General features: G+C 73.3%; 116 protein-coding genes and 1 tRNA gene (1 of these 117 cut by a window edge). 56 read left to right on the top strand and 61 right to left on the bottom strand.

Translation table 11 applies throughout. The features are described 5' to 3' along the window. From ACVJ1F_RS06690 to ACVJ1F_RS06675, 4 genes are all read left to right on the top strand, one after another. Positions 1-532, top strand: the 3' portion of a protein-coding gene (locus ACVJ1F_RS06690) for a sugar phosphate isomerase/epimerase family protein (protein ID WP_456885396.1). The gene continues 425 nt to the left of window position 1, outside the view; the window shows 532 of its 957 coding nt (coding positions 426-957); its start codon lies beyond the left edge, outside the window; its stop codon occupies positions 530-532. A 40-nt stretch (positions 533-572) separates the two neighbouring features. Then, a complete protein-coding gene (locus ACVJ1F_RS06685) occupies positions 573-1,625 on the top strand; it encodes a Gfo/Idh/MocA family protein (protein WP_255416435.1) in 1,053 nt (350 codons plus the stop codon). A gap of 6 nt (positions 1,626-1,631) precedes the next feature. Beyond that, a complete protein-coding gene (locus ACVJ1F_RS06680; RefSeq protein ID WP_456885526.1) occupies positions 1,632-2,510 on the top strand; it encodes a sugar phosphate isomerase/epimerase family protein in 879 nt (292 codons plus the stop codon). 76 nt (positions 2,511-2,586) lie between these two features. Then, positions 2,587-3,006: a tautomerase family protein gene (locus ACVJ1F_RS06675; RefSeq protein WP_456885394.1), complete on the top strand. Its 420-nt coding sequence runs from the start codon at positions 2,587-2,589 to the stop codon at positions 3,004-3,006. Positions 3,007-3,075: 69 nt separating this feature from the next. Here ACVJ1F_RS06675 and ACVJ1F_RS06670 read toward each other — a convergent pair whose 3' ends face one another. From ACVJ1F_RS06670 to ACVJ1F_RS06655, 4 genes are all read right to left on the bottom strand, one after another. Beyond that, on the bottom strand, positions 3,076-3,831 hold the full coding sequence (locus tag ACVJ1F_RS06670) for a GntR family transcriptional regulator (RefSeq protein ID WP_173154205.1): 756 nt from the start codon (positions 3,829-3,831) through the stop codon (positions 3,076-3,078). Between the two features lie 102 nt (positions 3,832-3,933). Next, entirely contained in the window at positions 3,934-4,419 is a 486-nt protein-coding gene (locus ACVJ1F_RS06665; protein WP_192125215.1) for a tetratricopeptide repeat protein, read from the bottom strand. A gap of 55 nt (positions 4,420-4,474) precedes the next feature. After that, positions 4,475-5,446 carry an AraC family transcriptional regulator gene (locus ACVJ1F_RS06660; RefSeq protein WP_456885391.1) on the bottom strand — a complete coding sequence of 324 codons (972 nt, stop codon included), beginning with the start codon at positions 5,444-5,446 and terminating at the stop codon, positions 4,475-4,477. 359 nt (positions 5,447-5,805) lie between these two features. Beyond that, the gene (locus ACVJ1F_RS06655; RefSeq protein WP_456885390.1) at positions 5,806-6,741 is read right to left on the bottom strand and encodes an NmrA family NAD(P)-binding protein; all 936 of its coding nucleotides are present in this window, start codon (positions 6,739-6,741) and stop codon (positions 5,806-5,808) included. 258 nt (positions 6,742-6,999) lie between these two features. On the opposite strand from ACVJ1F_RS06655, the gene ACVJ1F_RS06650 reads away from it, so the two are divergent. Together ACVJ1F_RS06650 and ACVJ1F_RS06645 are read left to right on the top strand one after the other, a co-directional pair. Further along, entirely contained in the window at positions 7,000-7,188 is a 189-nt protein-coding gene (locus ACVJ1F_RS06650; RefSeq protein WP_456885389.1) for a hypothetical protein, read from the top strand. Between the two features lie 132 nt (positions 7,189-7,320). Continuing rightward, complete coding sequence (locus tag ACVJ1F_RS06645) at positions 7,321-7,701, top strand: hypothetical protein (protein WP_456885388.1); 381 nt, start codon at positions 7,321-7,323, stop codon at positions 7,699-7,701. A 220-nt stretch (positions 7,702-7,921) separates the two neighbouring features. Here the strand turns inward: ACVJ1F_RS06645 and ACVJ1F_RS06640 are convergent, their stop codons facing one another. The 5 genes from ACVJ1F_RS06640 to ACVJ1F_RS06620 all read right to left on the bottom strand — a co-directional run bounded on the left by ACVJ1F_RS06640 (position 7,922) and on the right by ACVJ1F_RS06620 (position 13,146). Beyond that, complete coding sequence (locus ACVJ1F_RS06640) at positions 7,922-8,467, bottom strand: cysteine hydrolase family protein (protein ID WP_456885386.1); 546 nt, start codon at positions 8,465-8,467, stop codon at positions 7,922-7,924. A gap of 26 nt (positions 8,468-8,493) precedes the next feature. Beyond that, the gene (locus ACVJ1F_RS06635; protein ID WP_456885384.1) at positions 8,494-9,798 is read right to left on the bottom strand and encodes a PP2C family protein-serine/threonine phosphatase; all 1,305 of its coding nucleotides are present in this window, start codon (positions 9,796-9,798) and stop codon (positions 8,494-8,496) included. A gap of 173 nt (positions 9,799-9,971) precedes the next feature. After that, positions 9,972-11,060 carry a nuclease-related domain-containing protein gene (locus ACVJ1F_RS06630; RefSeq protein ID WP_456885382.1) on the bottom strand — a complete coding sequence of 363 codons (1,089 nt, stop codon included), beginning with the start codon at positions 11,058-11,060 and terminating at the stop codon, positions 9,972-9,974. A gap of 99 nt (positions 11,061-11,159) precedes the next feature. After that, a complete protein-coding gene (gene chrA, locus ACVJ1F_RS06625) occupies positions 11,160-12,428 on the bottom strand; it encodes a chromate efflux transporter (protein ID WP_456885380.1) in 1,269 nt (422 codons plus the stop codon). Positions 12,429-12,501: 73 nt separating this feature from the next. Then, the gene (locus ACVJ1F_RS06620) at positions 12,502-13,146 is read right to left on the bottom strand and encodes a GNAT family N-acetyltransferase (RefSeq protein WP_456885379.1); all 645 of its coding nucleotides are present in this window, start codon (positions 13,144-13,146) and stop codon (positions 12,502-12,504) included. Between the two features lie 135 nt (positions 13,147-13,281). On the opposite strand from ACVJ1F_RS06620, the gene ACVJ1F_RS06615 reads away from it, so the two are divergent. Next, complete coding sequence (locus ACVJ1F_RS06615) at positions 13,282-14,592, top strand: amidohydrolase (RefSeq protein ID WP_456885377.1); 1,311 nt, start codon at positions 13,282-13,284, stop codon at positions 14,590-14,592. Between the two features lie 58 nt (positions 14,593-14,650). On the opposite strand, the gene ACVJ1F_RS06610 is transcribed toward ACVJ1F_RS06615, so the two are convergent. Further along, positions 14,651-15,151 (bottom strand): MarR family winged helix-turn-helix transcriptional regulator, encoded by a 501-nt coding sequence (locus ACVJ1F_RS06610; RefSeq protein WP_233568428.1) that lies wholly within the window; start codon positions 15,149-15,151, stop codon positions 14,651-14,653. Between the two features lie 60 nt (positions 15,152-15,211). On the opposite strand from ACVJ1F_RS06610, the gene ACVJ1F_RS06605 reads away from it, so the two are divergent. Continuing rightward, positions 15,212-16,567 carry an FAD-dependent monooxygenase gene (locus ACVJ1F_RS06605; protein WP_456885375.1) on the top strand — a complete coding sequence of 452 codons (1,356 nt, stop codon included), beginning with the start codon at positions 15,212-15,214 and terminating at the stop codon, positions 16,565-16,567. A 240-nt stretch (positions 16,568-16,807) separates the two neighbouring features. Here ACVJ1F_RS06605 and ACVJ1F_RS06600 read toward each other — a convergent pair whose 3' ends face one another. The 4 genes from ACVJ1F_RS06600 to ACVJ1F_RS06585 form a co-directional block, all read right to left on the bottom strand. Further along, positions 16,808-18,253: a PTS ascorbate transporter subunit IIC gene (locus tag ACVJ1F_RS06600; RefSeq protein WP_347342489.1), complete on the bottom strand. Its 1,446-nt coding sequence runs from the start codon at positions 18,251-18,253 to the stop codon at positions 16,808-16,810. 8 nt (positions 18,254-18,261) lie between these two features. Further along, complete coding sequence (locus ACVJ1F_RS06595; protein ID WP_056044337.1) at positions 18,262-18,564, bottom strand: PTS sugar transporter subunit IIB; 303 nt, start codon at positions 18,562-18,564, stop codon at positions 18,262-18,264. Continuing rightward, positions 18,561-19,016: a PTS sugar transporter subunit IIA gene (locus ACVJ1F_RS06590; RefSeq protein ID WP_158612887.1), complete on the bottom strand. Its 456-nt coding sequence runs from the start codon at positions 19,014-19,016 to the stop codon at positions 18,561-18,563. Before ACVJ1F_RS06590 ends, ACVJ1F_RS06595 begins: the two co-directional genes overlap by 4 nt. 113 nt (positions 19,017-19,129) lie before the next feature. Continuing rightward, positions 19,130-19,861, bottom strand: coding sequence for a GntR family transcriptional regulator (locus ACVJ1F_RS06585; protein ID WP_056227873.1), 732 nt, complete (start codon positions 19,859-19,861; stop codon positions 19,130-19,132). Positions 19,862-20,083: 222 nt separating this feature from the next. Here ACVJ1F_RS06585 and ACVJ1F_RS06580 point away from each other — a divergent pair, with 222 nt between their 5' ends. Further along, positions 20,084-22,213, top strand: coding sequence for a transketolase family protein (locus ACVJ1F_RS06580; protein ID WP_456885372.1), 2,130 nt, complete (start codon positions 20,084-20,086; stop codon positions 22,211-22,213). Between the two features lie 130 nt (positions 22,214-22,343). On the opposite strand, the gene ACVJ1F_RS06575 is transcribed toward ACVJ1F_RS06580, so the two are convergent. Continuing rightward, positions 22,344-23,489: a BMP family lipoprotein gene (locus ACVJ1F_RS06575; RefSeq protein ID WP_456885370.1), complete on the bottom strand. Its 1,146-nt coding sequence runs from the start codon at positions 23,487-23,489 to the stop codon at positions 22,344-22,346. A 300-nt stretch (positions 23,490-23,789) separates the two neighbouring features. Further along, the gene (locus ACVJ1F_RS06570) at positions 23,790-25,400 is read right to left on the bottom strand and encodes an ATP-binding cassette domain-containing protein (RefSeq protein ID WP_456885368.1); all 1,611 of its coding nucleotides are present in this window, start codon (positions 25,398-25,400) and stop codon (positions 23,790-23,792) included. Positions 25,401-26,021: 621 nt separating this feature from the next. Between ACVJ1F_RS06570 and ACVJ1F_RS06565 the strand changes: the two genes are divergently transcribed. Beyond that, positions 26,022-26,513 (top strand): hypothetical protein, encoded by a 492-nt coding sequence (locus tag ACVJ1F_RS06565; RefSeq protein WP_043596472.1) that lies wholly within the window; start codon positions 26,022-26,024, stop codon positions 26,511-26,513. A gap of 84 nt (positions 26,514-26,597) precedes the next feature. On the opposite strand, the gene ACVJ1F_RS06560 is transcribed toward ACVJ1F_RS06565, so the two are convergent. Next, positions 26,598-27,014 carry a hypothetical protein gene (locus ACVJ1F_RS06560; protein WP_056227869.1) on the bottom strand — a complete coding sequence of 139 codons (417 nt, stop codon included), beginning with the start codon at positions 27,012-27,014 and terminating at the stop codon, positions 26,598-26,600. A gap of 161 nt (positions 27,015-27,175) precedes the next feature. On the opposite strand from ACVJ1F_RS06560, the gene ACVJ1F_RS06555 reads away from it, so the two are divergent. Beyond that, entirely contained in the window at positions 27,176-27,817 is a 642-nt protein-coding gene (locus ACVJ1F_RS06555) for a DnaJ family domain-containing protein (protein WP_456885365.1), read from the top strand. Positions 27,818-27,933: 116 nt separating this feature from the next. Further along, complete coding sequence (locus ACVJ1F_RS06550) at positions 27,934-29,097, top strand: C40 family peptidase (protein ID WP_456885364.1); 1,164 nt, start codon at positions 27,934-27,936, stop codon at positions 29,095-29,097. Between the two features lie 132 nt (positions 29,098-29,229). Here the strand turns inward: ACVJ1F_RS06550 and ACVJ1F_RS06545 are convergent, their stop codons facing one another. Beyond that, positions 29,230-30,885 carry a SulP family inorganic anion transporter gene (locus tag ACVJ1F_RS06545; RefSeq protein WP_456885362.1) on the bottom strand — a complete coding sequence of 552 codons (1,656 nt, stop codon included), beginning with the start codon at positions 30,883-30,885 and terminating at the stop codon, positions 29,230-29,232. Positions 30,886-30,983: 98 nt separating this feature from the next. Between ACVJ1F_RS06545 and ACVJ1F_RS06540 the strand changes: the two genes are divergently transcribed. Continuing rightward, positions 30,984-31,382, top strand: coding sequence for a MerR family transcriptional regulator (locus ACVJ1F_RS06540; RefSeq protein WP_456885360.1), 399 nt, complete (start codon positions 30,984-30,986; stop codon positions 31,380-31,382). Between the two features lie 31 nt (positions 31,383-31,413). Here ACVJ1F_RS06540 and ACVJ1F_RS06535 read toward each other — a convergent pair whose 3' ends face one another. Then, positions 31,414-32,484, bottom strand: coding sequence for a glycoside hydrolase family 6 protein (locus ACVJ1F_RS06535; protein ID WP_456885358.1), 1,071 nt, complete (start codon positions 32,482-32,484; stop codon positions 31,414-31,416). Positions 32,485-32,869: 385 nt separating this feature from the next. Between ACVJ1F_RS06535 and ACVJ1F_RS06530 the strand changes: the two genes are divergently transcribed. Beyond that, a complete protein-coding gene (locus ACVJ1F_RS06530) occupies positions 32,870-34,180 on the top strand; it encodes a M23 family metallopeptidase (RefSeq protein ID WP_456885357.1) in 1,311 nt (436 codons plus the stop codon). 10 nt (positions 34,181-34,190) lie between these two features. On the opposite strand, the gene ACVJ1F_RS06525 is transcribed toward ACVJ1F_RS06530, so the two are convergent. The 3 genes from ACVJ1F_RS06525 to ACVJ1F_RS06515 form a co-directional block, all read right to left on the bottom strand. After that, complete coding sequence (locus ACVJ1F_RS06525) at positions 34,191-34,451, bottom strand: Txe/YoeB family addiction module toxin (protein ID WP_277960247.1); 261 nt, start codon at positions 34,449-34,451, stop codon at positions 34,191-34,193. Then, complete coding sequence (locus tag ACVJ1F_RS06520) at positions 34,448-34,699, bottom strand: type II toxin-antitoxin system Phd/YefM family antitoxin (protein WP_054145051.1); 252 nt, start codon at positions 34,697-34,699, stop codon at positions 34,448-34,450. The genes ACVJ1F_RS06525 and ACVJ1F_RS06520 overlap by 4 nt, the downstream gene beginning before the upstream one ends. An 87-nt stretch (positions 34,700-34,786) precedes the next feature. Continuing rightward, positions 34,787-35,686, bottom strand: coding sequence for a LysR family transcriptional regulator (locus ACVJ1F_RS06515; RefSeq protein ID WP_456885356.1), 900 nt, complete (start codon positions 35,684-35,686; stop codon positions 34,787-34,789). A 71-nt stretch (positions 35,687-35,757) separates the two neighbouring features. Between ACVJ1F_RS06515 and ACVJ1F_RS06510 the strand changes: the two genes are divergently transcribed. Next, positions 35,758-36,750, top strand: a complete 993-nt coding sequence (locus ACVJ1F_RS06510) for an EamA family transporter (protein ID WP_456885355.1) — start codon at positions 35,758-35,760, stop codon at positions 36,748-36,750. Here the strand turns inward: ACVJ1F_RS06510 and ACVJ1F_RS06505 are convergent. Beyond that, a complete protein-coding gene (locus ACVJ1F_RS06505; protein ID WP_054145054.1) occupies positions 36,740-37,216 on the bottom strand; it encodes a GNAT family N-acetyltransferase in 477 nt (158 codons plus the stop codon). The genes ACVJ1F_RS06510 and ACVJ1F_RS06505 overlap by 11 nt on opposite strands. A 215-nt stretch (positions 37,217-37,431) precedes the next feature. On the opposite strand from ACVJ1F_RS06505, the gene ACVJ1F_RS06500 reads away from it, so the two are divergent. Continuing rightward, on the top strand, positions 37,432-38,109 hold the full coding sequence (locus tag ACVJ1F_RS06500) for a ScbR family autoregulator-binding transcription factor (RefSeq protein WP_456885354.1): 678 nt from the start codon (positions 37,432-37,434) through the stop codon (positions 38,107-38,109). Between the two features lie 43 nt (positions 38,110-38,152). Here the strand turns inward: ACVJ1F_RS06500 and ACVJ1F_RS06495 are convergent, their stop codons facing one another. The 4 genes from ACVJ1F_RS06495 to ACVJ1F_RS06480 all read right to left on the bottom strand — a co-directional run bounded on the left by ACVJ1F_RS06495 (position 38,153) and on the right by ACVJ1F_RS06480 (position 41,896). Further along, positions 38,153-39,118 (bottom strand): hypothetical protein, encoded by a 966-nt coding sequence (locus ACVJ1F_RS06495; RefSeq protein WP_456885352.1) that lies wholly within the window; start codon positions 39,116-39,118, stop codon positions 38,153-38,155. Further along, complete coding sequence (locus tag ACVJ1F_RS06490) at positions 39,115-39,852, bottom strand: response regulator (RefSeq protein ID WP_456885351.1); 738 nt, start codon at positions 39,850-39,852, stop codon at positions 39,115-39,117. The genes ACVJ1F_RS06495 and ACVJ1F_RS06490 overlap by 4 nt, the downstream gene beginning before the upstream one ends. Then, positions 39,849-41,108, bottom strand: coding sequence for a sensor histidine kinase (locus ACVJ1F_RS06485; RefSeq protein ID WP_402752627.1), 1,260 nt, complete (start codon positions 41,106-41,108; stop codon positions 39,849-39,851). Before ACVJ1F_RS06485 ends, ACVJ1F_RS06490 begins: the two co-directional genes overlap by 4 nt. A 167-nt stretch (positions 41,109-41,275) precedes the next feature. Beyond that, positions 41,276-41,896 (bottom strand): superoxide dismutase, encoded by a 621-nt coding sequence (locus ACVJ1F_RS06480; RefSeq protein ID WP_055976080.1) that lies wholly within the window; start codon positions 41,894-41,896, stop codon positions 41,276-41,278. Positions 41,897-42,071: 175 nt separating this feature from the next. On the opposite strand from ACVJ1F_RS06480, the gene ACVJ1F_RS06475 reads away from it, so the two are divergent. Next, positions 42,072-42,650: a molybdopterin-dependent oxidoreductase gene (locus tag ACVJ1F_RS06475; protein ID WP_056044367.1), complete on the top strand. Its 579-nt coding sequence runs from the start codon at positions 42,072-42,074 to the stop codon at positions 42,648-42,650. Then, complete coding sequence (locus tag ACVJ1F_RS06470) at positions 42,647-43,561, top strand: oxidoreductase (RefSeq protein WP_456885350.1); 915 nt, start codon at positions 42,647-42,649, stop codon at positions 43,559-43,561. The genes ACVJ1F_RS06475 and ACVJ1F_RS06470 overlap by 4 nt, the downstream gene beginning before the upstream one ends. Before the next feature lie 186 nt (positions 43,562-43,747). Here ACVJ1F_RS06470 and ACVJ1F_RS06465 read toward each other — a convergent pair whose 3' ends face one another. Next, entirely contained in the window at positions 43,748-44,425 is a 678-nt protein-coding gene (locus ACVJ1F_RS06465; protein ID WP_456885349.1) for an SDR family NAD(P)-dependent oxidoreductase, read from the bottom strand. A 199-nt stretch (positions 44,426-44,624) separates the two neighbouring features. On the opposite strand from ACVJ1F_RS06465, the gene ACVJ1F_RS06460 reads away from it, so the two are divergent. Further along, positions 44,625-45,086, top strand: coding sequence for a DUF3817 domain-containing protein (locus tag ACVJ1F_RS06460; RefSeq protein WP_235452366.1), 462 nt, complete (start codon positions 44,625-44,627; stop codon positions 45,084-45,086). 157 nt (positions 45,087-45,243) lie between these two features. Continuing rightward, a complete protein-coding gene (locus tag ACVJ1F_RS06455; protein WP_173154278.1) occupies positions 45,244-46,089 on the top strand; it encodes a tryptophan-rich sensory protein in 846 nt (281 codons plus the stop codon). 306 nt (positions 46,090-46,395) lie between these two features. Here the strand turns inward: ACVJ1F_RS06455 and ACVJ1F_RS06450 are convergent, their stop codons facing one another. Next, positions 46,396-47,433, bottom strand: a complete 1,038-nt coding sequence (locus ACVJ1F_RS06450; RefSeq protein ID WP_456885346.1) for an aldo/keto reductase — start codon at positions 47,431-47,433, stop codon at positions 46,396-46,398. Positions 47,434-47,610: 177 nt separating this feature from the next. Between ACVJ1F_RS06450 and ACVJ1F_RS06445 the strand changes: the two genes are divergently transcribed. Beyond that, the gene (locus tag ACVJ1F_RS06445) at positions 47,611-48,720 is read left to right on the top strand and encodes a helix-turn-helix transcriptional regulator (protein WP_456885344.1); all 1,110 of its coding nucleotides are present in this window, start codon (positions 47,611-47,613) and stop codon (positions 48,718-48,720) included. Between the two features lie 337 nt (positions 48,721-49,057). On the opposite strand, the gene dcd is transcribed toward ACVJ1F_RS06445, so the two are convergent. Then, entirely contained in the window at positions 49,058-49,645 is a 588-nt protein-coding gene (gene dcd, locus ACVJ1F_RS06440; protein ID WP_056044378.1) for a dCTP deaminase, read from the bottom strand. 49 nt (positions 49,646-49,694) lie between these two features. Here dcd and ACVJ1F_RS06435 point away from each other — a divergent pair, with 49 nt between their 5' ends. Next, the gene (locus ACVJ1F_RS06435) at positions 49,695-50,675 is read left to right on the top strand and encodes an NAD(P)H-quinone oxidoreductase (protein ID WP_456885342.1); all 981 of its coding nucleotides are present in this window, start codon (positions 49,695-49,697) and stop codon (positions 50,673-50,675) included. A gap of 122 nt (positions 50,676-50,797) precedes the next feature. Here ACVJ1F_RS06435 and ACVJ1F_RS06430 read toward each other — a convergent pair whose 3' ends face one another. Genes ACVJ1F_RS06430 through ACVJ1F_RS06410 form a run of 5 tightly spaced genes read right to left on the bottom strand, consistent with a single transcriptional unit; the run spans position 50,798 to position 52,974 of the window. Further along, entirely contained in the window at positions 50,798-51,403 is a 606-nt protein-coding gene (locus ACVJ1F_RS06430; RefSeq protein WP_200413280.1) for a hypothetical protein, read from the bottom strand. Continuing rightward, positions 51,400-51,990: a hypothetical protein gene (locus ACVJ1F_RS06425; protein ID WP_456885340.1), complete on the bottom strand. Its 591-nt coding sequence runs from the start codon at positions 51,988-51,990 to the stop codon at positions 51,400-51,402. The genes ACVJ1F_RS06430 and ACVJ1F_RS06425 overlap by 4 nt, the downstream gene beginning before the upstream one ends. Then, complete coding sequence (locus ACVJ1F_RS06420; RefSeq protein WP_056044386.1) at positions 51,987-52,355, bottom strand: hypothetical protein; 369 nt, start codon at positions 52,353-52,355, stop codon at positions 51,987-51,989. Before ACVJ1F_RS06420 ends, ACVJ1F_RS06425 begins: the two co-directional genes overlap by 4 nt. Further along, positions 52,352-52,543, bottom strand: coding sequence for a DUF2273 domain-containing protein (locus ACVJ1F_RS06415; RefSeq protein WP_123571013.1), 192 nt, complete (start codon positions 52,541-52,543; stop codon positions 52,352-52,354). Before ACVJ1F_RS06415 ends, ACVJ1F_RS06420 begins: the two co-directional genes overlap by 4 nt. Continuing rightward, the gene (locus ACVJ1F_RS06410) at positions 52,540-52,974 is read right to left on the bottom strand and encodes an Asp23/Gls24 family envelope stress response protein (protein WP_456885337.1); all 435 of its coding nucleotides are present in this window, start codon (positions 52,972-52,974) and stop codon (positions 52,540-52,542) included. Before ACVJ1F_RS06410 ends, ACVJ1F_RS06415 begins: the two co-directional genes overlap by 4 nt. Before the next feature lie 155 nt (positions 52,975-53,129). Between ACVJ1F_RS06410 and ACVJ1F_RS06405 the strand changes: the two genes are divergently transcribed. From ACVJ1F_RS06405 to ACVJ1F_RS06330, 16 genes are all read left to right on the top strand, one after another. Beyond that, entirely contained in the window at positions 53,130-53,789 is a 660-nt protein-coding gene (locus ACVJ1F_RS06405) for an RNA polymerase sigma factor (protein WP_369794361.1), read from the top strand. Continuing rightward, positions 53,786-54,505, top strand: coding sequence for an Asp23/Gls24 family envelope stress response protein (locus ACVJ1F_RS06400; RefSeq protein ID WP_456885335.1), 720 nt, complete (start codon positions 53,786-53,788; stop codon positions 54,503-54,505). Before ACVJ1F_RS06405 ends, ACVJ1F_RS06400 begins: the two co-directional genes overlap by 4 nt. Next, entirely contained in the window at positions 54,502-55,014 is a 513-nt protein-coding gene (locus ACVJ1F_RS06395; RefSeq protein WP_456885334.1) for a hypothetical protein, read from the top strand. Before ACVJ1F_RS06400 ends, ACVJ1F_RS06395 begins: the two co-directional genes overlap by 4 nt. A gap of 166 nt (positions 55,015-55,180) precedes the next feature. Next, positions 55,181-55,251 (top strand) — tRNA-Gly (locus ACVJ1F_RS06390). Positions 55,252-55,416: 165 nt separating this feature from the next. Further along, entirely contained in the window at positions 55,417-56,556 is a 1,140-nt protein-coding gene (locus tag ACVJ1F_RS06385) for a DUF6177 family protein (RefSeq protein WP_456885332.1), read from the top strand. After that, on the top strand, positions 56,546-56,938 hold the full coding sequence (locus tag ACVJ1F_RS06380) for a hypothetical protein (protein WP_402752638.1): 393 nt from the start codon (positions 56,546-56,548) through the stop codon (positions 56,936-56,938). Before ACVJ1F_RS06385 ends, ACVJ1F_RS06380 begins: the two co-directional genes overlap by 11 nt. Further along, the gene (locus ACVJ1F_RS06375; RefSeq protein WP_456885330.1) at positions 56,935-57,327 is read left to right on the top strand and encodes a DUF6507 family protein; all 393 of its coding nucleotides are present in this window, start codon (positions 56,935-56,937) and stop codon (positions 57,325-57,327) included. Before ACVJ1F_RS06380 ends, ACVJ1F_RS06375 begins: the two co-directional genes overlap by 4 nt. Next, positions 57,324-59,534 carry a hypothetical protein gene (locus ACVJ1F_RS06370; RefSeq protein ID WP_456885328.1) on the top strand — a complete coding sequence of 737 codons (2,211 nt, stop codon included), beginning with the start codon at positions 57,324-57,326 and terminating at the stop codon, positions 59,532-59,534. The genes ACVJ1F_RS06375 and ACVJ1F_RS06370 overlap by 4 nt, the downstream gene beginning before the upstream one ends. 7 nt (positions 59,535-59,541) lie before the next feature. Further along, positions 59,542-59,844 (top strand): hypothetical protein, encoded by a 303-nt coding sequence (locus tag ACVJ1F_RS06365; RefSeq protein WP_056227798.1) that lies wholly within the window; start codon positions 59,542-59,544, stop codon positions 59,842-59,844. Positions 59,845-59,890: 46 nt separating this feature from the next. Then, entirely contained in the window at positions 59,891-60,541 is a 651-nt protein-coding gene (locus tag ACVJ1F_RS06360; protein ID WP_456885325.1) for a hypothetical protein, read from the top strand. Between the two features lie 32 nt (positions 60,542-60,573). Further along, complete coding sequence (locus ACVJ1F_RS06355) at positions 60,574-60,858, top strand: hypothetical protein (protein ID WP_456885323.1); 285 nt, start codon at positions 60,574-60,576, stop codon at positions 60,856-60,858. Between the two features lie 99 nt (positions 60,859-60,957). Then, entirely contained in the window at positions 60,958-61,293 is a 336-nt protein-coding gene (locus ACVJ1F_RS06350) for a hypothetical protein (RefSeq protein ID WP_456885322.1), read from the top strand. Between the two features lies 1 nt (position 61,294). Beyond that, on the top strand, positions 61,295-61,879 hold the full coding sequence (locus ACVJ1F_RS06345; protein ID WP_456885320.1) for a hypothetical protein: 585 nt from the start codon (positions 61,295-61,297) through the stop codon (positions 61,877-61,879). Next, positions 61,876-62,187: a hypothetical protein gene (locus tag ACVJ1F_RS06340; RefSeq protein ID WP_456885318.1), complete on the top strand. Its 312-nt coding sequence runs from the start codon at positions 61,876-61,878 to the stop codon at positions 62,185-62,187. Before ACVJ1F_RS06345 ends, ACVJ1F_RS06340 begins: the two co-directional genes overlap by 4 nt. Before the next feature lie 126 nt (positions 62,188-62,313). Beyond that, the gene (locus ACVJ1F_RS06335) at positions 62,314-62,769 is read left to right on the top strand and encodes an Hsp20/alpha crystallin family protein (RefSeq protein WP_071255858.1); all 456 of its coding nucleotides are present in this window, start codon (positions 62,314-62,316) and stop codon (positions 62,767-62,769) included. A gap of 322 nt (positions 62,770-63,091) precedes the next feature. Beyond that, the gene (locus ACVJ1F_RS06330) at positions 63,092-63,547 is read left to right on the top strand and encodes an SRPBCC family protein (protein ID WP_056044418.1); all 456 of its coding nucleotides are present in this window, start codon (positions 63,092-63,094) and stop codon (positions 63,545-63,547) included. Positions 63,548-63,619: 72 nt separating this feature from the next. On the opposite strand, the gene glsA is transcribed toward ACVJ1F_RS06330, so the two are convergent. Beyond that, positions 63,620-64,558, bottom strand: coding sequence for a glutaminase A (gene glsA, locus ACVJ1F_RS06325; protein WP_456885315.1), 939 nt, complete (start codon positions 64,556-64,558; stop codon positions 63,620-63,622). Positions 64,559-64,736: 178 nt separating this feature from the next. On the opposite strand from glsA, the gene ACVJ1F_RS06320 reads away from it, so the two are divergent. Further along, positions 64,737-65,021 carry a hypothetical protein gene (locus ACVJ1F_RS06320; protein WP_056044422.1) on the top strand — a complete coding sequence of 95 codons (285 nt, stop codon included), beginning with the start codon at positions 64,737-64,739 and terminating at the stop codon, positions 65,019-65,021. A gap of 66 nt (positions 65,022-65,087) precedes the next feature. Here ACVJ1F_RS06320 and ACVJ1F_RS06315 read toward each other — a convergent pair whose 3' ends face one another. From ACVJ1F_RS06315 to bla, 7 genes are all read right to left on the bottom strand, one after another. Continuing rightward, complete coding sequence (locus ACVJ1F_RS06315) at positions 65,088-66,107, bottom strand: DUF418 domain-containing protein (RefSeq protein ID WP_456885313.1); 1,020 nt, start codon at positions 66,105-66,107, stop codon at positions 65,088-65,090. A gap of 80 nt (positions 66,108-66,187) precedes the next feature. Beyond that, positions 66,188-66,505 (bottom strand): hypothetical protein, encoded by a 318-nt coding sequence (locus tag ACVJ1F_RS06310; RefSeq protein WP_173154330.1) that lies wholly within the window; start codon positions 66,503-66,505, stop codon positions 66,188-66,190. Between the two features lie 70 nt (positions 66,506-66,575). Further along, positions 66,576-67,661 carry an ABC transporter ATP-binding protein gene (locus ACVJ1F_RS06305; RefSeq protein ID WP_456885311.1) on the bottom strand — a complete coding sequence of 362 codons (1,086 nt, stop codon included), beginning with the start codon at positions 67,659-67,661 and terminating at the stop codon, positions 66,576-66,578. Continuing rightward, the gene (locus ACVJ1F_RS06300) at positions 67,658-68,527 is read right to left on the bottom strand and encodes an ABC transporter permease subunit (RefSeq protein WP_456885309.1); all 870 of its coding nucleotides are present in this window, start codon (positions 68,525-68,527) and stop codon (positions 67,658-67,660) included. Before ACVJ1F_RS06300 ends, ACVJ1F_RS06305 begins: the two co-directional genes overlap by 4 nt. Continuing rightward, positions 68,524-69,498: an ABC transporter permease gene (locus tag ACVJ1F_RS06295; RefSeq protein ID WP_456885307.1), complete on the bottom strand. Its 975-nt coding sequence runs from the start codon at positions 69,496-69,498 to the stop codon at positions 68,524-68,526. Before ACVJ1F_RS06295 ends, ACVJ1F_RS06300 begins: the two co-directional genes overlap by 4 nt. After that, positions 69,498-70,634, bottom strand: a complete 1,137-nt coding sequence (locus ACVJ1F_RS06290) for an ABC transporter substrate-binding protein (protein ID WP_456885305.1) — start codon at positions 70,632-70,634, stop codon at positions 69,498-69,500. The genes ACVJ1F_RS06295 and ACVJ1F_RS06290 overlap by 1 nt, the downstream gene beginning before the upstream one ends. 299 nt (positions 70,635-70,933) lie before the next feature. Continuing rightward, the gene (bla, locus tag ACVJ1F_RS06285) at positions 70,934-71,896 is read right to left on the bottom strand and encodes a class A beta-lactamase (protein WP_456885303.1); all 963 of its coding nucleotides are present in this window, start codon (positions 71,894-71,896) and stop codon (positions 70,934-70,936) included. A 95-nt stretch (positions 71,897-71,991) separates the two neighbouring features. Here bla and ACVJ1F_RS06280 point away from each other — a divergent pair, with 95 nt between their 5' ends. From ACVJ1F_RS06280 to ACVJ1F_RS06270, 3 genes are read left to right on the top strand one after another with little or no spacing between them, the layout of a single operon-like run. After that, positions 71,992-72,972 (top strand): ABC transporter ATP-binding protein, encoded by a 981-nt coding sequence (locus ACVJ1F_RS06280; protein WP_456885301.1) that lies wholly within the window; start codon positions 71,992-71,994, stop codon positions 72,970-72,972. A 14-nt stretch (positions 72,973-72,986) separates the two neighbouring features. Further along, positions 72,987-74,036, top strand: coding sequence for an ABC transporter substrate-binding protein (locus ACVJ1F_RS06275; RefSeq protein WP_456885299.1), 1,050 nt, complete (start codon positions 72,987-72,989; stop codon positions 74,034-74,036). 8 nt (positions 74,037-74,044) lie between these two features. Continuing rightward, positions 74,045-76,198 (top strand): iron ABC transporter permease, encoded by a 2,154-nt coding sequence (locus tag ACVJ1F_RS06270; RefSeq protein WP_456885297.1) that lies wholly within the window; start codon positions 74,045-74,047, stop codon positions 76,196-76,198. 164 nt (positions 76,199-76,362) lie between these two features. Here the strand turns inward: ACVJ1F_RS06270 and ACVJ1F_RS06265 are convergent, their stop codons facing one another. From ACVJ1F_RS06265 to ACVJ1F_RS06255, 3 genes are all read right to left on the bottom strand, one after another. Further along, the gene (locus ACVJ1F_RS06265; RefSeq protein ID WP_456885295.1) at positions 76,363-76,821 is read right to left on the bottom strand and encodes a DUF2809 domain-containing protein; all 459 of its coding nucleotides are present in this window, start codon (positions 76,819-76,821) and stop codon (positions 76,363-76,365) included. A 693-nt stretch (positions 76,822-77,514) separates the two neighbouring features. After that, positions 77,515-79,128, bottom strand: coding sequence for a GMC family oxidoreductase (locus ACVJ1F_RS06260; protein WP_173154349.1), 1,614 nt, complete (start codon positions 79,126-79,128; stop codon positions 77,515-77,517). Continuing rightward, positions 79,125-80,612: an alpha/beta fold hydrolase gene (locus ACVJ1F_RS06255; RefSeq protein ID WP_456885293.1), complete on the bottom strand. Its 1,488-nt coding sequence runs from the start codon at positions 80,610-80,612 to the stop codon at positions 79,125-79,127. Before ACVJ1F_RS06255 ends, ACVJ1F_RS06260 begins: the two co-directional genes overlap by 4 nt. Positions 80,613-80,851: 239 nt before the next feature. Between ACVJ1F_RS06255 and ACVJ1F_RS06250 the strand changes: the two genes are divergently transcribed. Both ACVJ1F_RS06250 and ACVJ1F_RS06245 read left to right on the top strand, forming a co-directional pair. Next, positions 80,852-81,004, top strand: coding sequence for a hypothetical protein (locus tag ACVJ1F_RS06250; protein WP_157485223.1), 153 nt, complete (start codon positions 80,852-80,854; stop codon positions 81,002-81,004). Between the two features lie 20 nt (positions 81,005-81,024). Beyond that, positions 81,025-81,369, top strand: coding sequence for a ribonuclease E inhibitor RraB (locus ACVJ1F_RS06245; protein WP_456885291.1), 345 nt, complete (start codon positions 81,025-81,027; stop codon positions 81,367-81,369). 106 nt (positions 81,370-81,475) lie between these two features. Here ACVJ1F_RS06245 and ACVJ1F_RS06240 read toward each other — a convergent pair whose 3' ends face one another. Genes ACVJ1F_RS06240 through ACVJ1F_RS06225 form a run of 4 tightly spaced genes read right to left on the bottom strand, consistent with a single transcriptional unit; the run spans position 81,476 to position 85,304 of the window. Next, positions 81,476-82,309, bottom strand: a complete 834-nt coding sequence (locus tag ACVJ1F_RS06240) for an SDR family NAD(P)-dependent oxidoreductase (protein WP_456885289.1) — start codon at positions 82,307-82,309, stop codon at positions 81,476-81,478. 42 nt (positions 82,310-82,351) lie between these two features. Beyond that, a complete protein-coding gene (locus ACVJ1F_RS06235) occupies positions 82,352-83,149 on the bottom strand; it encodes an ABC transporter ATP-binding protein (protein WP_056044437.1) in 798 nt (265 codons plus the stop codon). Then, complete coding sequence (locus ACVJ1F_RS06230; RefSeq protein ID WP_456885287.1) at positions 83,146-84,246, bottom strand: FecCD family ABC transporter permease; 1,101 nt, start codon at positions 84,244-84,246, stop codon at positions 83,146-83,148. Before ACVJ1F_RS06230 ends, ACVJ1F_RS06235 begins: the two co-directional genes overlap by 4 nt. Next, positions 84,243-85,304 carry a FecCD family ABC transporter permease gene (locus ACVJ1F_RS06225; protein ID WP_456885285.1) on the bottom strand — a complete coding sequence of 354 codons (1,062 nt, stop codon included), beginning with the start codon at positions 85,302-85,304 and terminating at the stop codon, positions 84,243-84,245. The genes ACVJ1F_RS06230 and ACVJ1F_RS06225 overlap by 4 nt, the downstream gene beginning before the upstream one ends. A 132-nt stretch (positions 85,305-85,436) precedes the next feature. On the opposite strand from ACVJ1F_RS06225, the gene ACVJ1F_RS06220 reads away from it, so the two are divergent. The 4 genes from ACVJ1F_RS06220 (at position 85,437) to ACVJ1F_RS06205 (ending at position 89,189) form a co-directional block, all read left to right on the top strand. Further along, complete coding sequence (locus tag ACVJ1F_RS06220) at positions 85,437-86,435, top strand: iron-siderophore ABC transporter substrate-binding protein (RefSeq protein ID WP_456885283.1); 999 nt, start codon at positions 85,437-85,439, stop codon at positions 86,433-86,435. Between the two features lie 50 nt (positions 86,436-86,485). Next, the gene (locus ACVJ1F_RS06215; protein WP_043595969.1) at positions 86,486-86,845 is read left to right on the top strand and encodes a hypothetical protein; all 360 of its coding nucleotides are present in this window, start codon (positions 86,486-86,488) and stop codon (positions 86,843-86,845) included. Between the two features lie 77 nt (positions 86,846-86,922). Then, a complete protein-coding gene (locus tag ACVJ1F_RS06210) occupies positions 86,923-88,275 on the top strand; it encodes an alpha-amylase family glycosyl hydrolase (protein WP_456885282.1) in 1,353 nt (450 codons plus the stop codon). A gap of 92 nt (positions 88,276-88,367) precedes the next feature. Beyond that, positions 88,368-89,189, top strand: coding sequence for a hypothetical protein (locus ACVJ1F_RS06205; protein WP_456885280.1), 822 nt, complete (start codon positions 88,368-88,370; stop codon positions 89,187-89,189). 110 nt (positions 89,190-89,299) lie between these two features. Here the strand turns inward: ACVJ1F_RS06205 and rlmC are convergent, their stop codons facing one another. Both rlmC and ACVJ1F_RS06195 read right to left on the bottom strand, forming a co-directional pair. After that, entirely contained in the window at positions 89,300-90,484 is a 1,185-nt protein-coding gene (gene rlmC, locus ACVJ1F_RS06200) for a 23S rRNA (uracil(747)-C(5))-methyltransferase RlmC (protein WP_456885278.1), read from the bottom strand. Positions 90,485-90,541: 57 nt separating this feature from the next. After that, positions 90,542-91,267, bottom strand: coding sequence for a TSUP family transporter (locus tag ACVJ1F_RS06195; RefSeq protein ID WP_456885276.1), 726 nt, complete (start codon positions 91,265-91,267; stop codon positions 90,542-90,544). Positions 91,268-91,453: 186 nt separating this feature from the next. Here ACVJ1F_RS06195 and ACVJ1F_RS06190 point away from each other — a divergent pair, with 186 nt between their 5' ends. After that, positions 91,454-91,765: a hypothetical protein gene (locus tag ACVJ1F_RS06190; RefSeq protein ID WP_456885274.1), complete on the top strand. Its 312-nt coding sequence runs from the start codon at positions 91,454-91,456 to the stop codon at positions 91,763-91,765. Positions 91,766-91,891: 126 nt separating this feature from the next. Here the strand turns inward: ACVJ1F_RS06190 and ACVJ1F_RS06185 are convergent, their stop codons facing one another. The 4 genes from ACVJ1F_RS06185 to ACVJ1F_RS06170 all read right to left on the bottom strand — a co-directional run bounded on the left by ACVJ1F_RS06185 (position 91,892) and on the right by ACVJ1F_RS06170 (position 97,314). Then, positions 91,892-92,590 carry a hypothetical protein gene (locus tag ACVJ1F_RS06185; protein ID WP_123570982.1) on the bottom strand — a complete coding sequence of 233 codons (699 nt, stop codon included), beginning with the start codon at positions 92,588-92,590 and terminating at the stop codon, positions 91,892-91,894. A gap of 190 nt (positions 92,591-92,780) precedes the next feature. Further along, a complete protein-coding gene (locus ACVJ1F_RS06180; protein ID WP_456885273.1) occupies positions 92,781-93,575 on the bottom strand; it encodes a response regulator in 795 nt (264 codons plus the stop codon). Continuing rightward, positions 93,572-95,065 (bottom strand): histidine kinase, encoded by a 1,494-nt coding sequence (locus tag ACVJ1F_RS06175; protein ID WP_456885272.1) that lies wholly within the window; start codon positions 95,063-95,065, stop codon positions 93,572-93,574. The genes ACVJ1F_RS06180 and ACVJ1F_RS06175 overlap by 4 nt, the downstream gene beginning before the upstream one ends. Positions 95,066-95,157: 92 nt before the next feature. Further along, positions 95,158-97,314, bottom strand: a complete 2,157-nt coding sequence (locus tag ACVJ1F_RS06170; protein ID WP_456885270.1) for a serine hydrolase domain-containing protein — start codon at positions 97,312-97,314, stop codon at positions 95,158-95,160. Between the two features lie 110 nt (positions 97,315-97,424). Between ACVJ1F_RS06170 and ACVJ1F_RS06165 the strand changes: the two genes are divergently transcribed. Next, a complete protein-coding gene (locus tag ACVJ1F_RS06165; RefSeq protein ID WP_159825304.1) occupies positions 97,425-97,805 on the top strand; it encodes a hypothetical protein in 381 nt (126 codons plus the stop codon). Positions 97,806-97,975: 170 nt separating this feature from the next. On the opposite strand, the gene ACVJ1F_RS06160 is transcribed toward ACVJ1F_RS06165, so the two are convergent. Further along, a complete protein-coding gene (locus ACVJ1F_RS06160) occupies positions 97,976-98,683 on the bottom strand; it encodes a hypothetical protein (RefSeq protein ID WP_123570978.1) in 708 nt (235 codons plus the stop codon). Positions 98,684-98,899: 216 nt separating this feature from the next. Next, complete coding sequence (locus tag ACVJ1F_RS06155) at positions 98,900-99,736, bottom strand: alpha/beta fold hydrolase (protein ID WP_456885268.1); 837 nt, start codon at positions 99,734-99,736, stop codon at positions 98,900-98,902. A gap of 175 nt (positions 99,737-99,911) precedes the next feature. Here ACVJ1F_RS06155 and ACVJ1F_RS06150 point away from each other — a divergent pair, with 175 nt between their 5' ends. The 3 genes from ACVJ1F_RS06150 (at position 99,912) to ACVJ1F_RS06140 (ending at position 103,250) form a co-directional block, all read left to right on the top strand. After that, positions 99,912-100,139: a heavy-metal-associated domain-containing protein gene (locus ACVJ1F_RS06150; RefSeq protein ID WP_054145925.1), complete on the top strand. Its 228-nt coding sequence runs from the start codon at positions 99,912-99,914 to the stop codon at positions 100,137-100,139. Next, entirely contained in the window at positions 100,136-102,526 is a 2,391-nt protein-coding gene (locus ACVJ1F_RS06145) for a heavy metal translocating P-type ATPase (RefSeq protein WP_456885265.1), read from the top strand. Before ACVJ1F_RS06150 ends, ACVJ1F_RS06145 begins: the two co-directional genes overlap by 4 nt. Before the next feature lie 451 nt (positions 102,527-102,977). Beyond that, positions 102,978-103,250 carry a zinc-ribbon domain-containing protein gene (locus ACVJ1F_RS06140; RefSeq protein WP_043596621.1) on the top strand — a complete coding sequence of 91 codons (273 nt, stop codon included), beginning with the start codon at positions 102,978-102,980 and terminating at the stop codon, positions 103,248-103,250. Positions 103,251-103,297: 47 nt separating this feature from the next. On the opposite strand, the gene ACVJ1F_RS06135 is transcribed toward ACVJ1F_RS06140, so the two are convergent. After that, positions 103,298-103,534, bottom strand: coding sequence for a hypothetical protein (locus ACVJ1F_RS06135; protein ID WP_156155609.1), 237 nt, complete (start codon positions 103,532-103,534; stop codon positions 103,298-103,300). A gap of 173 nt (positions 103,535-103,707) precedes the next feature. On the opposite strand from ACVJ1F_RS06135, the gene ACVJ1F_RS06130 reads away from it, so the two are divergent. Then, entirely contained in the window at positions 103,708-105,060 is a 1,353-nt protein-coding gene (locus ACVJ1F_RS06130; RefSeq protein WP_456885264.1) for an ROK family protein, read from the top strand. Positions 105,061-105,249: 189 nt separating this feature from the next. On the opposite strand, the gene ACVJ1F_RS06125 is transcribed toward ACVJ1F_RS06130, so the two are convergent. Together ACVJ1F_RS06125 and ACVJ1F_RS06120 are read right to left on the bottom strand one after the other, a co-directional pair. Next, positions 105,250-107,580 carry an alpha-galactosidase gene (locus ACVJ1F_RS06125; protein WP_456885263.1) on the bottom strand — a complete coding sequence of 777 codons (2,331 nt, stop codon included), beginning with the start codon at positions 107,578-107,580 and terminating at the stop codon, positions 105,250-105,252. 117 nt (positions 107,581-107,697) lie between these two features. Further along, a complete protein-coding gene (locus tag ACVJ1F_RS06120) occupies positions 107,698-108,204 on the bottom strand; it encodes a BLUF domain-containing protein (protein ID WP_456885261.1) in 507 nt (168 codons plus the stop codon). 350 nt (positions 108,205-108,554) lie between these two features. Between ACVJ1F_RS06120 and ACVJ1F_RS06115 the strand changes: the two genes are divergently transcribed. Further along, positions 108,555-109,265, top strand: coding sequence for an AzlC family ABC transporter permease (locus ACVJ1F_RS06115; protein ID WP_456885525.1), 711 nt, complete (start codon positions 108,555-108,557; stop codon positions 109,263-109,265). Then, the gene (locus ACVJ1F_RS06110) at positions 109,262-109,573 is read left to right on the top strand and encodes an AzlD domain-containing protein (RefSeq protein ID WP_173154386.1); all 312 of its coding nucleotides are present in this window, start codon (positions 109,262-109,264) and stop codon (positions 109,571-109,573) included. Before ACVJ1F_RS06115 ends, ACVJ1F_RS06110 begins: the two co-directional genes overlap by 4 nt. The last annotated feature ends 231 nt before the right edge of the window (positions 109,574-109,804 follow it).

Below are 109,804 nucleotides of genomic sequence, written 5' to 3'. Positions count from 1 at the left end.
CACCGACGACCAGTGGGCGGCGCTCGGCGCCGGCCACGACAAGCTCGGCAAGGCGCTCCTCGAAGAATTCGGCGTCAGGCAGCAGTTCCACACCCACGCGGACAGCCACGTCGGTACGTACCGAGAGACCGAGCGGTTCCTGGCCGAGACCGACGTGCGCTACACGAACCTGTGCCTCGACACCGGGCACTTCGCCTACTACGGCGGTGACTCCGTGCGCCTCGTCGAGGAGTACCCCGACCGCATCGGTTACCTGCACCTCAAGCAGGTCGACTCCGACCTGCGGTTCACCGTGCTCAAGAACGACGTGCCCTTCGGGGACGCGGTCGCGCAGGGGGTCATGGTCGAGCCGCCCCGAGGCGTGCCCGAGCTGGCCCCGGTGCTCGACGCGGTCAGCCGCATCGACCCCGAGATCTTCGCCATCGTCGAGCAGGACATGTTCCCGGTCGAATCGATCGACCTGCCCCTCGGGATCGCGACCCGCACGCGTGAGCACATCATGAGCTGCTCGCCTCGCTCCCGTCTCGTCTGACGTCCCGCCGCTGACACCCCCGCCCCGAAGGAGAACACCCGTGACCACCACAACCCCCGACCTCCGCGTCGCCGTCGTCGGTGCCGGCATGATGGGCGCCGACCACGTCGCCCGCATCACGTCCACCATCAGCGGGGCCACCGTCGTCGCCGTCGTCGACCCCGACACCGCTCGTGCCGACGCCGCGGCGGCGACCGCCCCCGGCGCGATCACCGCGGCCGACTTCGACGAGGCGCTCGCCGCCACCGAGATCGACGCCGTCATCATCGCCACCCCGGGCTTCCTCCACGAGGCCGTCCTCCTGCCCGCACTCGACCGCGGGCTGGCGATCCTCTGCGAGAAGCCCCTCACCACGGACGAGGCCGCCTCGCTCCGCGTGCTCGAGGCCGAGCAGAAGCTCGACCGGCCGCACATCCAGGTCGGCTTCATGCGTCGCTTCGACCAGGGGTACCGAGACCTCCGGGCCCTCGTCGCGTCCGGCGAGCACGGTGCCCTGCTCGCGCTGCACTGCGCCCACCGCAACGCCACGACCCCGCCGAGCTACTCAGAAGAGATGCTCATCCTCGACTCCGTCATCCACGAGATCGACGCCGTCCCCTTCATCGCCGGTGAGCCGATCGTCGCGGTCGAGGTCAAGAAGCCCCGCCGCAACTCGCTCGCGCCCGAGGGGCTCCGAGAGCCGCAGTTCGTGATCCTCGAGACCGAGTCGGGCACGATGGCGATCGTCGAGATCAACGTCAACATCCAGTTCGGCTACCAGGTCACCACGGACGCCGTCTTCGAGAGCGGCGTCGCCTCCATCGGGCGCGAGACCGGGCTCCAGCTCACCACGGCCGCCCGCTCGGCCGTGGCCGTGCCGCCGACGTTCAAGGAGCGCTTCGGCGCCGCCTACGACACGCAGGTGCAGCGCTGGGTCGACGCCGCGCACCGCGGCACCATCGACGGTCCGAGCGCCTGGGACGGCTACCTGGCGAGCGTCGTCGCCACCGCCGGCGTCGAGGCCCAGAAGACCGGTCGGCGCGTCGAGGTCGACTACGCGATGCCCAAGCCGTCGTTCTACGACCTGCCCGGCGTCGTCTCGCCGGGGGAGTGACCGATGGTGAAGATCGCCCTCGACCCCACCCCGCTGCACCACAGCCACTCGTTGCTCGAACTGCCCGCCAAGGTCGCCGAACTGGGGTACGACCATCTGCAGCTGACCCCGCACCGCGACTTCCTCCCGTTCTTCCGGCACCCGAAGGCCGACGACGACCTCGTCGACGCCTTCGCGGCGGCCTGCAAGGAGGCGCGGGTCGAGATCGCGTCCGTCCTGCCCGTCCTGCGGTGGTCCGGTCCCGACGAGGAGTCCCGTCGGGCTGCCGTCAAGCAATGGAAGCGCGTGATCGAGATCACCGCCCGCCTCGGCGTCGAGGTGATCAACACCGAGTTCAGTGGTCGTCCCGAGCTGTCCGAAGAATCCGAGCGTCAGTTCTACTGGTCGATGGAAGAGTTGCTGCCCGTCCTCGAACGCGAGGGCATCCGCGTGTTCATCGACCCGCACCCGGACGACTTCGTCGAGGACGGACTCGAGGCCCTCCGGGTCATCCGCGGCCTCAACACGAAGCAGGTCGGTCTCGCCTACGTCGCGTGCCACACCTTCCACTACGGCGGCGACATGGCCGGGATCATGGCCGCCGCCGGGCAGTCACTCGGCCTCGTCCACATCGCCGACACGTTCGACCACCGCCGCTCGCACGGGCTGAGGTACATCAGCAATCCGCCCGGCAACGCGGCCCGCGTCCACCAGCACCTGAAGATCGGGGACGGTGACGTCGACTGGGACGGCTTCTTCGGCGGCCTGCAGGGGCTGGGCTTCTTCGATCGCGACGACACGATCGCCGTCTCGAGCGTCTTCGCCGAGGACGAAGCCGTCGACGGCGTCAGTCGCTACCAACGAGAGCAGATCCTGGCGCGCATCGACGCCGCGTCACGCGCCTGAGCCGCCGATCCGCCCGGCCCCTGCGGCACCCGCGGCACCTCACCATCCCCGACCACACCCGACGAAAGAAGAACCCATGCCCCTCGTCCGCATCGACCTCCTGCCCGGTCGCAGCCCCGATCAGATCACCGCGATCGCCGACGCCGTCCACGACGCGATCGTCGACGTCTACGGCATCCCGCCTCGCGACCGCTTCCAGGTGATCAACGAACTGCCGGCCGGTCGCATCATCGCCCAGGACGCCGGGCTCGGCTTCGAACGCTCCGGCGGAGTCGTGATGATCCAGATCTTCACCCAGCGGGGACGCACCGACGGCGCGAAACAGGCCCTGTACGCCCGCATCGCCTCGGGCCTCGAGGCCGTGGGCGTGGCCGGCGAGGACGTCTTCATCGGCTACGTCGAGAACGGTCCGCAGGACTGGTCGTTCGGCTTCGGGGTGGCCCAGTACGTGACCGGTGAACTGACGGTGCCCTCGGCCGCGGGACAGGCCGGCTGAGCGGCAGGGTCCCGGACCGCGCACCCGGTGACGCCCGCCGTCGGGTGCGCGGTGCGCGGTGCCCGGCGGCTACTTGTCGACGAGGGTGATCGAGAACGAGTAGAGGTCGGGCCGGTAGCAGTGGTGCCCGACCTCGACGGCCCGACCCGACGCGTCGTAGGCCGTGCGGGTCATGGTCAGCACGGCTCCGCGCGGCTCGATCTCGAGCAGCTGGGCCTCGTCGGCGTGGGCGGCCCGGGCCCCGATCCGCTGCTTCGCCACGCGGATCGTGACGCCGAGGGCCCGGAGCAGTTGGTAAAGGCCCTGGGCGGCGAGGTCGGCGTCCGAGAACGGAGCGAGGTCGAGGGGCAGGTAGTTCTCGAGGACCGCGACGGGGACACCGTCCGCCAGGCGGAGGCGCCGCACGTGGCTGACCCGGTCGCCGACCTCGATGCCGAGAGCCAGGGCGGTCTTCTCGTCGGCCGTGACGACCTGGTGGGCGAGCAGGCGTGTCGTCGGGGCCTTGCCACTGTCGGTCAGGTCTTCGAACAGGCTGGTCAGCTCGACGTTGCGGGTCACCGGTCCGTGGACGACCTGGGTGCCGATCCCGCGCCTCCGGACGACGAGCCCCTTGTCGACCAGCTCCTGGATGGCTCGCCGGACGGTGGGCCTCGACAGGCCGAGACGTTCGCCGAGTCCGACCTCGTTCTCGAGTCGAGCGCCCGCCGGCAGCTGGCCCCCGAGGATCGCCGCCTCGAGCCGCGTGGACATCTGGAACCACAACGGGATGGGGCTGCTGCGGTCGAGGTCGGCGAAGAGGTCGGCCGGAAGCTGCGCGTCGGTCATGTGGTCCCCTCAGCCGAACGTATGTCGTGACAACCTTACGGGCGGCACGGGCCGGTGGCCATCTCGGCGCCGGGTCGGTGCCTCGGCCGGTCCGTGGACGGGTCAGTCCCCGGTGAGCGCGGCCGCGTAGGCGCGGACCGAGCGGTGGTAGCGGGGGAGGGTCGGCTCGACGGCCTCGATCGCGACCCGCAGGGCCTCGTCGGAGCGGCCGGCGCTGTGCAGGGCGAGCGCGAGGAAGACCCTCGGTGCGGCTCCGGTGGCGGGGTGCTCGGGAGCGTCGCGCAGCATGGCGATGGCCTCGTCGACCCGGCCGAGGTTGCGCAGGGTCGAGGCGTGCTGCACGACCATCTGCGCAGCCCGGGTCGGGTCGACGGCGTCGAGGCCGGCCACGGTCGCCGCGGCGTAATGCACGTGGGCCTCGGCCTCACGGCCCCCGGAGTCGTGGGCACCCCCGAGTTCGAACTCGCCCAGCGCGGGGTGCGGAGCGTCGGCGGCGAGGGCCGTCATGCGCTCGATGCGCTGCTCGTCGTCGACGGTCTCGTCGGCCCAGAGGGCGGCGACGCGGTCTTCCCAGGCCTCGGTGCTCATGCGCCCACGGTAGCGGGCTCCCCGATCGAGCCGACCCGCGCCTCCTCGTCCCCGCTCAGCGACCGGACCAGGCGCGGAGCGTGTCGGAGGGGCGCTCGCCGAACCGTTCCGCGTAGGCCGCGGCGAAGCGGCCGTGGTGCGTGAACCCCCAGCGGGCCGAGACGTCGGTGACGCTCGAGTCCCCGGGTCCCGCGGCGACCAGGTCGGTGCGCACACGTTCGAGCCGCAGCCGTCGGAGGTAGGCCGTCGGGGTCGTGTCGAGGGCCCGGCGGAAGCCTTCCTGCAGGCTGCGGACGCTCGTGGCGGTCGCCGCCGCCAGATCGGCCACGCTCCAGTCGCGGCCCGGATCGGCGCGCAGCAGCTCGATCGCGCGGGCGACCGCCCGGCCGCCCGACTGCGGCACGGGAGCCCGCAACGCCTCGGAGTGGTTGTGGCCCTGCGAGAGGAGCAGGGCGTGGACGAGCGACCGTTCGAGGTTGCGGACGGCGAGCGGGTGCTGGAGGACGCCGTCCTCCCGCCGGGACGCCTCGTCGACGACCCGTACCGCCTGCAGCACGACCTGTCCACCCGTCGCCAGGTCGAGCTCCGCCTCGAATTCGAGCGGGGCGACGGACGTCGACTCGAGCAGGTCCTCGAGCTCGCGCTGCAGTTCGGCGCGGGGGATCATCAAGGCGATCTGCGCGAAGCCGTCGCCGCAGTCGAGGTCGACCGGTCGGCCGGGCATGAAGACGCCTCCGGACCGGGGTGTCGCGTCGACCCGCCGCCCGCCGGCTGCGCGCAGGACGGCCCGACCCGCGGTGGGGATGTCGACGTGGTAGTTGTCCGGCTCGGCCGTCCGGCGGCGGACGGCCCGGTCGAACCTCATGTAGCCGAGCGTCAACCGGCCCGTGCTCACGGCGTTCAGTTCGAGCCCGAGGTGGCCGGACGCGCTCGCCGTCGGGAACTCGACGGGGAGGAAGGCTTCGCCGAGCACGCGTCGTGCCTCGTCGACGCCGTGACACGTGGCGACGCGGTGTGCGGCGAACACCTCTGGACCCTCCGCGAGCATGTGCCGACCCTACCGACCCTCGGGGGCGGGCAGAACACCCCCTCGCGCGAATCGGCCGAGACCCCGCGTCCGGCGGATGGTGGCCCGGGTCGGTCGCTGCCTACCGTGGAGGTCCGCCGTTGCTCACCACTCGGCGATGAACGGTGGCCCTACCCGTCGGGGGGAAGGGCCACCGTTTTCTCGTCGCGGGCAGGGCGGGCAGGCGCGGCGGGCGGACAGGCAGGCTCGCGCGGGCAGGGCGCGCGGGCGGGCGGGCAGGCAGGCTCGCGCGGACAGGCGCAGGCGGGCAGGCGCGGGTGGCGACCCGGGTCGGCGACCCGCACCTCCTCGTCCCCTGGTCAGGCGGGAGTCGACACCGAAGAACGCGGCGCGGCACCGGTCCGTGTCGCGAGGACGTCGCGCACGGTGGTCCAGCGTGCGGGACCGTATCGGTCGCCGTCGACGTGCCGCAGCTGCGCGTCGCCGCTGAACATGTTGACGAAGTACTGCATGCCCTGCCAGGCGGGGAAGGTGTCGTCGCCCTTCGACGTGCGACGCATGACGGCCGCCATCGCCGACAGGGTGCCGGTCGTGCCGGCCCACTGCGGCTTGAAGGACGTGCCGGTGAGCTCGCTCATCGTGCGGGCGACCTGGCGTGCCGTGACCCGGTCGCCGGCGACCTCCACGACGCGCGGCGCCTCGGGGTCGAGCGCGACCCGGGCGACGACGTGGGCGACGTCGTCCTTGGTCGTGAAGTCGAGCACCTGGTCGGCCGACGACCAGAACAGCACCCGCTTCCGGTCGAACAGGACCAGGGGTGCGTCCCCGGTCAGCAGGTCGGTGAACATGCCGTTCAGCACCGACGTCGCCCGGATCGGGGCCGCGTCGACGTCGGCCGCGAACTCGCGACGCAGCTCGAAGTTGCGGTTGCTGCCCGGCGGGATGCTGCGGTAGTCGGCCGAGTAGTCGGAGGGCACGAACCGGGGCACGCCCGCCGCGACGGCGGCCTTCAGGAGGGCGCGCTGCGCGTCGACGATCACGGAGCGGGTGCCGCTGACGGCGGACACGACGACGTCGGCGCCGCGGGCGGCGTCGGTCAGGGCGGGCACGTCCGTGTAGGAGGCGCGGGTCACCTCGACCCGGTCGTCGTCACCGAACAGCGTGGTCGCGCCGGTGCTGCCGGGGCGGGTCAGGACGCGCAGGCGCACGTCGTCCGTGGCGTCGCGGAGCAGCTCGCGGGCGATGCGCTGGCCGAGGTCGCCGGTCGCGCCGGCGAGGAGGACGGTGGTGGTCATGGGGGAGTGGCTCGTTCCGTCGGAGGGTCAGAGGCCAGTCTGCGCGCTCGACGGCGACGCGGTGCGGTGCCGTGCGGCTGGCGGGGTCGGGTGCTGCGGATCGCCCGGCGCCGGGATGTGGGCACGACGCCGGGACAAGGGCTGGCGCTGTGCTCACATCCTGGCGTGGTGCGTGGTGCGTGGTGCGTGGTGCGTGGTGCGTGGGGGAGGGGGCGTCCTCGGGGACGCGACCCGCGCCTCCCTCGATAGGGTCGCAGCATGGGTCCCGCCAGCATCGTCCTCCTCGTCATCGGGGCGGTGCTCTTCGTCGTCGGCATGGGAGCCGCCCTCCGCCTGCGCCGCCGGGGTGGCGCGCCCGTCATGAGTCCCCCGTGGCTCGGTTGTGTCGTCCTGACGAGCGCCGGGGCCGCCATCGCGGTAGTGAGCCTGACGTCGACCCTGCTCTAGAGCGGCTTAGGCGAGGACGAGGTCGGCGACGCATCGCGGCCCGCCGGCGGTCGTGCGCACCCTCACCATCCGGAGGGGAGCACGATGGCGGGGACCCGTGGCACCCGTGCACGGGCGAACGGAGAGAGCCGCATGAGCACCACCGACCCCGACGACTTCGTCACCCGCGCCGCACGACGGGCCCGTGAACTCATCGACACCTCCGACGTCGTGCCGCCCGTGGCCCGCGGTGCCCTGCACGACCTCGCGGGCCGGGCCGAGACCGTGGTGCGCGACGTCACCGACCGGGCCGGGTCGTCGGCCCACGACCTGGTCGACCGCGCCGAGGTGATCGCCGACCGGGCCGAGAAGACCGTGCGCGATGTCGCCGAGACCGTCACGATCGCGGCGATGGAGGCCACCGACCAGGCCCACCAGCGCTACCGCCGCCGGACCCGCGTCACCAACGCCGTCGGCGCCACCGTCATCACCGGGCTCGTGGTCGCGCTGGTGGCGAGCAGGCGTCGGGGATAGCAGGCGTCGGCACCGGCGCCGCCGCCGAGCTGCCACCCCGCCACCCCTCCACGAAGTGAACACCCCGCCACGCAAAAAGATGGCGGGGTGTTCACTTCGTGGCGGGAAGACCCGGAGCGGCACGGAACGGCGCTCGGCGTCCGGCGCCCGGCGTCCGGCGTCCGGACGCCGGGCGGGGCGGCCAGGAGCGTCACGCGGTGCCCCACATCACCCGGGGCGCTCAGGCGGCGAGCAGCGCCTCGCTCGTCACGACGGTCGCGAAGCTGCCGTCGAGGGCGGCCATGAAGGCGGCGTGCACGTCGCGGCCGACGACGGTCGTCCCGCCGTGCACGAGGTCGGGGGCCGCGCAGGCGTCGGTGACGACGGTGCAGTCGAAACCGAGCTCGTGCGCGGCCCGCGTGGTCGAGTCGACGCACATGCTGCTCATCATCCCGACGATCACGAGTTCGGTCACGTCGCGCTCGCGGAGGCTGGCCTCGAGTCCTGTGCCCACGAAGCTGTTCGGCACGTGTTTCTCGACGACCAGCTCGCCGTCGCGGGGTTCGACGGCCGGGTGGAACGCGAGGCCGTCGGTCCCGGGGCGGAAGAACGTCGCGCCCTCGCCCGTCGAGACGTGGAAGACGTGGACGACGGGCTCACCAGACGCCCGGAACGCCTCGAGCACGTCACCGGCGGCAGCGGCGGCCGCCTCGGGCTCGACGAGCGGGAACGCGCCCCCGGGGAAGTAGTCCAGCTGGATGTCGACGATGAGCAGGGCGCGGGTCATCGGGCCAGCATGCCAGGCCGCGGGGCTCAGGGACGCGCCGGCACCGACGTCGGCACGAGCGTCGTCGCGACCACGGTCACGTCGTCGCTGCGGTCGCGCTCGAGGGCGAGCCGCTCGACGACCTCGACGATGCGTGCCGGCTCGGGCGTCGCGGCGAGCAGTCGCTCGAGGTCGTGCATCGCCTCGAGTTCGACGGGGAACAGGTCGAGCACGCCGTCGCTGACACAGACGAACACGTCGCCGTCGTCGAGCTGCGAGCGGTGCCGGTGCCAACCGGTGCCCACCCCGATGGGCAGGTCGGCCGAGTTCAGGCGGTCGACGTCCCCCGAGGCTCGACGGATGAAGGCCAGGCCGTGCCCCGCGTCGGCCCAGAGCACGCCGCCGTCGGCGTCGATGCGCGCGTGGAACGACGTCGTGAACTGCGTCTCGGTGTCGTACGCGCTCGTCGTCAACCCCACGGAGGCGCGGTGGAAGGCCTCGGCCGGGTCGCCGTCGTCGACGCTGCTGCGGATCACCGAGCGCACCGCCGCCGCGATCATGCCCGCGCCGACGCCCTTGCCCATGACGTCGCCGACGGTCACGGCGATGCCGGTCGAGGTCGGGTACCAGTCGAAGAAGTCGCCGCCGACCTCGCGGGCCGGCACGCAGGCCCCGAACACGGCGAAGGCGTCGGGCAGGGTCGAGGCGTCCGGCGGCAGCAGCGACTGCTGCACCACGGCCGCCCGGTTGAGCTCGCGCTCGACGGCGTGCTGCTGGGCCCGTGCCCGCTCGAGTCGGGCCTTCGCCTGCCGGGCGAGTTCGTTGACCGCCGCGGCGACGGTCGCGTAGACGACCAGGGTGAACGCCAGCCGGATCAACTCGCTCGGGCCCCGACCGTCCGCGGTGAACAGGTACGGCAGCAGCAGGGTGACGCACGTTCCGACCAGGGGCAGCAGGACGTTGCGCCGACCGGGCCAGGACGCGACCCAGACGACCGCGAGCAGCACGATCGGCAGGAAGACCGATCGCTGGTCACCCGTGCCGTACCGCAGCAGCCCCACGGCGACGAAGTCGGCCGCGGGCACCAGCAGCTCCCACCGGCGGAGTCGGGTGTGGCGAGCCATCGTGGCGGCGAACGCCAGGGCCGCGACGGCGACCGCCACGCCGAGCCACATCGTGACCGCGTCGGTGACGATCAGCCAGGGCAGGGTGGCGCTGAGCACCGCGGCCAGCGCGATCAGCAGGGCGATGAACGACTGCCGGAACAGCGGCACCTTCTCGACGGGTACGCGTCGCAGGGCCGTGTTGAGTGCCCGTCCGATCGCGTCGGCGCCCTCCGTCACGCGTCCCATGCCGGTCCCCTCGCCCCTGGATCGCCCGTCGACCACAGGTGTCGTCTTGTCTCGTCTTCCTGACGACGCTACAGGGTGCGGCCGACGGGCCGCGGACCCGGGGAGGCGCGGTGTGGGCCGAACCGGCACCGTGCCTCCTGGGGGCGAGGCGTCGTCCACAGGCGGCACCTGACTCACTCGGTCGGGTCGGACCCCTGGGCATCCCGGGTGGCGGCGGTGGCGGTGGTGGTGGCCGTGGCCTCCGGCTCGCGGGCTGGGGCCGCCGCCTCGGGGGCCGTGGCCTCCGGCACCGACCCGACCCGCGCCTCCTGGGCGTGGGCGCCGAAGCGCAGCACGTCGGCGCCGTACGACGCGAACAGCCGGGCGAGGTCGTCGACCCGTGCCCGGGACAGCTTCTTCGTCGGACGCGAGGTCAGTTCGCGGACGACGCCCGCCAGCTGGGACCGGTGCGACACGATCGCCGTGGCCGCGCCTCCGTCGGTGGCGTCGCGCTCGGTCGCGAAGACCGTCGCGTCGCGGTGCGAGTAGAAGACGCAGGTGTCGAACCAGAGCCGGACGCCGGTCTCGGCCTGCACCCGGTCGGACAGCCGCTGCGCCTGGCGCCGCACCTGCGACGCGGGGGCCTCGCGGCCGAGGTGGGTGCGCACGGTCAGCACGGTGGGCGAGTCCTTGACGACCTGCAGTGCGAACGGCGGCGTCAGGGTGCTCTCGTCGAACAGGCCCGCGAACGCCGGGAACACGCTGCTCGGGGTCAGGCCGTCGAAGACGATGCCGTTCCAGCCCTTGTTCTCGATCACCATCACGCCGGTCTCGGCGAGCAGGACGTGGTCGACCTGCGCGACGAACCGCGAGGAGGCGCCGGTCGCCACGGGAACGAAGACCACGTTGGTCAGCAACACCGCGTCCACGCCCAGCTGGCGGCAGGCGGCGGCGATGTCGTCGCGCGAGGTGGCCTCCCACTTGAGGCCGGACGCCACGAGGTCGCGGGCCTGCTTCGCCTCGGTGAGGGCGGCCTGACGCTCGGCGCCCAGGGCGTCGCGCTCGCGGGCGTGGTCGGCGGCGGCCTGGGCGAGGGCGTCGTCGTGGGCCGCGGCGAGGGCCTCGTGCTGCTCGCGGGCGGCCCGGGCCTGCTCGTCGGCGGCCGCCTTCGCGGCGGCCAGGGCCCGCTTCGCCCGCGCCCGCAGCACGACGGCCACGGCGATCAGGGCGACGAGCAGAACGGCGGCGATGATCCACGGGACGAGGCTCTGGTCGAACGGCATGCCTCCAGCAGAACACGGGGTGTGGGCGGCGCGAGGGTGCCTCGCCGGGTCCCGCCCGGTCGGGGGGTCAGGCGGGCAGGGTCCCTCCCGGTCGGGGGGTCAGGCGGGCAGGGCCCCGAGCAGCAGCCCGCCGGCCGCCGCCACCGCGACGACGGCCCACGGCGGGGTCCGCCACACCACCAGCAGCACGAAGCAGACGAGCGCCAGGCAGAACGGCGCCACCCCGGTGATCGCGGTCGTGACGACGGGGTCGTAGAGGGCGGCGACCAGGAGGCCCACGACCGCCGCGTTGGCCCCGCGCATCAGGGCCCGGACCGGTGCCCGGCTCCCCAGGGCGTTCCAGAACGGCAGCACCCCGACGAGCAGGAGGAACCCGGGCGCGAAGATCGCGACGGTCGCGAGCGCGGCCCCGAGCGCGCCTCCCGGCCCGATGCCGGCCACGGTGCCGAGGTAGGTCGCGAAGGTGAACAGCGGGCCTGGGACGGCCTGGGCGGCGGCATAACCCGTCAAGAAGGTGTCGTCGTCGATGAAGCCCGGCTCGACCAGGCCGGCGTGCAACAGAGGCAGGACGACGTGCCCTCCGCCGAAGACCAGGGCGCCTGCCCGGTAGAAGACGTCGACGAGCGCGATCGTCCCCGACCCGGTCGCGGCGGCGACGGCGGGAAGGCCGACCAACAGGGAGGCGAAGGCCACGAGGCAGACGACGCCCGCGGCCCGTGAGACGGGGAACCGGAGGGGCTCGGGGTGGACGGGTGGCACCGCCGCTCCGGCCGTCGGGTCGGACCGCCGACAGAAGGCGAGCCCGGCCAGCACCCCCAGCGCGATCGCCGAGAGTTGCCCGGCCGGACCGGCCAGCGCCAGCGCGAGGACGGCCGCGGCCACCGCGATGCTCGCCCGCGTCGGGTCCGGTGCCAGCGCGCGGGACATGCCGATCACGGCATGGGCGACGATCGCGACCGCGCCGATCCTTAGCCCCGTGACGATGGCCGAGCCCACCGGACCCTCGAACAGGCCGACGCCGGTGGCGATGACGAACATGACGAGTGCCGACGGCAGGGTGAAGGCCACGAAGGCGACGAGCGCTCCGACGGGCCCCGCCCGGAGCAGGCCGAGCCCGAACCCGACCTGGCTCGACGCCGGGCCCGGCAGGAACTGCGCGATCGCGACGAGGTCGCCGTACGCGGTGTCGCCGAGCCAGCGTCGCCTGCTCACGACCTCGGCCCGGAAGTACCCGAGGTGTGCGACCGGGCCGCCGAACGACGTGACCCCGAGCACCGAGAACGCCGCCAGCACCTCACGCACCCGAGCCGGGCCGCGGCTCGACGGCTTCTCGGGTCGGGCCGTCGGATCGGGTGCGCGCTCGGTCACGAGGTCATCGTGGCAGGTGACCGCCCCGCGCGGTACCGCGGCCACGAGGCCACCGACGAGGAGGCGCGGGTCGTCACCCCGGGAGGCCGCGACCCCGCCAGGTCCCCAGCTCGGCGACCTCCCGCCAGCCGAGGCTCTCGTAGAGGCGGCGACCGTCGACGCTCGCGAAGAGCAGACCCGTCGTCGCTCCTCGGGCGGCGGCCCCGTGCTCGAGGCCGGCCATGACGCGGCTGCCCAGCCCGCGCCTCCGGAAGTCGGGTTCGGTCGCGATGCGGTCGAAGACGACGTCCTCGCCGACGACCGCCGCCTGGCCGCGGGCGGCGACGACGCCGTCGACCTCGACCCGGACGTGCACGACCCGACCGTCGCCGTCGCCGTCGACGATCACGCCCGCGGGCAGCGGCCGCGCCGACACCTGGCTCGTCATCATCCGCTCGGCGTGCGTCACGGCGTCGAGCCGGGCCAGGGTCGCGCGGGCGACGTCGTCGAGGGGGCCGATCACCGACAGCCAGACGTCGGGCGCGGTCGTCTCGTCGACGAGGCGGGTGAGCTCGTCCGGGGTCGGCCGGCCCACGATCCGTTCGACGGCGCGGGTCGCGGCGGCGACGTCGACCCGCCAGGCGTCACCGTCGCGGTGACGGGCGGCGCCACGCGAGAGCGCCCAGCCCTCCACCCACCGGTCGACGAGCGGGGCGAGGTCGTCGGTCGTCTCGGTCACCCCTCGAGCGTAGGCCGGGTCGGCGGCCACGAGGGGCGGCGAGAGGGCGGCGGGCACGTGGCACGTGGCGAGTGACGGGGGTGGTGGGTAGCGTCGTCGCCACGGACCACCCACGCACCACCAGAGGAGCACCTCATGACCTCGACCGGCACCGACCAGCCGCGCCCCCTCCCCGACGACGTCCGGCCGCCCGCCGTGGGCGCCCCGCTCGACGAGTTGTACCGGCATCTCCACCGACACCCCGAGTTGTCGTTCCACGAGGACGCGACGGCCGCGATCGTCGCGGCCGAGCTCACCGCCCTCGGCTTCGAGGTGCACACCGGCGTCGGGGGCACGGGTGTGGTCGGCGTGTTGCGCCGCGGGGACGGCCCGACCGTGCTGCTGCGCGCCGACATGGACGGACTGCCCGTCGCCGAGGCCACCGGCCTGGACTACGCCAGCACGGCCCGAGGCACCGACCCCGACGGGCGCGACGTGCCGGTGATGCACGCCTGCGGTCACGACGTGCACGTGACCTGCCTCGTCGGTGCCGCACGCCGACTGGCGACCGGCGACACCTGGTCGGGCACCCTCGAGGTGCTCTTCCAGCCCGCCGAAGAGCTCGGTGCCGGCGCCCGCGCGCTCGTCGCCGACGGGCTGCTCGACCGCGTCCCCACCCCCGACGTCGTCCTCGGCCAGCACGTCGCGCCGTTCCCGGCCGGTCTCGTCGCCCTGCAGTCCGGCCCCGCCTTCGCCGCGCAGGACGGCATCCGCATCACGTTCCACGGCCGGGGCGGCCACGGATCACGCCCCGACACGACGGTGGACCCGATCGTCATGGCCGCGGCCGCGGTGCTGCGATTGCAGACGATCGTCTCGCGCGAGACCGCTGCCGCTGATCGGCTCGTCATCACGGTCGGGTCGATCCACGCGGGCACCAAGAACAACGTGATCCCCGACACCGCCGAGATCCTGATCAGCATGCGGTCGTTCGACGAGCACGTCCGAGAGCGGGCGCTCGCCGCCGTCACGCGAATCGCCGAGGGCGAGGCCGCGGCGGCCGGCGCACCGCAGCCGCCCACCGTCGAGCACTACGAGAGCTTTCCGGCCGTCGTGAACGACCCGTCCGCGGCGGACCGCACCCGCGCCTCCTTGGTGCGTCGTTTCGGCGAGCAGCAGGTCATCGCTCCCGGGCTGGTGACGGGCAGCGAGGACGTCGGCATCCTCGCCACCGCGGCCGGTGCGCCGTGCAGCTTCTGGCTGCTCGGGGGTGCCGACCCCGCGTCGTTCGCCGAGGCGGCGTCGGCCGCGGACGTGCCGCGGATCGTGGCTCAGCTGCCGTCGAACCACTCGCCCCTCTATGCGCCGGTCGTCGAGCCGACCCTGACGAACGGCGTGGACGCACTCGTCGCGGCGGCCCACGAGTGGCTGGCGGATCACGGTGCGTCAGGAGGCGCAGGGCACTGAGCGCACGGCCGCGCGCCTCGGTACGTCGTGACGTCTCGTCGACGAGCTCAGGGCGGCCTCAGGGCGTCGCGTCGTCGTACACGGCGATCAGTCGGTCGAGGAAGCCCTGCACGACCGCCCGCTCGGCCTCGTCCATGCCGTCGACGAGGTGCTCGATGCCGTCGATCATCGGCAGCACCTGCTCGTAGGCCCGGTCGGCCGAGGCTTGCTCGGCCGTGACGATCAGCTTGCGGCCGTCGGAGGGGTGTCGCTCGCGCCGCACGTGACCGGCCGACTCGAGGCGGTTCAACACGAGGGTCATCGCGGCCGTCGACACCTCGACGCGGCGCGCCAGCTCGCTCGGGGTCGCCGGGCCGGTCGTGATCAGGTGGTCCATGGCGTCGAGCCCGGCCCGGTCGACGCCGAGACGCTCGGCCAGGTGCCGCTCGAAGCGCTGCTGCCGGACGGCCACCTGCTGCACGCGGGCACGGATGTCGTCGGCGGGCAGCTCGCGACCGTCACGCCGGGCCCGGGTGCGGTCGTCGCGATCGGGGCGGTCGCGGGGGTCGATGTCGGTCACCACTCAACGATAGCCGTGTAGATTGCCAATATCGTTGATAATCAATCCAGGGAGCAATTAGTGACCATCCCCACCCCGCGCACCCGCGTCCTCGTCTCGGGTGCCAGCATCGCGGGGCCTGCCCTCGCCTACTGGCTCGACCGCTACGGCTTCGAGACGACGATCGTCGAACGGGCCCCCGAGCTGCGGACCGGCGGGCAGAACGTCGACGTCCGCGGTGCGGGCCGCGAGGTCGTGCGCCGCATGGGCCTCGAGGACGACGTCCGCGCCGCCACCACGGGTGAGGTCGGCACCCGGTTCGTCGGGCCGACGGGCCGCACGGTCGCCGAGTTCCCGGCCGGCACCTCGGACTCCGGAGGCGCGACCGCCGAACTCGAGATCCTGCGGGGGGACCTCGCGCGGCTCCTCGTCGGGCGCACCACGAGCGACGGCCGGGGTCGTGGCACCACGTACCGCTACGGCGACCGCATCACCGGAATTCGCGAGGACGACGGGGTCGGCGGCGGGGTGAGGGGCGCCGGCCCCGCAGCCGATGCCGCCACCGGAGGCGACCCGACGACCACCGTGGCCTCCACGCTGACCGGTACCGCGCCTCCGGTGTCCGGCTCGCGGGGTGTCGTCGTCTCGTTCGAGCACGCTCCCGACGAACGCTTCGACCTCGTGGTCGCCGCCGACGGCATCGGCTCGTCGACGCGGCGCCTGGTGTTCGGCGACGAGCCGACGATCCGGTCGCTGGGGCTCGAGACCTCGTACGCGACGATCCCTCGGACGGCCGACGACGACGACTGGTGGCGCTGGTACAACGCCGCCGGGGGTCGCTCGATCACCCTGCGGCCCGACGCGCACGGGACGATCCGGGCCGCGATGTCGTTCGTCACCGACCGCACCCGTGAGCGGGGCGGGGCCGAGCGCCGCACCGTCGCGGAACAGCGGGCCCGACTGCATGAGATCTTCGACGACGCGGGCTGGGAGGCCCGACGCGTGCTCGACGGCTTCGACCATGCCGACGACCTCTACTCCGAGTCGATCGGGCAGGTGCGGGCGCCGCGCTGGTCGTCGGGCCGGGTCGTGTTGCTCGGCGACGCCGCGTACTGTGCCTCGCCGGTGAGCGGCATGGGCACGAGCTTGTCGCTGGCCGGGGCCTACGTGTTGGCCGGCGAGCTCGCCGCCCACCGTCACCACCGCGACGCCTTCGCCGGGTACGAGCGCCTGATGCGTCCCTACGTCGAGCAGGCGCAGCAGCTGCCGCCGGGGGTGCCGCGGGTCGCCAACCCGAGGTCCCGCGCGGGCGTCGCGGTGTTCCACGCCGGGGTGCGGCTCGCGTCGACCCGGGTCGCGGGTCGGCTCGGCGCACGCTTCTCCACCCCGCCGGCCGACGCGCTCGACCTGCCGGACTACGCGCACCTCGAGCCCTGACGCCCTGACGCTCCCGTCGAGTGGTCCCGGATCGTCCTCCACCCCGCCGGGAAGGACGATCTGGGACCACTCGACCGAGCAGTCGGGACGAGGAGGCGCGGTGCAGGCGTCCGACGGAGGGCCCGGACATGCGCGGCGCGGCCCGGACGTGCAGGACGGGCGGGCCCGGCGGAGGCGGGCGTCCGGAGACGCCCGCTCACACCGGACCCGCCCGTCCTGGCAGGAGGTCGGCCGGTCGGCCTAGCGGGCCGAGGCGGTCTCGCCGACGCGCGTGCCGTCGGCGTCCGTCGGAGCATCGGCGGAGCCGTCGCCGGCACCGCCGTCGCGGCCGCCGGCCCGGCGGGCACGGGCCCGGACGAACAGGCTCGACGCGTAGACCAGCACGAGCGAGGCGAGGATCGCGACGATGACGGCGATCTGACCGCCGGCCAGGCTGATCTGGCCGAACAGGATGCCGACGACGCCGTAGTCCGAGTCGGAGAACGTCGAGTTCGACAGTCCGATGTCGCCGAGCACCGGCAGCAGGAACAGCGGCAGGAACGTGATCGCGAGACCGTTGGCGAAGGCACCGAGCACGGCACCGCGTCGACCACCCGCGGCGTTGCCGATGACGCCCGAGGCGGCTCCGGTCATGAAGTGCGCGACGACGCCGGGGATGACGATGGCGGTGCCGGCGAAGATCATCACCGACATGCCGACGATGCCGCCGACGAAGCTCGCGAGGAACCCGATCAGCACGGCGTTCGGGGCGAACGTGAAGGTGATCGGGACGTCGAGTGCGGGGATCGCGTTCTTGACCAGGCGCTCACTGATGCCCTTGAACGCGGGCACGATCTCGGCGAGCACGACGCGCACGCCGGCGAGGATCACGAAGACGCCCGCCGAGAAGGTCGCGGCCTGCATGACGACGTAGACGATGTAGTTCTGGCCGTCGCTCAGCTCGGTCTCGACGAACGCCGACCCGGCGAACAGGGCGACGATCACGTAGATCACGGCCATCGACAGGGCCACGATGACCGTGGTGTCGCGCAGGAACCCCAGCCCCTTCGGGAACGTGATGTCTTCCGTGGACTTCGACCGGGTGCCCTTGCCGCGGGTCAGCGTCGCGACCAGGCCGCTCAGGGCGACGCCGGCACCGCCGGTGTGGCCGAGGGCCACGTCGTTCGAGCCGGTGACCTTGCGCATGAAGGGCTGCACGATCGCGGGCGAGAGCGTCGTGACGAGACCCTGCAGCAGCGCACCCCAGAGCACGACGCCCCAGACCGGGAACCCGGCGACGCCGAGGATCACGGCGATCATCGCCGCCATGTAGAAGGCGACGTGGCCCGAGAGGTAGATGTACTTGAAGTGCGTCGTCGCGGCCAGCAGCACGTTGACGATGAACCCGAAGAAGAAGATCAGCGCGGCGGCCGAGCCGTAGTCGAGCAGCACCTGGCCGACGATGGCCTCGTTGTTCGGCACGACGCCCTGGACGTCGAACGCCTCCTGGAACATGGCGCCGAACGGGTCGAGCGAGGCGACGACCACGCCGGCTCCGGCGGCCAGCACGAGGAACCCGACGAGGGTGCGCACGGTGCCCTTGAGCACGTCGCTGAACGCCTTGCGCTGCAGCAGCAGCCCGACGAGCGAGATCAGCGCGACGATGATCGCGGGCTGGCGGAAGACGTCCAGCAGGACGGAGAGCACGCCCTCCATCAGTTGGCCCCGGCGTCGGGCACGGTCACGCCCTTGCGCACGGCGGTCTCGCGCACCTTGGTGCGCAGCTCGGCCAGGTCGATGATGCTGTCGAGCACCACGACGTCGCCGAGGCCGCCGACCGAGTCGGCCAGGTCGGCGCCGACGAAGATCACGTCGGCGGCACCCGGGCCGACCGAGCCGAGGTCGGCGTGGTCGACGTCGACCCCGGTGATGCCCTGCTCTTTGAGGACCTTCTCGATGTTCATGTGGACCATGAAGCTCGAACCGAGGCCCGAGCTGCAGACGGCGAGGAATTTCATGCGTTCTGTCCGATCTTGGTGAGGACCGCCAGGGTGTCGGCGGGGGTGGAGGAGGCGAGCAGCTCGGCGCGGAGCGTCTCGTCGGAGAGCAGGGTGGCGAGGGCCATCATCGTGTCGAGGTGGCTCTGGGGGTCGGTCGCGGCGAGGCAGAAGAAGAGGTCGATCGGGTGCGCCGCGTCGTCGTTCAGCAGCACGGTCTCGCCGACGCGCAGGCTCGAGAGCCCGGTGCGCTCGACGCCGTTCTCGGGCCGGCTGTGCGCGAGGGCGATGCCGAAGCCCAGGTCGATGTAGGTGCCGCCCGCGGCGATGGAGTCGGTCATGGCCGCGACGTAGTGGCTGCTGATGGCGCCGTTGTCGAGCAGGGGCTGCGCGACGCGTTCGACGGCGTCGCGCCAGCCGTCGACGCGGTCGGCGAAGAGGATGGTCTCGGGGGTGAGGAGGTCGGTCAGCACTGTCGTTCCTGGTGGGGGTCGGTGACGTCGGCGTCGGGACGGGCGTCGGTGGTCATGGGGGTCGGGAGGGGGTTCAGGAGGCGCGGCTCGGCGGGCGAGGCGCGCCCGGTCGGTCAGCCGTGCAGGCCGAAGAAGATCTCGCTGTTCTGCGGGGTGAAGTGGCTGGTCCCGTACGCGACGGCCCGCTCGTCGCCGTCGAACACGGTCGACGCGATCTTCAGCAGGGTCGTCCCGAGGGGGACGTCGAGCTCGTCGGCGTGGAGGGTGCTGGCCCCGTCGAGCGAGACGAGCAGGTCCTGTCGGGCGAGCGTCACGCCGTGCTCGCGGTCGAGGTGCCCGTAGAGCGAGCCGTCGGTGAAGTCGACGGTCGCCGTCTCGGGGAAGAGCGCGTGCGGCAACCAGGTCACGACGAGGTGGTGCAGCGAGCCGTTGACGAAGCGCAGGCGGGTCAGCTCGACGACCTCGTCGGCCGAGTTGATGTCGAGGTGGCTCGCCACCGTCTCGCCGGCCCGGACGACCTTCTGGTCGAGCACGCGGGTGCTGACCGCGAAGCCCTCTCCCGTCTGCTGCGCGTGGAAGCCCTTGACCTCGTCGGCGAAGCGCTCGCGGTAGTGCAGGCGGTACTGCGGCTCGGTGACGAAGGTGCCCCGGCCGTGCTCGCGCACCAGGTGGCCGTCCGCGATGAGGCCGTCGACCGCGTGCCGCAGCGTGATGCGGCTGACGCCGTACTCGTCGCAGAGGACGGGCTCGGCGGGCAGCTGCGACCCGGGCTCGAGCTTCTGGATGCGGGACAGCAGGTGCTCGCGCACGGCCACGTACTTGCTCGTGCCGCTCGTGGTGCTCATCTGGTGCCTCCGCGCCGTTGCTGAAGTGGGTGGTGCCCGCCCGACGACGTCAGGTCGTCGAGTCGTCAGGTCGTCAAGTCGTCATGATGACTTCGACGAGGGTACGTCTCGCCGACCACCGGTGCAAGTCGACAGTCGTCTTGATTCATCATGACGTCCTGATGACTGACGCTACGGTCGTCGGAGACCCAGCCCGCCCCTCCCCGAACCGGAGCCCCCCACGTGATCCACGACCTCGACGACGCCGCCGTCACCACCGCCCGCCTGCTCGCCCTCGACGCCGTCGAGCGCGCCGGGTCCGGACACCCGGGGACGGCGGCCGCGCTGGCCCCCGTCGCGCACCTCCTCTTCCAGAAGCACCTGCGGCACGACCCGCAGGCACCCGACTGGGCCGGCCGTGACCGGTTCGTGCTGAGCTGCGGACACGCGAGCGTCCTGCTCTACACGCAGCTGTTCCTCACCGGCTACGACGTGTCGCTCGACGACCTCAAGGCGTTCCGGTCGTTCGGGTCGCGCACCCCCGGCCACCCCGAGTTCGGCCACACCCCCGGCGTCGAGACCACGACCGGGCCGCTCGGGCAGGGCCTCGCCACGGCCGTCGGCATGGCGATGGCGATGCTGCACGAGCGTGCCGTCAACGACCCCGACGCCGCCCCCGGCGAGTCCGTCTTCGACCGCCGCGTCTTCGTGCTCGCGTCCGACGGCGACCTGCAGGAGGGCCTCTCGTACGAGGCCGGTGCGCTCGCCGGACGTCACCGCCTCGGCAACCTGACGGTTGTCTACGACGACAACGACATCCAGATCGAGGGTGACACGAGCCTCACCTCGAGCGAGAACGTCGGCGCCCGGTTCGCCGCGCAGGGCTGGCGCGTCGACCACGTCGGACTCGCCCCGGACGGCGACGTCGACGTCGAGGCCCTCGACGAGGTGCTCTCGACCACCGACCGCCGGGGCGACCGCCCGCACCTCGTCGTGCTCAAGTCGCAGATCGCCTGGCCCGCCCCGAACGCCCGCAACACCTCGGCCTCGCACGGTGCCCCGCTCGGTGCCGCCGAGGTCGCGGCGACCCGGGTCGAGCTCGGCGTCGTCTCCGAGCCCTTCACCGTGGACGACGCCGTGCTCGCCCACACCCGGTCCGTGCTCGAGCGGGGCCGGGCCGCCCGCGAGGCCTGGCAGGTCGCCGCCGACGCCTGGGAGGCCGCCCACCCCGTGGCCGCCGCCGAGCTGCGCCGCTCGCGGTCGCGCACCCTGCCCGCGGACCTCGGGTCGCGCCTCCCCGTCTTCTCTCCCGGCGACACGCTCGCCACCCGCGACGCGTCCGGCAAGGTCATCCAGGCGCTCGCCGAGGCGCTGCCCGAGCTGTGGGGCGGCTCGGCCGACCTCGCCGAGCCCAACCGCACGGCGATCGCAGGAGGCGCGTCGTACCTCCCCGAGGAGGCCCCCGGCACCGGCCGCGCCGGTCGCAACGTCCACTGGGGCGTGCGCGAGGGGGCGATGGCCTCGGCCATGAACGGCATCGCGCTGATCGAGGGCTCGCGGTTCTTCGCCGGCACGTTCCTCGTGTTCAGCGACTACCAGCGCCCGGCGATCCGGCTGGCGGCGCTGATGCAGCTGCCGGTCACCTACCTCTGGTCGCACGACTCGGTCGCCCTCGGCGCCGACGGGCCGACCCACCAGCCGATCGAGCACCTGGCGAGCCTGCGCGCGATGCCCGGGTTCTCGGTCGTGCGCCCGGCCGACGGCGCCGAGACCGCCGCCGCCTGGCTGGCGATCCTCGAGAAGGACGGCCCGGCCGGTCTGGTCCTGGCCCGCCAGCCGCTGCCGGTCGCGGCGACCCCCGCCGACGTGGTGCGTGCGGGTGTGCGCCGCGGGGCCTACGTGGTGCAGGACGGCGGTGCTGCGGCGGCGGCTGCGGGCGCCGGCACGACCGACGCCGGCACGACCGATGCCGGCGCGCCCCATGCCGGAGCGCCCGACGTGGTCGTCGTCGCCACGGGCAGCGAGGTCGCCCTCGTGCTCGAGGCCGTCGCGCGGATCGACGACCTCGCCGTGCGCGTCGTGTCGATGCCCTGCCGCGAATGGTTCGACGCCGAGTCCGCCGAGTACCGCGAGCAGGTGCTGCCCCGCGCGGTGACGGCCCGGGTCGTGGTCGAGGCGGCCGCGAGCTTCGGCTGGGAGGGCGTCGCCGGCCCCGACGGCGTGGTCGTCGGCATCGACGAGTTCGGCCTGTCGGCCCCCGCGGCCGACGCGCTGCGGGAGCGCGGCATGACGACCGACCGCGTCGTCGCCGCCGTGCGGGCCGCGGCCGCCCGGGCTGCTGCCGCCCGGGCGGCGACCTCCGTCGCTTCCTGACCCGCGCCTCCTCGTCCTGGCCCGCGAGTGGGCAGAAGGTGCTGCTCGGCTCGCGCTGAAGAGCATCTTCTGCCCACTCGGCGGAGCGGCAGGGGTCGCTGCCGGGACCGAGCCCGAGCCCGGGCCCGGCCTACGGCTGGCTGGGCGAGGTGACCGTCACGGCTCCGCTGGCGATCTGGTCGCGCAGGGCGTCGAGCTCGTCCGACAGCTCGGGGCTGACCGACGACGCCAGGTCGTGGAACGGCGCGAGGCCGACGCCGCCGTTGTCGAGCGTGCCGACGTAGGGCTCGTTGGTGAACGAGTCGTCGGTCGACGAGACGGCGATCTGCTGGACGGCCTTCTCGGTGTCCTTGAAGACGCTGGTCAGCACGATCGGCCGGTACTCGGCCGGCAACGTGTCGTAGCCGTCGTTGTCGACCCAGATCACGTCGACGCCGCCCGTGGCGAGTGCGGCCGACGCCGCCCCCTCGCCGACCTGCCCGGCGACCGGCATGATCACGTCGGCACCCTGGTCGATCAGCGCCTGGGCGAGCTGCTTGCCCTTGTTGACGTCCTCGAAGTCGCCGGTGAACGAGCCGTCCTGCGCCTCCTTCGACCAGCCGAGCAGCTGCACGCTCGTGCCGTGCGCGGCGTTGTAGGCGTCGACGCCGTCCGCGAAGCCGTCCATGAACAGGGTCACCGGGGGCTGGTTGCCGCCGCCGAAGGTCGCGACCTTGCCCGTCTTGCTGACGCCCGCCGCGAGGTAGCCGGCGAGGTACGAGGCCTGCGCGGTGTCGAAGAGGATCGGCTTGACGTTCGGGGCCTCGACGGTCTCGTCGACGATGGCGAAGTCGATGTCGGGGTTGGCCGCCGCCTGCTCCTCGGTGGCGGGAGCGAGCTCGTAGCCGACCGTCAGCACGAAGCCGCAGCCCGAGTCGACGGCCTGCGCGACGTTCGGGGCCAGGTCGTTCTCGGTCGTCGAGACGAGCACGCGGGCCTGGATGCCGTCCTCCTTCTCGGCCTTCTGCAGGCCGGCCCAGCTCGACTGGTTGAACGAGCGGTCGTCGAGCCCGCCCGAGTTCGTCACCATCCGGGCGCAGTCCTCGCCCGCGGCGGAGGTGCTGCCGCCGCCCTCGGCGGGAGCGCTGGCACAGCCGGCGAGCAGGGCGAGACCGGCGAGGCCGCCGGCCACCCCGAGGAGGCGCGGGTGACGGAGGCGGGACGACGGGCGGTCCCCGAGGCGGGCGGCCCCGAGGCGTTCTGCCGGGCGTGCGGACGTGGCGGGGTGGACGGGCATGAGGCGGGACCTCCGGGAACGGGTGTGCTGTGGGGTGCCGGCGGTGCGGGCCGGACGGGTGGACACAGTCAACTGCCTGCGGGCCGCCGTGCCAAGCGTGTGACGGGGGCGGGCTGCGTCGGCGGGCCGACCCGCGCCTCCTGTGTTCGCCCGTCCGGCCCGCGCCGCGCCTCCCGCGCTCCCCGCCAGGAAATGGTCACAGCGCCAGGACTAGTCGTGGTGCCGTGACCATTTCCTGGCGTCGTGCGGCGGGCTGGCGGCGAGGGCGGGACGGCGGGCTGGCGGGCGGGTGCCCGGGCCTCAGCGGACCTGGACCCTGGCGTCGAGCCCGAGCCACTTGAGGAAGGCCTCGTCGTGGCTGACGATCACGAGCGCCCCGCGGTAGCCGCGCAGCGCCTGGAGCAGGTGGTCGGTGCTCGCCATGTCGAGGTCGTTCGTCGGTTCGTCGAGCACCAGCAGCTCGGGCGGAGGGTCGGCGAGCAGCAGTCCGGCCAGCGCGACCCGGAACCGCTCGCCGCCCGAGAGGGTCGAGGCGAGCCGGTCCACGATGTCTCCCCGGACGAGGAACCGCGCGAGACGGTTGCGCACCTCGCGCGGGGGAACCTCCGGTGCAGCCCGCCGCACGTTCTCGAGCACCGTGAGTCCGTCGTCGAGCGAGTCCTTTTTCTGCCCGAGGTGGGCGACCCGGGCGGTCAGGGCGACGGCGTGCGTGTCGGGCAGCGGGTGCGGCCGCGCGTCCGGCGCGCCGACGAGCTGCTCGAGCAGCGTCGTCTTGCCCGACCCGTTGTCGCCGACGACGGCGATGCGCTCCACCCCCTGGACGACCACGGTGCGGCCGCGCACGGTCAGCTCGGCCAGGCGCCGGGACGCCGGGACCGCCGGGTCCGGCAGGTCGACCACGATCGTGTCGTCACGACGCAGGCGGCGTTCGGCGGTGTCGACCGCGACCCGCGCCTCCTGCTCGGACGACGCGTGCGCCCTGCGCAGCGAGCCCGCCGTCGCCTCGGCCTGGCCGCGCAGCTGGTTCGCCATGATCTTCGGCATCGATTCGCCGGCCTTGGCTCCGGCCTTGGCCCGCCGCGCGATGGTCGTCTCGGCCTCGATGCGCTGCCTCCGCTCGGCCTTGAACACCTGCTCGGCGGCCCGGACGTCGCGCTCGGCCGCCGCCTGCAGCACCGCGAGCTGCTGCTCGTAGGCCGACCAAGTGCCGCCGAACACGGTCATCGAGCCGTCGCGCAGCTCGGCGATCTCGTCCACGTGCTCGAGCAGCTCGCGGTCGTGGCTGACGACGACGAGGGTCCCACGCCAGCGGTCGACCACGTCGAGCAGCAGGCCGCGAGATCGTCGGTCGAGGTCGTTCGAGGGTTCGTCGAACACGGCGATCGGCCGACCCCGCAACCGCACGCCGGCGATGGCGACGAGCACGGCCTGCCCACCGGACAGCGTCGACACCGGGCGGTCGAGGACGGTGGAGGAGCCGGTGCCGGTGCCGGTGCCGCCGTCGAGGTGGCCCAGCCCGACGTCGGCGAGGGCCGCGGCGGCGCGCGACTCGACGTCCCAGTCGTCGGCGAGCAGCTCGAACTGCCGTTCGGTCGCGTCGCCGGAGAGGATCGCCCGCAAGGCGAGGAGGCGCGGGCCGACCCCCAGCAGGTCCGCCACGGTGTCACCGGCGCGGGACTGCAGCCGTTGCGGCAGCAGGTCGACCTCGCCGGTGGTCGTGAGGCGTCCGCCGGTGGGGACGAGGTCGCCGGTGACGAGCCGGACGAGCGTGGACTTGCCCGCGCCGTTCGCGCCGACGAGGCCGGTTCGGCCACGACCGAACGCGGTCGACAGGTGGTCGATCACCCCCGAGCCGTCGGGCCAGGAGAACGAGAGGTCGGACAGGACGATGGAAGGTGTGGTGGTGGGCACGAGGGCTCCCGGTGGATGGTGTCGGAGCACGACGACCACCCCTCCCTCGCCGGCGACCGAGGTCGGCTGCGGCGGGGGAGCGACCCGGCAGGGGGCGCGGCGCCTCGGGCGAGGCGGCGCCCGGTTCACGGGGCGGGCGGGAGTGGCGTCAGTGCGAGGGCGACTGCTGCGCGAGGGGCGCAGTACCGGTGATGAGACGCAACGCTCTGCCTTCTGTGCGGTGGGCCCCCGTGCCCGCGAGGGCGGTCGACCGGCCGGTGTGTCGGCCGCACCGGTGCCTGCTCTCGCGACGGGATACCCCGCCACGGTAGGTCGTGCCCACGCCGGTCCGCAAGGGGCGGGTGCCGGCCGACCCGCGCCTCCTGCGCTCGCCGCCACGAGATGGACACCGCGCCAGGACTGGTCGTGGCGCGGTGACCACTTCCTGGCGTCGTGCGAGATGGCGAACTGCAGCGCGCCTCCTGCCCTCGCCGCCACGAGGTAAACATGCCGCCACCTTTTTGCGTGGCGGGCAGTTTAGTTCGTGGCGGGCTGGCGGGCTGGCGGGCGTCGACGCCGGCGACGGTGGAGGCGGGGCCGGCGGGTGCGGCGGCGTCCAGGCGAGCGGGGCACACTGTCGGCATGTACCGAGGCCTGCCGACCATCTCGTTGCCCGAACCCGAGCGTCCGCCGTTCGTCGACCGGCTGCGGCGTGCCCTCGACCTGGCCGCCGCGGAGGAGAGCGGACGCCTGCGGGTCGTCCACTCGTGGGTCGGCGACGAGGTGCCGGGTGGTGCGATCCGTCGTGCCGGCTGGCAGTCGCGCGTGCTGACGATCACGGGCCCACGGCGGGCGCCGATCGACGTCTGGTTCGACGCCGACGACGGCGACGTCAGCGTGATCGGCGACGTCTCCGTGCCCGACTGGTCCCTGCACGACGCCGCGGCCGAGTCCGCCTGCCTCGCGGCGTCCGGCCAGTTGCTCCACGACCTCGCCGCCGGGCGCCTGCCCCGCGGTCGCCGTTCGGACTTCGTCCGGTCGAGCACCGTGCTCGCCCTGCTCGGTGCCGGGGCCGTCGTCGGCGCGGTCGTCGTCGACGTGCTGCGCGCCCGGGGACGGGGCCGCTCGGTCTGACGACCCGCGCCTCCTGACCTGACGATCCGCCCCTCCTGACCTGACGACCCGCGCCTCCTCGAGAGGTCGCGGGGGCCGGTACGCCTAGCGGGCGTGCCGCTCGAAGAACGCCGTCGACGGCGGCACGAGCATCAGCAGGCAGGCGATCAGGGCACTGACGACGGACGCCCACTCGAGCACCCCGCCGCCGCTCGCCCCGCTCACGCCGCCCAACACCTGCAGGATGGTCAGCACGAGCAACACGGTGCGCGCCCAGCGGCGGCCGTCGCGCATCGACCGCACGACGGCGAGCTGCACGAGGGCGACGACGATCGCGAACACCCCACCGGCGATGTCGGCCCCTCGCGGGTTCGCCAGGGCCCCACCGGACGTCGACACCCGTGCGGGCCCCCCGAACAGCATCAGCAGGACGGCGCCGACGACGGCCAGGGCGACCACGACGATCCACAGGACGTACGCCGCAGAGATCGTGCGGGGGGCGGGTGGGGCGGCGTCGCGCATCGGGCCTCCTCGGACGGCGGGCGAGGCCTCCAGGGTAGGCCCGGCCACCGTCGGTGGTGCGGCGTACCCTCGACGCCACGAACCCCGAAGAGCACGAACGAACAGGAGCGACGGTCGGGCACCGTCCGCCGCCCCACGACGAGCGCAGGAGGCGCGGCGCCATGGACCGAGAACCCGAACGACGACCGCAGGGTCGCGACCACCGCGTCGACGCGGCCCGCTACCGGGTCGACGGCGACGTGCCGAGCGACGACGCGCCTCGCGACACCCGCACGGCGGCCGAGATGCGAGCCTGGGCCCGAACCGCCATCGACCTGGCGATCGCCCGCGGCGAGTTCGACGACCTGCCGCTCGCCGGCAAGCCGCTGCCCGGGCTGGCGGCGGGCACGGTCGACCCCGACTGGTGGCTGCGCGGCCTGATCGAACGCGAGGGGCTCACCGGGCTCGCGCCTCCGGCCCTGTCGTTGCGGGCCGAGAGCACCGGGTTGCACGCCGAGCTCGACCGGCTGCGCTCCGAGGCCGCCGTGCGGTCGCACCTCGACGACTTCAACGCGCGCATCGTCGAGGCGAGGCGCCAGCTGTCCGGTGGCCCGCCGGTCGTGACGCCCACGCGGGACGTCGACGGCGAGGTGCTGCTGTGGCACGAGCGGCGCCAGGCGCGTCGGGCCGCCGAGGCCGCGGCCGTGCCGCCCCCGCCCCCGAGCTGGCGCGAACGGCGGGCCCTGCGACGCGAGCTCAAGCGGCGCCGAGGCGACCCGGGCTCATCGTCCGGGCCGGGTGAGCCGCCGTCATCCGACGAGTGATGCCCGCCTGGCCTCGTGACCTGTTCGTGATCTTTTTCCGACGAGAACTACACCTCGAGGATGATGCGCGCTAGGGTCGAGTGTTCGCACCACCCCCAGACGAGAGGACCGCACGCGTGACGAAGCCCGCCTCCCCGACCTCTCCGGATCAGGGTGGCGCGACGGCTGGTCACGTCGAAAGTGCTGGTCAGCGTCCTGCGGGTCAGGCTGGCTCGACCGGTGCGCGTCCGCTCGGAGAGCGTTCGGCCCGCCTCGCCCTCGAGCGTCGCGAACGCCGTGCCCGACGGGACGTCCTCCCCACCTCGCACCGTGAGTCCTTCGTCGAGTGCCCCGCCCTCGTCGGTGCCGCCGAGGCCTCGGTCGCCCCGCGCGTCCGACCCCGACGCGCCGACGCGCCGGTTCAGACCGGCCCCCTGCTCGGTCTCGAAGAGTCCGCCACGGCCAGCGCCGCCGCTCGTCCCGAGGACGCGGCCCGCGCCTCCTCGTCCACCGGCCACCCGGCACCTGCCCGTCCGTCGCGCCGTGCTCGCCGTGCCGCGGTCGTGGCCGCACGTCCCGCGTCGCCGACCCGTGCGGCCGCCGGCCGCCCCGGTGCGGCGCGCAGCGTCGGCACCGCCGTCAAGAAGCTCTCCATCGTCACCGCCATCGTCGGTTTCGCCGCCAGCGGCGTCCTCCCCCTGCTCGCGACCACCGGCGACGAGGCCCAGGCCGTCGCCGTGGGTGCGACGGCGCGGTCGTCGCTCGGTTCGCAGACGCTGTCGGTCGACACCGCCTCGCTGACCGACGAGTCCGACGAGACCGCCCGCGACGCCTACTCGGCCACGTCGATGGTCGACGTCGTGACGCAGAACCTGCAGAACCGCAAGGCCGCGGCGAACACGACCTACGAGGGGCCGACCACGGCCGACTACCTCGCGAACCCGCTCTACCCCGAACTCGACCGCGACCAGGTGCTCGCGGTCGCGCTGCAGTACATCGGCACGCCGTACGTGCACGGCGGTGAAGACCCCTCGAAGTTCGACTGCTCGGGCCTCATCACGTTCGTCTACGCGCAGTTCGGCATCGAGTTGACCCACTACGTGCCGACGCAGAACACCGAGGGCCGGACCATCCCCGAGTCCGAGGCGGTCCCCGGAGACCTCGTCGTGTTCGACAACCTGGCCCACGACGGCATCTACGCCGGCAACGGCATGATCCTCGACGCCCCGAAGCCCGGCGGCTTCGTCGACGTCCGCCCGATCTGGAACCAGGCGCACCACTTCGTCCGCATCGACGGCTGAGCCGTCCCTCGGGCTCGGCGGCGTCTGCCGCTCCGACATCCTGATCTGACGACCCGCGCCTCCGGGGTTGCGCCGTCCGCCCGCCCCGCGGCAGCCGCGGTGTCGCGTGCCCGTGCCCGTGCTGCGGACCCGCTACCCGAGGCGGCCGGTGAGTCGGCCGTGGAACGCCTCGCTGCGGTCGTCCAGCCCGACGAACGTCGCCGTCACGCCGTGTGCGCGGAACTTCTCGTCGACCGAGTCGAGGGCGGCGACGCTCGACGCGTCCCACACCTGGGCGCGGGACAGGTCGACGGTGACCGTCGCGGGGTCGTCTCCGTAGGAGAAGTGCTCGACGAGGTCGTTGCTGCTGCCGAAGAACAGCGGGCCGACGACGTCGTACCGCACCGTCTCGGGGGCCGAGGGTCCGTCGACGACGGCACCCGCGCCTCCGGCGCTCGGGGTGAGCCCGTCGCCGTCGCTGTCGCTGTCGCTGTCGGTGCCGGTGCCGGTGTCGGAGGTGACGGCGGCGCCCGCGGGGGCCGGCGTCACGTGCCGCTCGACCGTGATCACGTGGGCCACGCGGCGGGCGAACAGCACCATCGCGAGGAGCACGCCGACCGCGACGCCGAGGGCGAGGTTGTTCGTCGCGACGACCACGGCGACCGTGACCACCATGACCAGTGTCTCGGGCACGGGCATGCGGCGGAGGGTCGACGGCTTCAGCGAGTGCCAGTCGACGGTGGTGATCGCGACGATCATCATGACCGCGGCCAGCGCCACCATCGGGATCGTCGACATCACGGCGCTCAGCCCGGTGACCAGCAACAGCAGGAAGAGCCCCGCCGCGATGGTCGACACCCGCGTGCGGGCCCGCCCGATCTTCACGTTGACGACGGTCTGGCCGATCATGGCGCAGCCGGCGATGCCGCCGTAGAAGCCCGCCGCGATGTTCGCGACGCCGAGCGCCCAGGACTCCTTGCCCTTGTGCGACGGGGTCTCGGTGAGGTCGTCGACGAGCTTCGCGGTCAGCAGGGTCTCCATCAGGCCGACGAAGGCGACGCTGAGGGCGGTCGGCCAGATGATCTGCAACGTCTCGAGGGTGAACGGGGCGAGCCACGGGGTCAGGCCGGGCAGGCCGCCGCCCATCGGGCCCTCGTCGCCGACGGTGTGCACGTCGAGGCGGGCGGCCACGGCGATGACCGTCACGACGACGATGGCGACCAGCGGCGCCGGCACGGCCTTCGTCACCTTCGGCAGCAGCACGACGATCGCGATGGTCAGGGCGAACAACGGGTAGACGACCCACGGCTGGTCGATGATGTGCGGCACCTGCGCCACGAAGATCAGCACGCCGAGCGCGTTGACGAAGCCGATCATGACCGAGCGGGGGATGAAGCGCATCAGCCGGGCGAGGCCGGCGAGCCCGAACGCGAGCTGCACGAGCCCGGCCAGCACGACCGTGGGCAGCACGTAGTCGGTGCCGTGCTCGCGGACCAGCGGCGCGATGACGAGGGCGACCGAGCCCGCGGCGGCGGTCACCATCGCCGGCCGTCCGCCGAGCACCGACATGACGAGCGCGAGCACGATCGACGCGACGAGGCTGACCATCGGATCGACCCCGGCGATCACCGAGAACGAGATGACCTCGGGCACGAGCGCGAGCGTCGTGACGACGCCGGCCAGGGCCTCGCGGGTCAGGAGGCGCGGGTTGCGCAACACGGACAGCACCGTGTCGGTGGGGCGGACGGGGAGGACCGACCGCGCGGCGGGTTCAGGGCGCGCGCGGTCGGAGTCGTGGGCAGTGGTCACGGAGGACTCCTGGGGTGTGCGGAAGAATGGGGAGTCGGCGACACTGCCGTACGATGCAACCCTACCCTTACGTGAGGGTAGAGATGAAACGAGATCCCATGCCCGACGAGACCGCCACGATGCAGATCGGCGAGCTGGCCGAGCGCACCGAGATGTCCCTGCGCACGATCCGCCACTACGACGAGGTCGGTCTGCTGACGCCGTCGGGCCGCAGCGAGGGCGGATTCCGGCTCTACACGCAGGACGACTACCTGCGGCTCATGGTGATCCGACGCATGAAGCCGCTCGGGTTCAGCCTCGACGAGATGGCTGAACTGCTGCGGGTCGTCGACGCCCTCGACGGCGGGGCGGGCGACGAGGGCGACGGGCGCGGGCAGGCGACCCGCGCCTCCTTGGCGGCGTTCATCGACGAGACCGTCGAGCGTCGCGCGAAGCTTGAGCGTCAGCTCGCGATGGCGGACGAGTTCCTCGAGCTGCTGCGCGCCCGCCTGGGCTGAGCGGTCCCGGGGCGGGCCGGCCGACCGCGCGTCAGCTGCGGGCCCACTCGGGGCGGCGGTCGACGAGCATCTCGGCGTACGACGGGTACCACTCACCGGCCGGGGGGCCGTCGTTGCAGGTGCCGTCGCTGATGCCCGGCGTCTTGACCCAGAGCAGGGCGTCGAGGCGGCCGTCGTCGGACACCACGCGGGGGTCCTGGCCGAGGCCGACGTCCTCGGGGTTGCACCACGTCCCCTTCCAGCCGCGGCCGTTGCGGGACACGTCGATCACGTAGCGGCTGCCGCCCGTCATCGCCGCGACCTCCTCGGCGTAGGGCTGTTCGTCGCCCACGGGGTAGAAGCCCGCGACGTTGGTGAAGAAGCCGCGGGCCTGGGCGACGCCCGCCGCTTCGAGCCGCTCGGCCATCACCTCGGGCGGCACCCAGTGCGAGTTGCCGCCGTCGAGGTAGGCGGGCACGCCGGCGGCCGCGAAGTCGGCGACGGCCTGCTTCAGCAGGGGGAGGCGCGTGTCGGCCAGCTGAGGACACCGGCTCAGGATGCCGAGCGAGTCGGGTTCGACGATGACGACGGCCCGGTGCCCGGCGAGGGTGGCCGCGATCGTCGCGTTCCAGGCGGGGTAGCGCTCGACGGACAAGCCGCCGGCCGAGTAGTTGCCGCAGTCCCGGTCGGGGATCGCGTAGGTGACGAACACGGGCGTCGCCCCCTGGTCCTCGGCGGCGGCCAGGTAGTCGGTGATCACCTTCACGAGCTGGGCGTCGTCGTAGCCGTCGCCGATCCACATCGCCACAGGGCGCTCCGCGATGAGGGCCGCGGCCCGTTCGGCGTCCATCTCGCCGTCGGCGCTCAGCGTGGCCTCGGCCCGGATCGCCAGCGAGTTCGGCTCGAGCGCGATGCCCCCGTGGAACACCGTGCCGGACGGAGCCGTGCGGATCGTCTCGGGCGTCACCCGGGTCGCCTGCGACGTCGGGGTCGGCGTCGGCGTGGCCGGTGCGCCCGTCGGCGTCGGACGGGTGGCGTCGCCCGACGAGCACGCGGTCAGCAGGACGACGGCGGCCGCGGCGATCAGGCCGAGGGTGGTGCGGGCCGGTCGGGACGATGCCATCTGCGCCTCTCTCGGCGCACTCGGGGAGCTGCCCCGACGGTGGTGGAAGGGACAGTCGACCACGGATGCCGGCCGGGGCACAGGGGCCGAAAGGGGGACACGGCCGTACCTCGCGGGCACCGGGACCGCCGCCGCGATCGGCGCAGCGATCACCGCCTCCGCGCCGCGATCGGCGCAGCGATCACCGCCTCCGCGCCGCGTCGACGTCTCCTCCCCAGGGCGTCGGCCACCCCGAGGAGGCGCGGTGCCGGGTGACCGCGCTGGTTCCGACCCGGCCCGCTCGGTAGTGTGGGTGGTCCGCGAGGCCCGAGCGCGGACGCCCCTGCACCGCGGCGCACCCCCGGCCTCACCGGACGGGTCGTGCGCACCTGACAGACAGAGAGCCATGCACCACTCGGTCCGCCCCGTTCCCCCTTCGTTCCGCCCCGTTCCCTCCCGCGGCCAGCTCCGTCGCACGCCGGCCGTCGCCGGCCTCGTCGCGCTGGCCCTGCTCGCCGCGCTCCTCCTCCCCGAGCGGGCGACCGCGGCCGCCCCGACCTGGCAGGCCGTCCTCGCCGCCCGTGACGACGAGTCGGCCAAGAAGAAAGCCCTCGCCGACCTGCAGACCGCGCTCGAGGCCGCGTCGGCCCGTGCCGACGCCGCCCGTACCTCGGCCGACGAGGCCGGCCGCGTACTGGGTGAGGCCCAGGCCGCCGTCGACGAGGCCACCGCCCGACACGAGCAACTCGAAGCCCGGCGGGCCGAGGCCCGAGAGGCCGCCGACTCCGCTCGACAGGTCGTCGGTCAGGCCGCCGTCCTCATGGCCCGCCCCGGTAGTGGGGGCACCGTGGGCGACCTGCTCGCCGCCGGCGATGGCGCCCAGGACATCCTCAAGAGCCTGAGCCTGTCGAGCAAGCTCGCCGAGAACATCGGCCGCCTCCGCGAGCGGGCCCAGGCCGCCGACAACCTCGCGACCTCGTTGGCCGACCAGGCCGCCGTGGCGCTCGCCGAGCGGGACCGGCTCGCGGCCGACGCGCAGACCGCACTCGACGAGGCGGCCGCGGCCAGCGTGACGGCCGAGGCCGACCTCGCGGCCGTCGACGACGAGAAGGCCACCCTCGCCGCCCAGGTCGCCCTGCTCGAGGACGACCGCATGACGCTCGAGCAGGCCTACGCGCAGGCACAGGCGGCCGCGGCTGCGGCCGCTGCCGCCGCCGCGCGTCCCGCTCCCGCCGCGGGTGGTGGCACGGGCCCCGTCGCGCCGGGCACGGGCGGTCCCGGCCCGGGCGTCACCGTGCCCGACCCGGGCACCGGGTGGGTCGCCGCCATCCGCGCGTTCAGCTCGTACCAGGCCTACGGCTACCGCATCCACCCGATCACGGGCGAGTACAAGCTGCACGCCGGAGCCGACTTCGGGGCCTCCTGCGGCACGCCGATCTACTCGGTGTCGGCCGGTCGCGTCAGCTACGCCGGGCCGTCGAGCGGCTACGGCAACCTGATCGTCGTGGACCACGGCGGCGGGGTGAGCAGCGCCTACGCCCACATGGAACGCAACGGCATCTACGTCTCGGTCGGCCAGCAGGTCGCGGCCGGCCAGAACATCGCCGGCGTCGGCACCTCGGGCGGCTCGACCGGCTGCCACCTGCACCTCGAGGTGCGGCAGGGCGGCGTCGCGACCGATCCCGTGGTCTTCCTCGCGTCGAAGGGCGTCCGCTGACGACCCGGGTTCAGCTCGAGTAGTGGTAGCGGCACTGCGCGATCAGGACGTCCGTCTCGGTCACCTTGTAGACCAGCCTGTGCTCGTCGGTGATGCGGCGAGACCAGAATCCGTGGAAGCCGTGCTTCAGGGCCTCGGGCTTGCCGATGCCTTCGTTCCCGTTGCGTTCGATGTCGCGGATCAGGGTGTTGATGCGTTTCAGCACCTTCCGGTCTTGCGTCTGCCAGTACACGTAGTCGTCCCAGGCGTCGTCGTCGAAGACGATCCTCATCCGTGCAGTTCTCGTTCGCTCCCGCCACCCTCGCTCAGACGCTCGATCGCGCCGAGCAGGCGCCGCGCGTTGGCCGGGCTGCGCAAGAGGTAGGCCGCCTCTTTCAGCGACTCGTAGTCGTCGAGCGCGACGAGCACGACGGGATCGTGCCCGGCGCGGGTGATGACGACCTCTTCGCGATCGTCGATGACCGCGTCGAGCGTCGCTGCGTAGTTCGCCCGCGACTCGGAATAGGTGAGTGTCTTCATCGTGCCTCCTGAGTACAGGAAATTGTACGTCCGAGAGGTCCATGTCACAAGACGGCGAGGAGACTTCGCGCCTTGTCCATCGGTTCGTCAGATCGACGCGGCTTCGGCCCGGATCTCGTCGACGACGGTGCGGACGGCCGGCCGGGCCGCCCGGTCGGGTCGCATCAGCGCCTCGAGGTGGCGCCCGGCGCGGACGTTCTCGAGCGTCGCGAGGTGGAACCGGCCGGGCGCCCGCGAGGCCGACGTGTGGCGCGGGACGAGGGCGACCCCGTGGCCGGCCGCCACGAGGTTCTCGATCAGGGGCAGGTGCACCGTGCGGTGGACGACTTCGGGCGCGACGCCCGATTGCAGGGCCATCGCCACCAGCACGCGGTCGATCGGGTACCCCTCCGGCACCCCGATCCACGGCTCGCGGATGACGTCGTCGACGGCCACCCGACTGCGGTCGGCCAGTCGGTGGCCGAGGGGGAGGGCGACCTCGAGCGGTTCGCGCAGCAGCGACACGACGGTCGTCGATGCTCGGCCCGGCGGCAGCACGCCGTCCGACCGGTGGGCGAGCACCACGTCGAAGTCCGCCGTCAGCGGGGCGAACTCGTCCTCGGAGACGTCGCGGTCGGCCACGTCGAGCTCGATGCCCGGGTGCGACCGCATGCGGTGCAGCACTCCGGGCAGCAGGAGCTCGGCCGCCGAGGCGAAGACGGACACCCGCACGACGCCACCCGTGCCTCCGCGGACGGCGTCGAACGCCGCCTGGGCCTCGGCGACCGCGGTCGCGACCCCGACCGACGCCCGGGCCAGAGCCCGGCCCTCCTCCGTGAGCACGACGCCCCGGCCGACGCGACGGACGAGCTCGACCCCGAGCTGACGCTGCACCGTCTTCAGCTGCTGCGACACGGCGCTGGGCGAGCGGTGCGTGGCGGTCGCGACGGCGGTGACGCTGCCGCGGTCGGCGAGTTCCCGCAGCAGGTCGAGATGGGACAGGTCCATGAAGGCAGCCTACAAAGTGCACGCGGGGATCTGCGCTGGTCCTGAACGGTCCGGCACGCCACGATGGAGACGTGACCGTCCGTGACCGCCTCCTCGCCCTCGTCGTCGCCGTCTGCTGGGGCATCAACTTCCCCGTGACCGCGATCGCCCTCGAGCACTTCCCGCCGTTCCTGCTCGTGGCGTTGCGCTTCACGTTGCTCGCGGTGCCGACCGTGCTGCTGGTGCCGCGTCCGGCGATCCCGTGGTCGCGCCTCCTGCTCGTGGGGGCCACCCTCGGCATGCTGCAGTTCGCCTTCCTCTACCTCGGCATCGCGGCGGGCATGCCCTCGGGTCTCGCCTCGCTGGTGCTGCAGGCGTCGGCGCCGTTCACGGTCGTGATCGCCGGCTTCTGGCTCCGGGAACGCATCACCCGTCGGCAGGCGATCGGCATCGGCATCGCCGTGGTGGGGCTCGTCGTCATCGCGGGGCACCGGTCGCAGGTCGCCGCGTTGCTCCCGGTCGTGCTCACGCTGTGCGGTGCGCTCGGCTGGGCGATCGGCAACGTGGCCGTCCGACGGGCCGCGCCGCCCAACCCGATGCACCTGACGCTGTGGATGTCGATCGTCGCGCCGGTGCCGATGCTCGCCTTGTCGTTCGTCGTCGAGGGCCCCGAGCGCATCGGTGAGAGCCTCGGCACGGTCTTCACGCTCGAGGCGCTGCCGTCGGTGCTCTGCCTGCTCTACCTCGTGCTGATCGCCTCGGTCGTCGGCTACGGCATCTGGACGCGCCTGCTCTCGGTCTACCCCTCGGCGACCGTCGCACCGTTCTCGATGCTCGTGCCCGTGGTCGGCGTGCTGGCCTCGTGGCTGGCGTTCGGCGAGGTGCCCGACCTGGTCGAGCTCGTGGCCGGCATCGCGGTGGTCGGCGGCGTGCTCTACGCCAGCCGCGTGCCCAGGGCCCGCGCCGTGGACGGCGACCCCGAGTCCGGAGGCGGCGACCCCGAGGAGGCGCGGGTCGCCCCGCCCGAGCCGGTGCCCGTCCCCGAGACCGACACCGCGCCTCCCGGGTCGCCCCTCAGGCGGTGACGGGCTTCTTCATCTGCACGGCGGTCGTCTCGTAGCCGAGCGATTCGTAGAGGTGGCGGGCGACCTCGTTGTAGCCGAACACGTTCAGGCCGAGGGTCTCGGCGCCGTGACGGGCGGCGGCCTGCTCGGCGAGGAGCATCGTCGCCCGGCCGAGTCCGGCGCCGCGGTGGGCCTCGTCGATCTCGACGTCGAAGACCCACCAGTCCGACGAGCCGGGCACGCGGGGTGCGATCCAGAGGATGCCGACGGGCTCACCCGGTCGGGCGTCGTCGATGACGTCGTAGACGAGGTGGCCCTCGGCCGGTGCCCCGTCGGGGAAGGCCTCGCCGAACGAGCGTCGGGCGGCCTCGGCGGCCTGCTCGGGGGTCTCGCCGGCGAGCACGCGGGACTTCTCGTACTCGGCGGTCGAGCGTCGCATCCAGGGCACGAGGCGGGAGGTGGGCATGGGCACGAGGCTGAGCGTCATGCCCGCACGCTAGCGCGCCGTGACCATGCGCGGCACGCGACGTCACGAGCCGCAGGCGGACCGGTCGGTCGTACCCCGAAACGCCCTGCTGCGCGTACCCCGGCGGCTGTCGGGGTGGCGCAGGTCGCCCCGGTAACGTGTGCAGCGGCCGGCGGGGGGCGGCCGTGCGGTGCCTCGCAGGGGCACCGTCTCGACCCGCAGGAGAGACCCACCCGATGCCCCAGCAGAAACGTGCCCAGGCGACCCGCGCCGCCATCATCCGAGGGGCCGCCGTCGTCTTCGACGAGCACGGCTACAGCGAGGCCTCGCTCGACCTCGTCGCCGAGACCGCCACCGTGACCAAGGGTGCGCTCTACTTCCACTTCCGCTCGAAGGCCGACCTCGCGAACGCGGTCATCGCCGAGCAGCACGCGCTCTCGCGCGCCTACGCCGACCGGGTGTCCGAGACCGCGGGCAGCGGTGCCGAGGCGCTCATGCTCTCGTGCGCGTCACTCGCCACGCAGCTCACCACCGAGGTGCTCGTCACGGCGGGCATCCGGCTGACCACCCAGTCGCCCAGCCGCGACCTCCGGGTCGAGCACCCGTACCTCGACTGGCAGGCCCAGATCTCGGGGCTCGTCGAGCGCGCGGTCGCCGAGGGCGACTTCCGGGCCGACACCGACGTCGAGAGCGTCGCCCGCTTCGTCGTCGGGTCGTACGCCGGCGTGCACATCGTGTCGCAGGCCCTGACCGGCCGCGCCGACCTCTTCGACCGGCTGCGCGACATGTGGGCGTTCGTGCTGCCGACCGTCGTGGCCCCCGGGCACGAAGGCCTGACCAGCTCGTTGCCCCCGCTGATCAGGCCGTCGGATGTTCCCCCGTCCCCCGACGTGTCCTCTGTGGACCCAGTTTAGATACTGGCCGACCGGTTTCCCAGTCCCTCGAGGAGGGGGCGGGTCAGTACGGTGGCCGTGGTGGGGTGAGCTCGGCCAGCACCCGCCGGATCTCCGCGTTGTCCGCGGCCAGGGCCGCCGTGTCGATCCCGGAGAGCAGTTCGCCGTCGTCGTGCGGCACGGTGAGTTGCCGCTGCCACTCGGCCTCGTAGAGGGCGTCGCGGTAGCCGGAGGACTCACGGCACCGGGCGTCGGCCGTCGCGATCTCGATCTCGTCGTCGGTCGGCGACGTGCTCGAGTCGAGCGTCTCGAACCGGTCGGCCATCTCGAGGGTCGGCATGCCCGACGGGTCGGAGGCCACGTCGCCCACCCGGGCGTCCTGCATGCACCCGCGCCAGTCGTCCCAGGTCGCGGTCACCGTGGGGTCGTCACGGGCCCCCTCGAACGCGGCGTTGTTCAGGCGGACGAGCGACTGGGTGCGGTTCGAGTAGTCGTCCAGTGACGGCACCGTCCCGCGGGCGCGCTGCACGCAGGTGTCGAACCGGGCGGACCTCTCGGTCGTCCAGGGTTGCGACGAGAACTCGGACCAGGCGGCCGCCCCTGCGTCGATGACCGACAGGGCGTGGTAGCCACGGGTCTCGGCCGTCGCGAGGTCGAAGGCCCGGAGGCGCAGCGAGCCGTTCATCGACAGCTCGCCCGCCCGGTCGCCCGCCGCCACGTCCCGCCACGGCACCACGAAGTCGTCGTGACCGGCCGCGACCATGCACTGCTGCGCGACGAGCAGGAGGGCGTAGGACGACGAGGTCTCGCCGACCGGCACGTACCGGTCGAGCGGCATCGTCCACGCGTCGACGTCCTTCTCGGGGAGGTCGGGCAGGGCGTAGGCGGCGTTGGCCGGGATGCCGTAGGCGACGACGCCGGCGACCACCGCGACCACGGCTGCGAGCGTCACCCGCTTCGCGCGTCGCTGTCGAGGCGAGATTCCGCGGGGCGGAACGTCGCGGGTCGGGACGTTCTTCTCGTCGGTCATCGCGTGGCCCCCTCGTCGTCGCGGGCCGGGCCCACCAGGTCGTTCTCGTAGGCGAAGACGACGATCTGCACGCGGTTGCGCATGCCGAGCTTCTGCAGCACGGCGCGCACGTGGCTCTTGACCGTCGCCTCGCTCAGCCACGCGCTCTCGGCGATCTCGGCGTTGCTCAGGCCCCGTGCCACGAGCAGGAAGATCTCGCGCTCGCGGGGCGAGAGCACCTCGAGCGGTTCGGTCCGCCGTTTCGGCGACGGGGTCGGCACGGCGAACGCGTGCACGACGTCGAGAGCGGCGGCCGTGGTCGGGACGGGCTCGCCGGCCGCCGCCGCGCGGATCGTCGTCAGCACCTCGTCGGGCGTGGCGTCCTTCGTGAGGAACGCGTAGGCCCCGGCCTTCAACGCGCTGAACACGGCCTCGTCGCGCTGGATCGTGGTCAGGGCGACGACGCGCGGGGCCGAGTCGGGGTCGGTGCCGGCCGCCGCCACGATGCGCGTGGTGGCCTCGAGGCCGTTCATCACGGGCATGCGCAGGTCCATCAGCACGACGTCGGGTCGCTCACGCTCGACCAGGGCGAGTCCGGCCGCCCCGTCGACAGCCGTGCCCACGCAGACCAGGTCGGCTTGCGCCTCGATCAGCATCTGCAGCCCGGAGGCGAACAGCGGCTGGTCGTCGACGACGACCACCCTCACGAGGGCAGGAGGCGCGGTGCGCGTCGTCGCGGTCGTCACGTCGGTCATGCGGGTTGCTCCGTCCAGGACTGCAGGAGTCCGATCGGTTCGGGAGTCGGCAGGAAGGCGGTGACGACGAAGACGCCGTCGTCCCCGAGCTCGGCCGTCAGCCAGCCACCGGCGAGCCGCGCCCGTTCGGTCATGCTGGCGATGCCGGTGCCCCGGCCGGTGCCGCGGCGGGCGGCGACGAGCGGGTCGTCGCCCGAGGACGTCACCAGCAGGGCGAGGCCGGGCCCCCGCCAGTCGAGGGCGACGTCGACCGTGCTCGACGAGCCGGAGTGCTTGAGGGCGTTGGTGAGGCTCTCCTGCACGATGCGGAAGACCGCGAGTTCTTGCGAGGGCAACAGCTCGGAGGCGTCGCCGAGGTGCCGCAGGGTGACGGTCATGCCCACGTCGCGCATCGTCGTCGCGAGTCGGTCGAGGTCGGCGAGGGTCTCGCGAGGCGTCACGTCGTCGGCGTCCTGCTGGATGCGCTCGACCAGGTGCCGCACGTCGACCAACGAGGTGCGGCCGACGTCGGCGATCGTGCGCAGCGCCTGCTCGACGACCTCGGGACGGGTCGCCGACAACGCGAGGGCGCCCTGCGCCTGCGACACGATCACCGCGAGCGAGTGGGCGAGGGCGTCGTGCACGTCACGGGAGATCCGGGCACGGTCGTGGGCGAGGCGCAGCTCGAAGTCCGTCTCGTGGAAGCGCGTCTCGGTGCGCTCGAGCACCTGCCCGATGCGGCGGACCCGCAGCACGCTCGAGAGGAAGATGCCGACCGCCCAGGCCGCGGCCGCGGCACCGAAGAGCGAGGCCGCCAGGGTGATCACGTCGGTCTTCGTGCCCTGGCCGCCGCCAACCCACGACGACCAGACGTACGGACGCGCGAGGGTGGGCACGGCCATGGCGATCGCAGCGAGTCCCGACGCGAGGCCGGCGGCGGCGAGGGCGACCAGCCGCACGGCGACCGAGCGGGCGAACGCCGCGAAAAACGCCACGAACGCGAGGGCGAGGTACGTCGGCCAGGTGGTGTCCGTCGGGGGCTGCACCCAGCCGGCGAGCTGCAGGGCCGGGATCGTCACCATCAGGCCGATCGACGTCCACGGCATCCAGACCGCGAGGCCGACGGCCAGGCCGAAGAGCCCGAACAGGACGACGTTCTCGACGATCTCGCCCCGACCGGCCTCGGCGATCGTCCACAGCAGCACGAAGACCGCGGCGGCGACGGGGGCCGCGAGGCGCGGCACCCAGGTGCGCAGGTCGTCGGGGATGGTGTCCATGTCGACGACCGTAAGGCGTCGTCGACCGGCCGCGCGCGCCTCCTGCGGGGTTTTCATCCTTGAGGACGAACGCGCCGGGGTGGGGACGAGCCGTCGGGCCCCCGGGGACGCGGCGACGGCGCGCCCCCGGGTGGGGACGCGCCGTCGGCGTGGTGGTGCCGGAGGGGCTAGAGCGTGATGAGACCGTCGGTCTTGGTCGTCGCGGCGGCGAGGCGGGCCTCGACGTTGCTCCAGTTCACGATGTTCCAGAAGGCCTTGACGTAGTCGGCGCGCACGTTCTGGTAGTCGAGGTAGTAGGCGTGCTCCCACACGTCGAGCATCAGCAGGGGGACGAGGCCGAACGGCACGTTGCCCTGCTGGTCGAAGAGCTGGAAGACGCTGAGGCGCTGGCCGAGCACGTCGTACGCGAGCACGGACCAACCCGAGCCCTGCACGCCGAGCGCGGTGGCGGTGAAGTGGGCCTTGAACTTCTCGAGGTCGCCGAAGTCGCGGCCGATGGCCTCGAGCAGGTCGCCGGTGGGCTCGCTGGTCTCGGGGGTGAGGTTCGTCCAGAAGATCGAGTGGTTGACGTGGCCGCCGAGGTTGAAGGCGAGGTCCTTCTCGAGCTTGTTGACGTTCGCCAGGTCACCCGTCGAGCGGGCCTCGGCGAGGGCGGCGTTGGCCGTGTTCGCACCGGTGACGTACGTGTTGTGGTGCTTGGAGTGGTGCAGCTCCATGATCTTCGCGCTGATGTGCGGCGCCAGAGCGGAGTAGTCGTAGGGCAGATCGGGCAGGGTGTACTCAGCCATGTGGGGTCCTTTCGAATTGACCTGCATCCACCGTACGACCTCCACCCATGCCGGGGTCAACGTTCTCCCAGCGCGGACGCAGCCTCGGGGCCCGGCGCCGTCGGGGGTCGTGCGTAGGCTGACGGGCGTACGACGCACCCGCGAACGACCCCGCTCCACCCCGAGGAGGCGCACCATGGCAGGATTCACCGGCTTCGGCAGGCGACGCGCGGCCGACCCGCGACTGCCCCCGGGGCAGTACCTCGAGAGCGGGTTCCCGGTCCTGTCGGCCGGCCCCACGCCGAACATCAAGCGGTGGGAGCTCCAGGTCGCCACCGAGACCGGGCAGCGCTCCCTCACCTGGGCCGACTTCCAGGCCCTGCCGCACGAGGCGATCGAGACCGACATCCACTGCGTCACGAGCTGGTCGAAGCTCGGCACCCACTGGCGGGGCGTCTCGCTCGACACCCTCTTCGACGGCCTCGAGACCACGCACGAGTTCGCGATGGCGACCAGCCACGGCGGGTACACGACCAACCTGCCGCTCGGCGAGCTGCTCGGGGGCAAGGCCTGGGTGGTCGACACCTACGAGGGCCAGCCGCTGCACGCCGAACACGGCGGCCCCGCGCGCCTCTTCGTGCCCGGCCTCTACTTCTGGAAGAGCGCGAAGTGGCTGCAGGGCATCCAGACCATGGCCACCGACCGCCGCGGCTTCTGGGAGAGCATGGGCTACCACCCGCACGGCGACCCGTGGAAGGAAGAACGGTACGCGTGAGCGACCCCGTTCCCGACCCCGGGGTCGGCGGCGTCGCCGGGCTCGACCCCGCGGGTGATCCGTACGCCTGGCTGCCCGCCACGATCGTGTCGTCGGTCGCGCAGACGCCGCGGGCCCGGTCGTTGACCCTCGCGGTGCCCGGCCTCCGGCCCGCGCGAGCCGGCCAGCACGTGGACCTGCGGCTGACCGCGGACGACGGGTACACGGCCGTGCGGTCGTATTCGCTGAGCGACGTCCGGGCCTCCGGTGGCCCCGACGGCGTGCGAGGCGCGGGAGGCGCGGGCCCGGTCCCGCAGATCGAGGTCACCGTCGAGCGCCTGGACGACGGTGAGGTCTCGCCCTACCTGGTCGACGCGGCCGAACCCGGCGATCCGATCGAGGTGCGCGGCCCGATCGGCGGCTGGTTCGTCTGGCCGCCGACCGAGTTCGAGCCCGACTCGGCCGTCCACGCGGTGCTGCCCGAGCCCGAGGGGGCGACCCCGCCGACGGCCGCCCCCGTGCAGTTGATCGGTGGGGGGTCGGGCGTCGCACCGCTGATGGCGATGGTGCGGGCCCGAGGCCGGGACGCACCCCCGATGCGTCTGCTCGCCTCGGTGCGCGACCCGGGTTCGCGGTGGTACGTCGGCGAGTTGGACGAGGCCGCGCGCGCCTCCTCGGCTCGTGACACGACCGGGCCTGGGGCGCCCCTCGTGGTCGACTGGGTCTTCAGCCGCACCGCTCCCGAGGGGCACGCGCGGCCGGCGGGCCGGCTCACCCGCGACGAACTCGAGCGGCTCGTGCTGCCCGTGTCCGAGCATCCGCTGGTCTACGTCTGCGGGGCGAACTCGTTCGTGGCGGTCGTCGCCGGCTGGCTGGTCGAGCTCGGGCACGCGCCGACCCGCGTCCGCACCGAGCGCTTCGGCGGCGTCTGAGGCCGCGCGCTGCTGGCCCGGGCCGCGCTGTGCTGACCCGGGCCCGCGTTGTGCTGGCCCCGCCCCCACGGGACCAGCGAAGAACCCCGTTTCGAACCATGAACCCAGAAGAAAGCGGGTGCATGGTTCGAAACGGGGTTCATGGCTGTCCGGCGGAGGCTCCAGCCCCCACCCGAACGCCGGGCGTCAGGCGGGCGTGCCCTTCTCGGGCGCCGTGGTCCGGAAGTCGCCGCGCGTGACGTGCTGCTGCCAGAGCAACTCGGCCAGCGCCTCCGGGCTCTTGTCGCTGCTCTCGGGCTCGATGCCGCCGGGGATGATCAGCTGACCGACGTGGATACCCTCGCCGGCGAGCTCGTCGTGGAGTAGCTGTGCGTAGGCGGTCAGCCCGGCGAAGGCGATGGAGGTGCCCGTCACCTTCGCGCCGGGCGTGACGGCCGAGCCGCCGTTGACGAAGAGGATGGACCCGCCGCCGTCGGGCAGGAACCGCATGCCGGGCAGCACCTGGTGCACGGCTGCGACCGGCCCGTAGATCGAGAACTCGACCGGACCGACCAGGTCGGCGGGCATGGTCTCGAGCACGGGACGCATGAAGTCCTTCTGGGGCAGCGGGCTGTACTGCATGACCTGGATCGGTCCGAGCTGCTCGGTCGCCTGCTCGAGCGCGGCGGCGATGCTCGCCGCGTCGCGCACGTCGGCGGTGAAGCCCCGGGCCGTGACGCCGTCGGCCTCGAGTTCGGCCGCGAGGGCGTCGAGCCTGCCCTGGTGGCGGGAGATGAGGGCCACGCTGAAGCCCTCCGCGCCGAATCGTCGGGCCACGGCAGCGCCGAGCCCCTTGCCTGCACCGATGATCGCGAGTGTCGTCATGGGACCCATCCAACCGAGGAGGCGCGGGCCGGCACCCAGCCGGAGGGGTACGCGGGCCGCGTGGCCGCGTGGCCGCGTGGCCGCGTAGAGCGGGCAGGGCCGCGTGGCCGAGTCACCAGGGCGAGCGGGCAGGGCCGGCGCTCAGCAGGGGGCTGCGAGCATGGACGCGTCCCCGTCGGCCCCTCACCAGGAGCAGCTCGTGTCGCCTCGCACCCTCTTCCGCTCGTTCGCCGTCGCCGAGGTGGTGACCTGGTCGCTGCTCATCGCGGGCATGATCCTCAAGTACGCGGTGGGGGTCGGCGACTGGCCGGTCAGCGTGGCCGGGCCGATCCACGGCTTCGTGTTCCTCGCGTACCTCGTCGCGGGCGTTGTCGTCGCAGTGAACCAGCGCTGGTCGGGCGGGGTGACCCTGGCCGCCCTCGCCAGCGCCGTCGTGCCGTTCGCCTCGTTGCCCGTCGAGCGCTGGATCGACCGCCGCGGCCTCCTCGCCGGTGCCTGGCGCCGCACGGCGACCGACGACCCGCGCGACCGACGTCCCCTCGACCGCCTGTTGCGCTGGATGCTCGGGCACCTCGTCCTCGCCCTCGTGCTGCTGGTCGTCGCCGTGGTCGTCGTCTTCGTGGTGCTGCTGATCGCGGGACCGCCCGTGCAGGTGGGCTGACCGCCCGTCCGCACCGCGCCTCCTGGGCTGTGCCGCCCGGGCTGTACCTCCCGCACCGCGCCTCCCCGGCTGGGCCACCCTTCCCTCGCCGCCCCTTCCCTGACAATCCTCTTAGCAACTAAGAGATCGACCGGCGGGCACGACTAGCGTCCCCCTCATGAGCACCGACACGAGCACCCGACCCCCTGCCGAGACCGCGACGTCGCGTGACGTCGTCCGCCAGATCGTCGTGGTCGTGACCGCGGTCCTCGCGATCGTGCTGGCCGCCTACGGATCGGGCGCGTTCGGCGGCGTCTCGGTGTCCGACGCGGCGGGCGGGGCCCTCAGCGCGACGGCCACGACGGTCGCCCCGGCGACCACGGCCTTCAGCATCTGGAGCGTCATCTACCTCGGCCTCGTCGCCTACGCGATCTACCAGGCCCTGCCCGGTCAGCGCGCCGTGACCCGACACCGTCGGTTGGGCTACTGGGTCGCGGCCTCGCTGCTGCTCAACGCCGCCTGGCTGTTCGCCGCCGTGCAGCTCGGCAGCGTCTGGCTGGGCGCCGTCGTGATCGTCGCGCTGCTGCTGGTGCTCGCGCGCATCTTCGTCATCCTGTTCCACACCGCGTCGAGCGGGTGGGTCGACGCGGTCGTGACCGACGGCACCCTCGGCCTCTACCTCGGCTGGGTCAGCGTCGCGACGGTCGCCAACATCGCCGCCGGCCTGGTCGACGCGGGCTTCGACGGCTTCGGCTTCGCGGCCGGGTTCTGGTCGTCGGTGGTGCTCGCCGTGGCCGCACTCGTCGGCGTCGTGCTGGCCTTCGCCGGGCGCGGCCGCCTCGCTCCCGCCCTGTCGCTCTCGTGGGGACTCGCCTGGATCGCGGTCGGCCGCCTGACCGGCGAACCAGAGAACGTCGTCGCCGGGGTGGCCGCGATCGTCGCCGCCGCCGTCGTGCTGGTCGTCACGATCGCCGTGCGGGTCGCCCGCGGTCGCGTCGGCGCCACCGCCTCGCTGCAGCGCTGAGCCCCCGCCGCACCGCCCTGCACCGCCCGCACCGCCCCGCACGACACCGCCCCGCCCCCGGGCTCCGGGCACGCCGCCACGAAGTAGACGTCCCGCCACAGGATCGCGTGGCGGGATGTTTACTTCGTGGCGGGATGCTGGGTCACGCGTGCCGCTCTACCGCACAGCACCGCGAAATGGTCACGGCGCCAGGAGAAAACCTGGCGCGGTGACCATCTCGCGGTGTCGTGCGGGATGAGCAGCGCGGGGGAGGAGCGGGGACTGCAGGAGGCGCGGTGCCCGCAGGAGGCGCGCCGCGCCTCCTGGTCAGCGGCCGCCGGTGATCTTCCGGTCGCGCTGGGCGACGCCCGCCGTGCCGTAGGGGTAGTCGTCGACCCGGGGTGCGCTCGCCGAGGTGAGCCGGGCGACCTCGTCGTGGGTGAGGGCCGCGGCCAGGGCCGACGAACCCAGGTTGTCGTCGAGCTGCTCGACCGTGCGGGCGCCGAGGATCACCGAGGTGACCGCGGGCTGCCGGAGCAGCCAGGCCAGGGCGACCTGCGAGGCCGAGGCGTCGTGCGCCGAGGCGATCGAGGTGACCGCGTCGAGGACGGTCCAGGTGCGCTCGTCCGCGTTGCGCGCCTCCCAGGCCTCCATGCCGCGTTTCGGGTCCTCGCCGAGGCGGGTGGCGCCGGTGGGCGCCTGGTCGCGGACGTACTTGCCGCTCAACCAGCCGCCGGCCAGCGGCGACCAGGGCAGCAGGCCGATGCCGGCGTCGAGCGAGGCCGGGACGACCTCGTGCTCGATGTCGCGGACGAGCAGGTTGTACTGCGGCTGCAGCGTGACGGGCGGGGCGAACCCGAGGGCCTCGGCCCGGCCGACGGCCTTGGTCACCTGCCACCCGAGGTAGTTCGAGAAGCCGTAGTAGCCGATCTTGCCCGCACTGATGGCGTCGTCGAGGAACCTCAGCGTCTCGTCGATCGGGGTGAGGTGGTCCCAGGCGTGCATCTGGTAGAGGTCGACGTGCTCCACGCCGAGCCTGGTCAGCGAGGCGTCGAGGGCCTTCGCGAGGTGACGACGCGACAGGCCGACGTCGTTGGGCCCGTCGCCCATGGGGAAGCGTCCCTTGGTCGCGAGCACGACCTGGTCGGCGTCCGTGGGGTGGCTCGCCAGCCACCGGCCGATGATGGTCTCGCTGGTGCCGGCGCTGTAGACGTCGGCGGTGTCGACGAGCGTGCCACCTCCGGCCACGAAGGCGTCGAGGATGGCGTGCGAGGTCGGTTCGTCGGCTTCGGCGCCGAAGGTCATGGTGCCGAGTGTCAGCTCCGACACCGAGGCTCCACTGTTTCCGAGGGTTCTGTAGTCCATGACCCGACGCTACGCGGGTGCGCGTGGCACCCGACCAGGAGGCGCCGTACCCACCGGATGCGGCGCGCGCCCAGTTCTTCAGGTGGATACTCTCGGGTAGGCCACCCGACACCGACGTCGGGAGGACCACCCGGGACCAACCACCCCGGATCGCCGTCCCACCCGAGGGGAACGACCGTGACGTCCACACCGCAGGCGGCCTCACCAGTCGCCGGATCAGCTGCACTCCGCACCACGCCCACGAACACCACGCCCACGAAGATCACGCCGACCGACACCACCACCGATCCGACCGTGGCGCCCCCCAGGGCGCAGCCCGTCGAGGCGTTCGTCGACCCGCGGGTCCGCAGCGTCTCGACCTCCGATCGTGAGGTCGCCCACGCGCTGATCCGCAAGAACTACAAGATCACGCGACTCGAAGGGGAAGGCCCCGAGCCGTTCACCTACAGTCGAGCCGTGTCCGGCGAGACGCGGTTCGCACTGTGTCGCTTCGAGTACCGGCGTGGCCGGCTGCTGACCGAGAGCGAGCCCGCCGGGTTCCTCGTGGCCGGCGGGGTGATGGCGGGCCGGCTGTCGCTGCGCACCCGCGACCACGAGATCCGTGTATACCCCGGTGCCCCCTTCGCCTTTCCCTCGCACGAGGCGAAGGTCATGGAGTCGTTCGACCTCGTGCTCGGTCAGGTGCTGCTCGACCGCGCTGCCGTCGAGCGTGAGTTGGGCGCCATGCGGCTCGCGGCCCCGGGGGGCCTCCGGTCGACGGCCACCGAGGCGGTGTCCGCGGCGATGGCCCGCTACTGGTCCGAACTCGTGGTCCACGTCCACGAGAACGTGATCCGCAACGACGCGGCGATGGCGAGCTCCTTGGTGCGGGGCTCGGCGTTCCGGTCGCTCGTCGCGGCCTACCTCGAGACGTTCGAGACGAACGTCGTCGGCGTGGGCGGCGACGACGGTGTCACGCCCCTCCCGTCGACCGTGCGTCGGGCTCGCGACTACATCGAGCAGCACGCGCACGACGACATCGGCGTCGTCGAGATCGCCGAGGCGGCTCGGGTGACCCCCCGCGCCCTGCAGCTGGCGTTCCGTCGCCACCTCGACTCGACGCCCATGGCCGAACTGCGGCGGGCGCGGCTGCGCGGCGCGCACGGGGACCTCGTCATGGCTGATCCGACCCTCGGCCACACCGTCGCGGGCGTGGCGCTCAGCTGGGGTTTCGCCCACGCGGGCCGCTTCGCGGCCCAGTACACGGCCGAGTTCGGGCGGTCACCCCGCGACACCCTCGAAGGGTGACGGGTGACTTTTTGCCACCGCTTCGCCAGCTGAGCTTTCATTTCGTTTTTCGGACATTGCCGGGTTTGCCCGAGGAGCGGAGAGCCGCAGAATGAATTGGCCTCGCGGTGAAAGGTTCAGGACCGCGAGTCACAGCGCACGAGATCGACGTCGGGTTTCTCTCGTGTCGCCGGGGTGCGGAGGGAGTCGGGTTCCTTCCGCACCCCTTTCTCGTCTCCGGAGGGGGCGTCCGTCGGGGACGCGGCCCGCGCCTCCTGCGTTCTCGACGAACGCGGCGCGAACGCGCGGGGCCAACGCGGCAAGGGCGGGGCGAGCGCGCGGCGCGAGCGCGCAACGGTCAGTCGCGGGCGGAGACGTCCGTGTGCACGAAGCCCTGGAAGGACCGGCTGGCGGTCGGACCACGCTGGCCCTGGTAGCGCGAGCCGTACTCGGACGAGCCGTACGGGTGCTCGGCGGGTGAGCTGAGCTTGAAGAAGCAGAGCTGGCCGATCTTCATGCCGGGCCAGAGCTTGATCGGCAGGGTGGCGACGTTCGACAGCTCGAGCGTGACGTGCCCGCCGAAGCCGGGGTCGATGAAGCCCGCGGTCGAGTGGGTCAGCAGGCCGAGGCGCCCGAGCGAGCTCTTGCCCTCGAGGCGGGCCGCGACGTCGTCGGGCAGGGTGACGAACTCGTACGTGCTGCCCAGCACGAACTCGCCCGGGTGCAGGATGAACGGCTCGTCGGCCTTCGCCTCGACCAGGCGGGTCAATTCGGGCTGGTCCTCGGCCGGGTCGATGAACGGGTACTTGTGGTTGTCGAAGAGCCGGAACAACCGGTCGAGCCGCACGTCGATGCTCGACGGCTGGATCAGCGTCGGGTCGTAGGGGTCGAGGCCGATTCGGCCGGCGTCGAGTTCGAGCTTGATGTCGCGGTCGGAGAGCAGCACGCGACAAGACTAGTCAGCGCGTGCCGGGCCACGGGGGGAGGATGGACCCATGCGTGCCATCACCGTCCCCGTGCCCGGAGGGCCCTCCGCCCTCGTCGTCTCCGAGGTCGCCGAGCCGGTGCCCGGCCCCTGCGAGGTCGTGATCGACGTCGCCGCCGCGGGCGTCAACCGCGCCGACGTCAACCAGCGCGAGGGGCACTACCCGTCGCCCGCCGGGGCGCCCGGCTGGCCCGGGCTCGAGGTCAGCGGCACCGTCGTCGCGACCGGCGAGCACGTCACCGCCGCGGCCGTCGGCGACTACGTCGTGGCCCTGCTGCCGGGCGGTGGTTACGCCGACCGCGTGCAGGTCGACGAGGGCCTGGTGCTGCCCCTGCCGCGAGGCGTCGACCTCGTCGAGGCGGCGGGCCTGCCCGAGGCCGTCGCGACCGTCTGGTCGAACGTCTTCATGAGCGCCGGGCTGAAGCCGGGCGAGACCCTGCTCGTGCACGGCGGCGCCAGCGGCGTCGGCTCGATCGCCATCCAGATGGCCGTCGCGCTCGGCTCGACCGTCTACGCCACCGCCGGGACGGCCGACAAGACGTCGTTCTGCGAACAGCTCGGCGCCGCACGCGGCATCGACTACAAGACCGAGGACTTCGTCGCGGTCGTCGACGAGCTGACCGAGGGCCGCGGCGTCGACGTCGTTCTCGACCTGGTCGGTGGCGACTACATCGCCCGCGACGTCGAGGCGCTCGCCGTGAACGGCCGGATCATGGTGATCGCCGTGCAGGGCGGCCCGTCGGCCACGATCGACCTGTCGCGCCTGATGGCCAAGCGCGGTCGGGTCTGGGCCACCACGCTGCGCGCCCGCCCCCTCGACGAACGCCGCGCGATCATGGCCGAGGTGCGCGAGCACGTCTGGCCGCTGGTCGAGGCCGGGTCGGTGCGACCGGTGCTCGACAGCGTCTACCCGCTCGAGTTCGTCGCCACGGCCCACAAGCGCATGGAGTCCGGCGGGCACAGCGGCAAGATCCTGCTCGCCGTCCGCTGAGGCCCGGCCGGGTCGAGGAGGCGCGGGTCGCGGAGCCGAGGAGGCGCGGGTCGCGGAGCCGAGGAGGCGCGGATCGCGGAGCCGAGGAGGCGCGGGTCGCGGAGCCGAGGAGGTGCGGGTCGTCAGGACACGCGGCTGTCGGCCCCCTTGCGCACGGCCGAGGCGCCGGTGATCTCGACGAGCACGGGCACCGTCTCGCCCAGCACGCGGTCGAGCCCGCGGGCGACGTCGGACGCCGCCGCGACCACGGGCGCCGGGGACGACCCCGCGGTCAGCCGCACCCGCACCTTGAGGGCGGGCCGACCTGCGACGGTCCACGCCGAGACGCCCACCGAGGCCACGTCGCGGCGGTCGCGGAGCGCGTCGGTGATCGCGGTGTCGGCGAACGAGCTCGACACGGCGATCGAGCCGGCCGGGTCGTCCTGGACGACGACGCTGTCGGTGCGACCGTGCCCGTGGGCGGGGATCGCGACGACGAAGACGATGACGAGCAACAGGCAGAGCAGGGCGAGGGCCACCGGCAGCCAGCTGCCGCCCGTCGCACCGGACGGGTCGATCGGCGTCGCCGCCACGGCGTCGTCGAGGGCCGACGACGCGGGCGACAGCAGGTCGCGCAGGACGCCGCCGCCGGGCAGGGCGACGATCACGAGGAACGCCCCGACGGCCAGGGCGACGAGGCCGACGACGAACAGGAGGAGGCGGTTCGCGAACCGGTTGCTGGAGGTCATGCGCCGACCCTCCCCGTGTCGGTCGTGCGGACGCGAGCCGTGAGCTCGGGCCGGTAGGCGACGGACCCGAGTTCGGAACGGGTGGCGGCCTCGACCGACTGCTCGTCGACCGCGAGGCCGGACGCGGGCGTCAGGTCGATCTGGGCCCGACGACGGGACACCCACGCCGAGACCTGCTGGTCCGAGAGGCGCCCCGAGACACGGGCGGCCCGGGCGAGCGAGGTCGCGATGACCCGGTCGTCGACGACCACCGCCACGCGGTCGTCGTCGATGGCGTGGCGTCCGCGACGGCCGGGCGTCACGGCGAGGCCGATCAGGACGAGGCCCACGATCGCCGCGACGACGCCGGCGCCGAGCACGAGGCCCGAGGTGCCGCCGCCGTCGACCGACGACGTCAGCGTCGCGAGGACGTCGACCGGGGAGAAGAGCAGGGCCCGTCGACCGAGCGCGGCGTAGACGGCCTCCACGCCGACGTACCCGACGACGAGCGTGAGCAGCACGAGCACGACGATCGCGCTGCCCGAGCGCGAGGAGTGCTGCTCGCGTCGGAGGACACGGCGGTGGAGGCCGGGGTCGATCCCGCTCACGAGGTGCGCCCCGTCCGGTCGGTGCGGCTGCCGCTGACGGTGACGTCGACGCGGGACACGGTGCGCCCCGCGAGTTCGGAGAGCCGACGGGTCAGGGTGGACTGGAGGTCGCGGACGACGGCGAGGACCCCGCCCTCGGGCATGGTCACGGCCTCGGAGAGCATCGGGACGCGGACCGGCGTCGAGACGCGCAGCGCGAGCTGGCCGGCGTCGTCCTCGGCCAGGACGCGGACGTCGGCCCGACGCACGTGGAGGGTCTCGGCGACGACGGCCACCGCCACCTTCTGCAGCACCTTGGCGGGGATGCCGACGTGCCCCGCGACGACGCGTCCCGTCTCGGCGAGATCCGTGCCCGCGGTGGTCATGACGACGAGCGCCGTCCGCGCAGGGCGTCCAGGAGCCCGGCCACGTCGGTCCTGCCCGAGACGATGCGCCCGACGAGCGCGCCGACGGCGATGAAGACCGCGACGAGCACGAAGCCCCAGAACCCGAAGGCCAGGGCCGAGACGGCGAGCACGGCGCCGACGGCCATGCCCGTGGTGGTGGCGGTCACGAGACGCGGCTCTCGCTGGTGGCGTCGACGTCGTCGTCACCGGGGATGTGGACGTCGACGATCGCGACGTTCACCTCGGCGACCTCCATGCCGACGAGCTGCTCGATCGCCCCGGCCACCGCGGCACGCACCTGTTCGGCCACCGTGTGCAGGGGGGCCGGGTACCCGACGACGATCGTGACGTCGGCGGCGACCTGGGTCTCGCCGACCTCGACGCGCACGCCCTGACCGAGGTCGGTCGTGCCGATCACGTCCCGCAGGGCGCCGAACGCCCGTGCGGTGCCGCCACCGAGGGCGAAGACGCCGGGCACCTCGCGGGCGGCGATGCCGGCGATCGTGGCGACGACGCCGTCGGCGACCACCGTCCTGCCGGGCACCCCGACGGTGCCTCTCGGGACGGTGCTCTTCGGGGTCTCGTCGGTGGGGGCCATCGGTGTCTCCTTCTGATCGGACGATGTGCGACGGGTCGGCCTCGCCCCTCGGTCTTACCCGACGAGCCGCCGACGGGTCCGGTCACGGTCTCCCGCGCGCACCGATCCCGGTGTATCCAGGGATGAGACGCATTCCGTGGCCCGAACGTCACGGAATGCGTCACCATTCATCCACGGGTCGTGACTCGTCCACGGGTCGTGACCCGCGCCTCCTCGTCCTGGGGGCCCGGGCGGACGCAGCAGCAGCAGAGGAGGCGGACATGGCGGCGGACCTGACCGAGGCCACCGACGCCGTGCTCGCGTCGCGTGCCGCCGAGGGTGACGAGCGGGCCTTCGAAGTGCTGCTCCGACGCCATCTGGGGCTGATGACGGCGTACGCCACCCGACTCACCGGTTCACGAGCCGACGCGACCGACGCGGTGCAGGAGGCGTCCATCACGATCTGGCGCGAACTGCCGACGCTGCAGACGCCCGCGGCGGTCAAGGGCTGGATGATGCGCATCGTGTCGCGGAAGGCCTTCGACCTGATCCGGTCGCGACGCCTCACCGACGACGTCGACGACCTCGAGCTGCCGGCGGCGACGCCCACGACCGATCCGGAACGCCGGGCGTCCTCGAACGACGCCATGGAGGCGCTGCGTGCGGCGCTCGCGCGGCTCCCGGCCAGCCAACGGCAGGTGTGGGCTCTGCGTGAGGTCGGTGGCGAGTCGTACACCGAGATCGCCGAACGGACCGGCACCACCGTGACCGCGGTCCGGGGGCAACTGGCCCGGGCCCGAGAGACCCTGACCCGCGAGATGGAGGCCTGGCGATGAGTGACCGTCCTCACGGCACCGACCACGCCCACGAAGACCCGACCCCGCCCGACGCGCCCGTCGCCCTGGGCGAGTCCGTCGACCCGGGCGGGTCCGTCGAGCCGGGTGCGCCTGGCGACGCCGACCCATCGCCCGACGAGCTCGTCGACGGCATCGACGACGGGGTCTCGCCCGAGCGTCTCGTCGACTACCTCGACGCCGGCCGGCAGCCCTACGACCCCGAGATCGAGGAGTCGCCCGAGGCCCGGGCCCAGCTCGCCGCCCTCGAACGCCTCCGGGCGATGGGGGCCCGACTGCTCGAGTCCGACGCCGCGGCGAGCCCCGCACCGGACCCGAGCTGGATCTCGGGCGTGATGGACCGCGTGCGCCTCGAGTCGCGGGCCGGGAGGCAGATCCCGCTCGCCTCGATCGACGAGCGCTCCACCCTGCACATCACCGAGGGCGCCGTGCGGTCACTCATCCGCGAGGCGGGCGACGGCGTCGAAGGCGCCATGGTCATCTCGTGCACGATCCACGGCGACGTCAGCGTGCCCGGTGCGCTCGTCCGGGTCGAGGTCGTCGTCAGCGGCCTCTTCGGCGAACCGCTGCCCGCGCTCGCCGAGGCGGTCAAGTCGGCGGTGTCGTCGAGCCTGTCCCGTCAGACCGAGCTGACCCTCGAGAGCGTCGACGTGGTCGTCGACGACGTCCACCTGCAGCGCGAAGGAGGCGCGGCGTGAGCGACGACGACGGCCTGCGGGCCCCGATCAGTCCGGCCGACCTGTCCCTGCTCGCCGCCGAGCTCGGCGAGATCGCTGCCTCGGTCGACGGCGTCGTGCACGTCCGGGCCCGGCCCGGATTCGGCAGCGTCGTCCGCTCGGCCTTCCAGGGGTTGAGCGCCGTCGTCGGTGGCGGAGGGGTCGTGGGGTCGACCGTGCAGAGCGACGCCTCGATCGCCGGAGCCACGTCGGTCGACCCGGGCGTTCCCGCCTCCGACATCCCCGACGCCGAGCGCGCCGACCCGGCCTCCGCCGAGGCCGCCGCCCCCGGCCGACCCGTGCCCCTCGTCGGCATCGCCGTGGCCGACCTCGAGACCCGCATCACCCTCGACATCGCGGTCGACGAGAGCGGCTCCGGCCCGCTCGTGGCCCGTGCGGTCGCCCAGGCGCTGCTCGACCGCGTGAGCGGGGAGCCCGTTCCCCCGGCATCGGTCGACCTGCGCATCGTCTCGGTCGCGACCGGGGCCTGAGCGCGCCTCCTGCCGGTGGTGCGCGGAGTCGCACCGCCTGCTGGACGTCGCACCGCGGAACTCGGCGGTGCGATGTCCGTTCGGCGGTGCCACACGCTCGGCAGGGCGGAGGGAGCACGGGAGGCGCGGGCCGCTATAGTGGTCTGACGCGCCTCCGAGGCGCCGCGCGAGTGTAGTTCAATGGTAGAACTTCAGCTTCCCAAGCTGATAGCGCGGGTTCGATTCCCGTCACTCGCTCTCTTCTTCTCTGAGGTGACGTGACGGCCGGGCTGACGGCCTGGTCACCAGCGCCGTCACGTCCCTTCCCACGTCATCGGGGTACGGGCCCGTGGGGCGTTCGGCCGACGGCGGCCGGGAGCGCCGCCCCCGTACGATGGTCGTCGCCGCTACCGGGGGGAAGCCATGACCGACGATGCCACGACGACCGTCTCGTTGCTGCACCCGATGCTCGACACGCACGGGCCCGGCTGGGTCGAGTCGCGATCGAGCAAGCCCGTCGTCGGGGTGTCCAGCGGCCTCTCGGCCCTCTTCGTCGACTGTGCCGGGCCGGGTACCCGCGTCGCGCTCGTCACCGATCCCGCATCGCGGCTCACGTACTCCCTGTTCCACCTGCTCGACGTGCTCGGCGGGGTCTGGCTGACCCGCGCCTCCGACGGTTCGCTGCGTCGGGCGGTCACGCTCGAGCCGGTGCGCTCACCGGCCCACGGCCTCGGGGTGACCGAGGACGGCTACCCGCTGCCGCAGGACGAGGCGCCGTCGTCGGTCCGGCTCGACGAGGGACGCACCGTCGACCCCGACGCCGTCCCGTGGACGCAGCTCGCCGTCGTCACCCACCACCGGGCGCGGGCCGAGGCCCGACTCGGTGGCACGCTCGAACGACTCGTCGAGGCGCTCGCGCCTGGCACGCGCACCCTGTGGGGGACGACCGAGCCGGCCACCACGGTCTGGGACCGGGACTTCTTCACGGCCGCCGCGCGCAGCCGCATGCCCTCCGAGACGCGGTTCCACGTGGCCGGCGGTGACGCCTCCGGGCCGAGGTATCGGGGCTGGGTGCGCATCGCGCGCAGCGACGACGGGGTGATCGAGGAGACCCGCATCGTCGTGACCGGAGCCGTCGCGCCGGGCGTCGTCGCGGACGCCCTCGCCGACGTGGCCGGTCGACAGCAGGTCCTGCTCGCCACGGCGTGGTCGATGTCGGGTCGGGCCGACGGGACGGTGTCCGCCCACGACCGGGTCGCACCGCAACCGCTCGCCGCCGTCGTCGGGGCGCGGAGCGTGCGCGGCATGCAGCTGGACGTCGAGGGTCTCGTCCGTCGGGTCGGTGGACGGGTGCTCGGGTCGTCGCGGACGCCGTCGGTGCTCGTGTCGTTCGACGAGGGGCCGGCAGGTGACGCCGAGGTCGGTGCTGGTGCTGGTGCTGGTGCTGTCGACGGTGCCGCCGCCGCAGCCCGTTGGCACCGCTTCGCCGACGCGGTCGAGGTCGTCGGCGCCGACGAGATCCTCGCCGCGATGACCCCGCCGGGGGTGCACCGTGCCTCGTGAGTACACCGTGGTGACGCCCGAGCCCGTGACCGCCGTCGACGGTGCCCGCGCAGCCGCCGAGATCGACCCGTACCTCGGGCTGGGCAAGCTCTGGAACGGCGGCGGGCTGCAGATCGCGACCGACGACGGGCTCGTCCTGGCCATCGTGCGCAGCACCTACGTCGAGGACCCGGCCGACGCCTCCGTCCTGCTCGGGGTGGACGTCGAGGCGGGCAGTTGGCTGACCGAGGCGTACGCGCCGGGGACCGACCCGGTGTCGGACGCGGTCGTGCAGGCGCTCGTCCGCAACACCGGGGGGCGCGTCGTGGTCGAGGCCGTCCCGGGTGGGCCGAGGCCCGCGACGGCTGCGCCCGCGACGACCGACGAAGGGGCACGCTCATGAGTTCGTGGTCGATCTCGCCCAGCGGGGTGCAGTCGGTCCTGGCCGAGGTCCAGGTCTCGGCCGGTGACCTCGGCACCGCGGCCGGAGGCCTGGAGACCGGTCACGAAGAGCTGAGCGGCGGTGTCGGCGACCTCCTCGTGGGCGTGGCCAACGCGGTGCTGGGGCTGATCGAGTCCGAGGCGACGACCCTCACGTCGGTCGTGAACCGCATCGAGTCGTGCGGCACCGGTGCCGCCGAGGCGACCATCGCCTACGTCGCGGGCGACGAGGAGATGGCGGCGAACGCCCAATCCGCCGCCGAGACGGCCGCCGCCGAGGCACCCGCGCTGGCGAGCGAGCAGAGCGCCGCCGGCATTCCGCCCGTCTTGACCCCGATGGTGCCGCGATGAGCCCCTCGCTGATCGTCCCCGGTGCGATCCCCGGCGTCACCATCGACCCGGCGGCGATCTCGACGTCCGCCGCCACCTTCCGCAGCACGGCGACCGCGATCGCCGAGAAGGGTGCGGGCGTCGTCACCTCCTGGTCCGGGCTGTCGGGCGTCTACGCGGCGCCCGAGGCCGAGCAGTTGTTCGTCGCCATGGACCCGGTCGGCACGAGCACGCAGACCCTCGGTGACACGTTCGGCCAGGTCGCGACGTTGCTCGACGACCTCGCCACGGCCGTCGCCGCGCCCGTCGCCCGGCTCAGGGAGCTCGTCACCGAGGCCGAGGCCTTCACCGCCGAGGTGTCCGGCGGCGTCACCTACAGCACCGAGAGCTACAACTCGTACATCTCGAGCGGGCCCGACGAGACCACGGTCGAGTGGTACGACCACATCCCCTCGCGCAACCGCAACGACGAGTTGCTCGGCGAGGTGAACGCCGAGGTCGCCAAGATCGATGCGGCCCGAGCCGAGTGCGAGAACGGCATCAACGCGTTGCGCACCGACCCGATGTGCTTCCCCGAGCAGGTCGGCCTGTCGGCCGAGCAGCTCGACTCGATGAAGGACCTGCCCTACGGCGCCCCGGGCGACCCGCACAAGACCTGTTCCGAGTCGATGGGCACGGGTCTCGGCATGTTCATCGCCGAGGCGGCCTACGGCGCCGGTGCCCTGGTCGGCTGGGACATCCAGGGCGGCACGGGCGTCACCAAGGAGTTCGGCCTCAAGGCCTGGGGCGGCCTGCTCCAGGGGCTCGGGGCCATCGCGATCACGAGTCCGGCGACGATCGCGCTGGCGTACGCACCTCCCGGCACGGTGCCGGCGGCCGCCCAGCCGGCCGTCGACTGGTACCGCACCACGATCGAGGGCGTCACGCAGGGCATCGTGGGCACGCCCGAGATGTACGACGAGGACCCGGTCGCGGCCGGCACCTACGCCACCCTCGGCGTGGCCTCGTTCTTCGTCCCGGTCGGCGGCGCAGCCGTCGGCGGGACGAAGGCGGCGACGGGCCTCGCACGGCTCGGCGGCGCCGCGGAACGAGCTGCGCTCCGTGCCCCCGAGGGTTCCCTGTCGCGGATCGGCCTGACGCACGCGGGTCACGCCCTGAACGCCATGTCGGAGACCACGCGTCTCCTGACCGGAGGGCACGGCTCGGCCGGTCGCGGGCCGGACGCCGCGCCCTCGCGGTTCGACGAGCAACTCACCCGCCTCGACGACGTCGTCGGCGTCCGCGCCGACGGTCTCGCGCCACCGCCCACGCGCGTCGACGGCCCCGACACGACGCCCGGCCCGGTCCGTGGTGACGACGCGTCCGCCCCGCCCGTCCGTGACGACGCGTCCGCCCCGCCGGTCCGTGACGAGGCGTCGGCCCCGCCGGTCCGTGACGAGGCGTCGGCCCCGCCGGTCCGTGACGAGGCGTCGGCCCCGCCGGTCCGTGAGGACGCAGGAGGCGCGGGTCACGCCGACGACGCCCCCGCGGCCGACCAGCCCGGTCACGCCGACGGCGATGCCGGAACGGGTGGCTCGGGCGGCGACGCCCCCGGCTCGAATAGCACGACCACACCGAGCGCCGTGGATCGAAGCGGAATGACTCGGGAGCAACTCGCGAACTACCTGGACGTTGTCGACCCCGACGCCGGCGCGGTGTTCCGCGAGAAGGGAACGTGGCCGGCCGATCAGCAGGTGCCGAAGGACGCCAGCGTCCTCGGGGCGGACGGCAAGGTCAACTGGAAAGACGAGGCGCCCCACGACGGATTCACGTTGAACGAGGACGGACACCCCATCAAGACGCCCGACCCCGACATCCCCCTCGGCACGCGACTTGATCGAGAGGGCCCAGAGACGGGGCGGTTCACCTCTCCGCTCAACGCGGACGGTACGCACGCCGCCCACGGAACTCGGGCGCTGCCCTGGGTTGAAGACGATTTGCACACGTACGAGGTCGTCGGCGACCTCAAGAACATCCGGGCCGCGTATGACGCGTCGACCAACACGAAGCTGAAAATGCAGATCGATGTCACGATGAAGCTCTTCAATCCGGACTGGAACAACATCCGCGTTTTCGCGGGCGAGATCGACAAGGCTTTCGGCGAAGTCGGCGGTGGTACCCAGTACCAGCTGCCGTTCGGAGCCGATGTCATGGTCGAGCTCGGTCTGCTCAAGAGAGTCCCGAACTAGGAGCGAGATGACCACTATCGATGAGACACGCGCGGCATTGACGGCGGAGGGGCTCGATCGTCTCAAGTACGTCATCGGCTCTGACGGCGCGAACGAGACCGACTGCCTCGTCCTGTGCCGTCAAGAGGGAGGGTGGGTGTCCTTCTCCCGGGACGAACGTGCCGCAGTCATGTCGGAGAGCGTCCGAACGTACTCCAGCGAGTCCGAAGCTTTGGACGACTTCCTCGAGCTCATGCGGTTGAAAGGCCTACTTGCCACCTTGCAGCGAGAACGAGATGCGGAACGTCTCGGTCGGCCCACGGACGCGTGATGGTGTGGCCGGTCGAGCGACGTCGGTCACCATCGCGTCGCGAAGCGTGATGGACGTGGACGGATTGCGAGCAGAAGTGGAAGCGGCCGGGTTCGGGCACCTCGGTTTCCTCATCGGCAACACGTCGCTGCCCGTCCCCGGCGCGCACGTGATCGGGCAGATCGACGGGGTGTGGGTGACGTTCTTGCGCGACGAACGAGGTCTCGTGGAAGAGCTGACTCTCGTCGAGCATCCGGATGAGCGCTCTGCCGTGACGGAGTTCGTGTCGCAGCTGCGGAACCTCGCCCGTTTGGAGGAGCTGCGGGCCGTCCTCGAGGCTGAGAGTCTCCTTCGCTTGGACCACGTCATCGATGGTGACTACACGAGAGGATCAACCGCCTCCTCGAGGAGATCCATGACTGATGACGACTCGAACACTCTCGCCTCGTTGCCGAACCGCGTCAACCGACTCGGGCTCGGGCATCTGAACTTTCTGATCGGTGACGGGGAGACACAGCGTCCATACGCACTCGTCATCGCCCAGGGCGAAGGTGGCTGGAGCACCTTCGTCAGGGATGAAAGAGGGCTGACCAGGGTCAAGGGCGTCCGGACGTATCCGGACGAGCGGTCGGCAGTCGAGGGGTTCCTCGTTCTGCTCGACGGCATCGCGCTCGTCAAGCGGCTTCGTTCCGAGGCCGCGGCTGAGAAGGACGTCTAGCCGGTGCTCGAGGGCTGATGAGTAGGACCGACGTGGGCGGACTGAGAGCAGAAGTGGAAGCGGCCGGGCTCGGGCACCTCCGTTTCCTCATCGGGAACACGTCCCTGCCCGTCTCCGGCGCGCACGTGATCGGGCAGATCGACGGGCTGTGGGTGACCTTCTTGCGCGACGAACGAGGGGTCGTGGAAGAGCGGACACTCGTCGAGCATCCGGATGAACGCTCTGCCGTGACGGAGTTCATGTCGCAGCTGCGGAACCTCGCCCGGTTGAAGGAGTTGGAGGCCCTCCTCGACAAGGGCCTGGAGCCCCATGACTGAGCGTGCCCGGCGAGAAGGAGCGGACGTCGTGCAGCCATGTGACGAGACCTTGGCCGTCCTCGAGGCAGAGGAACGACGACCGCCGAGGGGCCCCAGAGGATGACGACGCTCCAAGAAACGGTCGCCGCGATCGAGGCCGAGGGACTCGACAGGTTCGCCTACGTGATCGGTGATGATGACGCCGGCTCGGCGGACGCCCTGGTCCTGACCCGACGGGACGGCGTCTGGACCTCCTTCTCGACCAATGAACGTGCCGGTGTCGAGGAGACCAGCGTTCGCACGTACGAGGAACTCTCCGACGCTCTGGACGACTTCCTGCGTCTCATGAGGCTGAGGGCCGACGAGGACGCACTCATGTCGCGCATCAGGGAGAAGAACAGGCTCGCCCACGAGACGTGGCAGGCGTCACGAGACGATCGACCGGGGAAGGCCTGACATGGCGACGATCGATTCGGTGCGCGCCGTCATGGCGGCAGAGGGACTCGACGACCTGGCGCATGTCATCGACGGTGACCCCGCGAACAGGACGGACTGCCTCGTCGTCACCCGACGCGACGATGCCTGGGTGTCCTTTTCCACCGACGAGCGTGCTGCGGTCGTCGACGAGAGCATGCGCACCTACCCGAGCGAGTCCGAGGCCCTGGAGGACTTCCTCGTCCTGCTCCGGCTGAAGAAGCTCCTCCGCGACCTGCAACGGGAGCGCGACCTCGAGCGAGCCGCGATGAGCCTCGAATCGCTGCCTGCGCAGATGGAGGTGGAGGGCTTGACGCGCGTCAGTGTCGCTCTCGGTGACGTGTACCTCAGGCGCCAGGACTGTCTCGTCGTGGCGCGACGTGAATGCGTGTGGAGCACTTTCTACGTCGACGAACGAGCTGCCGTGGAGGAACGGAGCCTGCATGCGTTCCCCGACGAGGTCTCGGCCGTGGCCGACTTCCTCGACCGTCTGAGGTCCCAGCATCGCAAGCTCGAGATCCAGGACGAACTCCGAGACCGACGCCGACGAGCAGGAGAACCGTCATGACGATGGTCGCGCGCACCCTGGCCGCCCTCCGAACCCAGGTCGACGCCGGCGGACTCGGCCACCTGAATGCCGTCATCGGGGACGCCTCGACGCAGACGCCCTTCGCGCTCGTCCTCGCTCGACGGGACGAGGTGTGGAGCACCTACTTCCTCGACGAGCGAGGCCTCGTCGAGGAACAGAGCATCCGCACCTACGACCACGTCGAGGCAGCCGCAGCCGACTTCCTCCGGTTGCTGGGCAACCTGGTTCGCATCGAAGAGATCGATGCCGAGCTGGCCGCCCGACGGCAGGCACAGCGTCCTCAGTGATCTCTCGGCGGCGTTCAAGCTGGGTTTGAGGTACGAAACGCTGGTCAGAGGTACATTCGTGTCGTCAACGAACCGGGGCCACGGGGTCCCGGGTCACACCGATCAACCGAAAGGGGACTCTTCATCATGGCCATGTCTTTCGATCCTTTCACCGAGCTCGACCGCCTCACCGGGGCTCTCACGGGCATGCGACAGGGGCCCAGGGTCATGCCGGTCGACCTCTACCGCGACGGCGACCGCTACGTGCTCAACGCCGACATGCCGGGCATCGACCCGGGGTCGGTCGACGTCGACGTCGACGGTCAGCTGCTGACCATCCGGGCCAACCGCACGCCCGACACCCGTGACGGCGTCAAGTGGCTCGCGCAGGAGCGGCCGCACGGCTCGTACCTCCGCCAGTTCAGTGTGGGCGAGGGCATCGACTCGAGCCGCATCACGGCCCACTACGACAACGGCGTGCTGTCGCTGGTCATCCCGGTCAGCGAGAGGGCGAAGCCGCGCAAGATCGAGGTCGTCTCGGGCCAGGCGCACGAGACCGTCGACGCGATCGACGCGTCGCCGGCCCGAGACACGGCGAGCTGACCCCTCAGGCGGTCTGGCCGTCAACCCCGACCACGGCCACGCCGTCGGCCCCACCACCCCGTCACGATGCGTCGTGGCGGGGTGGTCCCCGTTCCGGCGACGCCGGCGCTCGACCGCTCCGCCGTCGGTCGCGGGCGCGCACGTACTCGGCCGCGGGCACGCGAGTACTGTGCGGTGTCCCGGTCGGCCGTGTCACCCGGCACCTGACCGTTGCCTCCGCACGTGGGCGAAGCCGACCCGCGCCTCCTACCGTTCACGGCAGGGCACGACGCCTACACGGCGTCGCCCGACAATTCTGAACACCGTCAGCAAGGAGTGCACCATGGCACAGGCCATCGAGACCATCGACGTCAACGTCCCCGTCAGCGTCGCCTACAACCAGTGGACCCAGTTCGAGTCGTTCCCGAAGTTCCTCGACGAGGTCGAGTCCATCACCCAGACCACCCCCACCCTCACGGTGTGGAAGGTCAAGGTCGGACCGGTCGAGAAGACCTTCGAGGCCGAGATCACCGAGCAGCACCCCGACGAGCGCGTCGCCTGGAACAGCACGGGCGGCGAGGTCGACCACGCCGGCGTCATCACGTTCCACAAGCTGAGCGACGACGTGACGCGCCTCACGGTGCAGATCGACTGGACCCCCGAGGGCTTCCTCGAGAAGGTCGGCAACACGCTCGGCGCCGACAACCACGCCATCAAGAAGGACCTCAAGAACTTCAAGGAGTTCATCGAGCGCGAGGGCAACGTCGACGGCGCCTGGCGCGGAGACGTCCAGGCCTGAGTCCCGGCTCCACCCGACGAGGCCCCCGGTCGGCTCCTGTTCGCAGGACGCCCACCGGGGGCCTCGTCCGTGTCAGCCGCCGAAGCCGAACGAGTGCAGGCCGTGCTCCTCGCTCAGTCGGCGGCTCCACTCGGCACCGCGGACGCTCGTCCCCTGCTCGTCGATGGGCGGGCTGAGCACGGCTGCACCCAGCCGGTTCGGCGCCGACAGGACGATCGCCCCCGAGACGCTCGACTTCGCGGGCACCCCGACGCCGCGCATCCAGCGGCCCGACCCGTCGTAGACCCCGCAGGTCGCCATGACCGACACCACGTCACGGGCGACGCGGGCGTCCACGACCTGCTCGCCCGTCACCGGGTTGCGGCCGCCGAACGCCAGCGTCGCCCCCATCACGGCGAGGGCCTCGGTGTCGACCAGCACCGAGCAGGCCCGGGCGTAGAGCGCGACCGCGTCGTCGGCCGTGTGCTCCAGGCTGCCCTCGGACCGCATCAGGTGGGCCAGCGCGTGGTTGCGGTCGCCGTGCAGCTGCTCGGACTCGCTGACCTCGCGGTCGTAGTCGAGCTCGCGCCCCGCGAAGGCCCCGAGTCCCGCCAGGATGCGCGCCGTCCGCTCGTCGCAGGTGTCGCCGTCGACCAGGGCGGCCGTGAGCAGGGCTCCGGCGTTGACCATCGGGTTCGGCGGTCGGCCGGTGCCGCCCTCGAGCTTGATCGCGTCGAACGCCTCGCCGGTCGGCTCGATGCCGACCGCGTCGAGGGCCGCTCCGTCGGTGTCGGCGAGGGCGAGCGCGAAGAGGAACGGCTTCACCGCCGACTGGATCGAGAACGCGTGGCCCGAGTCGCCGGACGCGACCACCTCGCCGGTGGACCGCACCACGGCGACCCCGAACAGCTCGGGGTCGGCCTCGGCGAGCTGGGGGATGCTGTCGTCCACCGCGCCTCCTCGGGTCGGGAGGACGGAGGCGCGCAGGGCCTCCAGGGACGCGGCGTCGGACGACGGGATGGGGGACGGCATCGTCCCACCCTGACAGGCCGGGGCCCGTGCGTCCGGGCCTGCAGGAGGCGACCGGGGCCCGGGGCGGGGTACAAGGATCACGCCGGGCCCTCGGAGTCAACCCCTCCCGTTGTCAGGTCGCGTGTCTAACGTGCACCTCGTCGGGCCGCATCGGGGCGGCCCGCGAGAAGGGGCGACCATGCTGAACGACGGTGGGGGACGCCGGTCGGGCACGGCCTGGCCGGGACGGGGCCCGCTCGCCAGTGCCCTCGACCTCAGGCTCGACGTGATCGGCCGCGGCCGCTGGCGCATCGTCGACGTCCGGCGGTCGGAGCGCGGAGCCCCGGTGGTCATCGGATCGGTCGCACAGACCGAAGCGGGCTACGAGCTCACCCTCGCCGCGACCCCCGGTCGCCGCCTCTGGTGCACCGACCTCTCGAGCGCCCTCGACACCGTCGTGCGGGCCTCCTGGAACCGCCGCTGACCCGGGGAGGCGCGGCTCCGATCGGCCGGGACCGCCGCCGACCCGAGGAGGCGCGGCTCCCGTCGGTCAGGACGCCCGGCGCACCAGCGCGGCCGGCCGCCACCAGGTGACGCTCCGCCAGGCCCACTCGACCGGGCCGTAGACGAACCGGGCGAGCCAGAGGCGGCTCAGCACGGACTGCACGGCGATCAGGGCGACGCTGATCGCCAGCCCCGGGACGACGCTCGTCAGGTGCCCGAAGTCGACCACGAGGGCGAGACCTGCCACGACGATCGCCGCGGCGACGTAGTTGGTCAGTGCCATGCGGCCGAGCGGCTCGAACACGGCGGCGACGACGCGGCGGGCGGGGGTGCGCCAGAGCAGGGCGAGGGCGGTGGCGTAGGCGACGGCCATGACGAGCCCGGCGATGCCGCCCGGCGTCGAGAAGCGCGGGTCGCCCGGGGTCGTGGCCTGCCAGAGCAGGGCCGGCACCGTGAGCACCGCGGCCGCGGCGAAGACGAGCACCACGCCGCGCCCGGCGGACTCGAGCACCCGGGGCAGCCCGTACGCGGCGGCGCCGGCACCGAGCAGCATGAGGCCGGGGGTCGAGGCGAGGCCGCCACCGGTCAGGGCGTAGGCCGCGACGGTCAGCGCGGCACCGAGGGTCAGGGTCGCCCAGCGCGGGGCGAAGACGACGATCGGCAGCACGACGAGGCCGACGACGCCGTACTCGAGGAGCACGTTGCTGGGGTAGGCGAGCATGAGCAGCCCGCCGATCGCGACGAGCCCGACCAGGCGGCGCACCATCACGAGCCCGGGTCGGGGCGCGCGCGACCGGGCACCGGCGAGCACGAACCAGAGGCTCATGCCGAAGAGGAACACGAAGATCGGCACGAACCGGGTCTGCACCGTGAGGTACAGCAGGTCGCGCGCCGGGTCGTCGACCGGGCCGGCGTTCTCGATCGCCAGGTCGATGCCGAGGCGGGTGATGTCGAGCGTGTTGACCAGCAGGATGCCGAACAGCGCGAAGCCGCGCAGCGAGTCGACGAACCTCCAGCGGGTGCCGGTGGTGGGTGGGGAGTCGACGGCGGGCGCAGCGGAGGTCATGTGCCCAGCCAAGCCGACCCGCGCCTCCCGGTCGTCCCCCGTGGTGATGGTGCGCCTCCGTCTGAAGTATCAGATGTGGATCAGGCGAGCGCCCACTCGGCGCGGAACTCGTCGCAGGTGAGCCGGTCGAGGTCCGCCTCGATCTCGACCTTGGACTCGTCGGCGCCGGTGAGGCCCTGGGGCGGCAGACGGTGGATCTCGCGACCGGTCGAGCGCTCGCGGACCACGACGTCGAAGCCCGGCCACTCGCCCTCGAACGAGCCGAGGAAGAACCCGACGACGACCGAGACGAGCCATCGCCCGGCGACGAGCGGCCGCGGCCGCCGGGTCGTGACGATCTCGGCCTGCCACACCGAGGAGGCGCGGGGCACGTCGTCGGGACCGGTCACCGGGGGCATGCCCCGAGGCTAGCGGCGGGACCGTGCGGGCCGCCTCCGTCGCCCGGGTGACCCGGTGCCGTCGGGTGGGTCAGGAGGCGCGGCTCGTCACGGCGACGCGGGCGGGCGTGAACGAGACGCGCACCGACGACCCCGGCTCGCGCCGTTCGTCGGCCCGGTGGTCCAGCACGAGCAGCGTCTCGCGGTCCACGCGCACGCGGGTGCGGCACACGGCCCCCAGGAACGACACCGACTCGACGACGCCCGCGAGCCCGCCCTGCGCGACGAACGACACGTCCTCGGGGCGCACGTACGCCCAGACCGGTCCCTCGGCCGGCGTCCCCACGACCGGCACCTCGGGGCAGCCCGCCAGCCGTACGAGCCCGCCGATGACCTCGCCGGAGACCCGGTTGCTCGTCCCGACGAACTCGGCCACGAACGCCGTCGCGGGGGCCGAGTAGAGCTCTTCGGGCGTTCCCACCTGCTCGATCGACCCGGCGCGCATGACGGCGACGCGGTCGGCGACGGCGAGGGCCTCCTCCTGGTCGTGGGTGACGAAGAGCGTGGTGATCGACAGCTCGCGCTGGATGCGCCGGATCTCGTCCCGCAGCTGCACCCGCACCTTGGCGTCGAGGGCGCTGAGCGGCTCGTCGAGCAGCAGCACGCGGGGTCGCGTGACCAGCGCCCGGGCCAGCGCGACGCGCTGCTGCTGGCCGCCCGACAGCTGGTGGGCGTAGCGCTCGCCCAGGTCGCCGAGCCCGACCAGGTCGAGCATCTCGCCCGCCCGGGTGGCGCGGGCGGCCTTGTCGACCCGACGCATGCGCAGCCCGAACTCCACGTTCTGCCGCACGGTCAGGTGCGGGAACAGCGAGTACGCCTGGAACACCATGCCGACGTCGCGGCGGTGCGTCGGCACGCCGACCACGTCGCGGCCGTCGATCGTGATGCTGCCGCCCGTGACGTCCTCGAGCCCGGCGAGGCTGCGCAGCGCGGTGGTCTTGCCGCAGCCCGAGGGGCCGAGCACGGCGACGAGCTCGCCGGGCTGCAGCTCGAGGTCGAGCCCGGTCAGCGCCCGGTGCCCGGCGAACTGCTTCGTCACGTCGTGGAACGCGACGGCGGCGCCCGCGCCGGCGGCCGTCGGACTCGTGACGGAGGGGCGGGGGAGCGTGGTGGTCACGAGAGGGCCTTCCGGGTGGGGATGGGGCGGGCGGCCCCGAGGGCTCCGACCCGCCCGATCACGAGCAGCAGCACGAAGGCGAAGGCCAACGAGATCAGGGCGAGGACGACGGCGGCGTAGGGGTCGGAACGGGACACCTGCACCAGGGCGGTCTGCAGGTTCACGCGGTTGAGCAGCGAGGCGATGGTGAACTCGCCGAGCACCACGGCCACGGTGATGAACGCCGCCGCGAGCAGTCCCCGGCGGAGGCTCGGCACGACGACGAGAGCCATCGTGCGCGGCCAGCTCGAGCCGAGCGTGCGGGCGGCCTCGGTCAGCGTGCGGAGGTCGGTGGCCGCGAGGTCGGACTGCACCGCACGGTAGGCGTAGGGCAGCACCGTGACGCCGTACGCGAGCGCGAGCGTCCAGGCGCCCGAACCGGCCACCCGCGAGACGACCGAGTAGACCGGTGCCAGCCCGACCACGAGCACGATCGCGGGCACCGTGATCGGCACGAGGCAGACGAACTCGAGCGGCCGGACGAGGCGCGGGTGGCGCAGGTGCACGAGCACCATCGCCGGCACCAGCAGCACGAGCACGAGCAGCGCCGAGACGACGGCGAGCAGCAGCGAGTTCGTGACCCCCTCGACGAGGTTGCGGTACATCCGCTCGTTCTCGGGGTCGACGATCGCCAGCCAGTGGTTCAGGTCGTGACCCGTGCCGTCGGCGCTGCGCAGCGAGAACGCGACCATCGCCGCGATCGGCACCGCGAAGAGGGCCCCCACGACGACCAGGGCGGTGCGGCGCGCGACCGTGCCCGCGCCTCCTGCGCTCGTCGACCGCGGAGCGCCCGTCGACCGCGGAGCGCGCGTCGTCCGGGCGCTCATCGCTGCCACCGCTCGGTGCGGCGCTGGAGCAGCGAGTAACCCGTCATCAGCACGGCCATGACGACGACCATGCCCAGCGCGAGCGCGCCGGCGACGTTCTCACGGCCGAGCACCGTCTCGCTGATCAGTGCGGCGCGGATCTGCAGCGGCACGATCTGGGCGCCCTGGCTGATCAGGGCGGCGGCGGTCGCGTACGACGAGAAGGCGTTGGCGAAGAGCAGCAGCAGGCTGCCGACGAACGCCGGGGCGAGCACCGGGACGACCACGCGGACGAGGTGCTGCCACCGGGTGCCGCCGAGCGTGGCCACGGCCTCGCTCCACTGCGGGCGGAGGCCGCTGACGGCGGGCATGAAGGTGATCACCATGAGGGGCACCTGGAAGTACAGGTAGGGCAGCAGGAGCCCGGGCACCTGGTAGAACCAGACCCCGTCCGCGTAGAGGTCGACGCCGGCGACGTCGATCAGCAGCCGCGTGACGACTCCCTGGATGCCGATCGTCGCGATGAAGGCGAACGCCAGCATGACGCCGCCGAACTGGGCGAGCACGCTCGACGCGGCGTCGATCGCGTTGCGGACGGCTCCGTCGGGTCGCAGCGAGGTGAGGCCCCAGCAGACGACGGCGCCGACGACGGCCCCGGCCACGGCGGTGACGGCCGAGACGGCGGCCGAACTGGCGAAGGCCCGGACGATCAGCGGGTCGCCGAGCGCGGCGAGGTTGTCGAGGGTGAGGGCGCCGTCGCCGTCGACGAAGCCCGTCCCGAGCGCGAGCAGGCACGGCACGATCAAGAAGGCGAGCACCCAGACGGCGAACGGGGTCAGCCCCCACCAGGCCGCCGGACGGTGCCGACCCCGTGAGGGGCCGACGCCGTCGGAGGACGAGGAGGCGCGGGTCGGCAGGCCGCCGCCGTCCCCCTCGTGCGCCGACCGCACGTCGGCGGTCGTGTCCGCCGCGCGGGTCGACGTCGTCACCATCAGCCGATCGCCGTGGCCCAGGTGTCGGTCAGGACCTTCGAGGCGGCCTCGGTCTGCTCCGCCGTGAACTGGACGGTGTCGGAGGGCTGCTCGCCGACCTTCTCGAGGGCGTCCTGGTCGACGGTGCCGGCTTCGGTCATCGCCGCGAGGCGCACGGGGTAGGCGCCGGCCGCGAGGTACAGGTTCTGCGCGTCGTCGCCCATGACGTATTCCTGCCACAGGCGGGCCGCGGCGGGGTGCGGTGCGTCGACGTTGATCGCCTGGTTGTAGTAACTCCCGAGGGCGGTTCCGGGCAGGACGGCCGTCTTCCAGTCGCGTCCGCCGGCGTCGGCCGCGGCGGCCAGGTTGTTGTAGCTCCAGTCGAAGACGACCGGGGTCTCGCCCGAGGCGATCGTCGCCGGGGTCGGGTCGGTGGGCAGGAAGTTGCCGGCGTCGGCCAGCTGCGAGAACCAGTCGACGCCCGTGCTGACGTCGTCGGCGCTGCCGCCGGACTGCAGCGCGGCCCACTCGACGGCCGCGGCGGCGGCACCGGCCTGGGTCGGGTCGCCGTTGATCGCGACCTTGCCCTTGTAGTCGCCACCGAGCAGGTCGTCGAGGCTCTCGGGGGCCGGCACGGCGTCGGCGTCGTAGCCGACCGACATCAGGCCGGTGTAGTCGTAGACCCATCTGCCGTCGGCGTCCTTGTGGTCGTCGGCGATGTCGTCCCAGGTCGACACCTCGTACGGCGCGAACTGGTCGAGGTTGGCGAGCGTCACGGCCGAGCCGAGGTCGAACACGTCGGGGGCGGTGTCCTGCCCCTTCAGGTTCTGGGCGGCGGTGATCTCCTCGGCGCTCGAGACGTCGGGGCTGTCCGAGTTGACGGTGATGTCGTACTTCTCCTCGAACCCGTCGATGATCTTCCCGTAGTTCGCCCAGGTGTCGGGCAGGGCGATCACGTTGAGCTCGCCCTCGGCCTGCGCGGCGCTGACCAGGGCGTCCATGCCGCCGAAGTCCTCGGCGCTGGTGGCGGTGGCGGCGTCGGTGCCGTTCGCCGCGCCTCCCGAGCTGTCGGCGTCGGCGCTCGCCGAGCAGCCGGTGAGGGCGAGGGCGGCGATGCCGAGGGTGGCGGCCGAGACGAGCAGGCGCTTGTCGATCATGCGGTGGAGTCCTTCGGGTGCGGGGCCGGGGTTCGCCGGGGACGGCGACGGGGGACCGGACGGCCCGCTGGGCACGCTAAGGAGGCGCGACGACGTCCCGGGGGAGGCCGCGTGAACGAGGGGCGAACAGGTGGTGGCGGGGCGGGCATGCCGACGGGGGCGTCGCCCCGCTGGTGGTCGGCGACGAGTGGGCAGAAGATGCTGCTCGTCATCGCGGGAGGAGCATCTTCTGCCCACTCGACGAGCGGTGGGGAGGAGAGGAGAGGGCGGGGGTCGAGAGGCGGGCCGGGTCGGCCGGGTCAGCGGGCGGCGGCGACGGCCGAGAGGGCGACCTCGGCCGCGGCGGCGACGAGGGCGTCGTCGTAGGTCGCGGCCGGGTCGTTGCGCGTGGTGAGCACCGAGATCACCACGGGGTCGCCCGACGGGGGGACCACGATCGCGACGTCGTTGCGGATGCCGCCCGCGCCTCCTGACTTGTCGGCGACCTGCCAGCCGTCGGGAGCGCCGGCCCGGATCAGGGTGTCGCCGGTCGCGTTGCCCGACATCCACTCGAGCAGGGTGGCGCGGTCGTCGGCGGCGAGCCAGTCGCCGTCGGTGATGCGGGCGAGGGTGGCGGTGAAGGCGGCGGGCGTGGTCGTGTCGGCCGTGCTGCCCGGGGTGAGCGTGTTGAGCTCGGGCTCGCCGTGGACGACGTCGGTCACGTCGTCGCCCTGCGCGGCGAGGGCGGCGTCGAGCCCGGCCGGGCCGCCGAGCTCGGTCAGCACGAGGTTCAGCGCCGTGTTGTCGCTCTTCCGCACGGCCGCCTCGGCGAGCTGCCGCAGCGGGAGCCCGTCGGCGACGTGCTCGCTGGTCAGCGGCGAGTACCCCGCGGCGTCGACCTCGGCCTGGGTCCAGGTGACGACGCGGTCGAGGTCGGCGTCGTCGGTCGCGTCGAGCAGGGCCGCCGCGGCGAACGCCTTGAGGCTCGACGCGTACCCGAAGCGTTCGTCGGCGCGGTGGTCGAGGGTCGCGCCCGAGCCGGTGTCGAGCACGGAGAGGCCGACGCGCGCGTCGTACCGCGTCTCGAGGTCGGTCAGCGCGGCCTCGACCTCGGGGGTCGCGAGGTCGGGCGCCGCGATCGGGCTGGGCAGGGGGACCGGCGTGGCGGTCGGGCTCGGGGCGGGTGCCGACGCCCCGGGCGTCGAGCAGCCGGTCAGCGCGAGGCCCAGGCCCAGGGCGGTGGCCGTCAGGAGGGTCGTCGTCTTCGTCGTCCGGGAGGTCATCGGTCCAGTCTCGCCGACGCCCCGGAGGCGCGGGTCGGCTCGACGTCGAGAGGTCGGGTTGCGGCACCGGGGTGAGGTTAGGCTAACCTAAGCGCGTGACCACCGACCTGCCCCTCGCGGCCACCGCACCCGCCTCGGCCACCCTCCGTGCCGACGACGTCTCGGTCGCCTACGACGGCGTCGACGTCGTCCGCGGAGCCCGCCTCGAGCTGCGCCCCGGCTGCGTCACCGCCCTCGTCGGCCCGAACGGCAGCGGCAAGTCGACGTTGCTGCGCACCCTCGCCCGGCTGCAGAAGCCGCGCACGGGCTCGCTGACCCTCGCCGCGCCTCCTGCGGGGGTCGAGTGGTCCGAGAACGTCGTCCGCGCCTCGGGGAAGGACGATTCGCGACCACTCGACCGCGCGAGCGCGAGCGAGGACGCGGGTCCGGGTGAGGACGCGGACCCGGGCGACGAGACGGTCGACGGGTTCGAGCTGTCGCTGCGGCAGTTCGCGCGGCGCGTGGCGCTGCTGACGCAGGGGCGCCCGACCCCCGGTGGCCTCAGCGTGCGCGACGTCGTCGAGTTCGGCCGCTACCCGCACCGCGGCCGCTGGGGGCGCTCCGACCCCGACGGCCCCGCCGCCGTCGACCGCGCGCTCGGGCTCACCGGTGTCGCCGACCTCGCCGACCGAGGCGTCGACCAGCTCTCGGGCGGTCAGCTGCAGCGCGTCTGGCTGGCCAGCTGCCTCGCGCAGGACACCGGGGTGCTGCTGCTCGACGAGCCCACCACCTACCTCGACCTGCGCTACCAGGTCGAGCTGCTCGACCTCGTGCGCGACCTGGCCGACTCGGGCCGCATCGCGGTCGGAGTCGTGCTGCACGACCTCGACCAGGCCGCCGCGCTCGCCGACCGCATCGTCGTGCTGAGCGAAGGCCGCATCGTCGCCGAGGGCGACCCCGGGGACGTGCTGACACCGCGCCTCCTGACCGACGTCTGGGGCATCCGCATCGACGTCGACACCGACCCCACCACCGGCCACCTGCGCACCCGCGCGATCGGCCGACACCACACCCGGGCCGAGACGCCCGTCCGATGAGAGAGACACCACCCGTGACCCAGCGCCTGTTGACGACGCCCCGCCACACCCCGACCACCGGCGGCGCCGCCCGCCGCCCCGCCCGCCGACTGCTGACGGTCACCGCCGTCGCCGCGGCCGCGGCCCTGACCCTCGCCGGCTGCGGCACCACCGAGTCGGCCGACGCCGGCTCGACCTCGGGCAGCGGCGAGCAGATCACCCTGACCGACGGCACGGGGGCCGAGATCACCCTCGACGGTCCCGCGACGAAGGTCGTCGGCACCGAGTGGAACGTCGTCGAGGACCTCGTCGCCCTCGGCGTCGAACCCGTGGGCGTCGCCGACGTGAAGGGGTACAACGAGTGGGACGCCGCCGTGCCGCTCACCAACGAGCCGACCGACATCGGCACCCGCGGCGAGCCGAGCCTCGACACCGTCGCGTCGCTCGCACCCGACCTGATCGTCGCGACCGACGGCCTGAGCGCCGACGCCGTCGAGCAGCTGAAGGAGATCGCTCCCGTGCTGCAGATCACCTCGGCCGACGCCTCGCGCCAGATCGAGCACAGCATGGACAACCTCGACCTCATCGCCAAGGCCACCGGCACCGAGGAGAAGGCGACCGAGGTGAAGAAGGAGTTCACCGACGCCGTCGAGGCGGGCGAGCAGGCCCTCGCCGACGCCGGTCTCGCAGGTCAGCCCTTCGCCTTCGCCGACGCCTACGTCGACGCCGGCCAGGTGAGCATCCGCCCCTACGCCAAGGGCTCGCTCGTGTCCGACGTCACCGAGGAGCTCGGTCTGACGAACGCCTGGACCGTCGAGGGCGACGAGGCGTACGGCCTCGCCACGACCGACGTCGAGGGCCTCACGCAGCTGCCGGCCGACGTGCAGTTCCTCTACATCGACAACACCGCCGCCGGTGCCGACGACCCGTTCGCGGTGTCGCTCGCCTCGAACGCCGTCTGGACGTCGCTGCCCTTCGTGCAGTCCGGTGACGTGCACCGTCTCGACGACGGCATCTGGATGTTCGGCGGCCCCGCCGCGATGACCGCCTACGTCGACTCGCTGGTGTCGACCCTGACGAAGTAACCGGCACCGTGAGCACGACCGTCACCCCCACCGACCCCGCGCCGCCCCGGCTCGGCGAGCCCGCCGCCGGGCCCGACGAGCGGGCGCTCCGCGCGGCGCGAGCCCAGGAGGCGCGGCTCGCCGCCCCCCGCCGGGTCACGCTCGGGTCGGTGGGCGTGACGGTCGCGCTGGTCGCCGTCGTCGTGGTGCTCGCCCTCGTGGACGTCACGCAGGGCACCGCCGCCGTCGGCGCCCGGCAGGTCTGGCAGGCGCTGACGGGCACCGCGACGGCAGGCGACGCGTCCGTGGTCGTGGCCTCGCGCCTCCCCCGGATGGTCGCCGGTCTGCTGGTCGGCGTCGCCCTCGGAGCCGCCGGGGCGGCCCTGCAACAGATGAGCCGCAACGTGCTCGCCTCGCCCGACACCCTCGCCGTCAACGCCGGCGCCTACGCGGCGCTCGCGGTCGCGGCCGTCACGGGGCTCAGCCTGCCCCTGCTCGCCTCGTCCGGCGTCGCGTTCGTCGGCGGGCTGCTCGCCGCGGGCCTCGTGCTCGCGGTGTCCGGGCTGGGCGCCGGCACCGTGCGGCTCGTGCTCGCCGGCAGCGCCCTCGCCCTCGGCCTGGCCTCGGTGACGAGCGCCCTGCTGCTGCTCTTCCCGCAGCAGACCGCCGGGCTCTACGCCTGGGGCCAGGGCAGCATCTCGCAGAACGGCTTCGACGGCGTCGTCCAGCTCGCCCCGGTGATCGTCGTGGGGCTGCTCGTGCTCGTCGCGATGAACGTCCGCGTGGACGCCCTCGCGCTCGGGGACGACGCCGCCCGCAGCGTCGGCGTCGACGTCCGCACGACCCGCGTGGTCACCGTCCTCGCCGCCGTGCTGCTCTCGGCCGCCGCCGTCACCCTCGCGGGGCCGATCGGCTTCGTCGGCCTCTGCGCCCCCGCCCTCGTCCGCCTGCTGCGTCGGGCCGTGCCCTCCGTCCGCCGCTTCCTCGTCTTCCTGCCCCTCGCGGCCCTGGCGGGCGCCGCCCTCGTGCTCGGCGCCGACGTGCTGCTGCGCGCCCTGGTCGGTGCCGAGACGTCGGTCCAGGTGCCGACCGGCGTCGTGACCTCGCTGCTCGGGGCGGTCGTCCTCGTCGTGCTGGCCTTCCGTGCCCGCGACCACGGCGGCGTCACCCCGACCGACCGGCACCCCGTGGTCTCCCGCCTGCGGTTCGTGGTCGTCGTCGTGGTCGTGCTCGCCGCCCTCGTCGCCGTCGTCCTCGGCTCGGTGCTGCTCGGCGACGCCAAGCTGCTGCTCGGCGACGTCGCCAACTGGGTGGCCGGTCGGTCCGGCCGCGTCGTCACCTACGTGCTCGACACCCGCGTCCCCCGGGTCGTGGCCGCCCTCGCCGCGGGGGCGGCGCTGGCGCTCGCCGGCACGCTCGTTCAGGCCGTCACGCGCAACCCGCTCGCCGAGCCGGGCATCCTCGGCGTGACGGGCGGAGCCGGCCTCGGGGCCGTGCTGCTCGTCACCACCGTGCCGCTCGCGACCGGCTGGGGCATCGCCGGCGCCGCGTTCGCCGGAGCCGTCGTGGCGGCCGCCGTCGTGTTCGGCCTCGCCTCCCGCGGTGGCTTCCCGCAGAACCGGCTCGTGCTGATCGGCATCGGCGTCTCGACGGCGACGGCGGCCGCGATCAGCCTGCTGATCGTCCTGACCGACCCGTTCAACGGCGCGAAGGCGCTGACCTGGCTGTCGGGTTCGACCTACGGCCGCACGCTGGACGACGCACTGCCGGTGTCGCTGGTGCTCGTGGCCGCGCTCGTCGTGGTCGTGCTGCTGTGCCGTCGCCTCGACCTGCTCGGGGTGGACGACGACACCCCGCGCCTCCTCGGGGTCTCGCTCTCGCGGTCGCGCCTGGTCTTCCTGTCGCTCGCGGTGCTGCTCACGGCGACGGCCGTGGCCGCCGTGGGCGTGGTCGGATTCGTCGGACTCGTCGCCCCGCACGCCGCCCGGTCGCTGGTCGGACGGCGGCACGCGCGGGTGCTGCCCGTGGCCGTGCTGCTCGGCGCGGTGCTGGTCTGCGCCGCCGACGTGCTCGGCCGCACGCTGATCGCCCCGGCACAGCTCGGCGCCGGCCTGCTGACCGCCGTCATCGGCACGCCGTACTTCGTCTGGCTGCTCTGGCGCGGGCGGGCCTCCGCGAGCTGACGCCCCGGCGCCCTGGCGCCCGGCGCGCTGGCGCCCGGCGCCCCGGCGCGCTGGCCGCTGGCGCCCTGGCCGCCCCGGCCGGTCGAGTGGGCAGAAAACGTCCTTCCCGCCTCGACGAAGGACCATTCCTGCCCACTCGACCCGCGCCTCCCGGGGTCGGGACGTCAGGAGGCGCGGCGCAGCACCCGGAGCAGCACCAGCCCCGCGACGCCCCCCGCCAGGTACCCGAGCAGGTCGGTCGCCACGAAGGTGGAGCCGAGCACCCACGCGGCGGGCGGGAACGCGTCGGCGGCGGCGGCGGGCAGTCCGGTCAGCTGGAGCAGTTCGATGACGACCGACGCCGCGGTGGCGGCCCCGGCCGCGAAGGGGGCGGCCAGGCGCGGGGCGACGAGGCGCGGGGCGACGAGCGCGAGCAGCAGGGCGAGCAGCACCGTGTAGAGCGCCGAGCCGAGCAGGTCGCCCGTCAGCCCGGGGACGGCGAGCTTCGCGACGACGCCGAGGGCGACGGTCGCCGCCGCCGCGACCGCCGTCAGCAGCCGCTCCCGCGCCCGCGGCCGCAGTCGTCGAGCATCCCCCGGACCTGCGGCCCGCGGGTCGAGTGGTCCCGAACCGTCCTTCGGCACAGCGGGAGGGACGCTTCGCGACCACTCGACGGGCGGCGTCACGAGAGGCACCCGGTCTGGACGCCGAACGACGGGCCGTCGGCCGACCGCCCGTCGGCCACCACCGACGTCGCGATCGCCCGGCGCGGGGTTGGAGAGGTCATCCGTCGAGCCTACGAACGGGCGAGCCGGGTCGCGTCCGTCTCGGGGACCACGCCGCGCGCCGGGAGGACGAACCCCCCCGCCGCCGGACCGACATGTCTCATCTAGGATCGTCCTTGGGGCCGGGCACCGCCGGGTCACGGCCCCGGGCAAGAGTGAAGCCCACGACCGCAGCAACGATCGTGGGCTTCGTTTGTCCTCCGAGTGGAAGACCAGGGATGCTAGCAATCCCGAGTTCACTACTCGGTCGATCGTAATCCAGGTCCTCCTGGATTGCATCCCTGGCACCTTCCGCTCCTCGTGTCCGCCGGCGCGCACACCAGGAGGTGATCCTCATGTCGAAAGACGCCGAGGGCCAGCCCAGGAAGACCGTGCCGTGGCTGCAGATCGCGACGTCGTTCGTGACCGTGGCCCGGTTCGTGTTCGACCTGTGGCGTAAGGGCTAGGAGAGAGGGCGCCCCCGTGGCCCTGCGCCACGGGGGCGTTCCTCGCCGACGCGACCTGCGCCTCCTGGGCGGTGGAGTTCAGGAGGCGCGGGTCGCGTGCTGCAGGTCAGGCCGCGTCGACGACGCGCGAGACGTCCGCGCCGACGCGCTCGCCGGCGACGGTGCCCGTCAGCCCGGCGCTCGCCAGGAAGCGGTCGGCGGTGCGCAGGCCGAGGGCCATGATCGTCAGGGCGGGGTTCGCGACGACGGCACTCGGGAAGACCGAGTTGTCGGCGATCCAGAGGTTCGGCACGTCGAAGCTGCGCCCGTCGGGGTCGACCACGGCCGTCGCCGGGTCGGTGCCCATGCGGCAGGTGCCGATCGTGTGCGCCGTGCGGGCCAGGACGCGGATGTCGCGGCCCCCGGCCGCCTCGACGATCGCGGTCATCGTCTCGACGGCGTGGTCGTCGATCGCCTTCTCGTTGTCACCGGGCGTGAAGGTGACGACGACCTTGGGCATGCCGAACTCGTCGACCTCGTCGGACAGCGTCAGGCGGTTCTGTTCGCTCGGCAGGCACTCGGCGTTGATGCCGACGCCGGCCATGAAGCGGTAGTCGTCGAGCGCCTCCACGAGTTCGGGGCCCCAGAGGCCGGCACCGCGGGCCAGGGTCGTCGCCAGCGTCAACGGCATGGCGCCGAGGCTCTGGATCAGGTAACCGCCGACGAAGTCGACGCCCTCGGGCCGCATCGTGTCTTCGGTGATGATCGACGACGGGTAGCCACGGTAGCCGCGCATCTCGGTGTCGAACGTGCCCCAGACCTGCGTCGCGCCGTGGGCCATGAAGTTGCGGCCGACCTGGTCGCTGCTGTTGGCGATGCCGGCGTGCAAGAGCAGGCGCGGGGTCTCGACGCCGCCCGCGCAGAGGAAGAGCGCGGCGGTGCGCTGGCGGTGCTCGACGCCGTCGCGGACGTAGACCACGGCCGACACCTCGCCGGCCTCGTCGAGCTCGATGCCCGTGACCATCGACTCGGGGCGGATCTCGGCCCCGTTCGCGACGGCCATCGGCAGGTAGCTGGTGTCCATGCTGACCTTGGCGCCGCTGCGGCACCCCTGGTGGCAGCTGCCGCAGCCGACGCAGGCCGGGCGGGTGCCGACGTGCTCCTGACGCCAGTCACGGCTGACCAGGGCCGCCGGGGCGTCCGTGGCCCGGATGCCCAGGGCCTCGCACCCGCGGATCATCATGTCGCTCGACGCGTTGCGGGCGGGCGGCGGCATCAGGTACGACCGCGACGGGTCCCACGGGTAGTCGGCCGGGCCGGAGACGCCGACGAAGTGCTCGACCTCTTCGATGTACCCGATCAGCTCGGCGTGGTCGACCGGCCAGTCCTCGCCCTTGCCCGTGAGGGACTTGAGCTTGAGGTCGCGCTCGTCGGGACGGGGGGTGAAGGCGCCCCAGTGCAGGGTCGAACCGCCGACGCCCTTGCCGCTGTTGTTCTGGCCGAACGCGGTCGGGGTCTCGCCGCCGCTCAGGCGCTCGTCCATCCAGTTGATCTTGACGGCCTCGATCTCGTCCTGCGTGTACTCGTCGGGCTCGAAGTTGCGGCCGGCCTCGAGGGCGACGACCGAGAGGCCCTGCAGGGCGAGCTTCGCCAGGATCGGGGCGCCACCGGCGCCGGTGCCGATCACGACCGCGTCGACGACCTCGGACTCGTCGTAGGTGCGTTGTCCGTCGAGCTTCATCGGGTGACCTCCATGGCTGGTTCCCAGCCCTCTCGTTGGCCGGCACCGAGCCGGCTGAATCCTTGCAGGGCGCGACCGGCACGGCCGTTCGCGAAACCGTCGAAGCCGATGCGTTCCATCGTCGCGGGGTGGGCGAGCCAGAGCTTGACCAGGTCGACGCGGCAGTCCTCGAACCATGCGGTGAGCTGCTCGACCGAGAAGGGGTGTGCCTCGTCGGGGCTGGGCTGCCCCGTGCGCCCGGGGGTGCCGCCGGTCATCCCGGCGTCGTCCTGGTCGCCGCCGTGGTGCGAGTCGCCGCCACCGCTGTCGCCGACGGTGCCGAGGGCGTCGTCGGGATCGCCCGCGACGATCGCGGCGAGCCGCTCGTCCTGCTGCTCGTAGGTCAGGCCGGTGAAGTCGGCGAGGGCGTCAAGGCCCAGCGCGTAGGCCTCGGGGTCGCTCGGCAGGTCGGCGTTGCGCCAGCCGTCGCCGTAGCCAGCGGCGAGCTGGGCGTCGACCCGCGCGGCGAGGTCGACCGAGTGGTCGGGGTCGTCCTGCGGCACGACGCGGGAGGCCACGGCACGCAACGTGGTCAGCTGCGCCTCGGTCAGCACCTGCGGGACGTAGCGCGGGTCGTCGGCGACGGCGCGCCGGGCGAGGATGCCGCGGGTGTTCGAGGCGGTGCGGCTCGAGGCGATGACGCGGGCGAAGTCGTCCGACATGACCGGAGCCCGCCCCGCGTCGTCGCGCCAGAAGTCGAGGACGGCCGAAGCGACCTCGGTCGGGCGCTCGAGCGGCAACAGGTGCCCCGCGCCGTCCAGGGTGAGGTGCGTGGCACGCGGGTAGACGGCGCCGTTCAGGCGACGCTGGGCGTCCTCGCCCAACGGCCCGTCGGCGCCCCCGGCGACGATCAGGGCGGGCACGTCGAGCGTCCCGACCTCGGCCGACCAGTCCTCGCGGCTGCCGCGGTCGAACCATGCGGTCCACGCCTCGGGGGAGGTGCGGTGCAGGTCGGCGAGGGCCTGGTCGTCGAGCGGCGTGGCCAGGGGAGCGCCGACGTTGTCGTCGACGAAGCTGCGGGCCGTGTCGGCGTCGAGCGGGCCGTCGGCGGCCGCGGCGATCATCTGCTCGCGGATCGACTCGCTCATGGGCTCGGGCGACGGCGGGGAGGCCGCGAGCAGCACGACCCCGGCGAGGCCGAAGAGCCCGCCCTGCCCGGCGAGCGTGCGCGCGGCGACGATCGTCGCGATCTTGCCGCCCATGCTGTGACCGACGAGCAGCCAGCGGGTGGCGCCGTGCCGGCGGATCTGCCGGGTGACCTGACGGACCATGTCGTCGACGGTCACCCCGTCGGCCGTGGTGGCGTCGCCGAAGCCGGGCAGGTCGAGGGCGACCACCTCGACGTCGTCGCCGAGCGCCTCGGTGACGGGACCGTACTCGAGCCGGCTCATGCCGAGCGCGTGCAGGCAGAACAGGGTGGGGCGTGTGGTGGTGTCGCTGGTCACTCGGACTCCTCGGAGAAGACGTGGGGCCGGGTGACGTCCCCGTCGTCCCGGCGGACTCGACGCTACGGCGCGCCACCGTCATCGGGCCGAATGAGGGCGTGCGGACCGTGCCGGTGGTACGACTGACTGCCCACCGCGGGTGGTCCCGACGCTGGGAGGCGTACCCCGAGGAGGCGCGGGCGGCGGATGCTCAGGAGTCGCGCCTTGTGCCCGCCCCGCCCGCCCGGGAGGATGGGCGGATGGAAACCGTCATCATCGCCCTCATGGTCATCGGGTCGATCGTCGTCATCTTCGGCATCGTCTTCTTCCTGGTCGCGGCGGTGTTGCCCACCCGTGCGCCCCGTGCCGACCGCCGGGGCCGCGGCGGACGTCCCGCCGCCCGCACCCGCTAGTCGGGGCCCGGGGTACGACGATGGACGAGGGACTCGTCGTCCACCTCCAGCGGTGTGCCGCCCAGCTGGTCACCCGCGACGAGCTCCGTGATCGGTTCGACCTCGCACGGACCGTCACGCACGCGACCGACTTCTCGCGCCGATCGGCTGCCGAACGCGCGGCCGACGAACTCCGCACGGCGGGCTACGACGCGACGGTCACCCGGCACGGTCTGCTGGGGGCAGATCTCCGGGCCAGCCGGGAGGACGCGCTCGACGACGACCGCGCCGTGACCTTCACCCGAGAGGTGTTCGACGTCGTGCAGCGATCCGGCGGTCGGTACGACGGCTGGAGCGCCGAGGTCATCGCCGAAGCCCAGGCCTGACCCGCCTGCACCCGCCTGTGCCCCCGGGTCGCACCACCGGGGTGGTGTCGAACCGCCGATGTGCGTGGTTCGACGCCGCGTCGGTGGTGCGACATCGCCTCCCGCCCTACGGGACGATCGCGTCGACGTAGCCGCCGTCGACCCGCAGCGCCCCGCCCGTCGTCGCCGAGGCGAAGCGCGAGCTGAGGTAGACCACCATGTTGGCGATCTCCTCCGGCTCGATCAGTCGCTGGATGAGCGACTGCGGCCGGTGCTTCAGCATGAACTCGTGCTGGGCCTCGTCCCAGGGCAGGTCGTCGCCGACCAGTTCGCGCACGAACTCCTCGACGCCACCCGTGTGCGTCGGCCCGGCGATGACGCTGTTGACCGTCACGCCCGAACCCGCGGCCGCCTTCGCGAACCCCCGCGACACCCCGAGCAGGGCCGTCTTCGACACCCCGTAGTGGATCATCTCGACCGGCGTCACGATCGCCGAGTCGCTCGCGATGTACTGCCCGCGGCCCCAGCCGCGCTCCATCATGCCGGGCAGGTAGGCCCGCGTCAGGCGCACGGCCGAGAGCACGTTCGTCTCGAAGTAGCGGCGCCACTCGTCGTCGTCGATGCTCAACGCGTCGGCCGAGCCGAAGACGCCGAGGTTGTTCACCAGCACGTCGACCTCGGGGAAGGCCTCGACCGCCGCCTGCGCGCCCGCCTCGGTGGCCAGGTCGGCCGCGAGCGTGACGACCCGCGCCTCCCGGGTCCCGGCGTCGAGGGCCGCGAAGGCGGCGTCGTCGGCCAGCGAGTCGAGGAGGCGCGCTCGGGCCGCCCCCGTGGTCTCCGTCGAGCGTCCGTTCACGATGACGCGGGCCCCGGCGGCGGCGAGCCCCCGGGCGATCGCGAAGCCGATGCCCTGGGTCGAGCCGGTGACGAGTGCGGTGGTGCCGTCGAGTTCGATCTTCACGGGACCATCCTGCTCGTTGGAGCCCCGGGTGCCCACCCGACCTCAGCGGCGGCGCGGCACGACCATCGGCGACCCGGTCACGGGGTCCGGCACGACGACGCAGGGCAGGTCGAACACGTCGGTCACGAGCTGCTCGGTCAGCACCTCGGCCGGGGTGCCCGTCGCCACGACGTCGCCGTCGGCCATCACGATCAGGTCGGTCGCGTACCGCGCGGCCTGGTTGAGGTCGTGCAGCACCGCGACCACGGTCGTGCCCTGCCCGTGCAGTCGGGCGAACAGGTCGAGCAGGTCGTACTGGTGGGCGATGTCGAGGTAGGTCGTCGGCTCGTCGAGCAACAGCACCGGCGTCTGCTGTGCGAGCGCCATCGCGACCCACACCCGCTGGCGCTGCCCGCCCGACAACTCGTCGACCGGCACGTCGACCAGCTCGGTGAGGTCGGTCTCGGCCAGGGCCGCGTCGACGGCCTCGCGGTCGGTGCCGGTCCACTGCCGGAAGAGACCCTGGTGCGGGTAGCGGCCGCGTGCGACGAGCTCGGCGACCGTGATGCCGTCGGGTGCCGTCGAGGTCTGGGGCAGCAGGCCGACGATGCGGGCCACCTCCTTCGCCGGCACGCCCGCGAGCTCGCGTCCGTCGAGCAGGACCGACCCCGACCGGGGCTTCAGGAGGCGCGCGAAGGCCCTCAGGAGGGTCGACTTCCCGCAGGCGTTCGGCCCGACGATGACGGTGAACGAGCCGTCGCGCACGTCGGCGTCGACGGCCTCGCTCACCGTTCGCCGGTCGTAGGCGAGGTGCGCGCCGCGGGCCACGAGGCGGGAGGGGCGGGTGTCGTCGGCGTTCACGCGGACCTCCGGGATTCCGAGACGAGCAGGGTGATCAGGTAGACCCCGCCGATCACGAGGGTGACGAGGCCGACCGGCACCGGGTTGGCGGCCACGTGCTGGGCGACGAGGTCGGCGACGAGCAGGAGCACCCCGCCGACGAGTCCGCCGGCGACGAGCGGCACCCCGGCCGACCGCACCAGGCGTCGGGCCAGCTGCGGCGCGGCCAGGGCCACGAACGCGATCGGCCCGGTGCTGGCGGTCACCACGGCGGTCAGTGCGACGCCGACGACGACGAGCGCCAGGCGCGACCGTTCGGCGCTCAGGCCGTGCGACCGGGCGGCGTCGTCGCCGAGCTCGAGCTGACGCAGCGGCCGCGACAACCCCATCACGAGCGGGGTCAGCACGACGAGCAGCACCAGCGCGGGGACGAGCTGCTGCCAGCCGACCAGCGCGAGCGAGCCCGCCCCCCAGAACGACGCGGTCAGGGCGACCTCGTTCTGCGCGCGCAGCAGCAACCAGCTGTTGACCGAGTGCAGCAGGGCCGTGACGCCGATGCCCACGATGATCAGCCGCAGCCCGTGCACGCCGCGACGGTAGGCCAGCAGGTAGACGACCAGCGCGGTGACGAGCCCGCCGATCAGGGCGCCGGCCGCCGTGCCGATCGTCGAGGCCGCACCCGACACGATGACGACGATCGCCCCGGTGTAGGCGCCGGTCGAGAAGCCGATCACGTCGGGCGAGCCCAGCGGGTTGCGGGTCAGGGATTGGAAGACGGCGCCCGAGACGCCGAGTGCGGCGCCGAAGACGAGGGCCGCGAGGACGCGCGGCAGCCGCCAGTTCAGCACGATGGTCGAGGCGAACCCGTCGCCGCCGAACAGCGCCCGCACGACCTCGGGCGGACTGAGCGGGTAGTCGCCGATGCCGAGGGCGACGATCGCGACGACGACGGCCACCACGACCAGCGTCAGCGTCGCCGTGCGTCGCCGGCCGCCGGTCGAGCGCCACGAGCGCAGGAGGCGCGGGCCGACACCCGGGGAGGTCGACGTCGTCCGCGTACCCGACGACGTGCCCGTGCCCCGGGTCGGGCGCGTGTCCGGCCCCGTGCCCCGGGTCACGCGCCACCCACCCGTCGGCGTCGGGCGATCGCGATGAGCACGGGGGCGCCGACCGCGGCCGTGACGAGGCCCGCGGCCAGCTCGCCCGGGGGAGCGACCACGCGGCCGAGGACGTCCGCGAGCAGCAGCAGCACCGGCCCGAGCACGGCCGAGAGGGCGGTGGTCCACGGCTGGCTGGGCCCGACGACGCCGCGGGCGGCGTGCGCGACCATGAGCCCCACGAACGCGATGGGCCCGACCACCGCGGTCGCGCCTCCGGCCAGCAGGGTGACGACGACCAACGAGACGACGCGCACGGCCGGCACGGAGACGCCGACCGACGCGGCGTGTTCGTCGCCGAGTGCGACGGCGTCGAGCGGGCGCGAGGCGATCAGGGCGACGACGACCCCGGCCGCCACGAAGGGCAGCACCGTGAGCACGGGCTCCCAGCCGCGGTCGGCGAGCGAGCCGACCTCCCACGCGCGGACGGCGTCGAAGCGGCGGGGATCGGCCAGCACGATCGACGAGGTGATCCCCGCGAGCACCGACCCGAGCGCGAGGCCGGCGAGGGTCAGGCGGGCGGGACCACCGCCTCCTCGACCGGCGCCGCCGATCAGGGCGACGGCGACCGTCGCGAGGCCCGCGCCGACGAACGAGAACCAGACCCAGCCGCTCGCCGAGGTGACCCCGGCGAAGCCGACCGCGAGGGCGACGGCGAAGGCGCTGCCCGAGGTGACGCCGAGGATGCCCGGGTCGGCCAGCGGGTTGCGCGTCACGGCCTGCACGACGGCACCGGCGACCCCGAGCCCGGCACCGGCCACGATCGCGGCGACCGTCCGCGGCAGGCGGAGGTCGAGCACGGCGGTCGCGTCGGCGGTGTCGCGGCTCGCGGCGCCGGTGAGGATGCGCAACACCTCGTCGAAGGCGACCGGCCGCGCGCCGACGGCGAGTCCCAGCACGACGGCGAGGGTCAACAGGGCCAGGGCGGCCACGAGGGCGAGGAGGCGCGTGCGGGTTCGCCGGGAGCCTCGCGTCGGTCGCGGGGCACGGCCGACCGTGAGCGCTCGGGGCATCGCCATGATGATTAGCTTAGGCTACCCTCACTTGGAGTCCGGCCGGGTGGCGCACGTCGCCGTCCAGGCTCGACCCCCGCACCCGACCTTCCGCCCGACACCACGTCACAGCACCGACGTCACAGCCCTGAGGAACACATGCGCAAGACACTCTCGATCGCCGCCGCCGTCGCGGTCGCCACCCTCGCCCTGGCCGGCTGCTCGGCCGACGCCGACCCGGACGACGCCGCCGGCGGCGGAGCCTCGGGCGGATCGGGCGCGTTCCCCGTCTCGATCGACACGAAGTTCGGCGAGGTCACCATCGACCAGAAGCCGACGCGCGTCGTCGCGCTCGGCTGGGGCGACGCCGAGACGGCGCTCGCGCTGGGCGTGCAGCCCGTGGGGGCCTCGGACTGGCTCGCCTTCGGTGACGAGGCCGACGGCGTCGGCCCCTGGGCACAGGGTCTCTACGACCAGGCCCCCGAGATCATCGGCACACTCGAGCCCTCTTACGAGGCCATCGCGGCCCTCGAGCCCGACGTCATCCTCGACACGAAGAGCTCGGGCGACCAGGAGCGCTACGACCGCCTGTCGAGCATCGCCCCGACCGTGGGCGTGCCCGAGGGAGGCGACAGCTACCTGACCGACTTCGAGGACCAGATGGAGCTCGTCTCGGAGGCACTCGGTGAAGAGGCCGAGGGCGAACGAATCGTCGACGAGAACGAGAAGGCCGTCGAGGCCGTCGCCGACGCCCACCCCGAGTGGAAGGGCAAGACGATCACCGCCGCCACGAAGACCAGCGAGGGCTGGGGCGCCTACGTCGAGGACAGCGAGCGGGTCGAGCAGCTCGAGGCGCTCGGCTTCGAGCAGAACCCCGCCATCTCGGCGCTGTCCCCGAACGCCGGTGGCTTCTCGGTGTCGATCTCGAGCGAGCAGCTCGACCAGATCGACGCGGACGTCATCGTGGCCTTCCCGATCTACATCGACACGACCGAGATCACGGACGACCCGCAGTGGAAGGCCCTGTCGGCGGTGCAGGACGGCCACGCCGTCGTCATCGACGGTGACGTCGCCGCCGCGTACTCGCTCGGCTCGGCGCTCTCGCGCCAGTACGCGCTCGACCAGCTGGTGCCGCTGCTCGAGGGCGCCACGAAGTAGTCGCCGCACCCGTGCGGGCCGGATCGCTGCAGAGGGTGAAAGATGTTCTGGTGACCCACGAGCTGCACGACCTGATGACCCCCGAGAAGAACGTCCAACGCATCATGTGGACCGGCACGATCTGGTTCGTCGCCGCGGTCGGCAGCGTGGCGGTGGCCCTGGGGCTGCTGCTCGCGACCGGCTGGCGGCCGGCCCTCCTCTCGGCCGGGCTCGCGACGTTGTTCTGGGTCGGTGCCGCGCTGGTCGCCCTGAGCGTCGGGCTCATCGGGTGGTCGGGATGCCCGATCCTCGAGGTCGACGTCCCCACGGCCGACCGCAACAAGACCCGCACGATGCAGGCCGGCACGATGCTCTTCATCGTCGGCGGCGCGGCCGCCCTGCTCGCCGTCCTGCTCGGCCCCGCGAGCTGACGCCGACGCCCGGCGAGCTGAGCCCCAGGAGCTGAGCGGGGGACACCTCACGACCGCCCGTCACTAGGGTGGCGCGAATGAGCGAACACGAGTCCCCGACGACGGCCACCGCCCTGCCGGGCCCCTCCTGGACCGAGCACGTCGTGTGGTGGCACGTGTACCCCCTCGGGTTCGTCGGGGCGGACACGACGGGCGCGGACCGCTCGCCGGCACCGCGCCTCCTCGATCTCGTGCCGTGGCTCGACCACCTGGTGGCCCTCGGCGCCAACGGCCTGGCTCTCGGGCCGGTCTTCGCGTCGTCGACCCACGGCTACGACACCATCGACTGGTTCGCGGTCGACCCGCGCCTCGGCACCGAGGCCGACCTCGTCACCCTGATCGAGGCCGCCCACGCGAAGGGCGTCAAGGTCATGCTCGACGGCGTCTTCAACCACGTCGGCCCCGAGTTCCCCGCGCTGGTCGAGGCACGTCGCGACCCCGACTCGAGCGCGGCCTCCCTGTTCCGGCGCGAGGACGACGGCAGCCTGGGCACCTTCGAGGGGCACGGAGGGCTCATCGCCCTCGACCACTCGTCGCCCGAGGTCGCCCGCACGGTCACGGACGTCCTGACGTACTGGGCCGACCGCGGTGCCGACGCCTGGCGGCTCGACGCCGCCTACTCGGTGCCGTCGTCGTTCTGGGCGACCGTGCTGCCGCCGCTCCGCGAACGGCACCCCGACGTGTACGTCGTGGGCGAGGTGCTGCACGGCGACTACGCGGCGGCCGTCCGTGACGGAGGCCTCGACTCGGTGACCCAGTACGAACTGTGGCAGGGCGTCTGGCACGCCCTGGCCGAGGTCAACCTGTTCGAGCTCGAGTGGGCGCTGCAGCGCCACGACGGGTTCCTCGACGACTTCGTGCCGCTGACCTTCGTCGGCAACCACGACGTCACGCGCATCGCCAGCCAGATCGACGACGACCGCCACCACGCCCACGCGATCGTGCTGCTCTTCACCCTCGGCGGCACGCCCTCGGTCTACTACGGGGACGAGTTCGGCCTGCGGGCCGTCAAGGAGGCGCGGGTCGGCGGCGACGACGCGGTGCGTCCGGCGTTCCCCTCGACGCCTGCCGAGGCTCCGGGTGCCGGCGTCCCGGACGCCCTCCCCGAGGTCCTCGCCCTGCACCGGGAGCTGATCGGCGTGCGACGTCGGCACCCGTGGCTGCACACCGCCCGCAGCCGCACCGTGTCGGTCGCGAACGAGTCGCTCGTGCTCGAGGTCACGGGCGTCGGGGCGGGCCGGTCGCTCGTCGTCGCGCTGAACCTCGGCGACGACGAGCTGCGCGTGGCCGACCCGGCCCCGGGCCAGTGGCTGGCCGGTCGGGACGCGGGCCTCGACGGCGACGTCCTGTCGGTGGGGCCGCACGGCTGGGCGGTCGTCGCGCGCGCCTGACCCGGCCCGCGCCTCCGGGGTCCCTCCGACGCTCGTGGGCATCCCCTGGGAGTCGCGACGAACCCGGGCGGGCCGTCGCTACCGTGCCACGCATGGCTAAGACACGAGAGCTACTCATGACCTCGACCCTCGCCGTCGGTGCGCTGGTCGCCGCCACCGGATGCACCTCCGACCCCGCCGTGACGGCCCCGACCGCCGCGGCGACCGGCGCGCCGAGCGCCCCCGCGACGAGCGCGACCCCCGCCGGTTCCGAACAGGACTCGGCCGAGCAGGCGATCGTCGTCCGCTACCTCGACGCGATCTCGGACGGAGACACGGCGGCGGCCTGGGCCCTGCTGACCCCCGAGGCGCAGCAGTTCTACGGCGCCGAGCGGACCTTCGCCGAGTACTCGCCGGTGGACGGCACGGTGACGCCCGAGGAGGCGTCGGTCCTGGTCGACGCCGACCTGGCCGTGGCCGAGGGGCCCGAGGGCGCGTTCACGCTGGTGAGCGCCACGACCGACGACCTCGCCGACGCCTGGATCGTGCGCGAGACGGCCGACGGCCTGCGCGTCGACGACGCCGGCGTGCCGCCGACCGGCGACTCGGTCTACGAATGGGACAACCCGGCCGTCGGGGCCGAGGATCAAAGCGCAGGAGGCGCGGCGTACGACACCACGGCCCCCGCGTCGATCTCGTTCGCCAGCCCGTTGAGCCAGGACCAGACCGAGCCGAGCGTCGTCGGCTACCCCGACACGCTCTGGGTCTTCCTCGATGGTCAGCAGCTGCCGTCGATCGAGGCCGCGTCGGCCGGCTCGGGCAAGCGCTTCACGACCGAGATCGGCGAGTCGAGCGGGGCCGACCGCGGCCTCACCGTCATGTGGCAGACGGGTGCCGACTCGCTCGGCTGGCGCAGCAGCACCGTCGTGCTCTGAGCCCTGGCCCGGCAGGGCGTCCGCCGCGAACCCCGTTCACGAAGACGAACCCCGTTCAAGCAGGGTTCGTCTTCGTGAACGGGGTTCGTCGTCGGGAGGCGGTGGAGCGCTCAGCGGCGACGCAGCAGGGCCATCGCCTCGAGGTGCGGCGTCTGCGGGAACATGTCGAACACGCGCGCGGCGACCACGTCGAACGACGGCATCGCGTCGAGGTCGCTCGCCAGGGTGACGGGGTTGCAGCTCGAGTAGACGACGTGCTCGACGCCCGACCCCTCGAGCCAGCCGGCCAGCGTCGCCCCGATGCCGCGTCGCGGCGGGTTGACGATCACCAGCTCCGGAGGCGCGGTGCCGGTACCCGAGGACCCCGCCCCCGCGGACGCGCCCGTCGCGAACCGGGTCGCGTCGTCGGCCGCGAAGCGCACGTGCTCGAGGCCTGCGCGACGGGCGCTGCCCCGGGCGCTGGCCACCGCCTCCTCGCTGGTCTCGATGCCGACGACCTCGCGGTGCGCGTGTCGACTCGTGCGGCCGGCGCCCGGGCGCGCGACGTGCAGGGCGAAGCCTCCGACGCCGCAGTAGAGGTCCCACACGGTGGCCGGGTCGATCGCGTCGACCCACTCGGCGGCCTGCGCGTAGAGCCCGGCCGCGATCGCCGTGTTCGTCTGGAAGAAGCTCTGGGGGCGCAGCTCGAGGTCGACCCCGCCGAGGTGCATGGTGAGCGTCTCGCGGTCGGTCAGCACGATCTCGTCGGTGCCCTCGAGCACGGCCTTGTGCTCGGGCAGCAGGTTGACCGACACGACCGCGACCCGGGGCAGGGCCTCGAGCAGCCAGGGCAGTTCGGACCGCAGCCGGGGCAGGGCCTGCTCGCTGCGCAGCACGAAGCGCACCATCAGCTCGCCCGAGGGCGACTCGGTCACGTGCACGTACTTCGCCTCGCCGCGGCGACGCGGGACGTCGTAGGGCAGGAGGCGCGCCCGGGTCACGAACGCCGCCAGCGTCGGCAGCGCCTCCTGGATTCCTGACGTGTGCAGCCCGCAGCCGCGCAGGTCGACGCCCTGTCCGCGGCCGTCGAGGATGCCGAGCGTCGGCTCGTCGATCGTGCCGCCGACGACCATCTTCGCCTTGTTGCGGAACCCCGACTCGGGGCCGGTCAGCGTCGGCAGCCAGGCCGAGGGCGCATGGCGCTCGCCGAGGAGGTCGCGGACGCGCGCCTCCTTCTCGGCGACCTGGACCGGGTAGGGGCGGTCGAGGAGCGTGCACGAACGGCACAGCCCCGCGTCGAAGTAGTCGCACTGCATGGCGGGCCGAGTCTAGGCGAGGGGCGTGGGGTGGCGACCCGCGCCTCCTCGGCCGGGTCAGAGCTGGGTGATGCCGCGCACGAGGGCGAGGGCGCTGCCGACGGCCGCGAGCGTCAGGACGAGGATGCGGCCGACCCGGGCCGGGACGACCTTGCTGAGGTGGTGTCCGACGAAGGCGCCGACGAACAGTAAGCCGAGGGCGCCCGCCCAGACGGCAACCGGCTCGGACGGGATGCCCTTCGTCAGCACCGAGGTCAGGTTGATCGCCAGCAGGAACACCTGGCCGGTGCCGACGAAGACCTCCCGGGGCCAGCGGTCGCTCGTGGCGTGCACCGTCAGCGCCGGACCGCCGACGCCGGCGGTCACGTTCATGAAGCCGCCGAGGGCGCCCGCGGCCACGGCGCCGACGCGGCCGGGCAGGAGGCGCGCGCGGCTCGAGAACGCCATCACGAGCACGCCGACCAGGGCCAGGGCGCCCACCGCGATGGTCAGCGGGCCGGTCGGGGCGGTCTGCACGACCCACGCGCCGATCGGGATCGTCACGAGGGCGGGCAGGACGAGGAGGGCAGCCGTCCGCCACCGCACCGTGCGCCAGGTGCTCGCCAGCACGACCAGCGCGAGCACGGCGGCGAGGGCGTTGCCGACCGAGACGCCGGCCTCGGGGCCGAGCACCACCACGAGGAGGGGCGCGGCGGTCAGCGCGAAGCCGATGCCCGCCATGCGCTGCGTGAGGGCGCCGACCACGATGGCCGCGGCGGCGAGGGCGAGCGTCAGCGGGGTCACGCCGCCACGCTACCCGGCGTGCTGGGCCGGGCTGCGCCGCGCCGGGCTGTGCCGGGCGTGCCGGGTCGGCATGGCGCCAGGAGATGGCCACAGCGCCAGGACTAGTCGTGGTGCGGTGGCCATCTCGTGGTGCTGTGGGGCAGGGGCAGGGGCAGGGCTGGGGCGCGGCGTCAGTAGGGTGGCGGCATGACCGACTCGTCGAAGACCGTCCAGTTGCGCCGCTACGAGCTCGTCGAGGGGGTGCTCGACGACTTCGTCGCGTGGTTCACCTCGACGCTGATCCCGGCTCGGCTGTCCGAGGGCTTCGCGATCGAGTTCGCCTACGCGGACCGTGACGCCAACCAGTTCGTCTGGGCCGTCAGCACCCCCGGCGACGCCGCACGGTTCGCCGAGGTCGAGGCCGCCTACCTGCAGTCCGAGGCGCGGGCCGCGGCGTTCGCCGGCCAGCCCGTGCGGGTGGCGACGCAGCACGTCGCGCTGGTCGAGCCCGTCGCCTGACCGCCCCGCCCCTGCGACACCGCCGAGTGGACAGGACACCGCCGAACGCCGCGGCGTCCTGTCCACTCGGCGGTGCCTCGTCAGCACGGCCGACGTCGGTGCGGTGACGGCTGCGGGCAGGCCCGACTAGAGGGCGTCGACGAACATCTGGGTCGCGAGCGGCACGTTCGTGGCGTTCGACGACGGGTCCCAGCCGACGACCGCGACGGCGTCCCCGCCGACGCGGGCGGTCAGGCCGACCAGGGTGAAGCTGCCGCCGCCGACGGTGCCCGTGACGCGCCAGCCGAGCGACTCGTCGGTGCCCGTGAGGGTCGGCTCGGTGGTCTCGACCGTGGTCTGCACGGGCTGGCCCTGCATCGTGAAGAGGGCGGTTCCGTCCGCGCAGCGGGTCAGGGCGTCGGACGCCTCGGCGACCAGGGCCGAAGCCGCGTCGTCGTCACCCGTGCTCGCGACGACGGTGGTCATCGAGCGGTCGTTGCTCGTGCCGAACTCGAGCGCGCCGTCGGGGGCGGCGTCGTCCCAGCCGACGCCGAACGGGGCGAGGCAGCTCGGGTCGCTCGCGGTCAGCCCCGGGTAGACCGAGTCGAGCAGCTGGTCGGTCGTGTCGAACTCGTCGGGCACGAACTGGATGCCCGTGAAGACGGACGCCAGTTCGGCGTCCGAGAGGGCGGCCGACGAGGCGTCGGCAGTCGCCGTGGCCGACGGACTCGCCGTGGTGGTGGCGCTCGGCGTCGTGGTCGGCTCGTCGCCGGCACCCCCTGAGCACCCGGTCAACAGCAACACGAGGGTGGCGGCCCCGACGGGCAGCGTGGTCCTGATCGACATGTCGTCCCCTCCGTCCGGGCACCCCCGTGGTCCCGCGACGCCCCGAGGCTACCAGCGGGTCGTGATGCTGCTCGGGCCCGCGCGTCGCACCGCGGACCGGACGTCGCACCGTCGAGATCGGCGGTGCGACGTCCGGTTCGTGGTGCGACCCGGGCCGATGACGGGAGGCCGATCGGCCTCGGCCCCGGGCTCAGGGCAGCAGGCCCGAACGGTAGGCCCAGACGACCGTCTGCAGTCGGTCGCGGGTGCCGAGCTTGGTCGTGATGCGGGTGAGGTGTGACTTGACCGTGCTCGTCTCGACCACCAGGCGCTCGCCGATCTCGTCGTTGGACAGCCCCTCGCCGAGCAGGCGGACGAGCTCGCGCTCGCGCTCCGTCAGGACGTCGGGCGACGGCTCGACCGCCGATGCCCGACGGCGTCGGGTGAACTCGGCGATCACCCGCCGCGTGGTGGCACCGTCGATCGCGGCCCGCCCCGATGCGAGTGCCCGCACGGCGCCGACGAACTCGTCGGGTTCGACGTCCTTCAGGACGAACCCGCTCGCACCGGCCTCGAGGGCGCCGAACACGTACTCGTCGAGGTCGAACGTCGTGGCGACGAGGACCGCGGGGGCACCCGCCGAGCCGACCCGCGCCTCCTGCCCGTCGGCGGTCCAGGATCCGGCACCGCGGCCGCTGCCCCCGGAGCCACCGCCCTCGAGCCCGCCGCCCTCGAGCCTGCCGCCCTCGAGCCTGCCGCCCTCGAGCCCGACGCCGTCGAAGCCGACCCGGGCGTCGACGATCGCCCGCGTCGCCTCGATGCCGTCGCCGCCGGGCATGCGCACGTCCATCACGACGACATCGGGTCGGGTGCGTCGCACGACGTCGACCGCCTCGCGCCCCCCGGAGGCCTCGCCGACGACCTCGATGCCGCCCGCCGTCTCGAGCACGACCCGGAAGCCCGTGCGCACGATCGCCTGGTCGTCGACCAGCACGACCCGGATCACTCGGCACCCCCGCCGGTGAGCCCCGTGTCCGGCCCCGGCCGGAGCCCCGAGACGAGCCCCGAGGTGGCCCCGCCGTCGGCCCCGGACGCCGCAGCGGTCGCCGACGGCCCGCCCGCCGGGGCCTCGGTCGAGGCCTCCGCCTCGACCGGCAGCTCGAGCCGCACCCGCCAGCGCCCGTCGGCGGTCGCTCCGGTGTCGAGCCGCCCACCGATCAGGTCGGCCCGTTCACGCATGCCGACCAGCCCGAAGCCGCCGCCTTCCGACGTGTCGCGAGCCAGGGGCAGGTCGTTCTCGACGACGATCACGAGGGCCCCCGTCGTCGCGGTCAGGTGCAGCTCGACCGTCGCCCCCGGCGCGTGCCGACGGGCGTTGACGAGCGCCTCTTGCACCGTGCGGTAGGCCGTGACGTCGGCGAGCGGGGCCAGCGACGGCAGGGTCCCGTCGACGTGCGCGTCGACGACGGCCCCGGAGGCGCGGGCCTGGTCGACGAGGTCGGCCACGTCGCCGAGACCGGGGACCGGCACGGTGCCGCTCGGACCGTCGCCCGTCTCGCGGAGGATGCCCACGATCGACCGCAGCGCGTCGAGGGTCTCGCGGCCCTGGGCACGGACGCTGCGGAGGGACTCCTTGGCGCGCTCGGGGTCGCCGTCGACGAGGCGTTCGGCAGCACCGGCCTGCACGACGAGCCCGGTGAGGTGGTGCGCGGCGACGTCGTGCAGCTCACGGGCCATGCGGGTGCGCTCCGCGGCGACCGCGGCCCGGGTGAGCGTCGCCTGGTGCTCGACGCTCTCGGCCGCGCGGGCCCGGGCGTCGCGGTCGTGGGCGCGGCGCAGGGCCACCCACGAGCCGACGGCGGCGCTCACTCCGTTGATCAGCACGGCGCTGGCCACGAGGGCGAGCGCCTCGACGACGACGCCGACCTCGCCGAGCCCGGCGGGGGCGCCCAGCTGGTCCTTGACGATCGCCGACGCCCCGACGGCGGCACCGACGGCCTCGATGCCCACGGCGGCGAGCACCGCCCCGACGACGTCCCGGGTCGGCCGCAGGGTGGCGACCGTGTAGGCCGTGACGACGGGGGCGGCCGTCCACAGGGCGAGGCCGGTCGGCAGCACCGTGAGCAGGGCGGCCTGCAGGACGGCGACCGCGAGCAGGGCCGTGACGGGTCGGACGCGTCGGAGTGCCAGAGGCACGTGCTGGACGAGCGCCAGCACGATCACGGCGACGATCTGGGCGGTCGGGATGCTGCGGTTCGCACCGTAGAACTCGCCCGCGGCCAGCAGCGTGGCCAGGAAGGCGATCGTGACGAGCGCCCAGACGGCGGCGAGGGCGACGTCGCGGCCGAGCACCGTGTGCACGCCCAGCCGGTCGAGGACGCGGCGCACCGTCGCCATCCCGGGCCCGGCCGAACCGGTCGAACCGGCCTGCCCGGCCGAACCGGCCTGGCCGCGCGGACCGCCCGGAGCGGGCGAGGTGTCGGGGGTCGTGGTCACCGTCCGAGCATGCCAGGTGCCGCGGGCCTCCCGGCCCCGGGCCGACGACGGCTGTGCACCGTCGGCCCGGGTGTCGCGCTGGGGGCGGGTCATCAGAAGCTCACGCTCGGGGCGATGAGGCGGAAGCCGAAGGCGAAGCCGGCGAGCACGACGAGCGACGCGAGGACGAGCACGCGTCCGGTCACCACGGCCCAGCCTCGACGGTCGCGCACGGCCCGCCAGGCGACCAGGGCGGCCGGCACGATCGCGACGACGCCGAGCAGCTGCAGCCCCTGGAGCAGGCGCAGGGTGACGGCCGACACCTCGGCGAACGACATGGCCTGCACCGCGACGACCGCCCAGCCGACGAGGGCCAGCAGCGTCGACGCCTGTCCCAGACGCGACAGCAACAGGGTGCGGTCGCGGCGACGCGGGGTGGTGGTCGCCGACCCGGTCGACAGGTCGGCCCGGAGGTCCCGACGTCGGCGTCCGACCCCGGCGAGGGCGGTGGCCGGCCAGACGATCATCGAGGCGAAGAGCACCACGACGGCCAGGACCACGCTCGGCAGCACGGCCGACGCGGCCTGCCAGGGCTGCGCCCGCAGCATGGTGAAGGAGGCGCCCCACGAGATCGCCTCGACGGTCGCGTCCCCCTCGGTGTCGGTGGTCCGCGTCGCGAGCAGGGCGTCCCCGCCGACCTCGCGCCACAGGTCGGTCCCGACCTTCTCGTAGACGCCGGTGGTCATGCCGAGGGGTTTCGGCGTGACGGCGACCGTGCCGTCGGAGCGGGGGACGATCGTGGTCTGACCGCTCAGGGCGAGCAGGGCGCCGGGGTTGGTGACGGGGGAGCGCGACGAGAGGTACGTGCCGGCCAGGTCGGCGGCCACGGGGCCGTCGGAGGCGTCGCCGTCGACCGTGCCCGCGCCTCCTCGGCTGTCCGTGCTGGCCGCGTCGGACGGGTCGGCCGCGTCGGCCGAGCCGACGGTCGCCGCGTCACGCAGGTACCGGTCGGCGAACCCCTGCAGCACCGTGGTGCGCAGGTCGAGGGAGGCCGTGGCCGATCGTCCGCTGCCGTTCATGCTGAGGAAGATGCCGGTGTCGTGCTCGGGGAACATCCGCATCGCCGAGTGGAAGACCTGCGTGTCGCCGTCGTGGCCGAAGGCGGCCAGGCCGGGCGTGCTGTCGTCGAAGAACGCGAGGTCCATGCGCTGGCCGGCCACGAGCGTGCCGAGGTCGTCGGCATCGAGGGCGGGACGGTGCATCTCGGCGAGCGTGTCGGGCTGCAGCAGCGCCTGGTCGTCCGGCAGGTCGCCCAGCTGGGCGAGCATGAAGCGGGCCATGTCGGTCGCGGTGGCCGACATCGCACCGGCCGGGGCCGCGTTGACGACCTCGGTGGCGACGGCGGGCTTCGAGTCGTCCGGGTAGCCGTGCGCCAGGCGGGCGTCGAGGTCGGCGGGCAGCGGCTGGGCGAAGGACGACGAGGTCATGCCGGCCCGGTCGAAGACGTCCTGCTGCAGCAGGTCGGCGAACGGGACGCCGCTGACGCGCTCGGCGACGTACCCGGCCAGGGTGGCTCCGTAGTTGGAGTACGCCGGGGTGGTGCCGGGCGTGAACACCTGGGCGGGAGGCGCCTCCGAGACGGCCTCGCGCAGCGTCTTCTCGCTGCCGGGCGTGCCGATCAGCCCCGCGATGACCTCCTCGAAGCCGGCCGTGTGGGTGAGCAGGTGCCGCAGGGTGACGGCGCCCTTCGGGGTGTCGAGGTCGAAGTCGAGGTACTGCTGCACGTCGGCGTCGAGGTCGAGGTCGCCCTTCTCGACGAGCTGCATGATCGCGGTGGCCGAGACCACCTTCGACACCGAGCCGACGCGGAACAGCGTGCGCTCGGGGTCGACCGCCTCGGCGGGCGTCTCGCCGGTTCCCGTGTCGGCCATGCCGTAGCCGCGGGCGGTCAGCAGTTCGCCGTCGGCGACGACCGACACGGTCGCCCCCGGGATGCCGGTCGTCTGCAGCGCCGATCCGACGGCGCCGTCGAGCCACGTGTCGACGTCGTCCTGCGTGAGCGAGTGACCGCCGGGCTGGTGCTGAGGCGGTGCAGGAGGCGCGGGGTCGGCGGTCGCGCCCGTCGCCCCGGACGCGCACCCGGCGAGCGTGACGCCCAGGGCGACGACGGCCGCGGCGGCGGCGAGACGGGTCGTGCGGGTCGTGCGGACGAGGAGGCGCGGGTGGCGCCGCCGGGACGGAGGGGCTTCTCGGGTCGGTGTCGTGATCATGCCTCTACGCTCGCGGCTGCGCCGCCGCGGCACCGGGTGCAGGAGTCGGGACCTGCCGTACGACTTTCGTCGTACGCCGGGCGTCGGTGGTCGCGCCTACGGTCGCCGACATGGGCGTGCAGACGAAGTTCGAGAACGCGCGGGCGGCACTGCGCAAGCCGCCGGCCGAGCACCCGTGCGCGATCCCGCCGATCCCGGGCGGGCAGGGGCTGTGGCTGATCCGGCAGGGCGAGGCGGCTCCGCTCGGCTACGTGCGCCAGCGGCCGGTCACGGGCGGCTTCGCGTTCGACGTCTACGCCCACTGCCGCGACGAGGGCGGGCGTCGGCCCTGGTTGCACACGGCGTCGTCGCTGAACTCGGCCGTGGCCTGGACGCTGCAGCACGACGCCGACGTCCGCGCGCTCATCGCCCGCAGCACGGCCGAGCCCGACCCGTGGCCGCCCGCCGCGCCTCCCGAGCCTTCCGCCGGTCGCCGCCGCCGCACCCCCTGACCCCTGGGTCGGCCCCGGGCGGCAACGGAAAAACCCCGCCCCGTGCGTGAGCACGAGGCGGGGTCCACCGGGATCGCCGACCCCGTCGAGCAGGGCGGGGCCGGTGCGTCGTCACGGAGACGACCCGGGTTCCAGGCCGCACCTCGCGAGGCGGGGTGCGGCCTCAGGTACTACTCCGTGGCGGCGGTGATCTTCGCGACGCCGACGAGCATCTCGTCCTGGACGGCGTCGGTCTTGAAGGTCTGGTTCAGCAGCGACGCGGCGTCGGGGCTGATGTGCACCGTGGTGCCCTCGAGGACGGCGTTCGAGCCCTCCATCTGGATCGGCTTCAGCGTGCCACCCCAGAGGTTGAAGAGGTAGGCGTCTTCGGCGGCGACGGTGCCGTTGGCGGTGACGGTGCCGTAGAGCTTGCTCTCACCCGGGTCGATGCGGAAGTCGGTGAGTTCGACGACGGTGCCGTCGGCCGAGGTCAGCGACAGGCCGGAGCCGTCGTGGTCGATCTCGCCCTGGACGTAGGGTCGCACGTCGCTGTCGGGGCCGTAGTAGTCGACGTTGCCGCCCGTGATCGGGAACGCGAACGTGCCGTCGGTGAAGGTCGCGGTGCCGACGACGCCGGGGGTCAGGCCGAGCGAGGTGATCGCGTCGACGAAGGACTGGTCGACGGCGACCTGGGTGTCGACGCCGTTGCTGAGGTCGGCGATCGACGCGGCGGGCGTCGACGCGGCCGAGGGCTCGGACGAGGAGGACGACGACGTCGAGGAGGTGTCGGTCGCGGTGCCCGAGTTGGACGAGCAGGCGGCGAGCGAGAAGATCAGGGCGCCGGAGGCGGCGATGCCGAAGGCGGCTTTCGTGATGCGCTTGCGAGTGAAGGCGTTCATGGTGAAGCTCCTTGTCAGTTGGTCCCGGTGGGGATGTACAGGGTTCGCCACCGAGGGCGAGAAGGTTTGGATCTCGGTCACTTCGTTACCCGCCCGTGACCTTCACCCCCGAACGAGGGGTGGTCGTGTCCGAGGGGTCGAAGCCGGTGCGCAGGAGGCGCGGTGTCGGTCTCGAGGACCGGCACCGCGCCTCCTGCGGTCGCGTCGGGTTGCCCTCTACTTCCCGAGGAACTCGAGCACGACGCGGTTGAACTCGTCGGCGTCGCTGACGTTCGCGCCGTGCGGTGCGCCGGCGATCACGTGCAGCTCGGACCCGGCGATCGCCGCGTGCGTCCGGGCGCCCGAGCCCTCGTACGGCACGGTCGCGTCGCCGTCACCGTGGATGACCAGCGTCGGCACGGTGACCTTGGTCAGGTCGTCACGGAAGTCGGTGTTCGCGAACGAGGCCATGGCCTCGAGCGCGGCGGCCTTGTCTGCCTGCTTCGCGAGGCGCAGGGCGTCCTGTCGGTCGGCCTCGGACACCTTGAGCACGCCGTCGACCGAGAAGAAGCCGGTCGTGAAGTCGTCGTAGAACGAGTCCTCGTCCTTGGTCAGGCCGGCCGTCATCTCGGCGGCGGCCTCCTTGGTGAGGGGGCCGTCGGGGTTGTCGTCGGTCTTGAGCAGGTACGGGGGCACGGCCGAGGCGAAGACGACGCTGTGCAGGCGCTCGGTGCCGTACTTGCTGAAGTAGCGCGCGACCTCGCCGCCACCCATCGAGAAGCCGACGAGCGTGACGTCGTCGAGGTCGAGCTCGGTGAGGACGGTGTGCAGGTCCTCGGTCAGGTGGTCGTAGTCGTAGCCCGTCTTGGGCTTGTCGCTGCGTCCGAAGCCGCGGCGGTCGTACGTGACGACGCGGTAGCCGGCCTCGACGAACGCGGGGACCTGCTTGCTCCAGGACTCACCCGACAGGGGCCAGCCGTGGATCAGGACGACGGTGCGACCCGTGCCGCCGGTGTCGTCGACGTGCAGGTTCGTGTCCTTGAAGAGGCCGTGGTGTGCGGTGATCTCGGTCATGGTCGGGTGCCTTCTCTCTCCCGCCGTCCTGGCGGGTACCCCTCCGTTAGTAGTCGGCCTCCCTGGGGGCCGGGCCGTCTCGGAGGCATCTCGGAGGTGGGGGACAACCGGCGGGCAGGCTTGGCAGGGATACCCCTAGGGGGTATAAGCTGAGGCCCGATCGAGAGGACAGCGCATGACCGACACCACCATCACCACCCTGCAGGTCGACGGCATGACCTGCGAGCACTGCGTCGCGAGCGTCACCGAAGAGCTCTCCGAGGTCGACGGCGTCGACTCGGTCGAGGTCGACCTCAACCCCGGAGGCGCGTCCACCGTCTCGGTCCAGGCCGACGCCACCGTCGAGCACGACCAGCTGCGGGCCGCCGTCGAAGAGGCCGGCTACCAGCTCTCCGCACGATGACCACCGCCGGAGGCGCGGGTCGGCCGGACGAGGGCGTCACCGGGAGCACCCTGCCACCCGACGCGGTGCAGTTGGACATCACCGGCATGACCTGCGCCTCCTGCGCCAACCGCATCGAGCGCAAGCTCAACAAGCTCCCCGGCGTCGAGGCCTCGGTGAACTACGCGACCGAGAAGGCGCACGTGCGGGTCGTGGCCGGTGCGGTCGACGACGCACGCGAGGGCGACCCCGGGGTGCCCGACGTCGACGCGCTCATCGCCACGGTGGCCGCCGCGGGGTACGGGGCCACCGTGCCCGCGCCTCCTGCGTCCCCGACCGGCGCGGCCGACGGCTCGTCCGACGCGGCCCCGGACGCCCGGGCCACCGAGGTCGACGCCCTACGCCGGCGCACCCTCGTCAGTGCCGCCCTCGCCCTGCCCGTCGTGGTGCTCTCGATGGTCCCGGCTCTGCAGTTCACGAACTGGCAGTGGCTCGCGCTGACCCTCGCGGCCCCCGTCGCCGTGTGGGGTGCCTGGCCCTTCCACCGCGCCGCCGCCGTCAACCTCCGCCACGGCGCCGCGAGCATGGACACCCTCGTCAGCGTCGGCGTGGTCGCCGCCTTCGCCTGGTCGCTCTGGGCCCTGTTCTTCGGCGACGCCGGTCGGCCGGGCATGCACATGTCGTTCAGCCTGGTCGCCACCCACGGCGGTCCGACCGAGCTCTACCTCGAGGTCGCGTCGGCCGTGACCGTGTTCATCCTGCTCGGCCGCTGGCTCGAGGCCCGGGCCAAGCGCCGCTCGGGCGAGGCCCTGCGCGCCCTGCTCGAACTCGGCGCGAAAGAGGCCACCGTCCTGCGCGACGGTCAGGAGGCGCGGGTCGCCACCGCGGGTCTGGTGCCCGGCGACCTCGTGGTCGTCCGTCCGGGCGAGGCGATCGCCAGCGACGCCCTCGTGCGCGAGGGCACCTCGGCGGTCGACCTGAGCATGCTGACCGGCGAGTCGGTGCCGGTCGAGGTGGGCCCGGGCGACCGCGTCGTCGGAGCGACCCTCAACGTGGGTGGACGTCTGCTCGTCGAGATCACCCGCGTCGGGGCCGACACCGAGCTCGCCCGGCTCGGTCGCCTCGTCGAGGAGGCGCAGAGCGGCAAGGCCGAGGTGCAACGACTGGCCGACCGGGTCTCGGCCGTGTTCGTGCCGGTCGTGATCGGGCTGGCCGTGCTGACCTTCGTCGGCTGGCTCGCGTTCGGCGGCTTCGTCGGGGGTGCCGGGGGCGGGGGCTTCTTCACCGGGTCGCTGCAGACCGCGTTCACCGCCGCCGTCGCCACCCTGATCATCGCCTGCCCGTGCGCGCTCGGGCTCGCGACGCCCACCGCGCTGCTGGTCGGCACGGGCCGCGGATCGCAGCTCGGCATCGTGATCCGGGGGCCGCAGGTGCTCGAGCGCACCCGCACGGTCGACACGATCGTCCTCGACAAGACCGGGACGGTCACGACCGGGCGGATGAGCGTGCGCGAGGTCGTCCTCGACGACGCCGCGGCCACCGGGGTCGACGACGTCCTGGCCCGGGCCGCCGCCGTCGAGTCCGGCTCGGAGCACCCGGTCGCCCGCGCGGTCGAGGCCGAGGCCGCCCGGCGCGGGGTCGTCGTCCCGGCTGCGGAGCAGTTCACCGCCCACGCCGGGGCCGGCGTGCAGGCCCTCGTCGACGGCACGCTCGTGCTGGTCGGCCGCCCCGGGTGGCTGGCCGACGAGTGGTCGGTCACCGCGCCTCCCGGGCTCGAGAGGGCGTTCACCGCCGCCGAGGCGACCGGTGCGACCCCCGTCGCCGTCGCCTGGGACGGTCGGGTGCGCGGTGTCGTCACGGTCGCGGACACCGTGAAGCCCGGTGCGCGCGAGGCCGTCGAGCGATTCCGCGGCCTGGGCCTGACGCCCGTGCTGCTGACCGGCGACAACGCGGGCGCGGCACGGCACGTCGCGGCGCAGGTCGGCATCGCCGCGGCGGACGTCGTGGCGCAGGCGACCCCGCAGCAGAAGGTGGAGGCGGTGGCCCGGTTGCAGGCCGAGGGTCGCGTCGTCGCCATGGTCGGCGACGGCGTCAACGACGCGGCCGCCCTCGCCACGGCCGACCTGGGCATCGCCCTCGGGACCGGCACGGACGCGGCCATCGCGGCCGGCGACCTGACCGTCGTCAGCGGCGAGCTCGGCGGGGTGGCCGACGCCATCCGCCTGTCACGGGCCACGCTCGGCACCATCAAGGGCAACCTGTTCTGGGCCTTCGCGTACAACGTCGCGGCGATCCCGGTCGCGATGCTCGGGCTGCTCAACCCCGTGCTGGCCGGCGCGGCGATGGCGGCGTCGTCCGTGTTCGTCGTGACGAACAGCCTGCGCCTGCGGCGGTTCCGCGCCGGGTGAGGCGGGGCGGGCTCCGCGTGCCCGTGTGCCCGCTCGAGTCGCACCGCCGGAACGACCCCCGGGCATGGCGAAGCCCGAGACCGTCCAACCGATCTCGGGCTTCGATGTGCTCTCCGTGAAGAGAACCAGGGACCCAACAGAGATCCCGCTTCATCTGATCGGAAGTGTGATCCCATGACGATCGACGTGCAAACGTCGATCCCACGGGGTGGGTCCCTGGCTCTCTCGCGGTGTTCGCCGGCGCGAACACCGAGAGGAGGGAGCGGATGTCCGACGACGACCGCCGCCCGCCCGGGAAGACCGTGCCGTGGTGGCAGATCGCGACTCTCGTCGTGACCGTCGCCCGGTTCGCGGTCGACCTGGTGCGCAAGGGCTAGGAACAGGGTCCCGGGGCCACCAGGCCCCGGGACCCGCTCCCGCCGGCTGCTCCGACGCCGCCTAGGGTGAGCGCATGATCATCTTCGGCACCAAGGGCACGAGCGCCCTGCTCGGCGTCCTCTTCTTCGTCTGCCGGGTCTGCGGCAACGAGGCCGCGCAGCGACTGGTCAAGCACCGTCGGTGGTTCACGCTGTTCTTCATCCCGGTGATCCCGTACTCGACGAAGCACGTCTACACCTGCGCCTACTGCGGCGCGGGCACCGAGCTCGACGCCGAGGCGGCCGGACGGTTCCAGGCCGACGCCGAGCACGCCGCGGCCTCCCGCGGCGGCCGGTCGCAGGGCTGACCGACCGCTCGGCGGCACGGGACGCCCAGGGAGGCGCGGCCGTGGCGTCAGGGCAGCGCGCGGTACCAGCCGGCCACGCGGGCACGCAGGCCGACGGGGCGGGACCGGCGCCGCGCCTCCTCGGGGGCGTCGGCGACGGCCGGGGCGAAGCCGACGGTCGCGCACGAGGTGCAGACGAGCACGTGACGGTGCACCGAGAGGGCCGTGCCGTAGAACGGGTTGGGCTCGAGACGGGTCGGCGATGCGCACAGCGTGCAGAGGGGGAGTTCGCGCGTTTCGTCCATGAGGATCACCACGACTCATGTTCGGCCACGAGGGGCCCCGAGGTTGTCCCCCACTTCGGGTGGCGGGGTACGCAGCGATGGGCGTCGGGGGGACCCGACGCGGCGCCGGCTCGGCCCGGGCGGAGCCCGACGTCGGGACGAGGAGGCGCGGGTCGGCCGCCTAGGATCGTCGCGTGACGGACTCCCACGCTCCCGGGCACGCCGCTCCCGCTCACGGTTCCCCCGGCCACGCCGACGGCGGCTGGTCCCCGCTGGCCGGCAGCGCGCAGGCCGTGGTGCTCGACATCCTCGTGCACGGCGCCCGCCCCCGGACCGAGCTCGCCGCCCGGCTCGGCCTGTCGGGCCCGAGCCTCACGCGCATCACCAGACCCCTGCTCGAGAGCGGGCTGCTGGTCGAACGCGCGTCCCTCGCGCCGTCCGGCTCGGGTCGCCCCTCGGTCCCGCTCGACCTCGACCCGGACGCCCACCATTTCGTCGGCGTCAAGCTGACCCGTGACCGCCTCTTCGTCGTCGTGACCGACCAGCGGGGCAGGGTGCTGGACGGGCACGACGACGACCTGCCCGACCCGTCGCCTGCCGCCGTCGTCGCCCAGGTCGCGGCGGTCGTGACCTCGGCCCGCGGCCGGGACGATCGCATCCGCGCGGTCGGCGTCACCGTCGGCGGACAGGTCGTCGACCGTGCCCAGGTGCGGCACGCGCCGTTCCTCGGCTGGGACGACGTGCCCCTCGCCGAGCTGCTGACCGCCACGACCGGCCTGCCGACCTGGGTCGAGAACGACGTCCGCGCACTGACCCAGGCCGAGCTCTGGTTCGGCGAGGGACGCGGGCTGCGCTCGTTCGCCCTCGTCACGATCGGCGCCGGCGTGGGGCTCGGCCTCGTCGCCGCGGGCGAGGTGCTCGGCGGGGCGCACTCCTCGGCGGGCAGCGTCGGACACCAGCGGATCGTGGCGCCCGCGGGCGTGGCCGCGCCCGTGCCCGTGCCCGTGCCCGTGCCGGTGCCGGTGCCGGTGCCGTTGCCCGTGCCGGTGCCCGTGCCCGCGACCGCGCCGGTGCAAGTGCCCGTGCCGCTGCGCGTGCCCGCGTCGGCCGCCGCTGCGGCCCGCGCCGACGTGCCGGCCCCCACCTGCGACCTCGGCCACGACGACTGCGCGAGCGCGTTCCTCACGGTCGCCGCGGTCGAGGCCGCCGCCGCCCGGGCCCTCGGCCGCCCGGTCGCCTACGACGACCTGCTCGCCCTCGCCTCCGCCGGACACGAGGAGGCGCGGGTCGTCGTCGACACCGCCGCCGACGTCCTGGGCCAGCTGATCGCGGGCGTGCTGAACGTGCTCGACCCCGAGGTGGTCCTCTTGTCGGGCGAGGGCGTGCGGCTCGCGACCGTCGGTGGGGCCGCGGTGGACGCGGCGATCGCACGCGACGCCCACCGGGCGGTCCCGCCGCCCCGCCTGCTCGTCCAGGAGTTCCGGTTCGACGAGTGGGCCCGCGGCGCCGCCGCCGTCGCCATCCAGATGCACGCGCTCGGTCGCTGACGCCGCGCGCGCCCGGTCGCTGATGCCGCGCGCGCCCCTCGGAACGCGCCCCGCGCCTCCTACCCGCCCCGCACCTCCTGCCCGCCCGTTCGCCGATGAACCCCGAATGCGAAGATGAACCCCGATTCATCGGGGTTCATCGTCGTGAACGGGGTTCATCGGGCAGCGAGCCGAGCAGCCGCCCCCGCCTCACCCCGCGGCGGTGACCCGCAGCAGCACGACCCGCTCGGGGAACGACGACGGCGCCTGCAGCCCGGCGACCGCCAGGGCGCGCCCGTCGAGCACCACCCCGGGGTACGCGCCGCCCTCGTCCGCCGTGCCCCACCACGGCGGGGGCGTCAGGCCGTGGTCGGGCGAGCCGACGGTGACGGGGGCGACCCGGTACCGGCGCTCGGGGTCGAGCCCGGGCAGCAGCACGCGGCCGAGCGGTGCGACGTCCGACCGTCCGACGTAGGCGAGGAAGAACAGGGCCTCGCTCGCGTCGGCGGCGACCGAGCCGTAGACCAGCAGCGACGGGTCGGCCTCGTCGACCCGTACGAGGTCGCCCGTGTGCATCAGCTGACGGTGCTCCTTGTAGAGGGCGATCCACCCGGCGAGGTCGCGGTTCTCGGCGTCGGTGGCCCGGGCGAGGTCCCACTCGATGCCGAGGTGGCCGAACAGGGCGGTGCCCGCCCGGAACGACAGCTCGTGCCAGCGGCCGGTCGAGTGGCTGACGCCCGAGGCGATGTGCGAGCCGAGCAGCTCGGGCGGCAGGAGCTGCATGGTCCAGCGGTTCATCTGCTGTCGGTCGAGCGGGTCGATGCAGTCGCTGACCCAGACGCGGTCGGTGCGCTCGAGCACGCCGAGGTCGACGCGGGCGCCGCCGGACGAGCACGACTCGATCTCGAGACCGGGGAACCTCGCCTTGAGCTCGTCCATCAGCCGGTACGCCGCGAGGGTCTGCTCGTGGACGCCCGCGGCGCCGGTCGGCCAGGTGCCGGCGTCGACGAGGTCGCGGTTGTGGTCCCACTTCAGGTAGGCGATGTCGTACTCGGTGAGGATCGCCGTCATCTGGCCGAGCACGTGCTCGAACGCCCCGGCGATGCCGAGGTTCAGCACCTGCTGGTCGCGCGACCGCGGGGGCAGGCGGTCGCCGGTCTGCAGGATCCACTCGGGGTGCTCGCGGGCGAGGTCGCTGTCCTCGTTGACCATCTCGGGCTCGAACCAGAGGCCGAACTCCATGCCGAGGCCCGTGACGTGGTCGATCAGCGGTGACAGGCCGTCGGGCCAGACGTCGCCGTCGACCACCCAGTCGCCGAGGCCGGCGTGGTCGTCGCGTCGCCCCCGGAACCACCCGTCGTCGAGCACGTACCGCTCGACGCCGAGGGCGGCGGCCCGGTCGGCCAGCTCGCGCAGGCGCGCGAGGTCGTGGTCGAAGTAGACGGCCTCCCAGACGTTGATCGTCATCGGGCGCGGGCGGGTCGGGTGCTGCTCGCGGGAGCGCAACCACCGGTGGAACCGCCGGGCCTGGTCGTCGAGGCCGTCGCCGTACGAGCCGAAGACCCACGGGCTGCGGTACGACTCGCCCACCTCGAGCCGCAGCTCGCCCGGCAGCAGCAACTCGCCACCGCCCAGCACCTGCGCCCCGGTCGACAGGCGTTCGGCGTAGTGCCGGTGGCCGCCGCTGAACCCGACGTGCAGCCCCCAGACCTCTCCCGAGCCGGCGCCGAAGCCGAACCCGGGCACGCCGACGCTCAGCACGGTCGCGGCGTCCGGGCCGGTGCGGCCCTTGCGTCCCTCGCGTTCGTGCACGCCGACGACGAGCTCGCGGCGCTGGGGCGTGCGCTCCTTGCCCCAGCGGCCCGCGAAGTCGAGGATCTCGCGGGCTCTCGGCGGCACCGGCAGGGCCAGGTGCAGGTCGGTCAGCGTGTACACGTCCGCCGCCGTGCTCGCGGCGCCGGCCGCGGTGCTCGCCGTGCGGTCGTCGCCGGGGGTCGACCGACCGCCTCCGCGTCGCCCGGCGACGTTCGTCAGCTCGGCCCGGGTGCGGACGAGCCCGCTCGCGGTCAGCTCGATCTCGAGCACGACGGCGAGCCCGGCGACGTCGTCGTGCGCCTCGACCGTGACGACGGCGGCACCGGCGTCGACCAGCTCGGGACCCGAGGAGGCACGGGTCGCCTCCGCCTCGCCCGTCACGTCGAGCGTGTCGACCGTGAACCGCGGCGACCAGTCGGCGCCGTCCGAGCGGTGGCCGCCGACCCCGGGCTTGCCCGACCAGCCCGCGTGGTGCTCGGGCAGGATCGCCAGGCGCACCGGTTCGTCCATCAGGTTGTTGACGTACGGCGGCACCGCCGCGACGGCGAGGGACCGCACGTCCTCGAGCGTCGGCCGGCCGAGGGCGGCGCCCCAGTGCAGGACCGCCGGCAGGCGCGCGTCGGTGACGTCGAGCAGCAGGCTGACGCCGGCGCTGCTCAGGTGGACGAACGCGTCGGGTGCTCGGGACGGCCCGACGACGGTGGGCGACGGGGTGGGGTGCGACACGGGTGCTCCAGACGGCGGCAGATACTTTCGTCCGAAAAGTATCTCCGACGCCGAGCGGGGGTCACAACCCCGGCGGGCGGACCGTGGGCCGGCGGGCCCCGGTCAGCGGGCCCCGGGTCAGGAGGCGCGGGGCGAGAACAGCCCGTCGGTCACGTCGGTCGGCTGGTCACGGAACCAGCGCAGCAGGGTGCGGACCTTGTGCGACGACGACGGGGACAGGTTGCTGAAGTCGTCGCGGACGCCGGCACCCGCGACGGAGGCCGTGCCGGTGCCCGTGCCGGAGCCGGAGTCGAAGACGTCGGCGTAGCCCGGGAGGACCGTGGCCAGGTCGTCCGTGACGGCCCGGTAGCCCATGGTCCAGGCGGGGAACAGCCGGTCCTCGACGAGTTCGTCGACGATGGTGTGCACGGCCGTGTGCCGGGGGTCGCGCGCGATCACGGCGAGGCGCTCGCGGACCGCCTCCTCGGGCCCCTCGAGCACCTGGATGAAGCGGCCCTCGCGGTGCAGCAGCATGCCGGTGATGCCCAGGCGGGCGTTGTTCGAGCGACTGGTCATCAGCAGGTTGGCCAGGTCGTCGTCGGTGAAGGGGTACGACGATCGACTGACGTACACGGTGGACAGCACGGGTGGGCCTCCTCGGGCTCAGGGCTGGACCGATTCTGCACGCCGTCCCGCCCCGCCGCACTCCCCACTTCTGGGCGCTGACAGGTCCGACCCCGGCCCCTACGTCCCCGCCACGTCCCCGCCCGACCAGGTCGCACCACCGACGTGTCGTCGAACCACCCTCGTGCGTGGCTCGACGACACATCGGTGGTGCGACCTCACTCAGCCCGGGGCATCGTCCGCCCTACGCTGGAACCGTGCCGCCGCCCCTCGAGCCCGAACCACTACCCGGGGACCGCGAACCCGTCGAGCGCGCGACCCCCACCCGCACCCCCACCCGCACCCCGACCCCGTGGCGTCGCTCGCCCGGCATCCGCGTCGGGGCGTCGATCGCCGTCGCGACCGGCCTCTACGGCGTCTCGTTCGGCGCACTCGCCGTGGCCTCGGGTCTGACCACCGCGCAGACCTGCGTCCTGAGCCTGCTGCTGTTCTCCGGAGGTTCGCAGTTCGCCTTCGTCGGCGTCGTCGCCGGAGGAGGCGCGGGTCCGGCAGCCGCGTCCGCCGCGGCCCTGCTCGGCATCCGCAACGCGGTCTACGGCATGCAGCTCAACGCCCTGCTGCACCCGCGCGGCTGGCGTCGGCTGGTGGCCGCGCACGTCACGATCGACGAGTCGCTCGCCACGAGCACCGGTCAGGCCGATCCTCTCGAGCAGCGCCGCGGCTTCTGGGTCGCGGGGGTCGGCGTCTTCGTGCTCTGGAACCTCTTCACCCTGGTCGGGGCGCTCGCCGGGGACGCCATGGGTGACCCGCGCGACTGGGGACTCGACGGGGCGGCCGTCGCGGCGTTCCTCGCGTTGCTGTGGCCGCGCCTCCGTTCCCGTGACGCGGCCGCGATCGCCGTCGCGTGCGCGGTGGTGACCGTCGTCGCCGTGCCGTTCGTGCCTCCGGGGGTGCCGATCCTGGTGGCGGCCGTCGTCGCCGCGGCCCTCGGCTGGCGGGGTGCGCGCGAGCGTCGCGACCCGGAGCCGGGCGCGGCCGCGACCCCGGGCGCCGACCCCACGAGCCGAGGAGGCGCGGCGTGAGCACCTGGGTCTGGATCGCCGTCGCCTGCGTGGTCGCCTACGCCACCAAGCTGCTCGGGTACCTCGTGCCCCGCCGCTGGCTGACGAACCCTCGCGTGGCGCGGGTCGCGGGCACGCTCACGATCGGGCTGCTGGCGTCGCTGACCGTCGCGAACGCCGTCGCCACCGGACAGCAGCTCGTGGTCGACGCCCGGCTCGGGGCGCTGGTCGCGGCGGCGGTGGCCCTGCTGCTGCGGGCGCCGTTCCTCGTCGTGGTGATCACCGGGGCCGCCGTCGCGGCAGGTCTGCGCCTGCTCGGCCTGCCCTGACCGGCCGCGCCGCGCCGCGTCACCGTCGCACGGCCACCCGGGCTCGCACCGTGACCGGCGGGTGCCCCGAGGCCGCACCACGCTCGCGTCGTCGAACCACCTCGGAACACGGTTCGACGACGCGACGGTGGTGCGACCCCCCCCCCCCCCCCCCCCCCCCCCCCCCCCCCCCCCCCCCCCCCCCCCCCCCCCCCCCCCCCCCCCCCCCCCCCCCCCCCCCCCCCCCCCCCC

This window comes from Frigoribacterium sp. 2355, assembly GCF_054060695.1.
This window is presented reverse-complemented; position numbering and strand designations above follow the sequence as displayed.

Bases quoted from the DNA above. Each gene is read 5' to 3' on its own strand.
- ACVJ1F_RS06250 (WP_157485223.1), top strand. From the start codon at position 80,852: ATGGAAACCGTCATCATCGCCCTCATGGTCATCGGGTCGATCGTCGTC.
- ACVJ1F_RS06335 (WP_071255858.1), top strand. From the start codon at position 62,314: ATGGCCATGTCTTTCGATCCTTTCACCGAGCTCGACCGCCTCACCGGG.
- ACVJ1F_RS06170 (WP_456885270.1), bottom strand. From the start codon at position 97,314: ATGATCACGACACCGACCCGAGAAGCCCCTCCGTCCCGGCGGCGCCAC.
- ACVJ1F_RS06500 (WP_456885354.1), top strand. From the start codon at position 37,432: ATGCCCCAGCAGAAACGTGCCCAGGCGACCCGCGCCGCCATCATCCGA.
- ACVJ1F_RS06485 (WP_402752627.1), bottom strand. From the start codon at position 41,108: ATGGACACCATCCCCGACGACCTGCGCACCTGGGTGCCGCGCCTCGCG.
- ACVJ1F_RS06220 (WP_456885283.1), top strand. From the start codon at position 85,437: ATGCGCAAGACACTCTCGATCGCCGCCGCCGTCGCGGTCGCCACCCTC.
- ACVJ1F_RS06490 (WP_456885351.1), bottom strand. From the start codon at position 39,852: ATGACCGACGTGACGACCGCGACGACGCGCACCGCGCCTCCTGCCCTC.
- ACVJ1F_RS06435 (WP_456885342.1), top strand. From the start codon at position 49,695: ATGCGTGCCATCACCGTCCCCGTGCCCGGAGGGCCCTCCGCCCTCGTC.
- ACVJ1F_RS06555 (WP_456885365.1), top strand. From the start codon at position 27,176: ATGGACCGAGAACCCGAACGACGACCGCAGGGTCGCGACCACCGCGTC.
- ACVJ1F_RS06145 (WP_456885265.1), top strand. From the start codon at position 100,136: ATGACCACCGCCGGAGGCGCGGGTCGGCCGGACGAGGGCGTCACCGGG.
- ACVJ1F_RS06525 (WP_277960247.1), bottom strand. From the start codon at position 34,451: ATGAGGATCGTCTTCGACGACGACGCCTGGGACGACTACGTGTACTGG.
- ACVJ1F_RS06645 (WP_456885388.1), top strand. From the start codon at position 7,321: ATGAGCACCACCGACCCCGACGACTTCGTCACCCGCGCCGCACGACGG.
- ACVJ1F_RS06635 (WP_456885384.1), bottom strand. From the start codon at position 9,798: ATGGGACGCGTGACGGAGGGCGCCGACGCGATCGGACGGGCACTCAAC.
- ACVJ1F_RS06520 (WP_054145051.1), bottom strand. From the start codon at position 34,699: ATGAAGACACTCACCTATTCCGAGTCGCGGGCGAACTACGCAGCGACG.
- ACVJ1F_RS06315 (WP_456885313.1), bottom strand. From the start codon at position 66,107: ATGACCTCCGCTGCGCCCGCCGTCGACTCCCCACCCACCACCGGCACC.
- ACVJ1F_RS06575 (WP_456885370.1), bottom strand. From the start codon at position 23,489: ATGCCCGTCCACCCCGCCACGTCCGCACGCCCGGCAGAACGCCTCGGG.
- ACVJ1F_RS06675 (WP_456885394.1), top strand. From the start codon at position 2,587: ATGCCCCTCGTCCGCATCGACCTCCTGCCCGGTCGCAGCCCCGATCAG.
- ACVJ1F_RS06450 (WP_456885346.1), bottom strand. From the start codon at position 47,433: ATGGACTACAGAACCCTCGGAAACAGTGGAGCCTCGGTGTCGGAGCTG.
- ACVJ1F_RS06225 (WP_456885285.1), bottom strand. From the start codon at position 85,304: ATGGCGATGCCCCGAGCGCTCACGGTCGGCCGTGCCCCGCGACCGACG.
- ACVJ1F_RS06405 (WP_369794361.1), top strand. From the start codon at position 53,130: ATGCGTCACCATTCATCCACGGGTCGTGACTCGTCCACGGGTCGTGAC.
- ACVJ1F_RS06165 (WP_159825304.1), top strand. From the start codon at position 97,425: ATGGGCGTGCAGACGAAGTTCGAGAACGCGCGGGCGGCACTGCGCAAG.
- ACVJ1F_RS06260 (WP_173154349.1), bottom strand. From the start codon at position 79,128: ATGAAGCTCGACGGACAACGCACCTACGACGAGTCCGAGGTCGTCGAC.
- ACVJ1F_RS06565 (WP_043596472.1), top strand. From the start codon at position 26,022: ATGTACCGAGGCCTGCCGACCATCTCGTTGCCCGAACCCGAGCGTCCG.
- ACVJ1F_RS06670 (WP_173154205.1), bottom strand. From the start codon at position 3,831: ATGACCGACGCGCAGCTTCCGGCCGACCTCTTCGCCGACCTCGACCGC.
- ACVJ1F_RS06400 (WP_456885335.1), top strand. From the start codon at position 53,786: ATGAGTGACCGTCCTCACGGCACCGACCACGCCCACGAAGACCCGACC.
- ACVJ1F_RS06560 (WP_056227869.1), bottom strand. From the start codon at position 27,014: ATGCGCGACGCCGCCCCACCCGCCCCCCGCACGATCTCTGCGGCGTAC.
- ACVJ1F_RS06160 (WP_123570978.1), bottom strand. From the start codon at position 98,683: ATGAACGCCTTCACTCGCAAGCGCATCACGAAAGCCGCCTTCGGCATC.
- ACVJ1F_RS06340 (WP_456885318.1), top strand. From the start codon at position 61,876: ATGACGATGGTCGCGCGCACCCTGGCCGCCCTCCGAACCCAGGTCGAC.
- ACVJ1F_RS06245 (WP_456885291.1), top strand. From the start codon at position 81,025: ATGGACGAGGGACTCGTCGTCCACCTCCAGCGGTGTGCCGCCCAGCTG.
- bla (WP_456885303.1), bottom strand. From the start codon at position 71,896: ATGACCTCCCGGACGACGAAGACGACGACCCTCCTGACGGCCACCGCC.
- ACVJ1F_RS06540 (WP_456885360.1), top strand. From the start codon at position 30,984: ATGCCCGACGAGACCGCCACGATGCAGATCGGCGAGCTGGCCGAGCGC.
- ACVJ1F_RS06385 (WP_456885332.1), top strand. From the start codon at position 55,417: ATGACCGACGATGCCACGACGACCGTCTCGTTGCTGCACCCGATGCTC.
- ACVJ1F_RS06330 (WP_056044418.1), top strand. From the start codon at position 63,092: ATGGCACAGGCCATCGAGACCATCGACGTCAACGTCCCCGTCAGCGTC.
- ACVJ1F_RS06310 (WP_173154330.1), bottom strand. From the start codon at position 66,505: ATGCCCCCGGTGACCGGTCCCGACGACGTGCCCCGCGCCTCCTCGGTG.
- ACVJ1F_RS06650 (WP_456885389.1), top strand. From the start codon at position 7,000: ATGGGTCCCGCCAGCATCGTCCTCCTCGTCATCGGGGCGGTGCTCTTC.
- ACVJ1F_RS06410 (WP_456885337.1), bottom strand. From the start codon at position 52,974: ATGGCCCCCACCGACGAGACCCCGAAGAGCACCGTCCCGAGAGGCACC.
- ACVJ1F_RS06585 (WP_056227873.1), bottom strand. From the start codon at position 19,861: ATGAGCACCACGAGCGGCACGAGCAAGTACGTGGCCGTGCGCGAGCAC.
- ACVJ1F_RS06350 (WP_456885322.1), top strand. From the start codon at position 60,958: ATGACGACGCTCCAAGAAACGGTCGCCGCGATCGAGGCCGAGGGACTC.
- ACVJ1F_RS06420 (WP_056044386.1), bottom strand. From the start codon at position 52,355: ATGACCACCGCGGGCACGGATCTCGCCGAGACGGGACGCGTCGTCGCG.
- ACVJ1F_RS06135 (WP_156155609.1), bottom strand. From the start codon at position 103,534: ATGGACGAAACGCGCGAACTCCCCCTCTGCACGCTGTGCGCATCGCCG.
- ACVJ1F_RS06465 (WP_456885349.1), bottom strand. From the start codon at position 44,425: ATGACGACACTCGCGATCATCGGTGCAGGCAAGGGGCTCGGCGCTGCC.
- ACVJ1F_RS06530 (WP_456885357.1), top strand. From the start codon at position 32,870: ATGCACCACTCGGTCCGCCCCGTTCCCCCTTCGTTCCGCCCCGTTCCC.
- ACVJ1F_RS06595 (WP_056044337.1), bottom strand. From the start codon at position 18,564: ATGAAATTCCTCGCCGTCTGCAGCTCGGGCCTCGGTTCGAGCTTCATG.
- ACVJ1F_RS06630 (WP_456885382.1), bottom strand. From the start codon at position 11,060: ATGCCGTTCGACCAGAGCCTCGTCCCGTGGATCATCGCCGCCGTTCTG.
- ACVJ1F_RS06655 (WP_456885390.1), bottom strand. From the start codon at position 6,741: ATGACCACCACCGTCCTCCTCGCCGGCGCGACCGGCGACCTCGGCCAG.
- ACVJ1F_RS06210 (WP_456885282.1), top strand. From the start codon at position 86,923: ATGAGCGAACACGAGTCCCCGACGACGGCCACCGCCCTGCCGGGCCCC.
- ACVJ1F_RS06185 (WP_123570982.1), bottom strand. From the start codon at position 92,590: ATGTCGATCAGGACCACGCTGCCCGTCGGGGCCGCCACCCTCGTGTTG.
- ACVJ1F_RS06535 (WP_456885358.1), bottom strand. From the start codon at position 32,484: ATGGCATCGTCCCGACCGGCCCGCACCACCCTCGGCCTGATCGCCGCG.
- ACVJ1F_RS06515 (WP_456885356.1), bottom strand. From the start codon at position 35,686: ATGGACCTGTCCCATCTCGACCTGCTGCGGGAACTCGCCGACCGCGGC.
- ACVJ1F_RS06430 (WP_200413280.1), bottom strand. From the start codon at position 51,403: ATGACCTCCAGCAACCGGTTCGCGAACCGCCTCCTCCTGTTCGTCGTC.
- ACVJ1F_RS06495 (WP_456885352.1), bottom strand. From the start codon at position 39,118: ATGACCGACGAGAAGAACGTCCCGACCCGCGACGTTCCGCCCCGCGGA.
- ACVJ1F_RS06140 (WP_043596621.1), top strand. From the start codon at position 102,978: ATGATCATCTTCGGCACCAAGGGCACGAGCGCCCTGCTCGGCGTCCTC.
- ACVJ1F_RS06365 (WP_056227798.1), top strand. From the start codon at position 59,542: ATGACCACTATCGATGAGACACGCGCGGCATTGACGGCGGAGGGGCTC.
- ACVJ1F_RS06345 (WP_456885320.1), top strand. From the start codon at position 61,295: ATGGCGACGATCGATTCGGTGCGCGCCGTCATGGCGGCAGAGGGACTC.
- ACVJ1F_RS06155 (WP_456885268.1), bottom strand. From the start codon at position 99,736: ATGACCGAGATCACCGCACACCACGGCCTCTTCAAGGACACGAACCTG.
- ACVJ1F_RS06475 (WP_056044367.1), top strand. From the start codon at position 42,072: ATGGCAGGATTCACCGGCTTCGGCAGGCGACGCGCGGCCGACCCGCGA.
- ACVJ1F_RS06455 (WP_173154278.1), top strand. From the start codon at position 45,244: ATGAGCACCGACACGAGCACCCGACCCCCTGCCGAGACCGCGACGTCG.
- ACVJ1F_RS06615 (WP_456885377.1), top strand. From the start codon at position 13,282: ATGACCTCGACCGGCACCGACCAGCCGCGCCCCCTCCCCGACGACGTC.
- glsA (WP_456885315.1), bottom strand. From the start codon at position 64,558: ATGCCGTCCCCCATCCCGTCGTCCGACGCCGCGTCCCTGGAGGCCCTG.
- ACVJ1F_RS06320 (WP_056044422.1), top strand. From the start codon at position 64,737: ATGCTGAACGACGGTGGGGGACGCCGGTCGGGCACGGCCTGGCCGGGA.
- ACVJ1F_RS06190 (WP_456885274.1), top strand. From the start codon at position 91,454: ATGACCGACTCGTCGAAGACCGTCCAGTTGCGCCGCTACGAGCTCGTC.
- ACVJ1F_RS06300 (WP_456885309.1), bottom strand. From the start codon at position 68,527: ATGAGCGCCCGGACGACGCGCGCTCCGCGGTCGACGGGCGCTCCGCGG.
- ACVJ1F_RS06295 (WP_456885307.1), bottom strand. From the start codon at position 69,498: ATGGTGACGACGTCGACCCGCGCGGCGGACACGACCGCCGACGTGCGG.
- ACVJ1F_RS06150 (WP_054145925.1), top strand. From the start codon at position 99,912: ATGACCGACACCACCATCACCACCCTGCAGGTCGACGGCATGACCTGC.
- ACVJ1F_RS06665 (WP_192125215.1), bottom strand. From the start codon at position 4,419: ATGAGCACCGAGGCCTGGGAAGACCGCGTCGCCGCCCTCTGGGCCGAC.
- rlmC (WP_456885278.1), bottom strand. From the start codon at position 90,484: ATGCAGTGCGACTACTTCGACGCGGGGCTGTGCCGTTCGTGCACGCTC.
- ACVJ1F_RS06205 (WP_456885280.1), top strand. From the start codon at position 88,368: ATGGCTAAGACACGAGAGCTACTCATGACCTCGACCCTCGCCGTCGGT.
- ACVJ1F_RS06375 (WP_456885330.1), top strand. From the start codon at position 56,935: ATGAGTTCGTGGTCGATCTCGCCCAGCGGGGTGCAGTCGGTCCTGGCC.
- ACVJ1F_RS06480 (WP_055976080.1), bottom strand. From the start codon at position 41,896: ATGGCTGAGTACACCCTGCCCGATCTGCCCTACGACTACTCCGCTCTG.
- ACVJ1F_RS06290 (WP_456885305.1), bottom strand. From the start codon at position 70,634: ATGATCGACAAGCGCCTGCTCGTCTCGGCCGCCACCCTCGGCATCGCC.
- ACVJ1F_RS06505 (WP_054145054.1), bottom strand. From the start codon at position 37,216: ATGACGCTCAGCCTCGTGCCCATGCCCACCTCCCGCCTCGTGCCCTGG.
- ACVJ1F_RS06640 (WP_456885386.1), bottom strand. From the start codon at position 8,467: ATGACCCGCGCCCTGCTCATCGTCGACATCCAGCTGGACTACTTCCCC.
- ACVJ1F_RS06370 (WP_456885328.1), top strand. From the start codon at position 57,324: ATGAGCCCCTCGCTGATCGTCCCCGGTGCGATCCCCGGCGTCACCATC.